At 56.5% G+C, this 111,774-nt stretch carries 108 protein-coding genes, 8 tRNA genes and 1 pseudogene (1 of these 117 only partly in view); 43 read left to right on the top strand and 74 right to left on the bottom strand.

The window, feature by feature from the left end; all coding sequences use genetic code 11:
- Nucleotides 1-85 precede the first annotated feature (85 nt).
- Both E3E42_RS07065 and E3E42_RS07070 read left to right on the top strand, forming a co-directional pair.
- Nucleotides 86-163, top strand: a tRNA-Asp gene (locus tag E3E42_RS07065).
- A gap of 539 nt (nt 164-702) precedes the next feature.
- Nucleotides 703-780: transfer RNA gene (locus E3E42_RS07070), tRNA-Lys, on the top strand.
- Between the two features lie 118 nt (nt 781-898).
- On the opposite strand, the gene upp is transcribed toward E3E42_RS07070, so the two are convergent.
- From upp to E3E42_RS07110, 8 genes are all read right to left on the bottom strand, one after another.
- Nucleotides 899-1,567 carry a uracil phosphoribosyltransferase gene (upp, locus tag E3E42_RS07075; protein WP_167903687.1) on the bottom strand — a complete coding sequence of 223 codons (669 nt, stop codon included), beginning with the start codon at nt 1,565-1,567 and terminating at the stop codon, nt 899-901.
- A 69-nt stretch (nt 1,568-1,636) separates the two neighbouring features.
- Nucleotides 1,637-3,070, bottom strand: coding sequence for an MATE family efflux transporter (locus tag E3E42_RS07080; protein ID WP_167904000.1), 1,434 nt, complete (start codon nt 3,068-3,070; stop codon nt 1,637-1,639).
- A gap of 38 nt (nt 3,071-3,108) precedes the next feature.
- Nucleotides 3,109-4,500, bottom strand: coding sequence for an MATE family efflux transporter (locus tag E3E42_RS07085; RefSeq protein WP_167903688.1), 1,392 nt, complete (start codon nt 4,498-4,500; stop codon nt 3,109-3,111).
- A 134-nt stretch (nt 4,501-4,634) separates the two neighbouring features.
- The gene (gene ppsA / locus E3E42_RS07090) at nt 4,635-6,986 is read right to left on the bottom strand and encodes a phosphoenolpyruvate synthase (protein WP_167903689.1); all 2,352 of its coding nucleotides are present in this window, start codon (nt 6,984-6,986) and stop codon (nt 4,635-4,637) included.
- A gap of 134 nt (nt 6,987-7,120) precedes the next feature.
- The gene (locus tag E3E42_RS07095; RefSeq protein WP_167903690.1) at nt 7,121-8,530 is read right to left on the bottom strand and encodes a glycosyltransferase family 39 protein; all 1,410 of its coding nucleotides are present in this window, start codon (nt 8,528-8,530) and stop codon (nt 7,121-7,123) included.
- The gene (locus tag E3E42_RS07100; RefSeq protein ID WP_167903691.1) at nt 8,512-9,633 is read right to left on the bottom strand and encodes a hypothetical protein; all 1,122 of its coding nucleotides are present in this window, start codon (nt 9,631-9,633) and stop codon (nt 8,512-8,514) included. Before E3E42_RS07100 ends, E3E42_RS07095 begins: the two co-directional genes overlap by 19 nt.
- A complete protein-coding gene (locus E3E42_RS07105; RefSeq protein ID WP_167903692.1) occupies nt 9,630-10,634 on the bottom strand; it encodes a hypothetical protein in 1,005 nt (334 codons plus the stop codon). The genes E3E42_RS07100 and E3E42_RS07105 overlap by 4 nt, the downstream gene beginning before the upstream one ends.
- Nucleotides 10,631-11,296, bottom strand: a complete 666-nt coding sequence (locus tag E3E42_RS07110; protein ID WP_167903693.1) for a hypothetical protein — start codon at nt 11,294-11,296, stop codon at nt 10,631-10,633. Before E3E42_RS07110 ends, E3E42_RS07105 begins: the two co-directional genes overlap by 4 nt.
- 283 nt (nt 11,297-11,579) lie before the next feature.
- Here E3E42_RS07110 and E3E42_RS07115 point away from each other — a divergent pair, with 283 nt between their 5' ends.
- The 4 genes from E3E42_RS07115 (at nt 11,580) to cdr (ending at nt 18,870) form a co-directional block, all read left to right on the top strand.
- Nucleotides 11,580-15,887, top strand: a complete 4,308-nt coding sequence (locus tag E3E42_RS07115; RefSeq protein ID WP_167903694.1) for a S8 family serine peptidase — start codon at nt 11,580-11,582, stop codon at nt 15,885-15,887.
- 85 nt (nt 15,888-15,972) lie between these two features.
- Complete coding sequence (locus E3E42_RS07120) at nt 15,973-16,272, top strand: DUF424 domain-containing protein (RefSeq protein ID WP_167904002.1); 300 nt, start codon at nt 15,973-15,975, stop codon at nt 16,270-16,272.
- 45 nt (nt 16,273-16,317) lie between these two features.
- Complete coding sequence (locus E3E42_RS07125) at nt 16,318-17,484, top strand: 60S ribosomal export protein NMD3 (RefSeq protein ID WP_167904004.1); 1,167 nt, start codon at nt 16,318-16,320, stop codon at nt 17,482-17,484.
- A 60-nt stretch (nt 17,485-17,544) separates the two neighbouring features.
- Entirely contained in the window at nt 17,545-18,870 is a 1,326-nt protein-coding gene (gene cdr, locus E3E42_RS07130) for a CoA-disulfide reductase (protein WP_167904006.1), read from the top strand.
- Nucleotides 18,871-18,876: 6 nt separating this feature from the next.
- Here the strand turns inward: cdr and E3E42_RS07135 are convergent, their stop codons facing one another.
- Nucleotides 18,877-20,121 (bottom strand): MFS transporter, encoded by a 1,245-nt coding sequence (locus E3E42_RS07135; RefSeq protein ID WP_167904008.1) that lies wholly within the window; start codon nt 20,119-20,121, stop codon nt 18,877-18,879.
- A 123-nt stretch (nt 20,122-20,244) separates the two neighbouring features.
- Nucleotides 20,245-20,985: a Rossmann-like domain-containing protein gene (locus E3E42_RS07140; RefSeq protein WP_167903695.1), complete on the bottom strand. Its 741-nt coding sequence runs from the start codon at nt 20,983-20,985 to the stop codon at nt 20,245-20,247.
- Between the two features lie 140 nt (nt 20,986-21,125).
- Here E3E42_RS07140 and E3E42_RS07145 point away from each other — a divergent pair, with 140 nt between their 5' ends.
- Genes E3E42_RS07145 through E3E42_RS07160 form a run of 4 tightly spaced genes read left to right on the top strand, consistent with a single transcriptional unit; the run spans nt 21,126 to nt 25,652 of the window.
- Nucleotides 21,126-22,076 carry a radical SAM protein gene (locus E3E42_RS07145; RefSeq protein WP_167903696.1) on the top strand — a complete coding sequence of 317 codons (951 nt, stop codon included), beginning with the start codon at nt 21,126-21,128 and terminating at the stop codon, nt 22,074-22,076.
- 32 nt (nt 22,077-22,108) lie between these two features.
- The gene (locus tag E3E42_RS07150; protein WP_167903697.1) at nt 22,109-23,554 is read left to right on the top strand and encodes a potassium channel family protein; all 1,446 of its coding nucleotides are present in this window, start codon (nt 22,109-22,111) and stop codon (nt 23,552-23,554) included.
- 4 nt (nt 23,555-23,558) lie between these two features.
- On the top strand, nt 23,559-24,695 hold the full coding sequence (locus E3E42_RS07155; protein WP_167903698.1) for an ATP-NAD kinase family protein: 1,137 nt from the start codon (nt 23,559-23,561) through the stop codon (nt 24,693-24,695).
- Between the two features lie 57 nt (nt 24,696-24,752).
- Complete coding sequence (locus E3E42_RS07160) at nt 24,753-25,652, top strand: hypothetical protein (RefSeq protein WP_167904010.1); 900 nt, start codon at nt 24,753-24,755, stop codon at nt 25,650-25,652.
- Here E3E42_RS07160 and E3E42_RS07165 read toward each other — a convergent pair.
- From E3E42_RS07165 to E3E42_RS07195, 7 genes are all read right to left on the bottom strand, one after another.
- Nucleotides 25,649-26,848: a cysteine desulfurase gene (locus tag E3E42_RS07165; protein WP_167903699.1), complete on the bottom strand. Its 1,200-nt coding sequence runs from the start codon at nt 26,846-26,848 to the stop codon at nt 25,649-25,651. The two genes, E3E42_RS07160 and E3E42_RS07165, sit on opposite strands and share 4 nt — an antisense overlap.
- Nucleotides 26,845-27,138, bottom strand: coding sequence for a hypothetical protein (locus tag E3E42_RS07170; protein ID WP_167904012.1), 294 nt, complete (start codon nt 27,136-27,138; stop codon nt 26,845-26,847). The genes E3E42_RS07165 and E3E42_RS07170 overlap by 4 nt, the downstream gene beginning before the upstream one ends.
- 89 nt (nt 27,139-27,227) lie before the next feature.
- Nucleotides 27,228-28,244: a hydrogenase expression/formation protein HypE gene (gene hypE / locus E3E42_RS07175; RefSeq protein WP_167903700.1), complete on the bottom strand. Its 1,017-nt coding sequence runs from the start codon at nt 28,242-28,244 to the stop codon at nt 27,228-27,230.
- A 121-nt stretch (nt 28,245-28,365) separates the two neighbouring features.
- A complete protein-coding gene (locus tag E3E42_RS07180; RefSeq protein WP_167903701.1) occupies nt 28,366-28,692 on the bottom strand; it encodes a nucleotidyltransferase domain-containing protein in 327 nt (108 codons plus the stop codon).
- Between the two features lie 47 nt (nt 28,693-28,739).
- The gene (hypF, locus tag E3E42_RS07185) at nt 28,740-31,058 is read right to left on the bottom strand and encodes a carbamoyltransferase HypF (RefSeq protein WP_167904013.1); all 2,319 of its coding nucleotides are present in this window, start codon (nt 31,056-31,058) and stop codon (nt 28,740-28,742) included.
- 92 nt (nt 31,059-31,150) lie between these two features.
- Nucleotides 31,151-32,263, bottom strand: coding sequence for a hydrogenase formation protein HypD (gene hypD / locus E3E42_RS07190; RefSeq protein ID WP_167903702.1), 1,113 nt, complete (start codon nt 32,261-32,263; stop codon nt 31,151-31,153).
- Nucleotides 32,264-32,265: 2 nt separating this feature from the next.
- Nucleotides 32,266-32,490, bottom strand: a complete 225-nt coding sequence (locus E3E42_RS07195; RefSeq protein WP_167903703.1) for a HypC/HybG/HupF family hydrogenase formation chaperone — start codon at nt 32,488-32,490, stop codon at nt 32,266-32,268.
- 101 nt (nt 32,491-32,591) lie between these two features.
- On the opposite strand from E3E42_RS07195, the gene mobA reads away from it, so the two are divergent.
- A complete protein-coding gene (gene mobA / locus E3E42_RS07200) occupies nt 32,592-33,188 on the top strand; it encodes a molybdenum cofactor guanylyltransferase MobA (RefSeq protein WP_167903704.1) in 597 nt (198 codons plus the stop codon).
- Nucleotides 33,189-33,365: 177 nt separating this feature from the next.
- Here mobA and E3E42_RS07205 read toward each other — a convergent pair whose 3' ends face one another.
- From E3E42_RS07205 to E3E42_RS07220, 4 genes are read right to left on the bottom strand one after another with little or no spacing between them, the layout of a single operon-like run.
- Nucleotides 33,366-33,842 (bottom strand): hydrogenase 3 maturation endopeptidase HyCI, encoded by a 477-nt coding sequence (locus E3E42_RS07205; RefSeq protein WP_167903705.1) that lies wholly within the window; start codon nt 33,840-33,842, stop codon nt 33,366-33,368.
- A 47-nt stretch (nt 33,843-33,889) separates the two neighbouring features.
- The gene (locus tag E3E42_RS07210) at nt 33,890-34,621 is read right to left on the bottom strand and encodes an Mrp/NBP35 family ATP-binding protein (RefSeq protein WP_167903706.1); all 732 of its coding nucleotides are present in this window, start codon (nt 34,619-34,621) and stop codon (nt 33,890-33,892) included.
- Nucleotides 34,618-35,037 carry a hydrogenase nickel incorporation protein HypA gene (hypA, locus tag E3E42_RS07215; protein ID WP_167903707.1) on the bottom strand — a complete coding sequence of 140 codons (420 nt, stop codon included), beginning with the start codon at nt 35,035-35,037 and terminating at the stop codon, nt 34,618-34,620. The genes E3E42_RS07210 and hypA overlap by 4 nt, the downstream gene beginning before the upstream one ends.
- Nucleotides 35,038-35,089: 52 nt before the next feature.
- The gene (locus E3E42_RS07220; protein WP_167903708.1) at nt 35,090-36,022 is read right to left on the bottom strand and encodes a hypothetical protein; all 933 of its coding nucleotides are present in this window, start codon (nt 36,020-36,022) and stop codon (nt 35,090-35,092) included.
- 83 nt (nt 36,023-36,105) lie between these two features.
- On the opposite strand from E3E42_RS07220, the gene E3E42_RS07225 reads away from it, so the two are divergent.
- On the top strand, nt 36,106-36,843 hold the full coding sequence (locus E3E42_RS07225; protein ID WP_167903709.1) for a sulfite exporter TauE/SafE family protein: 738 nt from the start codon (nt 36,106-36,108) through the stop codon (nt 36,841-36,843).
- Here the strand turns inward: E3E42_RS07225 and tdt are convergent.
- The 3 genes from tdt to E3E42_RS07240 form a co-directional block, all read right to left on the bottom strand.
- Nucleotides 36,812-37,834 carry a tellurite-resistance/dicarboxylate transporter gene (tdt, locus tag E3E42_RS07230; RefSeq protein ID WP_167903710.1) on the bottom strand — a complete coding sequence of 341 codons (1,023 nt, stop codon included), beginning with the start codon at nt 37,832-37,834 and terminating at the stop codon, nt 36,812-36,814. The two genes, E3E42_RS07225 and tdt, sit on opposite strands and share 32 nt — an antisense overlap.
- A gap of 44 nt (nt 37,835-37,878) precedes the next feature.
- Nucleotides 37,879-38,250 (bottom strand): NifB/NifX family molybdenum-iron cluster-binding protein, encoded by a 372-nt coding sequence (locus tag E3E42_RS07235; protein ID WP_167903711.1) that lies wholly within the window; start codon nt 38,248-38,250, stop codon nt 37,879-37,881.
- 82 nt (nt 38,251-38,332) lie between these two features.
- The gene (locus tag E3E42_RS07240; RefSeq protein WP_167903712.1) at nt 38,333-39,292 is read right to left on the bottom strand and encodes a tetratricopeptide repeat protein; all 960 of its coding nucleotides are present in this window, start codon (nt 39,290-39,292) and stop codon (nt 38,333-38,335) included.
- Nucleotides 39,293-39,380: 88 nt separating this feature from the next.
- Here E3E42_RS07240 and E3E42_RS07245 point away from each other — a divergent pair, with 88 nt between their 5' ends.
- From E3E42_RS07245 to glmM, 9 genes are all read left to right on the top strand, one after another.
- A complete protein-coding gene (locus tag E3E42_RS07245; RefSeq protein WP_167903713.1) occupies nt 39,381-40,325 on the top strand; it encodes a ribonuclease Z in 945 nt (314 codons plus the stop codon).
- On the top strand, nt 40,322-41,023 hold the full coding sequence (locus E3E42_RS07250) for a TraB domain-containing protein (RefSeq protein WP_167903714.1): 702 nt from the start codon (nt 40,322-40,324) through the stop codon (nt 41,021-41,023). The genes E3E42_RS07245 and E3E42_RS07250 overlap by 4 nt, the downstream gene beginning before the upstream one ends.
- A 96-nt stretch (nt 41,024-41,119) precedes the next feature.
- The gene (locus E3E42_RS07255; protein WP_167903715.1) at nt 41,120-41,299 is read left to right on the top strand and encodes a KH domain-containing protein; all 180 of its coding nucleotides are present in this window, start codon (nt 41,120-41,122) and stop codon (nt 41,297-41,299) included.
- 21 nt (nt 41,300-41,320) lie between these two features.
- Entirely contained in the window at nt 41,321-41,929 is a 609-nt protein-coding gene (locus E3E42_RS07260) for a site-2 protease family protein (RefSeq protein ID WP_240913666.1), read from the top strand.
- Nucleotides 41,930-41,995: 66 nt separating this feature from the next.
- Entirely contained in the window at nt 41,996-42,565 is a 570-nt protein-coding gene (locus tag E3E42_RS07265; protein ID WP_167904015.1) for a glucose-6-phosphate isomerase, read from the top strand.
- Nucleotides 42,566-42,636: 71 nt separating this feature from the next.
- On the top strand, nt 42,637-43,998 hold the full coding sequence (locus E3E42_RS07270) for an ADP-specific glucokinase (RefSeq protein WP_167903716.1): 1,362 nt from the start codon (nt 42,637-42,639) through the stop codon (nt 43,996-43,998).
- A 69-nt stretch (nt 43,999-44,067) separates the two neighbouring features.
- A complete protein-coding gene (locus tag E3E42_RS07275; RefSeq protein WP_167903717.1) occupies nt 44,068-45,471 on the top strand; it encodes a mannose-1-phosphate guanylyltransferase/mannose-6-phosphate isomerase in 1,404 nt (467 codons plus the stop codon).
- On the top strand, nt 45,471-45,899 hold the full coding sequence (locus E3E42_RS07280) for a hypothetical protein (protein ID WP_167903718.1): 429 nt from the start codon (nt 45,471-45,473) through the stop codon (nt 45,897-45,899). The genes E3E42_RS07275 and E3E42_RS07280 overlap by 1 nt, the downstream gene beginning before the upstream one ends.
- Nucleotides 45,900-45,909: 10 nt before the next feature.
- Nucleotides 45,910-47,280 (top strand): phosphoglucosamine mutase, encoded by a 1,371-nt coding sequence (glmM, locus tag E3E42_RS07285; protein ID WP_167903720.1) that lies wholly within the window; start codon nt 45,910-45,912, stop codon nt 47,278-47,280.
- Here glmM and E3E42_RS07290 read toward each other — a convergent pair.
- From E3E42_RS07290 to E3E42_RS07350, 13 genes are all read right to left on the bottom strand, one after another.
- Nucleotides 47,277-48,071: an energy-coupling factor ABC transporter ATP-binding protein gene (locus tag E3E42_RS07290; RefSeq protein ID WP_167903722.1), complete on the bottom strand. Its 795-nt coding sequence runs from the start codon at nt 48,069-48,071 to the stop codon at nt 47,277-47,279. The genes glmM and E3E42_RS07290 overlap by 4 nt on opposite strands.
- Nucleotides 48,068-48,727: a CbiQ family ECF transporter T component gene (locus E3E42_RS07295; protein WP_167903724.1), complete on the bottom strand. Its 660-nt coding sequence runs from the start codon at nt 48,725-48,727 to the stop codon at nt 48,068-48,070. The genes E3E42_RS07290 and E3E42_RS07295 overlap by 4 nt, the downstream gene beginning before the upstream one ends.
- Nucleotide 48,728: 1 nt before the next feature.
- The gene (locus E3E42_RS07300; protein ID WP_167903726.1) at nt 48,729-48,977 is read right to left on the bottom strand and encodes a PDGLE domain-containing protein; all 249 of its coding nucleotides are present in this window, start codon (nt 48,975-48,977) and stop codon (nt 48,729-48,731) included.
- Entirely contained in the window at nt 48,974-49,588 is a 615-nt protein-coding gene (locus tag E3E42_RS07305) for an energy-coupling factor ABC transporter permease (protein WP_167903728.1), read from the bottom strand. The genes E3E42_RS07300 and E3E42_RS07305 overlap by 4 nt, the downstream gene beginning before the upstream one ends.
- A gap of 146 nt (nt 49,589-49,734) precedes the next feature.
- Nucleotides 49,735-50,535 carry a proteasome assembly chaperone family protein gene (locus E3E42_RS07310; protein WP_167903730.1) on the bottom strand — a complete coding sequence of 267 codons (801 nt, stop codon included), beginning with the start codon at nt 50,533-50,535 and terminating at the stop codon, nt 49,735-49,737.
- Nucleotide 50,536: 1 nt separating this feature from the next.
- On the bottom strand, nt 50,537-50,716 hold the full coding sequence (locus tag E3E42_RS07315; protein ID WP_167903732.1) for an RNA-protein complex protein Nop10: 180 nt from the start codon (nt 50,714-50,716) through the stop codon (nt 50,537-50,539).
- Complete coding sequence (locus E3E42_RS07320; protein WP_167903734.1) at nt 50,716-51,543, bottom strand: translation initiation factor IF-2 subunit alpha; 828 nt, start codon at nt 51,541-51,543, stop codon at nt 50,716-50,718. The genes E3E42_RS07315 and E3E42_RS07320 overlap by 1 nt, the downstream gene beginning before the upstream one ends.
- 101 nt (nt 51,544-51,644) lie before the next feature.
- A complete protein-coding gene (locus tag E3E42_RS07325; protein WP_012571194.1) occupies nt 51,645-51,842 on the bottom strand; it encodes a 30S ribosomal protein S27e in 198 nt (65 codons plus the stop codon).
- Nucleotides 51,843-51,845: 3 nt separating this feature from the next.
- Nucleotides 51,846-52,130, bottom strand: coding sequence for a 50S ribosomal protein L44e (locus E3E42_RS07330; RefSeq protein ID WP_014012391.1), 285 nt, complete (start codon nt 52,128-52,130; stop codon nt 51,846-51,848).
- 186 nt (nt 52,131-52,316) lie between these two features.
- Nucleotides 52,317-52,496, bottom strand: coding sequence for an HTH domain-containing protein (locus E3E42_RS07335; RefSeq protein ID WP_167904016.1), 180 nt, complete (start codon nt 52,494-52,496; stop codon nt 52,317-52,319).
- 61 nt (nt 52,497-52,557) lie between these two features.
- Nucleotides 52,558-53,139 carry a lysine exporter LysO family protein gene (locus E3E42_RS07340; RefSeq protein ID WP_167903736.1) on the bottom strand — a complete coding sequence of 194 codons (582 nt, stop codon included), beginning with the start codon at nt 53,137-53,139 and terminating at the stop codon, nt 52,558-52,560.
- Nucleotides 53,136-53,381, bottom strand: a complete 246-nt coding sequence (locus tag E3E42_RS07345; protein WP_167903738.1) for a hypothetical protein — start codon at nt 53,379-53,381, stop codon at nt 53,136-53,138. Before E3E42_RS07345 ends, E3E42_RS07340 begins: the two co-directional genes overlap by 4 nt.
- 28 nt (nt 53,382-53,409) lie before the next feature.
- Nucleotides 53,410-54,711, bottom strand: a complete 1,302-nt coding sequence (locus tag E3E42_RS07350; protein ID WP_370519638.1) for an RNA-guided endonuclease InsQ/TnpB family protein — start codon at nt 54,709-54,711, stop codon at nt 53,410-53,412.
- Between the two features lie 231 nt (nt 54,712-54,942).
- Between E3E42_RS07350 and E3E42_RS07355 the strand changes: the two genes are divergently transcribed.
- The gene (locus E3E42_RS07355; protein ID WP_167904017.1) at nt 54,943-56,142 is read left to right on the top strand and encodes a pyridoxal phosphate-dependent aminotransferase; all 1,200 of its coding nucleotides are present in this window, start codon (nt 54,943-54,945) and stop codon (nt 56,140-56,142) included.
- 131 nt (nt 56,143-56,273) lie between these two features.
- Here E3E42_RS07355 and E3E42_RS07360 read toward each other — a convergent pair whose 3' ends face one another.
- Nucleotides 56,274-56,477 carry a MoaD/ThiS family protein gene (locus E3E42_RS07360; protein ID WP_167904018.1) on the bottom strand — a complete coding sequence of 68 codons (204 nt, stop codon included), beginning with the start codon at nt 56,475-56,477 and terminating at the stop codon, nt 56,274-56,276.
- A gap of 101 nt (nt 56,478-56,578) precedes the next feature.
- Between E3E42_RS07360 and E3E42_RS07365 the strand changes: the two genes are divergently transcribed.
- The 6 genes from E3E42_RS07365 to E3E42_RS07390 all read left to right on the top strand — a co-directional run bounded on the left by E3E42_RS07365 (nt 56,579) and on the right by E3E42_RS07390 (nt 59,836).
- Nucleotides 56,579-56,664: transfer RNA gene (locus E3E42_RS07365), tRNA-Ser, on the top strand.
- A gap of 21 nt (nt 56,665-56,685) precedes the next feature.
- Nucleotides 56,686-56,760, top strand: a tRNA-Cys gene (locus tag E3E42_RS07370).
- A gap of 96 nt (nt 56,761-56,856) precedes the next feature.
- Nucleotides 56,857-58,125, top strand: coding sequence for an Nre family DNA repair protein (locus E3E42_RS07375; RefSeq protein ID WP_167903742.1), 1,269 nt, complete (start codon nt 56,857-56,859; stop codon nt 58,123-58,125).
- Nucleotides 58,126-58,191: 66 nt separating this feature from the next.
- The gene (locus E3E42_RS07380) at nt 58,192-58,389 is read left to right on the top strand and encodes a hypothetical protein (RefSeq protein WP_167903744.1); all 198 of its coding nucleotides are present in this window, start codon (nt 58,192-58,194) and stop codon (nt 58,387-58,389) included.
- Nucleotides 58,386-58,721, top strand: coding sequence for a type II toxin-antitoxin system PemK/MazF family toxin (locus tag E3E42_RS07385; protein WP_167903746.1), 336 nt, complete (start codon nt 58,386-58,388; stop codon nt 58,719-58,721). Before E3E42_RS07380 ends, E3E42_RS07385 begins: the two co-directional genes overlap by 4 nt.
- Nucleotides 58,718-59,836, top strand: coding sequence for an alkaline phosphatase family protein (locus E3E42_RS07390; RefSeq protein ID WP_167903748.1), 1,119 nt, complete (start codon nt 58,718-58,720; stop codon nt 59,834-59,836). Before E3E42_RS07385 ends, E3E42_RS07390 begins: the two co-directional genes overlap by 4 nt.
- Before the next feature lie 36 nt (nt 59,837-59,872).
- Here the strand turns inward: E3E42_RS07390 and E3E42_RS07395 are convergent, their stop codons facing one another.
- The 12 genes from E3E42_RS07395 to E3E42_RS07450 all read right to left on the bottom strand — a co-directional run bounded on the left by E3E42_RS07395 (nt 59,873) and on the right by E3E42_RS07450 (nt 71,232).
- A complete protein-coding gene (locus E3E42_RS07395) occupies nt 59,873-60,274 on the bottom strand; it encodes a type II toxin-antitoxin system VapC family toxin (RefSeq protein ID WP_240913667.1) in 402 nt (133 codons plus the stop codon).
- Entirely contained in the window at nt 60,265-60,507 is a 243-nt protein-coding gene (locus tag E3E42_RS07400; protein WP_167903750.1) for an AbrB/MazE/SpoVT family DNA-binding domain-containing protein, read from the bottom strand. Before E3E42_RS07400 ends, E3E42_RS07395 begins: the two co-directional genes overlap by 10 nt.
- A 94-nt stretch (nt 60,508-60,601) precedes the next feature.
- Nucleotides 60,602-61,249: a 30S ribosomal protein S7 gene (locus E3E42_RS07405; protein WP_167903752.1), complete on the bottom strand. Its 648-nt coding sequence runs from the start codon at nt 61,247-61,249 to the stop codon at nt 60,602-60,604.
- Between the two features lie 5 nt (nt 61,250-61,254).
- Complete coding sequence (locus tag E3E42_RS07410) at nt 61,255-61,698, bottom strand: 30S ribosomal protein S12 (RefSeq protein WP_014012380.1); 444 nt, start codon at nt 61,696-61,698, stop codon at nt 61,255-61,257.
- 10 nt (nt 61,699-61,708) lie between these two features.
- Entirely contained in the window at nt 61,709-62,146 is a 438-nt protein-coding gene (locus tag E3E42_RS07415) for a NusA-like transcription termination signal-binding factor (RefSeq protein ID WP_167903754.1), read from the bottom strand.
- Entirely contained in the window at nt 62,146-62,454 is a 309-nt protein-coding gene (locus tag E3E42_RS07420) for a 50S ribosomal protein L30e (protein WP_014012378.1), read from the bottom strand. The genes E3E42_RS07415 and E3E42_RS07420 overlap by 1 nt, the downstream gene beginning before the upstream one ends.
- A 13-nt stretch (nt 62,455-62,467) precedes the next feature.
- Nucleotides 62,468-63,643, bottom strand: coding sequence for a DNA-directed RNA polymerase subunit A'' (rpoA2, locus tag E3E42_RS07425; protein WP_014012377.1), 1,176 nt, complete (start codon nt 63,641-63,643; stop codon nt 62,468-62,470).
- Between the two features lies 1 nt (nt 63,644).
- Entirely contained in the window at nt 63,645-66,362 is a 2,718-nt protein-coding gene (locus E3E42_RS07430; protein ID WP_167903756.1) for a DNA-directed RNA polymerase subunit A', read from the bottom strand.
- Nucleotides 66,363-66,366: 4 nt separating this feature from the next.
- On the bottom strand, nt 66,367-69,735 hold the full coding sequence (locus E3E42_RS07435) for a DNA-directed RNA polymerase subunit B (RefSeq protein WP_167903758.1): 3,369 nt from the start codon (nt 69,733-69,735) through the stop codon (nt 66,367-66,369).
- Nucleotides 69,736-69,752: 17 nt separating this feature from the next.
- Entirely contained in the window at nt 69,753-70,001 is a 249-nt protein-coding gene (locus E3E42_RS07440) for a DNA-directed RNA polymerase subunit H (RefSeq protein ID WP_167903760.1), read from the bottom strand.
- Nucleotides 70,002-71,072: 1,071 nt separating this feature from the next.
- Nucleotides 71,073-71,150 (bottom strand) — tRNA-Ile (locus E3E42_RS07445).
- A gap of 6 nt (nt 71,151-71,156) precedes the next feature.
- Nucleotides 71,157-71,232, bottom strand: a tRNA-Asn gene (locus E3E42_RS07450).
- Nucleotides 71,233-71,373: 141 nt separating this feature from the next.
- Here E3E42_RS07450 and E3E42_RS07455 point away from each other — a divergent pair.
- Nucleotides 71,374-71,450: transfer RNA gene (locus E3E42_RS07455), tRNA-Thr, on the top strand.
- A 376-nt stretch (nt 71,451-71,826) separates the two neighbouring features.
- On the opposite strand, the gene E3E42_RS07460 is transcribed toward E3E42_RS07455, so the two are convergent.
- The 4 genes from E3E42_RS07460 to E3E42_RS07475 form a co-directional block, all read right to left on the bottom strand.
- Nucleotides 71,827-72,120 carry a hypothetical protein gene (locus E3E42_RS07460; RefSeq protein ID WP_148882592.1) on the bottom strand — a complete coding sequence of 98 codons (294 nt, stop codon included), beginning with the start codon at nt 72,118-72,120 and terminating at the stop codon, nt 71,827-71,829.
- A gap of 98 nt (nt 72,121-72,218) precedes the next feature.
- A complete protein-coding gene (gene gcvPB / locus E3E42_RS07465; protein WP_167903762.1) occupies nt 72,219-73,727 on the bottom strand; it encodes an aminomethyl-transferring glycine dehydrogenase subunit GcvPB in 1,509 nt (502 codons plus the stop codon).
- Entirely contained in the window at nt 73,728-75,068 is a 1,341-nt protein-coding gene (gcvPA, locus tag E3E42_RS07470; protein ID WP_167903764.1) for an aminomethyl-transferring glycine dehydrogenase subunit GcvPA, read from the bottom strand.
- Nucleotides 75,069-75,187: 119 nt separating this feature from the next.
- Entirely contained in the window at nt 75,188-76,483 is a 1,296-nt protein-coding gene (locus tag E3E42_RS07475) for a zinc dependent phospholipase C family protein (protein ID WP_167903766.1), read from the bottom strand.
- A 202-nt stretch (nt 76,484-76,685) separates the two neighbouring features.
- Here E3E42_RS07475 and E3E42_RS07480 point away from each other — a divergent pair, with 202 nt between their 5' ends.
- Both E3E42_RS07480 and E3E42_RS07485 read left to right on the top strand, forming a co-directional pair.
- Nucleotides 76,686-77,357, top strand: a complete 672-nt coding sequence (locus E3E42_RS07480) for an HAD family hydrolase (RefSeq protein WP_167904020.1) — start codon at nt 76,686-76,688, stop codon at nt 77,355-77,357.
- A gap of 54 nt (nt 77,358-77,411) precedes the next feature.
- Nucleotides 77,412-77,981, top strand: coding sequence for a hypothetical protein (locus E3E42_RS07485; protein WP_167903768.1), 570 nt, complete (start codon nt 77,412-77,414; stop codon nt 77,979-77,981).
- Here E3E42_RS07485 and E3E42_RS07490 read toward each other — a convergent pair.
- A complete protein-coding gene (locus E3E42_RS07490) occupies nt 77,968-78,246 on the bottom strand; it encodes a hypothetical protein (RefSeq protein ID WP_167903770.1) in 279 nt (92 codons plus the stop codon). The genes E3E42_RS07485 and E3E42_RS07490 overlap by 14 nt on opposite strands.
- Before the next feature lie 160 nt (nt 78,247-78,406).
- Here E3E42_RS07490 and E3E42_RS07495 point away from each other — a divergent pair, with 160 nt between their 5' ends.
- Genes E3E42_RS07495 through E3E42_RS07505 form a run of 3 tightly spaced genes read left to right on the top strand, consistent with a single transcriptional unit; the run spans nt 78,407 to nt 80,125 of the window.
- Complete coding sequence (locus E3E42_RS07495) at nt 78,407-79,174, top strand: hypothetical protein (protein ID WP_167903772.1); 768 nt, start codon at nt 78,407-78,409, stop codon at nt 79,172-79,174.
- Nucleotides 79,175-79,217: 43 nt separating this feature from the next.
- Entirely contained in the window at nt 79,218-79,925 is a 708-nt protein-coding gene (locus tag E3E42_RS07500; RefSeq protein WP_058939831.1) for a PrsW family intramembrane metalloprotease, read from the top strand.
- Nucleotides 79,922-80,125 carry a hypothetical protein gene (locus E3E42_RS07505; protein WP_058939832.1) on the top strand — a complete coding sequence of 68 codons (204 nt, stop codon included), beginning with the start codon at nt 79,922-79,924 and terminating at the stop codon, nt 80,123-80,125. Before E3E42_RS07500 ends, E3E42_RS07505 begins: the two co-directional genes overlap by 4 nt.
- 340 nt (nt 80,126-80,465) lie before the next feature.
- Here E3E42_RS07505 and E3E42_RS07510 read toward each other — a convergent pair whose 3' ends face one another.
- The 6 genes and pseudogenes from E3E42_RS07510 to E3E42_RS07535 form a co-directional block, all read right to left on the bottom strand.
- A complete protein-coding gene (locus E3E42_RS07510) occupies nt 80,466-80,816 on the bottom strand; it encodes a DUF1667 domain-containing protein (RefSeq protein WP_167903774.1) in 351 nt (116 codons plus the stop codon).
- The gene (locus E3E42_RS07515; RefSeq protein ID WP_167903776.1) at nt 80,813-82,069 is read right to left on the bottom strand and encodes an FAD-dependent oxidoreductase; all 1,257 of its coding nucleotides are present in this window, start codon (nt 82,067-82,069) and stop codon (nt 80,813-80,815) included. The genes E3E42_RS07510 and E3E42_RS07515 overlap by 4 nt, the downstream gene beginning before the upstream one ends.
- Complete coding sequence (locus E3E42_RS07520; RefSeq protein WP_167903778.1) at nt 82,069-83,556, bottom strand: NAD(P)/FAD-dependent oxidoreductase; 1,488 nt, start codon at nt 83,554-83,556, stop codon at nt 82,069-82,071. The genes E3E42_RS07515 and E3E42_RS07520 overlap by 1 nt, the downstream gene beginning before the upstream one ends.
- Before the next feature lie 218 nt (nt 83,557-83,774).
- Nucleotides 83,775-85,254, bottom strand: a pseudogene (gene glpK / locus E3E42_RS07525) (glycerol kinase GlpK).
- Between the two features lie 66 nt (nt 85,255-85,320).
- Nucleotides 85,321-86,067, bottom strand: a complete 747-nt coding sequence (locus tag E3E42_RS07530) for a glycerophosphodiester phosphodiesterase family protein (protein WP_167903780.1) — start codon at nt 86,065-86,067, stop codon at nt 85,321-85,323.
- The gene (locus E3E42_RS07535) at nt 86,051-86,794 is read right to left on the bottom strand and encodes a glycerophosphodiester phosphodiesterase family protein (protein WP_167903782.1); all 744 of its coding nucleotides are present in this window, start codon (nt 86,792-86,794) and stop codon (nt 86,051-86,053) included. The genes E3E42_RS07530 and E3E42_RS07535 overlap by 17 nt, the downstream gene beginning before the upstream one ends.
- Nucleotides 86,795-86,904: 110 nt before the next feature.
- Here E3E42_RS07535 and E3E42_RS07540 point away from each other — a divergent pair, with 110 nt between their 5' ends.
- The 4 genes from E3E42_RS07540 to E3E42_RS07555 all read left to right on the top strand — a co-directional run bounded on the left by E3E42_RS07540 (nt 86,905) and on the right by E3E42_RS07555 (nt 91,176).
- Complete coding sequence (locus E3E42_RS07540) at nt 86,905-88,227, top strand: SLC45 family MFS transporter (RefSeq protein ID WP_167903784.1); 1,323 nt, start codon at nt 86,905-86,907, stop codon at nt 88,225-88,227.
- A 74-nt stretch (nt 88,228-88,301) separates the two neighbouring features.
- Nucleotides 88,302-89,558: an MFS transporter gene (locus tag E3E42_RS07545; RefSeq protein ID WP_167903786.1), complete on the top strand. Its 1,257-nt coding sequence runs from the start codon at nt 88,302-88,304 to the stop codon at nt 89,556-89,558.
- Entirely contained in the window at nt 89,555-90,421 is an 867-nt protein-coding gene (locus E3E42_RS07550; protein WP_167903788.1) for an alpha/beta hydrolase, read from the top strand. Before E3E42_RS07545 ends, E3E42_RS07550 begins: the two co-directional genes overlap by 4 nt.
- A 38-nt stretch (nt 90,422-90,459) precedes the next feature.
- Nucleotides 90,460-91,176, top strand: a complete 717-nt coding sequence (locus tag E3E42_RS07555) for a DUF2334 domain-containing protein (protein ID WP_240913668.1) — start codon at nt 90,460-90,462, stop codon at nt 91,174-91,176.
- A gap of 2 nt (nt 91,177-91,178) precedes the next feature.
- On the opposite strand, the gene E3E42_RS07560 is transcribed toward E3E42_RS07555, so the two are convergent.
- The 5 genes from E3E42_RS07560 to E3E42_RS07580 all read right to left on the bottom strand — a co-directional run bounded on the left by E3E42_RS07560 (nt 91,179) and on the right by E3E42_RS07580 (nt 96,064).
- Nucleotides 91,179-92,408 (bottom strand): ABC transporter permease, encoded by a 1,230-nt coding sequence (locus E3E42_RS07560; RefSeq protein ID WP_167903790.1) that lies wholly within the window; start codon nt 92,406-92,408, stop codon nt 91,179-91,181.
- Nucleotides 92,405-93,295, bottom strand: coding sequence for an ABC transporter ATP-binding protein (locus E3E42_RS07565; protein WP_167903792.1), 891 nt, complete (start codon nt 93,293-93,295; stop codon nt 92,405-92,407). Before E3E42_RS07565 ends, E3E42_RS07560 begins: the two co-directional genes overlap by 4 nt.
- 240 nt (nt 93,296-93,535) lie before the next feature.
- A complete protein-coding gene (gene tmk, locus E3E42_RS07570; protein ID WP_167904022.1) occupies nt 93,536-94,153 on the bottom strand; it encodes a dTMP kinase in 618 nt (205 codons plus the stop codon).
- A 107-nt stretch (nt 94,154-94,260) separates the two neighbouring features.
- Nucleotides 94,261-94,968, bottom strand: coding sequence for a phospho-sugar mutase (locus tag E3E42_RS07575; RefSeq protein ID WP_167904023.1), 708 nt, complete (start codon nt 94,966-94,968; stop codon nt 94,261-94,263).
- Nucleotides 94,969-94,978: 10 nt separating this feature from the next.
- Nucleotides 94,979-96,064, bottom strand: a complete 1,086-nt coding sequence (locus tag E3E42_RS07580; protein ID WP_167904024.1) for a sugar phosphate nucleotidyltransferase — start codon at nt 96,062-96,064, stop codon at nt 94,979-94,981.
- A 224-nt stretch (nt 96,065-96,288) separates the two neighbouring features.
- Between E3E42_RS07580 and E3E42_RS07585 the strand changes: the two genes are divergently transcribed.
- The 4 genes from E3E42_RS07585 to E3E42_RS07600 all read left to right on the top strand — a co-directional run bounded on the left by E3E42_RS07585 (nt 96,289) and on the right by E3E42_RS07600 (nt 103,569).
- The gene (locus tag E3E42_RS07585; RefSeq protein WP_206206063.1) at nt 96,289-98,169 is read left to right on the top strand and encodes a phosphoenolpyruvate carboxykinase (GTP); all 1,881 of its coding nucleotides are present in this window, start codon (nt 96,289-96,291) and stop codon (nt 98,167-98,169) included.
- 27 nt (nt 98,170-98,196) lie between these two features.
- Nucleotides 98,197-99,576, top strand: coding sequence for a hypothetical protein (locus tag E3E42_RS07590; protein WP_167903794.1), 1,380 nt, complete (start codon nt 98,197-98,199; stop codon nt 99,574-99,576).
- A 58-nt stretch (nt 99,577-99,634) separates the two neighbouring features.
- Nucleotides 99,635-102,136, top strand: coding sequence for a maltodextrin phosphorylase (malP, locus tag E3E42_RS07595; RefSeq protein ID WP_167903796.1), 2,502 nt, complete (start codon nt 99,635-99,637; stop codon nt 102,134-102,136).
- 140 nt (nt 102,137-102,276) lie between these two features.
- Nucleotides 102,277-103,569 carry a sodium-dependent transporter gene (locus tag E3E42_RS07600; protein ID WP_167903798.1) on the top strand — a complete coding sequence of 431 codons (1,293 nt, stop codon included), beginning with the start codon at nt 102,277-102,279 and terminating at the stop codon, nt 103,567-103,569.
- Nucleotides 103,570-103,622: 53 nt separating this feature from the next.
- Here the strand turns inward: E3E42_RS07600 and E3E42_RS07605 are convergent, their stop codons facing one another.
- From E3E42_RS07605 to dcd, 6 genes are all read right to left on the bottom strand, one after another.
- Entirely contained in the window at nt 103,623-105,344 is a 1,722-nt protein-coding gene (locus tag E3E42_RS07605; protein ID WP_167904027.1) for a glutamate--tRNA ligase, read from the bottom strand.
- A gap of 77 nt (nt 105,345-105,421) precedes the next feature.
- The gene (gene dnaG, locus E3E42_RS07610; protein ID WP_167903800.1) at nt 105,422-106,828 is read right to left on the bottom strand and encodes a DNA primase DnaG; all 1,407 of its coding nucleotides are present in this window, start codon (nt 106,826-106,828) and stop codon (nt 105,422-105,424) included.
- Nucleotides 106,825-107,226: a toprim domain-containing protein gene (locus tag E3E42_RS07615; protein ID WP_058939852.1), complete on the bottom strand. Its 402-nt coding sequence runs from the start codon at nt 107,224-107,226 to the stop codon at nt 106,825-106,827. Before E3E42_RS07615 ends, dnaG begins: the two co-directional genes overlap by 4 nt.
- A 79-nt stretch (nt 107,227-107,305) precedes the next feature.
- A complete protein-coding gene (locus E3E42_RS07620) occupies nt 107,306-108,580 on the bottom strand; it encodes a TIGR04013 family B12-binding domain/radical SAM domain-containing protein (RefSeq protein WP_167903802.1) in 1,275 nt (424 codons plus the stop codon).
- A 73-nt stretch (nt 108,581-108,653) separates the two neighbouring features.
- A complete protein-coding gene (gene hpkA, locus E3E42_RS07625; protein ID WP_014012340.1) occupies nt 108,654-108,857 on the bottom strand; it encodes an archaeal histone HpkA in 204 nt (67 codons plus the stop codon).
- A 337-nt stretch (nt 108,858-109,194) separates the two neighbouring features.
- The gene (gene dcd, locus E3E42_RS07630; RefSeq protein ID WP_167903803.1) at nt 109,195-109,662 is read right to left on the bottom strand and encodes a dCTP deaminase; all 468 of its coding nucleotides are present in this window, start codon (nt 109,660-109,662) and stop codon (nt 109,195-109,197) included.
- Between the two features lie 48 nt (nt 109,663-109,710).
- Between dcd and E3E42_RS07635 the strand changes: the two genes are divergently transcribed.
- Nucleotides 109,711-109,786 (top strand) — tRNA-Arg (locus tag E3E42_RS07635).
- A 770-nt stretch (nt 109,787-110,556) separates the two neighbouring features.
- Here the strand turns inward: E3E42_RS07635 and rpl12p are convergent.
- Both rpl12p and E3E42_RS07645 read right to left on the bottom strand, forming a co-directional pair.
- Entirely contained in the window at nt 110,557-110,874 is a 318-nt protein-coding gene (rpl12p, locus tag E3E42_RS07640; protein WP_014012337.1) for a 50S ribosomal protein P1, read from the bottom strand.
- A gap of 78 nt (nt 110,875-110,952) precedes the next feature.
- Nucleotides 110,953-111,774: the 3' portion of a 50S ribosomal protein L10 gene (locus tag E3E42_RS07645; protein WP_167904029.1), read on the bottom strand. Its footprint extends 198 nt past the window's final position; the window shows 822 of its 1,020 coding nt (coding positions 199-1,020); its start codon lies beyond the right edge, outside the window; its stop codon occupies nt 110,953-110,955.

Raw genomic sequence — 111,774 nt, forward strand, 5'->3', positions numbered from 1 at the left:
GAAGTTAAGCCCGCCAGCGATCCCGGGTGTACTGCCCTCCGAGAGGGGGCGGGAAACCGGGGACGCCGCCGGCCACTATCCATATGCCCGGGTGGTGTAGCCAGGCCCATCATACGGGACTGTCACTCCCGTGACTCGGGTTCAAATCCCGACCCGGGCGCCATTCTAACAAACTTTTGCCCTGCAAAAGTTTGATCAAAAGTTGGTGATTCCTTCCGGTTGGCCAATCGTGTGGATTTTTCTGTTTTAACGGAAAACCCTTATTGACTGGTGAATCCTACAGAGGAATCACAAACTTTGATGAAACTTTGCGCAGGCAAAGATTTTTGGTTAGAGCTTTTCCAAAAGCTTCCTTCGCATGTTGAGGCAAAGCCTCAACACCTCGGGAAGCTTCGCTTCCCAAGGAGCGCTGGCGGAAAGATGGTGTGCTTTTCTAAAAGTGTTCTTTTTAGGTGGGGGTTTCTCATTCACTTGCTCTTTGGTGATGGTTTCAGTCCAAAAAGGCGCCCGAAGGGCGCCAATAAAGTGAAACTGCCTGAAGGGGGTTTGTTTTGAAAGTTAAACCCGAGTTTAGGGATGCAATTTGCGAGTGCACGATTGATTCTTGCCCTCTTGATGAGGAAGGCATTCTTTTCGCCAGCCTTTCTTAAAGGCTGTAGGGCAAAGCTTATAAAACCTCTCTGCAGTTATCCCATCGGATGTGGGCCGGTAGCTCAGCCTGGTTAGAGCGCGGGGCTTTTAACCCCGTGGCCGCGGGTTCGAATCCCGTCCGGCCCGCCAGCACAAATTCATTAAATACATTTCTGCCATCACTTCATTTACGGGGTTCTTCTGTGTTCATTTGATTCATACCTAAAAGAGTGCTGTTATCCAAATTAAGAAAAGGATTAAGAGCGATTCAAATCTTGATCGGCGCACCAAAGGCCCTGTCTCCGGCATCGCCGAGGCCTGGGAGTATGTAGCCCTTCTCGTTCAGCTCCCTGTCTATCGCCGCCACGAATATCTCAACGTCCGGGTGGGCTTCCTTTATCCTGCTTATCCCCTCCGGTGCTGCCAGAACGCCAACTATGACATAGCGCTTGGCATTCCCGTACTTCTTGACCTCGTCGAGAACCCTGATGAGGGTTGAGCCGGTCGCTATCATGGGGTCGGCTAGGATAACCGTGTCGTCCGGCTTTACCTGGGGCACCTTAACGTACTTCATCTCTATCTCAAACTTGGGGGCCTTGCCGCGGGAGGCGGATACGATGCCGACCCTGGAGTGGTCGAGAACCTTGATGAGGCCCTCCATGAGGGGTATCGCCGCGCGGAGGACCGTGATTATGATGACGTTGCGCCTGTCCTTTATCAGCGTTCCCTCGGTTTCTTCGAGCGGGGTCTTTATGGGGATCTTCTCGATTTCCATGGTCTTCGTCAGTTCGTATGCCATGTAGCGGCCGAGCTTAACGAGGCCCTTTCTGAAGGCTATCGGACCTGTCCTTTCATCCCTGAGCTCCGTCAGTATCTCCATGATGAATGGGCTGTCCTCAAAGGAGTACACACCTTCCCAGCGTTCGTCCCTCTTCATGCTCTCACCGAAACCCCTTCGGCGGGGGGTTTATTAGCCTTCCGTCTGCCAATTCAACCCCATAATGTATCAGTTTTTTGACTGATCCTCGATGATGCGCATCATCCAGGTGCCGCGCAGGAACCAGGCAAGGGCCACTATCGCCGCTATGAAGTTGCTCATACCCATGCCGAAGAACACACCCTTGCTCGTGAAGTCGAAGAGCTCCGCGAGAGGTATCGTGATTCCCAGGACTGTGATGGCCCCTATGTAGCCGAAGGCGTAGCTGAGGGGAATCCTCAGTCCCCAGAGGCGGAATATCCCGAGGGCCATGCTCTTCTTGGTATGGCCTGCGGAGCTGAAGGTTCTGTTCACGACTATGAAGATGCCGTTGAAGAATGGCACGGAGATCAGGAAGTACTTCAGGACAATCTCGCTCTCCTTAATAACGGCGGGATCGTTGAGGAAAAACCGGAATATCTCGACGCGGAAGAGTCCGATGACGGCTATGGCAAGGCTGGCTATGGCGAAGTTTATGACCATCGTCCTCTCCGCTATCTTCTTTGCCCTCCCGTAGTTCTCCGCCCCGACGTTCTGGGCTATCATGGTTCCCATCGCCATGCTTATACCCCTCGATATGCCCGTCAGGAAGTTCACGAGGCGGGTGGTTATGGTGTAGGCCGCGTAGGTGACGTCGCCGAAGCCGAAGATGATTCTCGTGAGTATCACGAATCCAAAGCTGTTTGCGGACTGGCCTATACTCGATGGGAGGCCGACTCGGAAGAGCTTTCCGTAAAATTCAAAGTCTGGCTTGAGGCTCTCAACCCTCAGGCTTATCCCAACGCGGTCCGTGAAGAGGAGGTAGAGTCCAATGGCCGCTCCCACGACGTTGGCTATGACGGTCGCCAGCGCCGCCCCCGCCACGCCGAGCTCCGGAAAGCCCAGCCAGCCGAAGATGAATAGGGGATCCAGGATTATGTTTATCAGCACGGTGAGGAGCGTTATCTTGACGGGCGTCTTTGTGTCGCCCGCGGCCCTCATGAGGGCACCAAAGGCCATAAACGCGAATGAGAAGGGGAGGCCCAGGAAAACCACCGTGGCGTAGGTCAGGGAGTAGGGGTACACGTTCTCGCTCACGCGCATAAAGTGGAGGGCGTAAGGGAGAATCAGGAGGGCCGTCACGGCCGTCGCGACCGAGAAGAACGTCATGAGTGAATAGAGCGCCCCCGCTGAACGGTTAGCTTTCTCGTACTCCTCCGCCCCGATGTACTGCCCGACGAAGGCGAAGCCCGCCGTTGTGAAACCCATTCCAAGGGCCATCAGCGTTCCTATTATCGGCCATACGGTTCCGGGTGCTGAGAGTGCCTCCCTTCCGAGTTTTCCCAGCCAGAAGGTGTCCGTTATGTTGTACACGACCTGAACCAGGTTGTTCACTATGAGCGGTCCCGCGAGGATTAGGAGGGTTTTCTCTATCGGACCGTTCAGTATCTGGTCCCTCATTCTCTGGATTTTCTCACCCTTCATCTTCACTCAGACCGCAATCGAAACGGTGATATATAAAGCTACCCCTTTTCCTCTATGATGCGGCTCATCCAGCTCCCGGTCAGGAACCAGGCGAGGGCCACTATAGCCCCCAGAACGTTGCTCAGGCCCATTCCCAGCCACATTCCGGCGGTGTCCTTAACCAGAAGCCCGAGGCCGTAGCTGAGGGGAAGCCTCAGCCCCCAGAGGCGGAGCATGCTCAGCACCATGCTCTTCTTGGTGTGTCCCGAGCTCTGGAACACGTTGTTCACCGCCGAGAATATGCCGAAGAAGGGCAGCGATGCGGAGAAGTACTTGACGACCTTTGCGCTCTCCGCTATTATCGCGGGGTCGTTGATGAAGAAGCTGAATATCTGAACCCTGAAGAGGGCGAAGAGGAGCGTCCCAACGCTCAGGATGGCAAAGTTTATCGCCATTGTCTTCTCAGCTATGGTTTTGGCCCTCTCGTAGAGCTTCGCCCCAACGGTCTGGCCGACCATCGTACCCATGGCCATGCTTATTCCGTCCGAGAAGGCGAACATGAAGTTCGTCAGCCTGTTGGTTATGGAGTAGGTCGCGAAGGCCACGTCGGCGTCTCCGAACTGGCCGCCCAGGGTGAAGATTATCCTGGTGAGGATGACGAAGCCGAGGGCGGTGGTGGACGAGCCTATGCTCGAGGGTATGCCTACGCGGAAGATGCGCTTGTAGAACTCCCAGTCCGGCTTGAGGCCCTCGACCGTGAGGTGTATTCCCACCTTTCCCTTGAAGAGGAGGTATCCGCCAACGAGCGAGCCGAGGCTGTTGGAGAACATCGTGGCTACGGCAGCACCGACGACTCCAAGCTCCGGAAACGGCCCCCAGCCGAATATTAGGAAGGGATCCAGGACCAAATTAAGAAGCACGGTGGCTATGTTTATCTTGACCGGTGTTTTTGTGTCGCCTATAGCCCTCAGGAGGAAGTTGAAGGCGAAGAGCGTGAAGGCGAAGGGTATTCCAGCGAAGATGACGCGGGTGTAGTTGAGTGCGTAGGGATAGACGGTATCGCTCACGTTCATGAACTCGAGGAGATACGGGGCGGAGACGACGCCGAATATCCCAACTCCAATCGCGAAGAGCATCATGAGGGAGTAGAGTGCTCCCGCCGCGCGGTTGGCCTTATCGTACTCTCTGGCCCCGACGTACTGGCTGACGAAGGCGAAGCCCGCCGTGGCGAACCCCATCCCTATGGCCATGAAGAACCAGACGAGGGGCCACGCCGTTCCCGGAGCAGCTAACTCCTCCCTCCCGAGCTTTCCGAGCCAGTAGGTGTCAGTGAGGTTGTAGAGAACCTGAACGAGCTGGTTTACGATTAGAGGATAGGCTAATACGATGAGGGTTCTGGCTATGGGTCCGCTGATGATCTGCTCTCGCATTGCCTCTACTTCACGCCTCATTGAGATGGCTATCGAAACGTGTGTATAAAAGGCTTATGGTGGATAAAAGAGCCATCTCAGGGAAGAACGGCGATATCAAGTTCAGAAAATGTCTATCAAAAACGAATAGATAGAAAAGAGGAAGCCAAAAGGCTTCACTCGCGGAGGGCCTTCCTGGCGGCCTCAAGCCTGAGCCTGGCCTCTTCCCTGGCGACGGTCTTCCTGACGAGCTCGACGGCGTCCGGGTTGGCGCTGACGCTGTCGATGCCGAGCCTGACGAGGAGCTTGACCATCCTCGGGTCGCTGCCGGCCTGGCCGCAGATGCTGGTCTCGACGCCGTACTTCTTGCAGGTCTTGATGACGTTCTCGATGAGCTTGAGAACGGCCGGGTGCTTCTCGTCGTAGAGCTTGAAGACGCGCTCGTTGTCCCTGTCGATGGCGAGGGTGTACTGGGTGAGGTCGTTGGTACCGAAGCTGACGAAGTCAAGGCCCTCCTTGATGAGGTCCTCGATGATGAGGGCGCTGGCCGGGGTCTCGATCATGACGCCCCACTCGACGTCCTTGTGCGGAACGAGGCCGACCTCAAGGGCGATCTCCTTGGCCTTCCTGACCTGCTCGGGGTGGCTGACGAGCGGGAGCATGACGCCGATGTTGTCGTAGCCCTCGTCGACGAGCCTCTTGATGGCCTTGAACTCGGCCCTGAGGAGCTCCGGCTGGTCGAGGCCGCGCCTGATTCCTCTCCAGCCGAGCATCGGGTTCCTCTCGTCCGGCTCCTCCTCTCCGCCCGGAAGCTCGCGGAACTCGTTGGTCGGGGCGTCGAGGGTCCTGTACCAGACGCGCCTCGGGTAGAAGGCCTCGACGACGGTTCTGATGCCCTCGACGAGCTTCTCGACGAGCTCCTCCTCCTTGCCCTCCCTGATGAACTTGATCGGGTGAGCACCGATGCCGAGGATCATGTGCTCGGCCCTGAGGAGACCGACACCGTCGGCGCCGGTGGCTGCAGCGCGCTCAGCGACCTCCGGCATGGAGACGTTGACCTTGACCTCGGTGGCGGTGACGAGCGGGGCACCGGCAACGACGACCTGGCCTCCGGCCTTCTCTTCCTCCTCCTTCTTGACGAGGCTCTTGACTATGCCCTCGTAGACGACACCCCTGGTACCGTCGACGGTGACAAGCATGCCGTCCTTGAGGAGCTTGGTGGCCTCCTTGGTACCGACGACGGCCGGGATGCCGAGCTCACGGCTGACGATGGCGGCGTGGCAGGTCCTTCCGCCCTCGTCGGTAACGATGGCGCTGGCCCTCTTCATGGCCGGAACCATGTCCGGGTTGGTCATGGTGGTGACGAGGACGTCGCCCTCCTTGACCTTGTCGATCTCGCTCGCCTCGAATATGACGACAACCTTACCGGCACCAACACCGGGTGAAGCTCCAAGACCCTTGAGAAGGACGTTCATCTCCTCGGTCATCTCAGCCTCCTCCGTCTTAACCTCATCCTTAAGGGTGGTGATCGGCCTGGACTGGACGATGTAAAGCTTGCCGTCGTCCTTGTCGTAGGCCCACTCGATGTCCTGCGGCCAGCCGTAGTGCTCCTCGATCTTGGCACCGATCTTGGCGACCTCGATGATCTGCTCCTCTGTGAGAACCTGCTTCTCAACCCACTCGGGGCCGAGGTGGTCGGCGACCTTGACGTAAACGGTGCCCTTGCCGGTCTCCGGGTTGCGGACGACCATGACCTCCTTCTTGGCGATGTACTTCTCCTTTATCTTCCAGGTGCCCTTCTCGACGATGTACTCGTCCGGGGAAACGCTGCCGCTGACGACGGCCTCACCGAGGCCCCAGGCGGCGTTGATCATTATCTCGCTCCTGTCGTTGGTGACCGGGTTGGCGGTGAACATGACACCGCTGGTCTCGCTGTTGACCATCTTCTGGACGACGGCGCTGAGGTAGACCTTGCTGTGGTCGAAGCCCTGCTTGGCCCTGTAGAAGGTGGCCCTGGCTGTCCAGAGGCTGGCCCAGCACTTCTTAACCTTGTCTATAACGTCATCAACGCCGTAGACGTCGAGGTAGGTCTCCTGCTGGCCGGCGAAGGAAGCCTCCGGAAGGTCCTCGGCGGTAGCGGAGCTCCTAACGGCGACGTAAACGGCGTCCTTGTTGTACCTGGCGCTGAGCTTCTTGTAAGCGTCCTCAATCTCCTGAGCGATCTCGGGGAGCATCGGGAGCTCGATTATCTTCTGCCTGATCTTGGCGGTGTTCTCCTGGAGCTGCTTGCTGTCATCGACGTTGGTCTCGGCGATGACGCCCATAATCCAGTCCTGGAGAACGGTACCGTCCTCAAGCTTAACGTTCTCGACGAAGTACTTGTAGGCCTCGGCGGTAACACAGAATCCGGGCGGGACGGGTATTCCCGCGTTGGTCATTTCTCCGAGGTTGGCACCCTTTCCACCGACGAGGGGAACGTCGGTCTTCCTGAGGTCCTCAAACCATCTTATAAACTTGTATTCGCTCATGCGAATCCCTCCACAATCGTTTACTGCGGGTGATATATCGAAGGTTCATATTTAAAATTAACTATCCAGAGGTGTTCTCCAGCGTACAGGAATGAAAAGGAAAGCTAATGTGTCCATCAGCGCTTTAAGGTACCCTAATCCTTCTTTTTGATGTATATCTTGAACTTTCCGTCGTAGAACTCCAGGGCTAGGTCATAGTTTCCGCTCTCATCGATGTTGAGGTGGTCCGTTGGCTCCTTCAGTATAACGGTGTCGTAGTACCCCTGCGAGATTTTGTCGCGGACGCTCTTCCTGTCGAGCAGCATCTCCACGGCGGCGTGGGGGTAGTAGAAGCCCGCCACCGTGTACATGTCGGGTGAGACGAGGATTCTTTCCCCATCGTAGTTTATCACGGCGTAGCCTATGACCTCCGACTGGTATCTCCCGAATTTGTTCCACGTCTCCTTTAATCCCCCCGCCCGGGTGGCTATTGGCACCGTTAGTATCAGCGCCAGGATGAGAACGACAAGGGCCGTGCGGCCTGCCCCGATTCTCCCTCCCGTCCTCTCGGAGACTGCCGTGATGATGTCCCCGGCCAGCCACACTCCCTCCGCCGCCAGTATCCCAATCGCCGGTGAGAGGAATGTTATGAAGCGCGTCTCCTTGTGGGTGACCGTCAGTATTCCCATGAGTCCCACGAAGAGCCAGCTTATGAGCAGCCAGCCCTCATCATTCTTTTTGAGCCTGATGAAGCCCAGGGCTGCGAGTGCCGGGAGCAGAAGGCCAACGTCCTCACGGAGCAGGTGCAGGTAGTCCGAAACCGAAACGGGCCTGTCGAGCGTCACCACCCTCGATGCCACACTGAACGGTCTGAAGGGACCGCCGTAGTGCAGGTGCCCCATGTAAAGCCAGGGGGCGAGGGTGAAGCCGAGGAGGATGAAGCCAACCCAGTACTCCCTCTTTTTGACCCATTCCCAGTGGTCTGTGAGCCACAGATACGCTATGAATACTCCGAGTATGGAGAGCCCGGTGTAGCGGGTCAGGATGGCGAGGCCCGCGGATACGAAGGATAGGTATATCCTATATGGGGCGCCCCGCTTTCTGCCTGTGTAGAACAGATAGACCGCCAGGGTGTAGAAGAATGTAAATTCGCTGTGCACGAGCTCCCTGGTTGCCATGGTGAACGCCAGGGGGTTGAAGATGTAGAACAGACTCGCGGCGATGCCTTTGAAGGGGTCCCCGAACATTTCCACCGCGAGCAGGTAGGTCAGCGCTGCGGTTAATGCGAAGAACAGCATCGAAACTGTCCGGGCAACGGTGAGCTGTGAGTACGGCTCATGGATGGAGCGGTATGGAAGCGAGAGGGTGTAGGGATAGAGCGGCGGCCGGTACATCATGTAGATTCCCTGGTATGTGAAGTCCGTGATGTCCTCCGCGAGGTTCCTTGCTATGTCTATGTAGAGCGCGCCGTCGTATGTTATTGTGTTTGACTGGGGCATCGTCAGCATGCTGACGCACAGGGCCAGGAGGAATGGGACTATGAATATCAGTGACTTCTTTTCCATACGTCCACCTCCACAGATAGGTACGCCAGGAAAGCCATGGCTGAGAGGAAGAACGCGTCCACTCCTATGGGAACCATCAGGGTCATGAGGGTCACCGACAGGACCGCGGTTGGTCTTCTCCTCTCCGCGTCCGCGAGTGCCATCCCCAGGAAGGCCCCCTCAATCAGTCCAAGGAGCCCGAAATCGTAGGCGGGCTGGCCGAAAAGCGTGTACGTGTACCCGACGTCCCGCCCGAAGAGGGAGCCGACGTAGCCCTTGGGATCGGTTGAGAACAGTATTCCCCTCTTCCCCCAGGGCATCCCGAGGTGAAAGAGCCTTTCGTAAACCGTGTACGTTACACCGGGTCTGTAGAGAAGGGTCTCAAAGAATCCCAGGCTCCATCCGGGATACGTCTGAACGGTGGTGTGGTACCTTATCACAAACACCGCGAGGAGGGTTAGGAGCACTACCCCGATTATGATGTAGCGATTCCTCCCCCTGAGGTCTGCCTTTGGATTTCCCCGCTGCACCATCCGCAGGAAGTAGGCCAATGCCACTGCCAGTCCCACCGTCCGGAAGGTCGAGACCGCCGCTATCGCCTCCCCCAGGAGGAACATCCTGAAGTCCGGCTTCAGGGACAGCACCACGACCGTGAAGTAACCCGCTGCAAGGTAGAACAGCCTGAAAACGGAGTACCTTGCCTCCGGTCTGAGGAGGGGCACGGCCCCCGCGGCTATGGGTATCATGAAGAGCACGAGCACGACGGATGTCAGGATGATCCGGAGCTCTCTGCGGGCGTTCTCGGGGTTATTCTCAACGCTTCGTGCTTCGTAGTATATAATCACCTCCGTGGCCCCGATTATGGCCAGTGCCAGGATGAGGCCCCACCATCCGAGGAGGGACAGAACAACAACCATCACCGCCAGGTAAAGCTTGGTCTTGTAACCATCTCCCAGCTTTCCGCTCAGGCGATACGAAACCACGATGACCCCGATAAACGTCAGTGCGTATGCCAGGGGTGCCGCCCCAGGCCCGGGCAGGAGGTCTGAGTACACGGTTTTTGAAATCAGGGCCGTGATGAGGTAAAGAATGGCCGACGCCCAGAAGACGGTGCTGAGCCTCATGACCCGATCCCACCGGGTTCCCTCTTGGCGCTCCTCCACCCTGTGATGATTATGTATGCCCCGAGGCCGAAGAGCAGGTACACCGGGAGGTCGAGTATCCCGGTCTCGACGCCGACAATACCGTAGGCCAGGGTTGAATAGTAGAGGGTCATCGTAACCGGATGAACTGCCCTTCCAATCATCCCGTAGTAAACGCCGAGCAGAAACCCCTCGATAACGGCAAACACTCCAAAGTCCAGATACATGCCTCCTAGGAGGGTGGGGGTTATGGTGACGCCCGTGTGCACGTAGAGGAACTTGGCCACAAGTCCTCTGGGCGAATATCCCCCTGCCAGGTACGATTTTATTCCAGACCACTGGAGGTAGCCGTGGTAGAGGCCGTTCCACCCTGCCCTCCACACTATTATATCCAGGACTGAAGTCGAACTCTGAATCCGGATCCACAGGCTTCCCAGTGTTTCGCCCCTGAGGAATGTTATCCCGATTCCAAGAATGGCGAGTGCTGCAACTGCGGCGATGATGTGCTGGAACCTGACCCTACCTGTTTCCTTCATCTTCTCGTAGTACGCGGCGCCTAGGGCTATAACGCTGACGAGGACTGGGGTTCTGTAGGCGTAAAGCGCAACCGCAACTGGATACACTAGGGCGTATCTCCTTCCCCTCAGGAACAGGTATACGCTGGAGGGCACGCCGAGGAAATAAGTCAATGCAGTGAGTCTGGGGTTGAGGCTGGTCCTCACAGAGGGGTGGAGTAGTGGAACGCTCCGAAGCATCAGAATCTGCAGCCCTATTATTGCTATCGAGATCCAGAACGCCCATACTATGTACCTCTCATCGATATCCAGTCCCCGGTCGTCCCATCCTATCTCTGCTCCCTTGTACATCCCGAGAATTATTGAAACTGCAAACGCCACGCCCATTGCCATCGTTTTCGGCTCTGCCAGGCCGAGGGATATGAATCCGATGAACAGCAGGGGGATGAGGAGGGGCAGTCCTTTCATCCAGTCCTCACCTCAAGGAGCTTCAGGGGCAGGTTTCTTTCCTCCGAGTTCACGCTGAGTGTCCCGTAGAGGTACACCCTGTAGTCGCCAAGGGACTCCTTGAGAAACTCTATCGGCACCATGTTGGTACTTATAACCGCTCCGTTGCCGCTCACCTGGTTTATCGTGACGGAGCCGTATGAGAGGTAGTCGGCCCGGTACTTGAGCATCCCGAGCTGTATTGGGCTTATCTCTCCCTCTATGTAGATTATGCCACTGAACCTCTCGGAGTAGGCGTCAACGGTTATGTTATCGATTATGCCGTTCAGCTTCCCCAGCCTCGGGGGAAGCTCGTAGACGTAGACCTTTCCGCGGTAGTCCACCTTTATGAGTCTGGCCCTGAGGTCTTCCTTCGTGGCACTCGGGCCCCCCACGCTCAGCACTTTTCCGTTGGATATTATGTTTATCGTAGATCCCTGAACGCTCAGAAGTGTTCCGGTAACGGTCTCTCCCTCAACGGTCTCCACGATTATCGTTACGTTGAATCCTCTGGTCAGGAGTCCAAAGGCATGGTTGGCGGCTTCGTATATTTCGCCGCCCTGATAGTGCTGTGTGTAGTGGTTGAGGGCCAATCCGAGAATCGCCACAGTCACAACAGCGGCCAAAACCTTCTCTCTGTCCATACGTTCTCACCACGCTATCCGCTAGATTCATGTGCTGCTCTGCCCGGTTTTATATGTTTTGGTGAATTTCACATCCCTCATTGGTGCGGTATTCTCCAAATCACATGGTATAGTGTTATTTCATGGCGATTGGCGCGATACGATACGGTCTTCGATGTCCATAACTAGCCACCACGGGTATTACATGTGTGACTAAGCCTGTTAGATCACTCCAAAGAACGAAATCTTTATATCTATGCGACCTTTACAGTATGGATGACCATTACAACATGGAGGTGTCAGGATGAATCGGAAGGCCTTGAGTCTTTTGATTGTTGTAGTGATGCTACTCTCTGCAATTCCAGCGGCGTTATCAGTGCCGGCAGTGGCGGCGACACCGGTGCAGCAGGGCGAGAGTCCCCAGCAGGTCACGGCAGAGGCCCCCAGCAATTTCATACCCGGGGAGGTACTTCAGAAGGAAATTCAAAAGGTTCTGGAGGGTAGCGGGAAGACGGTGCGCCTTATAGTGGCGCCAGACAGGGACCATGAAATTGAGGTTTACAACACCCTCAAGAAACTCGGACGCATCGACCCCATTAGCAAACCTGAGTTCCAGTTCATAGTTGTTGAAATGCCGGCTTCGAACGTTGAAAAGCTCGCCGAGATACCCGGAATTCTGCACGTCTGGAAGGACGAGATGGTGAAGCTCCAGGAGCCCGTTGCTCCGGAGGTTGGAATGGGCGATGTCAGGCCCACAATTCAGGATCCCAAGCTCCCTGACATGTTCATGAGCGTCTTCAAGATCCACGCCTATGACACCTGGATCAACCACGGTGTTCTCGGTGACAACGTCACCGTGGCCGTTCTTGACACCGGAATTGACGTTGGCCACCCCTTCCTCCAGGTCACCCTTGACGGAAGGCCGAAGATAATCGACATATACGACGCAAGTGACGAGGGACTTGTTGAGATCTACTACTCCACCAACACCACCTCTGGAGGTTACATAGCCGTCGATAAGAATGTCACCCTGTTCTGGGGAGCCTACGCCCCTTACTACGGCCATGATGCATATTACACAAACTACACCATGGGGACATACTACGTTGGAAACATCACCGGTGACGACTACTACATAGGCCTTCTCCCGGAGAGGTACTTCGACTTTAACAATCTATCTGGAAACGCTCCTCCGGATTATTATGGAGTTTCCCCCTACATATTTGGAAACCTCAGCGACGTCTATCCGGTCCTCATAGTGAACCAGAGCGGAAACTTCGTCGCGTACATCGACTTCAACCTTGACAACAACTTCACCGATGACCAGCCTATGGGAGTGTTCGATCTCACCCACGACTACGTCACGGTCAATTCCACCAAGGTGAACATTGCCTTCCAGGGCTTCTATGGCGACTTCGCGTACTTTATGTGGGACGCCCACGGACACGGAACCCACGTCAGCGGTACCGTTGCCGGGGTTCCCCTGCCCAATGATCCGGTCTTCAATGGTACATTCACTGGACTCCCCGCGTATGGAGTTGCCCCCAATGCCCAGCTCATGGAGGTCAAGGTTCTTCCGGGTGAGTTCGGATTCGGTGCCACTAGCTGGATAATAAGCGGAATGATATACGCTGCCAGTAATGGTGCGGACGTCATAAGCATGTCCCTCGGCGGCGGAGGCGAGATAAACGACGGTATAGAGAGCCCGGAGAACTTCTACGTTAACTTACTCACCAACAAGTACGGTGTCACCTTCGCCATAGCCGCAGGAAACGAGGGCCCGACCACCAACACCGTCCACTCTCCGGGTGACAGCGACCTTGCCATAACCGTCGGCAACTACGTGGACAACGAGAGGGAATCCTTCTGGTACGGGGTTGATATGGGCATAATCTCCGGTCCGGCTATGAGTTCCAGTAGGGGTCCGAGGGATGACGGTATGCTCGACCCCGACGTCATGGCTCCAGGTACCGACATATTCTCCAGCCTCCCGATGTGGTACACCGCCCTCTACGGCAACCCGTACAGGTACTATGGGATATGGAGCGGTACCTCGATGGCCACCCCGCACGTCAGCGGTGCCGTTGCCCTGATGGTCAGTTACGCCAAGCAGCACAACATCACCTACAACCCGATCATGCTGAAGCGCGTTCTTGAGCTCAGCGCCAAGCCCGTTAACGGGACCCTCATCGACCAGGGCTTCGGCCTCATACAGGTGGACAAGGCCATCGAGGAGCTTGAGAATCTCAGCCAGGAGCCGACCACCTACATTTTCGCCGGAACCACCTACACCGGCTTTAAGAACCCGATCGGTGTCCCGACAATCCCGATATCACTAGCTTACGTTGACTCCAACGGCTACTTCCAGAACGTGTTCGGCTTCCCGTACCTCTATCGGGGAGTCTACATAAGGAACGAGTACCCGGGAAGCGTCCCGATATACTTCTACCCGATGGACTACGTTCAGGACTATGGCCTCAACTACACCGCCTCGGAGAAGGTGTACAAGATAAGCACCAACGTTGACTGGATAATACCCAATACCACAGAGGTTGTTGCGGGCAACGTTACCTTTGGACGGTTCTCCATCAACATTGACTACTCCAAGCTCCAGAAGAGCGGAACCTACGTTGGACTCGTCTACATCGACGACCCCGACACCAGCTACATAGACGGTTACGTGGCTGTCACCGTCGACATTCCGGTGAACCCGAACGGTGAAAGCCATGCCAAGCTCTCCGACACCGAGAAGCCTGGTGAAGCCAAGCACTACTTTGTCAAGATCCCGCGTGGCACTAGGGAGCTCCGCGTCACCCTCCGCGTTCCTGCCGACGCAAACGGTACACCAATGGGCAGGACGACCCTCCTCATCGCCAGGCCGCTTGGTGAGGTCGTTGCTTCATACGTTCCGGGCTACTACTACGTCGGGGCCAACCCCGCGGGAAACGTCTACGAGTACACATGGGTTGTTCCTGACCCTGTTGAGGGGACCTGGGAGATAACGGCCTACTCTAGCATATTCGCCAAGTACTGGAGCGGCTACGACACCTCTCAGTACGAGATTGAGGTCAGCTTGTCTTCTGTATCTGTCACCCCGGAGATAGTCTACAGGGATGTTAAGGGGCCAATAAACACTACGGTTCAGGCGACGTTCACCAACGGATATACAACCTTCAACGCAAGTGTCACTGGATATGGTATGGGCAGACTTGATCTTGCCCCAGGACAGATCAGAAATGTCAGCCAGGACGAATGGGATCTCGTGGGAGCATTGTACGTCGATCCAACCACATACTTCATCAGGTTTGGAATTACCCAGCCGGAAGACCCCACCGCTGACCTCGACCTGTACGTTTACTACTTCCCAACCCTAGAGGACCTCATCAACTTCACCAACTACGTCGAGTATACCGACCAGATAGGGCCGACCAGTGACGAGGTCTTCGAGCAGTTCATGCCAGAGCCCGGTTACTACCTCGTCAAGGTCTATGGCTGGGACACCGCCGGCTACGATCCGATACACTACACCTTCTACTACCAGATGCTCAATGATACGGGCGACGTTTCGGTAGACTCGACACCTTTCGAATTTGCGCAGGGTGCTTCGATGAATGTCAACGCCGAAGTGTCGCTCCATGACAATGGAACATACCTCGGTGTGATCGGACTAACTAACATCGAGACCAATAACGTCCTTACGTATGTGCCCCTCGTGATGCAGGTGGGACAGCCGAGTATGACGATGATAGTCAGTGACAACGCCACACTTGGTAAGATGTCAGTACTCCAGATTAAGCTCATTGACCCGGTAACTGGGAAAGCTATCCACTCCCCGACAAAGGTTGTCATTAACGGGAGGCCATACTATACTGACAACGGTTACGTAGTAATGTACTTTGTGCCGACGTCAACTGAGGAAACATTCGATGTCCAGGCTATCAATGAAATGTACATGGACATCGTAACGACCATCAAAGTTAAGGCCGCTGAGCCTTTCACAGAGACAGTTAAGTCCACTAAGGATATCTCCTCCAGCATTGTGGAAGGAAACGCCACGATTATTAAAGAGCCTGAGGTAAAGGGTACAACCGTTACCTTAACAGTCAACGGAACCACAAATACTACTTCAACGGTAATGGTAGTCCTGCCTAAGGGTGCTGAGGTTACACAGATAAACGTTGAACCAGAGGGACACCTTGTCGACTGGTGGACTGAGGACGGCGAGAAGGCGACTTACCTCTTCGTGAAGGTTAGATTTGCATCCCCCGTCACTGTATCAGTAAAGTACAGTATGCCTCCTAAGATCTCCATCCCGACCCTCAACTTCCTCGGCTACCGCTACTACCACATGTACCTCCAGCAGTTCAATGAGCTCTACCAGAAGGCCCTCGAGCTCGGTGTCGATAACGAGACCCTCCAGGAGGCCCTCAGCTACAATGAAACCGCCGCAGAGTACTACAAGACTGCAGAGGAAATTGCAGGCGGCAATCTGCTGATCAACCTCGGGGACATCAAGCTGCTCCTGCCGCTGAGACAGGCATATCTCCACGAGATGAAGGCAGTGAAGATACTCCAGAAGGCCGTTGAGGAGATTGAAAACTCCGAGGGCTGATGCCCTCAACCTTCTTCCTTTCTCGATTTTTATCAGCTGCCCAACTCTTTTAAACCTGTCCGCGTTTCTCACTCCGGTGGCGCTCATGATATACGTTAAAATATACCGGGTTCAGGGGGAGGTTCTCCTCGCGGCCTGCGATGAGGAGCTCCTCGGAAAGACCTTCAGGGAGGGCGACCTCAAGCTTGAAGTTAAGGAGCGGTTTTATAGGGGAGAACTGGTCGAGGAAGACGCCCTTGGGGCCCTGCTTCACGAAGCCACGATAGCCAATCTTACCGGCGAACGTTGTGTCTCCAAGGCAATAGAGCTTGGCTACGTTGATGAAGACAGGGTCCTCAGAATTCAGGGTGTTCCACACGCACAGATGGCCCGGCTCTTCCTCTGAGCTACCTTTTTAAACCTCTCCCCGCACCAACCACCGGTGAGAGAGATGAGCGAGAGGTTCTGCTACCGGTGCGGGATAAGCGAGAGCGAGGGGGGCCCGCTGATAGACGGACTCTGTCAGGTCTGCTTCAGAAAGGAGAACCCGGTTTTGCTGATTGAGAGGGAAATCAACACGGAACTCTGCCAGAACTGCGGGAGTTACAGGAAGAGGGGCGTCTGGGTTGATCCGGCGAGCTATGACCTTGAGGAGCTTATATTCGAGGTGGCCGAAAACGCCCTCCTGGAGGCCCTCGAGGATTCTTTCAGCGAGAAAATCGTGGAGTACGAGGTGGTCTCCCCGGAGGAGCTTGACGAAATTGACGAGCTTCCTGTTGGACGGGCCGCGGTGGCCTTTGAACCCGCTGACTTTCACCTTGAACACTTTCCGGCGATAGTGACCTACGGGGTCCGTGTAAAGGCCAGGATTCACGAGCTCCAGCGCGAGCTCCACGACGAGACCAGATACGTCACGGTCTATGTCCGCCAGACCGTCTGTCCGCGCTGTTCCAAGTTCCTCGGCGGCTACTTCGAGGCCATACTCCAGGTCCGTGCCGAGGGCAGGCCGCTGACTGAGGAGGAACGGAAGGCCATAGGAAAGCTCGTCGAGGAGAAGGTGGACGAGATAATGCGCAGGGACAGGATGGGCTTCATCCAGGACACCATAGAGAAGGAGGAGGGCATGGACTTCTACATGGGCTCGACTTCAAGTGCCAGGAAACTCGCTCAGGCGATAAAGGAGCGTTTTGGGGGGACGATAAGTGAGGCCTACGAGCTGGTCGGCGTTGACAGACAGACCAGCAGAGAGGTTCACCGCGCGAGCGTGAGCATCCGGATTCCAAAGTTCCAGAGGGGCGATCTGGTGACGGACAGACGCGGTAACGTTTACACCGTGGAGAACGTGGACGGGAAGGGTATGACACTCACCAACTTGGTCACCCGTGAGACGGAGCGCCGCGACTGGAAGACCGTGAAGCGAGAGGGCATAGAAGCGGTGGAGGGCGAAAGAAAGGAAGCCATGGTAACCAGTATAACTCCGACCGAGGTCCAGCTAATGGACATGGAGACGTATGAAACCTATGAACTGGAGAAGCCGCGCATGGAGCTCAGGGAGGGTGAAGTCTATCGCATGGTGGAGGTCGGGGGCAGGAAGTACTTCCTCGGCAGAAAGGAATGACCCGGTTCTGTCCCGCCAATCTTTTTAACCTTAGGTTTTGAACCTCTTCTGGTGATGCTCATGGGGAAGACGGTGGTTATCATAGGCGGTGGTGCGGCCGGAATGAGTGCTGCCTCTCGCGTTAAGAGGCTCAAACCCGAGTGGGACGTCAAGGTTTTCGAGGCAACGGAGTGGGTCAGCCACGCCCCCTGCGGCGTGCCCTACGTTGTCGAGGGCATCTCGCCGAAGGAGAAGCTCATGCACTACCCGCCGGAGGTCTTCATCAAGAAGAGGGGTATAGACCTCCACATGAGGGCGGAGGTTGTTGAGGTTGACCAGGGGGCGGTCAGGGTCAGGGAACCCGATGGGGAGCACACCTACGGGTGGGACTATCTCGTCTTCGCCAACGGCGCCTCCCCCCAGGTTCCGGCCATAGAGGGCTGTGAGCTTGAAGGCGTCTTTACAGCGGACCTTCCGCCCGATGCCGTTGCCATAACCGAGTACATGGAAAAGCACGATGTCAGGAACGTTGTTGTCATTGGAACAGGTTACATAGCCCTTGAGATGGCCGAGGCCTTCGTCGCCCAGGGTAAGAACGTCACCCTCATCGGCAGAAGCGAGCGTATCCTCAGGAAGACATTTGACAAGGAGATCACCGACATCGTTGAGGAGAAGCTCAAGGGCGCCCTCAACCTCCGCCTTCAGGAACTAACGATGCGCTTTGAGGGCGATGGAAAAGTCGAGAGGGTTATCACGGACGCCGGTGAGTACCCTGCGGATATGGTGATCGTGGCGACGGGCATAAAGCCCAACACCGAGCTCGCTAGGGAGCTGGGGGTCAGGATTGGAGAGACCGGGGCCATCTGGACCAACGAGAGGATGGAAACTAGCGTCGAGAACGTCTACGCCGCCGGTGACGTCGCTGAGACGAGGCACCTGATAACCGGCAGGCGCGTCTGGATACCGCTTGCCCCGCCCGGAAACAAGATGGGATACGTTGCCGGAAGCAATATCGCCGGAAGGGACGTGATCTTCCCGGGCGTTCTTGGAACGAGCATAACCAAGTTCCTCGACCTGGAAATAGGAAAAACCGGTCTAACCGAAGCGGAGGCTATCAGGGAGGGCTACGACGTCAGGACTGCCTTCATAAAAGCCGGCACAAAGCCGCATTATTACCCCGGTTCGAAGCCGATATGGCTCAAGGGGGTCGTTGACAACGAGACCAATAAACTCCTCGGCGTTCAGGTCGTCGGCGCCGAGATACTGCCCAGGGTCGACACGGCTGCAACGATGCTCACCGCGGGTTTCACCACGAAGGATGCCTTCTTCACGGATCTAGCCTACGCACCGCCCTTCGCCCCGGTCTGGGACCCGCTCATAGTTCTTGCCAGGGTTCTCAAGTTCTGACTCCTCTCACTTTTTCAGCAGGGCGATACTCCCCCCAATCAGGGCAAGCGCGAGACCAAACGCCGCACCAAATCCCGTCGATGATATGAGTGCCCCGCTTATGGCGCTGCCCGTGATGTATCCCGCCGAGCTGACGACGTTGTAAGTCCCCATTGCACTGCCCTTCTCCTTTTCTCCCGCCCTCTCGCTCACTATGGCGGTCGAGGAGATTCCGATGAAGGCCCAGGAGTAGCCCGCCAGGATGTAAGAGGCGAAAGCCAGCGGAAGCAGCGCTGGGGAGACCAGCATTCCGAGCACCATCGCAGCGAAGGCCCCGGCGCGGAGGAGCAGTCCCTTTTTCAGGATTCCTTCCTTTCCGCCTCTCATTGCGGCCCCAACGCGGGTGTAGTTCATCGCCGAGACCGCGGAGTTGGCTATGAGTGCCAGGTACACAACCTCCCTCGTGTAGCCCTCACTCGTGAGGAGCACCGGCATCTGGGGGAAGTAGAGGCCCGCCGCTATCCAGAAGAGCAGGAAGGCTACGTAGAACCTCCCCAGGCCCTCTGGAAGGCTGAAGTTGGTGTGGAGTATGAAGCTGGGGAAGTAGCGGGCCTTTTCGACGACGTAGTTGCCGAACGCTTTGATAGCCCGTCTGTTGATGTATATCGGAGCCTCCCGTATCATCCGCTCCCCCATGAAGACAGAGGGCAGGCCCAGGATGGCGAAGGCGAGGAACAGCTGGGGCATGGTCAGGAACCTCGACAGGCCGAAACCGAGAACCAGCCCAAGGACCCACCCCCAGCCGCTTATCTCGTTGAACTTGCCGATGGCGTGGTCCCAACTGTGCTTCCTGACGCTCCTCAGCACGAGGGCTATGGGGACCGATAGGGTGGAGGCGAGGAAAAATGCGTATACCGTGTTTACCGCGATGAGCTGAGCCGGGGTCTTCACAAAGGCCATCGCCGTGAGGAAGAGCGGAACGCTGGCAAAGCCGAGGAGTATGAACGGTTTCCTCCGCAGTGTCCCGTCGCTCACCCTGCCCCAGAACAGCGCGCCGAGCATCGAGGCCAGGCTTGCAAGGGCGAAGGTCAATCCAACGGTTGAGGCGTTCCCCCCGAGCTCCAGGAGGTAGAGGCTCACCAGGGCGGAGCTTCCGCCGGTGGCCACCTTGAACGGCACGAAGGAGTAGAACCACCTGGGCATCTTGGGGATGTAGCGGTAGCGGTTTGCTACCGATGCGTTCCTCACCGCGATGGCAACTCTCTGACTCATTTTTCCCACCTTGAGGCCTCCGGGAGGCCGGTTTGGTTTAAAAAGATTCGTGACGCGGAGGATACTGTAATGTTCAGAATGGTTCATTCGGTGGGCCCGGAATAAAGAAGGAAGAAGAAACCCTCATATTTCGAGGACGTATTTCAGGCTCTCGTCGGAGAAACCCTTGAAGCAGCCGAGCTTCAGCTGGAGTATCGCCCTTTCAATGTTCACGACCTTCATCGAGGCCAGGTGGGTCACCCCGGTGCCCTGGAGGAACTCCGGGAGAACCTGTCCTGTGGGGCCTGTCAGGAGGAAAATTCTGGCATTCTTTGCCCTGTCAAGCAGCATGTCGAGGGTTCCGTTGATCATGCAGGAGGCGCTCGCAAGCACCGCGTCCATCTCCGGCAGCAGCCAGTACTCCAGGGAATCGCTCAGCGTTCCCCTGTCCCAGAGCTTCGGGTTTCTCTCGAAGACGTAGAGCTCCAAGCTCCTCTCCCGCAGGGCCCTGACTATCGGCGGCATGTTTCCGATGACCGCTACCTTTTCGATGTCACCGTCGAGCAGTTCCACGGCGTCAATCCACTTTGCACTGCTGAGGTCGATGTAGTACTGCGAAACCGCGTTTATCGCCGCCAGACCGAGGGACCTCTCGATGACGTTGAGGCTGTCGGCCTTTTCAATGAACGCCTCCAGAGCAGGCTCCTCGATGGAGTTGTCGAATCTCTGTATCTCCTCTGGCAGGGTCATGGCAACCCCCAGTGCTTTCCCCCTCTCCCCTTCAACCAGCACGTAGGTGTAGGGGAGGCCAAAGGAGAAGTCCAAGACTCTGAGGTCCTCATCGATGAGCCTCAGGGCCTTTTCCTTGAACTCAGTCAGCAGCATACGAACACCCCGCTTCCAACATTTAGCGCCCCCTGTTTTGACTTCACATCTTCTGATTTTGAACCTTCCGCCCGGGTCTCCGTCAATCCCCGGTGGGCAAACCTTATACGCTTTTAGGTTAACCTAATTCCGGTGGTGACATGATAGCCTTCGGTCCGGTTCCATCGAGAAGGCTCGGCAAGAGCCTCGGCGTGAACAACATACCCGACAAAGTCTGCAGTTACGCCTGCGTCTACTGCCAGATAGGCAGAACCCTGAGGATGGAGGTGGAAAGGAGGGCGTTCTACGAGCCGGAACTGATCTTTGAGGAGGTTTCGAGGAAGGTCGAGAAGGCCGAAGCGGCCGGGGAAGAGCTGGACTACATCACCTTCGTTCCCGACGGGGAGCCGACGCTCGACTTAAACCTGTCCAGAGAGGTGGAAATGCTGAAGAGCCTTGGGATACCACTGGCGATACTCACGAACTCATCGCTGATATGGCGCGAGGACGTGGGGGAGGAGCTTTTTGAGTTCGACTTCGTCTCCATGAAGCTCGACGCGGTGAGCGAACCCCTCTGGCGGAGGGTGGACAGGCCCCACAAGAGCCTGATGCTTGAGAAAATCCTCGACGGCATGCTGGAATTCAGGAACGACTTCGATGGAACCATCGTCACCGAGACGATGCTAATAAACATCGACTACGGCAGCGAGCTCGAAAGAATAGCGGACTTTCTGGCGGAGCTCAAGCCGGACAGGGCGTACATAGGAATCCCAACGAGGCCTCCGGCCGAGCACTGGGTCGAACCGGCGGACGAGGAGACGATACACATCGCATACCAGCTGTTCAGCGAGCGCCTTGGGGAAGAGCGTGTCGAGTACCTCATAGGCTACGAGGGGAACGCCTTCGCCTCAACCGGGAACGTCGAGGAAGACCTGCTGAGCATAACCGCCGTGCACCCGATGAGGGAAGAAGCCGTGAGGGAGCTCCTGAGAAAAGCCGGGGCCGGCTGGGACGTGGTGGAGGGGCTCCTCAGGAATGGAAAGCTGATCGAACTCGAATATGGGGGAAGGCGCTTCTACATGCGCGCCCTTCCGAGCAGGAGAAAACCTTAATTATTCGGGAAACTAGTTTACCGGGGAGGGCCATGTGCGAGTACACCTACGAGAACGGGCAGAGGTGCAGGTTGAAGCCCATCGAGGGCTCCACCTACTGCCCCCTCCACATCCCCTACGACGAGGGCGAGAATCTTTTGGGGGATGAAATAAAAAGGGTGAAGGAGGAGACCTTTCTCAAAAGGCTCAGGATGGGCCAGACCTATTTTGAGGGTGTTTACCTCTACGACGTCAAAATAAGCGATTTCAAAGCCGGGAAACCGATAGTGTTTAAAAACTCCCACATCAGGACGATACTCTTCGACGGCGTTAACGTGCCGGGTGTAACCTTCTACAACTCCACGGTGGGCAGGCTGGTCGTCTTTGAGAGCGAGCTTGGAACGTTCACCGTTCACGGTTCCCACGTTTTCGGCCTGAACCTGCTGCGGGTCAGGTTCTCGAACTCGGTTTACATCAGGAATTCGAGCGTTCGCTACGTTATGATAAACTCGACCGAGTACATCGGCGGTGGAGAGGGGGATGAAAGGGAGTACGGGGAGCGCAGAACCGCGACCGGGAGGATAGAGCTGAGCGACCTGAGTGAAGTCCGCAGGATTGGAATAAATGTCCGCTACCCCCTCCTCAGGCGCATCCTCGAGGAACACGGCATAAAGCCATCCGAATCGCGCGAGAGGGCCGTTAAGGCCACCGCCCTCGTTCTCCGGGACATCGGCTTCGACCAGTCGGCGCGCTTCAAGAGGCAGGTCAGGCTGAGCGTGCGGCGGTTCCACGGCAACCTCGTGCTCGAGAACCTCAACGTCTTTGGCCACGCCGAAATCCTGGGAAGCTGGCTCAGGAATCCCGAGTTCGTGCACACGAGGGTCATGGGCAACCTGATATTCCGGAAAGTATCTTTCCACGGCGACTTCGCCTGGAACTCCACGGTTCTACCCGACATCCCGGTGGAACTCAACGTCGAGGGCTTCGTTGAAGTCGAGGACTGTAAGTTCAACAGCCACCGCGCGGCCGAGGTTCTCTACCGCCTCGCCAGGATAAGCTGGGAGCGGAACGGGGACTTTGAGAGGGCCGACCGCTACTACTACCTGGAGATGGTGGCCAAGAGGAACTCCCGGCTGGGTGGCAGGAGGAGGGGGATTAAAAGGCTCTTCATGAGGATGGAATCCGCCTTCGAGTGGCTCTTCGCGGATTTGACCTGCAAGTACGGCACCGACTGGAAGAGGCCGATACTCATATGGCTCGGCGCCGTCAACGTCTTCTTCCCCCTGCTGTTCTTCCTGACCCGGAGCGTTGAGGGCATCTCCGGAAGCATGGGCTTCCTCGACTACGAATACTTCAGCGTTGTTACCGCGACGACCCTTGGGTACGGCGACTACCACCCGATAGGTGTGGGGAGGGTTATAGCCTCGGTCGAAGCCCTGTTTGGCATGTTCATGTGGGCGGTCTTCCTGACGGTCTTTGCAAGGAAGTACATGAGGTGATACCATGCGCGTTGGACTGATAATCAATCCCATAGCTGGAATGGGCGGGAAGGTGGCATTGAAGGGCACCGACGGCGTTGTCGAGGAGGCCATCAGGCGCGGGGCACGGCCCATCGCGGCCGACGTTGCGAGGCTCTTTCTCCACGAGCTGAGCAACTACGCCGAGGCCAGGGACATTGAGTTCCTGATCGGTCCCGGCCCCCTCGGAGAGGACCTTCTGGCGGAGTTCGATTTTCCCTACGAGGTGATAAGGCACAGGGAGGTAGGCTACCGCGAAGTGCTCGGCGTCAGGATTCCGGATACGGATAGCGACGACACGAAGGAGCTCGTGAAGAGAATGTTAGGACGGGTTGAGCTGATAGTCTTCGCCGGCGGCGACGGAACCGCGAGGGACATCGTGGAGACAATAGACGAGAAGACGCCCCTCCTCGGCATTCCAACCGGCGTCAAGATGTACTCAGGGGTTTTTGCGTATTCACCTGAGGATGCCGCGAGGCTCCTGGTGGAGTTCCTCAGAGGGAACGCCAACCTGGGGGAGAGGGACGTGAGGGACATAGACGAGGATGCCTACAGGCACGATGAGGTTAAGGCGAGAACCTACGGAAGGGCCCTCGTTCCGGTGGTTGAGACCCTGATCCAGGGCAGTAAGGAGAGGATTCCTGTCGATGAGGAGGACGAACTTGATGCGATAGCGGAGGCAGTGGTGGAGGAAATCCTCGAGAACGATGGAATATACTTCCTCGGTTCCGGCTCAACAATAAAAAGAATAAAAGACAGGCTCGGCATCGATGGAACGCTCCTTGGGGTCGATGTTGTGGAGGTCAGAAACGGGAGGACCAGACTCCTCGTAAGGGATGCAGCCGAGAAGGATCTTCTACAGTTTGCTGGAGATAGCCCGAGGGTCATGGTCACCGTAATAGGCGGTCTTGGGTTCATATTCGGCAGGGGAAATCAGCAGTTCTCGGCCGAGGTTCTGCGGGGGATTCCCAAGGAGAACATAATAGTTGTGGCAACGCCTTCCAAGCTCAGGAACGGCTCGCTCAGGGTTTACACCGGCGACAGGGAGGTTGATGACAAGCTGCGCGGCTACATCCGCGTCCGCGTCAGCCCCTGGATGGAGCGGATGGTGAAGGTCGTTTAGGCAGGCGAACCAGAAGCCGTTTATAGAACCTCTTCCTATTTTCCATCGGTGAATCCCATGAAGTACAGCCGTATAGCGGTCAGGCTCTTTGAGCGGGAAGGGGAGGACGTTTTCTACGACCCCGTTTACCACGGCAGGACGCTGAAGGTCTTTGGAATGGACGAGTGGCCGGGGAAGGCCCTGAAGTACTTCGCGGACAGGTACCGCGAGATTGACTACGGGGTCGTTATCTTCGACACGGAGGGAGACTTCCCGGAGGAGGGGTTTGACACTATCATCGGGGTGAGGGACGGCCAGGGAACGGGTCTCGACCCGCTCGCCCTGGCATCGAAAGGACTGCTCGACGGATACACCGCGGCAACGATAGTCCAGACCGTTTACGGGCTCGACAGGAGCCTGACAGAGAGACTTTACGCGGATTTCCTCGCCGGAAAGGTGAAAAGCGTACCCGATGCCCTGAAGTCCGGCGGGAAATACGCCGGGGTTATAGGGGAGAGCTACACACATTTGGATGAGGCATTCTATTCCGGAAAACCACCTGAGTTCGGAAAGAACATTCTGGTTGACCTGGGGGAGACCTACAGCATAACGCTAGCGGGCATAGCCTTCCTCGTGGTGAGCGCGGTGGTCAGACACAGGAGGAACACGATGATAGGCGTCAACGACGCGGCGGTTCTGGCTTATACCACCGCGGGGGGCGCCGCGATACCGCTGATAACCCGCCCAATGAGGGCGAGGGTGACCGTTCTGGCAACCCAGTACGCGATAGACTCGATAATGAACCTTGCCGGCCCGAGCCTTGTTCTCTACCACGATCCGGACATTCAGAGCGTAATCTACGAGACGAACGGCGTTCCACTGGGTCCGATGAGGAAGCACGTCCACAAGGGGGATGGGGCGTTTATCTACCGCACCCCCGAAACGATAAACGTTGAGTGGGGCGAGATGCCCCTTTAACTCCTTAAACTTTTTACCAGCCCCTCCATGACGCCGAGGAAGGTCTCGACCTCCTCAAGGCTGTTGTAGACGTGGAACGAGGCCCTGACCGTGCCGTTTATCCCGAGCTTCTTCATGACTGGTAAGGCGCAGTGGTGGCCGCTCCTTACCATTATGTTGTTCTCATCAAGTATCGCCGCCACGTCGTGGGGGTGAAGGCCCGGAACGTTGAAGCTCACAACTCCGGCGTGCTTCTTTAGGTTCCTCGGCCCGTACCACGGCACTTCCAGCTCGTCGAGCCCCTCTGTTATCCTCTTGACGAGCTTGTGCTCCTGTCTCTCGATTTTGTCGAGGCCTATCCTCTCGATGTACCTTATTCCAGCGGCGAGACCTATCGCACCGCCTATGTTCGGAGTTCCGGCTTCAAAGCGCTCGGGCGGTTCGGTGAGCTTGTATCCCTCCAGTCCAACGTCCTCTATCGTTCCTCCACCTATCAGCGGCGGTTCGAAGATATCGAAGAACTCCTCGTTGATGTAGAGAACGCCTATTCCAGTCGGTCCCATCGGCCCTTTGTGGCCCGAAAGCCCGAGGAAGTCGGCGTTCATCTTTCTGACATCGACCTCCATGTGGCCGGCGCTCTGGGCCGCGTCGACAACAAATATCGCCCCCTCCTCCTTCGCCATCTTTCCGAGCTCCTCGACCTCGTGGATGACACCGAGGGCGTTGGAGACGTGTTGCACAGCCACCAGCTTAGCTCCCCTAATCTTCCTCTCCGCATCGGCCAAATCGAGGTTGCCCTCGTCGTCGCCGTCTATATACTCAAGCTTAAGGCCAAGCTTCTTAGCTAACCTCTGCCAGGGGAGCAGATCGGAGTGGTGCTCGTAGGGTGTCGTTACTATCTTCTCACCCGGCCTGAATATGTGCTCCAGACCGAGGGCAACGAGGTTAAGGCTCTCGCTCGTGTTCTTGGTGAAGACCACCTCCTCAAACCTGGCGTTTATAAACTCGGCGACGACCTTCCTGCTCTCCTCGTACTTATGGGTCGCCATCTGCGAGAGCCTGTGAACCCCGCGGTGGACGTTGGCGCGGTATCTGAGGTAATACTCGTCCATCGCCTCTATCACGGGCTTCGGCGTCAGCGAGGTTGCCGTGTTGTCGAAGTAGATAACTTCGTTCGTAAGGGGTATGTCCTTTCTCACATCTTCCGGAATCCTCATGAAACCACCTCCAGAACTCCAGCGCAGTCGTAGATTATTCGAGCGAGCTCCTCACCCTTCCTTGAGTCCTCAAGGAGCTTGATTATTATCTTGCCGCTCGGATAGACGCTCGTCTCGTAGCCCTCCATTTCGAGAATGAGCATCATCCCCGGCAGGAGCTTCTTCACGGTGTACCCCTTCTCCTTCAGGCACTGGGCGGTTCTCGTGAGGTCGAGCTTCACCTTTCTGTCCCACGAGTAGCCGCTTATGACGACCCCCTTCATCGTTACGCAGGGCTTTGCGATTATCATCTCCCCCACCGGTTGAAATTGGAAAAAGAGCCTTATACGGCTTTCCCAAACCGAAGGTTAAGGACAAAAGTGAGAATCGGGGAAAGGGCTCAGCAGACCCTCGGAACTGGGTCTCCGGCAGGTGGCTCAAGGAAGCGCTTTCCGCCTATGCCGGTCTCAACCAGAACCCTACCCCTGTAGTCCCCTATGACTTCGCCGATTATCGCCGCGTTCCTTCCCCGCTTCGTGCTCCTCATGGCTTTCAGGGCTTCCTCAGCGTATTCCCTTGCAACGGCCATGACGACCTTGCCCTCGTTCGCCACGTCGAAGGGGTTTATGCCCAGCATATCGCTTGCCGCCCTGACCTCCGGCCTGACCGGTACGTCGGATTCCCTTATGAGGATTCCCACGTTGGCCTTCTTGGCCATCTCGTTGAGGGCGTTGCTCAAGCCGCCCCTGGTGGGGTCCTTCATCGCATGGATGTTCTCCCAGCCGATGGTCTCTGCAACCGCCTCGACGACCTCCCATATCGGCGCAACGTCGCTTTCAAGCTCGGTCTCGAAAGCTATGCCCTCGCGGTGGCTCATCAGGGCTATGCCGTGGTCTCCAGCGGTCCCGCTGATAAGAACGGCATCGCCCACCTTCGCTCCGGCGTCGCTTATCGGCCTCTCTGCGATTCCTATCCCGGCTGTCACGACGAAGATGCCGATGTCCTCTTCGACGACCTTTGTGTCGCCGGTGACGATTGGAACGGGGACTTCCCGTGCAGTTTCATCCATCGAGCGAAGGATTCTCCTCAGATCTTCGCCGTCGAAGCCCTCTCCGATTATCATGGAGTTGGCCAGGGCCAGTGGCCTCGCCCCCATCACCGCGAGGTCGTTCACGGTTCCGCTAACCGCCAATCTGCCAATGTCCCCTCCGGGGAAAAACAGCGGCTTGACCGTGTGGCCGTCTATTGTAAACACGAGGTGCTTATCGCCAAAGGGTATCGTTGCCCCGTCGTCGAGTGCGTCCAGCCCTATTCCCCCGGCCGATTTCAGGCTCAGCGTCTTCAGAATAACGTCCCTCAAAAGCTCCTCCATTATTTCTCCGCCGGCTCCGTGTTCGAGCTTTATCTTTTCACCCATCTTCAACCCTCCAAAAGGCCTTTATCCCTCAGGTATGAGTGGGTGAAGTCGAAAAATTCCTCAGCACGCCTTATCTGGGAGAGAGCGTCCTCCTCGCTGAAAAGGATTTTGGAGTAAGTGCTCATACCTTTGTGCCCTCCCTCTGAACCGAGATTATGAGGGGATCTTCGGCCATGCCCGGCCCCTCCACGTAGGGTATCAGGGATATCACTATCCCCCTGTCGATGGCATACTCGTCCCTCGCCTTGGTGATCTCCTCAAGCTCCTCCTCGCTTGGCCACCTTTTCAGGAGCAGCAGAACGTCCACGTCGCTACCTTCGGTAGCATCGCCGCGGGCGTAGGAGCCGAAGAGGATGACATCCACCAGGTTGTCTCCGAGTATTGCCTCAAGCCTCGCCCTGACCTCCCGCAGGATTTCCATGAGCTCTTTCCTCTCAATCGGGGACATCCGTCACACCCGTTTACATAGTCGCTTCCCTTGGTTAAATCATTTCCTCACAGCATCAGGTCCTCCCTTGAGAGGTAGCCCTCCAGGTAGAGGCCACCGAGGAAGGCCTGACCGACGTTTAGTCCGTTGTCGCCGCGCGGAACCTCATGGGTTGTGTGGAAGTTCAGTCCTGCGGCCTCGACGATCTTTCTGGCGGTCTTGACTATAAGCTCGTTGAATGCGACGCCGCCGCTTATTCCAACGTTTTTAACTCCAAACTCCCTCGCCCTTTCTATGGCAGTTTCGGCGAAGGCCCTCCCGAGGGCAAGGTGGGCCGAGTAGGCTATGTCCGCCGGACTGGCGGTGTCCATGACATCAAGTGCCCGGGCGAAGAGCTCCTCCACCCTTATCAGCTCGCCGTCAACCGGAACCTCGAACTTCAGGTCGTTCTTCCCGCGCATCGCGAAGCTCTCCAGCTTCATCGCAGGTTCGCCCTCGTAGTGCCTCCTGTATGCAACGTTGAGGAGAACCGAGAGGGCATCGAGAACCCTGCCTGTTGATGATGCGTAGCTCGTGTTGACATCCTTCGCCAGCTGGGTCAGAACCACGTTGAACTCCACCCTCCCGTAGCGGAGGCTCTCGATGGCCTTCGGACAGCATCTCTCGATTATCCCCTCAAGCTCTTCGACACCGTAGACTTTGCTCAGGATGCCCATCAATGCCCTCAGAGGGTAGTAGCTGGCCAGATCTCCGCCCGGGAGCGGGTAATAGTCTATATGGGCCAGCCTTTCGACGTCCTCGTAGCTCAGGTATATCACCTCGCCGCCCCAGGTGTGGCCGTCGGTTCCGTAGCCGACCCCATCAACGGCTATGCCTATTATCTCGTCCAGCTTCCGCTCGGCCATGACGCTCGCTATGTGTGCGTAGTGGTGCTGCACCTGGAGGAACTCCACGTTTAGCTCGTTGGCCATCTCCATGGCGAGCTTTGTGGTGTTGTAGCCCGGATGCAGGTCTGCGACGATGAGGTCGAACTCATTGACGCGGAGAATCCTCTTGAAGTGCTCTATGGCTTCCTCCATGAACTCAAGAACCTCGACCTTGGAGGTGTTCCCGATGTACTGACTGGGATAAACCCTTCCGTTTTTGACGACGCCAAAGGCGTTGAGAAGCTCCGCCCCGACGGTCAGGCCGCGGTAGCTGAAGGGTATCTCTATAGGCAACGGCACGAAGCCGCGGGAGCGCCTTATCACCGCCCTCCTTCCGTTGACGAACCTGATGACGCTGTCGTCGGCCCTGTTGAGTATCCTCCTGTTGTGGAGGAGGAAGTAGTCCGCAACATCCTTCAGCTCCTCAAAGGCCCTCTCGTTGTCCTTGACCATCGGCATTCCGGGATAGTTGGCCGAGGTCATAACGTAGACCTTTGCCCTGCTCCAGTGGAAGAGTATGTAATGCGTTCCCGCGTAGGGGAGCATGACGCCAATCGTGTGGAGGCCCGGTGCGAGGTTCTCCGGCAGGGGGAAGGGCTCCTTCTTACGGAGGGTTATTATCGGCCTCCTGTAGGAGGTCAGCTCCTCCAGCTCCTCCGGTGAGAGGAATGCGAACTCCTCAACGGTCTCGACGTCCCTCGCCATTATCGCGAATGGCTTCTGCGGCCTGTGGGTTCTCCTCCTGAGTTCAGCCACGACCTCCTCGTTGCTCGCGTCGCAGGCGAGGTGTATTCCGCCGATACCCTTGATGGCCACTATGTACCCCTTGTCTATGAGCTCGGCCGCCTTTTTCAGCGGATCGCCGATGATTTCCTCTCCATCGTTCGTGTAGAGCCTGTAGCTCGGCCCGCAGACCGGACAGCAGACCGGTTCCGCATGGTAGCGCCTGTTGAGCGGGTCTTTGTACTCGCTCTCGCAGAAGTCGCACATCGGGAACTCTCTCATCGTGGTGTTGATTCTATCGTAGGGCAGATCCTCGATTATAGTGAACCTGGGCCCGCAGTTGGTGCAGACGATGAAGGGGTACATGTAGCGCTTGTCAGTCGGGTTGAATAGCTCCCGCAGGCAGTCGTCACAGATTGCTATGTCCGGAGGGATTATCGAGTCCCCGCCTTCCCCGCCCTGGGAGCTCTTCTCGATGTAGAACCTGTCGAAGCCCTGGGGAGGGAGTTCCTTCTTCTTTATCCTGTCTATCCGTGCAAGTGGAGGAAGCTTCTCCCGGAGGTCTCGCAGAAAAGCCGCTATATCCTTCTCCCTGCCCTCGACGACTATCTCAACTCCCGCATCGCCGAGGTTCTTAACGTAACCGCGTAGGTTGTGCTCGTGGGCTATCCTGTAGACGAAGGGCCTGAATCCAACGGCCTGAACGATGCCCTGAACGTGAAGCCGGTAAGCTTTCATTCCTCTCACCGGTTTCTTCTTGGTAATCCGGGCCTTTATAGGTTTCTAAAACCAAAAGTTAAAAACCGGGGAGGAGTTTTCAACCTTTGGTGTCAGAACAAAGCTCCGTATTTGTAGAAGATGCTGCAGGTTCCTTCGTAAGAGACCATGCACGGCCCTATCGGACTCCTGGGCGTGCATGTCTTCCCGAAGTGTGGACACTGCGGTGGCAGGGCAAGTCCGCGCAGTATTGCGCCGCAGATGCAGCCCTTTTCGAGGTCCGGGAGCTCGGGAACCTCCGGGTCGTAGTACGTCCTTATCTCCAGCTCCCTCCACTCCTTCCTGAGTTCGAGGCCGCTCTTGGGTATGGTTCCAAGGGCGCGCCACCTGGCGTCCCTGACCTCGAAGAACATCTCCATGAGCTTCTGAGCAACAACGTTGCCCTCGTACTTTACGACCCTGGTGTACTCGTTGAGTATCTTGGCCTCACCGTTCTTGACCATCCTAACGAGGAGCAGTATGCCCATCAGCATGTCCACGGGCTCGAAGCCGGCTATGACCTGCGGTATGCCGTAGTCCCTTGTTATGTACTCCCAGCCTTTGACGCCTATTATGGTCGAAACGTGGCCGGGATCGATAAGTCCGTGGAAGCGCGTTCCGGCCTTCACGAGGGCCTCAACGGCAGGGGGAGTCAGACGGTGAACGGAGTAAATCTTGAAGTTTTCAATTCCTTCCTCGACGACGGCGTTCAGCATTCCTGCCGCCGGGGCGGTTGTGGTTTCGAAGCCGGGGCTGAAGTGGACGACGGTTCTGTCGGGGTTCTCTCTGGCTATCCTGTAGGTGTCGTAGATTGAGTAGACCACCCTCACGTCGTAGCCCTCGCTCCTCAAGTCTGCAAAGCTCCCGAGCGGGGTGGGTATCTTGTACATGTCCCCGAAGGTGGTCAGGATTATTCTGTCCCCCTCGGCGTAGGCCTCTTTCATAATCTCGCGCATCTTGACGATGTCCTCGACCGGCGTTATGCAGACGGGACAGCCCGGCCCGCTGACTATCTTAATGTTATCCGGTAAAAGTGAGCGTATCCCGGAGCGGGTTACCGTATCTTCGTGCGTCCCGCAGACGTGCATGAAGCGGAGCTCATCGAGGCCCTTTGCCTCCTCCCGTATCTTCCTCACGACCTTCTGGGCCAGTTCCCTGTCCTTGAAGGCGTTCAGGACATCGGTCATCTTCACCCCTCCAGTGCTCTCTCGACCTCTGCCCACGCCTCGAGTATCTCCAGCGCTCTCTCCTCATCCAGCCTTTCTATTGCGAAGCCTGTGTGGACGATTACGTAATCCCCGATTCCGACCTCTGGGAGCAGGTCGAGGCGTACTTCCCTTCTCACGCCCCCAAAGTCAACAACGGCGGTTTTCCCGTGAATCTCAACTACCTTTCCTGGAACTGCCAGGCACATTTTCTCTCACCTGTGATTAGTTCTCGCGGGCCTTTTTAGGGATTTTTTAAACCTCTGGTTTTCAACCGTCAACCCTAAAAGTCCGAAATCCAACGGATATCATGCTCGGTGCGGTTCTTGCCGGTGGCAGGAGCAGGCGCTTCGGGGACGATAAGCTCCTCTTCAGGATAGACGGGAGGCCGCTCATCCTGCACGCCATCGAGAGACTTGAGTCTGCATCGCTGATACGGGAGGTCGTTATAGTTGCATCTGCCGACAACGCGGGGAAGCTGGGGCACCTCGGCTATGGTGTCGTGGTCGATGAGCTCTCTGTCGGACCCATCGGGGGAGTCTATACGGCGTTGGGCCTCGGCGATGCCTTCGTCGTTGCTGGCGACATGCCGCTAATCGTCCCGGAATTCGTTGATTACATAATTCGTGAATTCGGGAAAAATGGAAAAGCAGTCTGCGTTCCGCGCTGGGACAACGGTTACCTGGAGCCACTCCATGCGGCCTATTCTGAAGAATTTAGGGGTTTTCTTGGGGAGAAGATAAAGTCCCGGGATTACGCCCTCAACCGGGCAATAAGGGAGTCGAACCCCTGCTATGTCTCCATAGAGGCCCTTCCAGAGGAATGGCGGGGGAGCTTCTTCAACGTGAACACGCGGGAGGACTTGAGAAGGGTCAGAGACCTTCGGGGGCGTAGATTGGAACGTTGAGTGAGATGCACAGTAGGAGCTTTCTTGTGGTGCTATCCCTTTTGAAAAATGAAAACGGTCAACCTCTTCTCCACGAGTTTCGCAAGGCCCTTTGCAAACTCCACATCGGCTCCTTCAGGGATCCTAATGGCCACAGTCGGCATCTCTCCTCACGCTTCTCTACTCCGGTGTCATGGTTTAATACCCTTTTCCCAGAATCTCCATCAGCAGTTCCACGAGTTCCTCCGCCCGCTCCAGTATTAGTGCACTCGGCTCCTGGAAAAGGCCCAGAACCGCCGGCTGGCAGCCGATGAGGACGAACTCCGCGTTGAGGCGCGTCTTCAGGTAGCCCACAAGAACCCTGAGCGGCAGGCTGTGGGTCGAGACCGCCTCTCCGAGAGTCCCCTCCGGGTCGGCGATTATGACCTCTCCGTGCTCCCCGCCGAAGTCAACCGCATCCACGAAGACCACCAGATCCGGCTCGAATTTTGTTATCTTTCCAGTGTAGCTCTCCGGAACCTCACCGCAGTTGAGAATGAGAACGTTCGGATTATTCACCAGTTCCTTCAGCTTCTCGGCAACGATGACGCCGAAGGCATCGTCCCCCCTAACCTCGTTTCCTATTCCGCAGACGACGACCCGTTTGGCCCTCCTGAGGAGTTTGGGGAATTCCATAGTTTCACCTTTAACGGGCTTTGGGATGGAGAAAAGAAAAACCTTCGCTAAATCCTCTCCGCGACCTCCCGTATCCTCTCCGCGAAGGCCGTCCTCAGGAGCTCATCGGGCTTCCCTATCTTGTCTTCCAGGTCCCTGTACAGCGGTATACCGGTTAGGTAGGGCACGTCAAACCTCTTTGCCAGCTCCTCTATGTCCTTCTCCTCGTCCAGTTTGAGGTTCTCGACGATTCCGAGGATTTTGTATTCCCTTTCCCTCAGAACCTCGATGAGCTTTCTGACGACGTTGATGGCCAGCTTTGACGGTGTTGCCACCACGATGAATTCACCCTTCTTGAGGAAGCGCATGACGTCGAGGAACTGGTCTCCAAGGCCGGGCGGCATGTCTATGATGAGGTAGTCCAGCTCGTCCCAGCGGGTTATTGTGAGGAGTTCTATGAGGGCGTCGCTGACCTCCATACCCCTCATGGGCGTCGGCTTGTCCTCGGAGTAGTAGACGATGCTCATGAACTTTATCCCGTGAACCGCCGGCGGGATTACTCCGTACTCCTCCTCCGGGAACTCCTCTGGCTCGAAGCCGAGGATAACGTGGTCGCTCGCGCCGTGGAAGTCGAGGTCCAGCAGGCCGACCTTATAGCCCTTCTCTGCCAGGACGAGGGCCAGCGTAGTCGAAACCAGCGACTTTCCAACGCCGCCCTTTCCACTGACGACGGGAATGATGCGCTTCACCTTCTCAAGCCTGCCCTCTATGCCCTTGACGCGCGGGTCTATGCTTATCATGCCTCTCCCTCCTTCTCAATCTTTATGCCGCTTATGTAAACCCCCCTGCCCTGCACAACCTCGAAGTCCCTGCTGCCGCACTTCGGACAGGCGAGGAAGGCATGAACGACCTCCGGGATGAAGTGGATGTCCTCCTTTATGCGCTCGTCAAAGCTTCCCTTGACCTCTTTAAGCTTCCATTCGTGACCGCAGTCACGGCACTTGAAAACCGCCTCCTCCTCTACGAACTCTATCTCCGCCCCCTCTCCTATGGTGCCCTTGAAGAGCTCCCTCATCGCGAACTCAACTATCTCTGCGTTGACGTCCTGGAGTTCGCCGAGAACTACCTGAACGGCCATGAGCTTAGACGCGCCTTCTTTTTGTGCGTAGTCGAGGGCGGTTCTAACTATACCATCAGCGAGTGCCCACTCATGCATCTCGATCCCTCCGTTTAAATCTTGATCCCCCACGCTTAAAAATGGACGGGTTTCAAACCTTGGGTTCACTGCCAGTCATTTTCTTCATCCTCCACGCCAGAAGGGCGAAGGTGGCCACGCCGAGGAACGCTTCACCCATCACACCGTTGAGCTCAAGGATTATGTCGTAGGGCACGAACCAGAAGGCCAGAAAGCCAAGGGCGAGGGCGTAGCGGCCCCTTTCGTCCAGATGGGCGGGTATGGAGTAGAAGTGGAGGGTTAGAAGCAGTCCCAAGAGGGCGGGTACAATCGGGGACACGGAAGAGTGGGGAAAGGCCGTGAAGGTGAAGAACAGCGTGAAGGACACCAGGAAGCCGTAGACGAAGGGATGCCCCCTCGGAAGGCCGCGCTTGAAGATGGCTTCCCTCCTCACCCTCCTCGCAAGGAACAGCAGAAGCGCCGTAAGGACGATGGTGAGGGAATACTGGAGTGCCGGTGGACGGTAAGGGACGAGGAAGGTGAAGAAAACCACCCCGGACACCAGAAACGAGACGGACGCAATGATAAGCCCCCTCCTTCCCAGGAGTCTTTCCCCCGAGAACTCGGGGTAGAGGGCATCAACAACCATTATCGGCATGGCTATGCTCATCAGGGAGTGGAATATTGTCAGCCACACCGCCCAGACGGTGTTAACTCCCCATACACGCCCGTAAACGCTGAAGACATCCAGGTCCGGCCAGTCGGGGTTGAACCACGACTTTATCACGAGACCCTCCTCCACGATGCCGTAGATAAATCCGAGGAGCATGAGCCGGAGGTAGCCCCTTCCCCAGCGCACCCAGACCTCTCTGACGAGGAGAACCCCTGCACCGTAGTATGCCCACAGGAACGGGAACGAGAGGGGTTCTGTGAGAACCTCGAGCGGTGGAGTCGAGCCGCTCAGCACCTCGGCGAAGAAAGGTGAGATGAGCGAGAGGATTAAAGCGACCTTGGTTTTGGGGTTCATGTTTGGCCCTCTTCCCGGTTTTAACATCCATCAGATAGAAGGGCTTTTAAATTGAACTACCCACGGTTTTAGGGTGACCTAAAATGAACTATCCGGAGCTTGCGCTGATTGCCTTCGTTCTCAGCATCATCTTCTCGATAGGGGGAGTTGGCTCGGCGATAGCGATAGTCCCGGTGATGGGCTGGCTGGGAGTTCCACTCATGACTGCAAAGCCGGCTGGCTTGTTCATAAACACCCTCTCGATGCTCTCCGCAACGGTCAAGAACATCAAGGCCGGAAAGCTCGATCACCGCTTTGGCCTTCCCATCCTGGTCTCGGCGACCCTAATGGCCCCACTCGGGGCTTACTCCGGGAAGTTCATCCCCCACCGGGGGGTTCTCGTTATCTTCGTGGCCTTCCTCCTTTACTCCGGAACCATGATGTTATTCTTCAGACCGAGGGCGAGGGGAGGCGGAAACCGCATAGCCGAGGGTTCCATCATCGGCGGAATAGCGGGCTTTTTAGGTGGTCTTCTTGGAGTTGGTGGTGGGGGGATAATAAGTCCGGCCCTGATACTCCTGGGCTACGAGCCGAAGAAAGTGGCGGCGACGACGGCCCTGGTGGTTTTCTTCTCGTCGCTGAGCGGGTTCCTCACCTACTGGCGGATGGGGGCTCTGAACTGGGAACTGCTCCTCTGGGTGTCGATTCCGGCCATAGCGGGTGGCTGGCTCGGGACCCACCTGATGCACTTCAGGATGAGCTCGGAGCAGGTGAAAAAGGTGATAGGGGTCATAATGTACGTCATAGCCCTTAAGACGCTCCTCGTTGCGCTGGGCCTTTGAGGAGAAAGTTCTTCAGCGTTAGGGCGCCTGTAACAAGCCACATCGCCAGAAGAAGCCAGTAGAGGGCAAAGCCGAAGTTGACGATAGCGTTTATCCCAAAGGTCGTTCCCACGTTGAAGGTGGCACTGACGTAGGCACCGAGGGGGAATATGAAGGCCCACCAGGCGAGGCTGTACGGTAAATTGAGCTTTCTGATGTAGTGGAGCGTTAAGATTACTGCCATCACGAACCACCAGACGCCAAAGCCCCAGAAGAGCAGGCCGAAGGCCAGGAAAGGCTCCTTGACGGTTATGAAGTCACTCGCCTTAACCAGGGCGTAGAGCGTGCTCGTTCCCGCGCCGATAGGACCCAGGTTTATCCATATTGACGGGGCTATCCCGCAGGGCATCGGCTCGTGGCGGATGAAGCGGAGCATCACCAGCGCGAACAGGGCCAGGTATAGGAAGAAGCCGGAACCCCACGCGAAGAAGTTGATGAAGGCCATGATTTCCCTCGCCGTTCCGCTCGCCAGCGTCATCAGCTTGGCGCCGCTTATGGGAATGACTATCAGCCCCACCGGCGGAATGAACCACGCCGGTGTTATGGCCTTGGTGTCAATTCCCTCGCAGGTGAAGAATAGGTAGGGGATGAGGAAGGCGAAGAAGACCGTGAGTGGAACACCGGCCAGCCAGAATGCCCACGCGATGGTGGTGTTTTCGAATATCATCAGGTAGTCCGCTGAAAGGATCAGCATGGCTATCGCGATGGTGCCGTAGAAGTTCCCGAGAACCGGGTGGTGAAGGTCCCTGAGGGCGTCTTCCCTGTATTTCAACCATCTCAGAATCCAGGGGGCCAGCAGGGCGAAGAACAAAACCGTATTGAGGTAAATCAGGAACTCTGCGAAGCTTCCCAGGAGCGGCAGTTTCTCGGAGTAGGCATTGCTTACGAGGGCCAGGGCGCCGGTTCCCATAACGCTCGCGAACCAGCTCGGCGCGAAGTCTTTGATTCCCATGAGACCACCAAATTAAATGAAAAAAATTTCATTTAAAAACCTTTTCACTGGTGCTTCGTCGCCTCTATCCTCTCCCTCCAGTGGGGATCGACCTCAAGAACCTGGTGTATGAAGGCCTCAACGACGTCTTTAACCCTTCCATGGGCGCCGGTGACGACGGCTATCCCGAGGCTCTCGAAGTACGCCATGGCCTTCCTGCCCATCCCGTAGGCGAGAACCACATCACCGTCGTGCTCCTTGATGAAATTCGGAAGGTCGCCCGGCCCGTGCTCTTCGAAGGGAACCTCGACGACTTCGGCGCCCTTGATGGTGCCATCGTCAACCTCAACGAACGCGAAATATTTCGCCCGGCCGAAGTGTTCGCAGACCTCGCTTTCCAGCCCTCTCTCATCCTTCAGGGGAACCGCGATTCTCATGGGATCACCACTATTATGAAAAACCCTTCACATATAAAGATTGTGCATATGCACACTGATCTGGGAGAAGATAAAAGGGGAATCAGAGCTCCGCCTCGCCGAGGAACTCCAGAAGGTCGAGCAGGCGCTGGTCCTTGACCTTTTCCAGGGCTTTGCTCGCCTCTTCTCCCTCTATTTTGCCGTCCTTGTAGAGGGCTATGGCCTTCACGGCCTCGAAGAAGTCCGCCAGCTCCGGGAGCGCCCTGGCGAACATGTCCATGTGAAGGTAAACCGTCTCGAAATCGTCTTCGAGCATCAGCTGCCAGAGGATATCCATCAGTGAGCCGAAGGCCACGTCCTCATAGTCCGAGCCCCTGGCGTTGACGAGGGCGTAGAGACACTCCTGCAAAGCGGCCTCGTAGTTCTCGTCCTCCTCGAATATTTCCTCGAAGCTCAGGTGTATCTCCACGAGAAGGTCTTTTTTGTCCTCCGCCAGCGGGAGCAGTCCTGCAAGCATGGCCTTTGCCTCGTAGGTCTCACCCGCCTCGAATACCACGTAGGCCCTGTGTATGTCTATTCTGAGAATCTCCTCCTCTTTTCCGAGTTCTTTGTAGATGTCCTTTGCTTTTTCCATTAGCTCGATTGCCTTTTCGTACTCCTGAAGCTCCTCGTGGATGAGGGCCATGCTGTAATACACCTTTGCCACGTTCTCTTTGTTGCCCCTTGCGGTTTCCTCTTCCAGGAGGGAGCGGTGGAGGTCGAAGCTCTTCTCAAGCTCCCCGATGAGGTAGTACAGATCCGCCAGCTCGAACTTAATCTCAAAGGTGTCTTCCTCTTCGACCAGCTTCTCAAACTCGCTCAGCTTGTCAATCCCCAGAAGCTCGCTGAAGTAGTAAACGGTGAGCTTGTAAAGTTCAAAGTCTCTACACTCCAGGGCGAGCTTTTCGGCCTTCTCGAGAACCTCTTTAAGCTCCTCGTCGCCCAGCTCGTCAACCCTGTGGTACAGAAGGTCTGCGACCTTTTTGCAGTCCTTTTCCTCGATTGCCTTCAGAATCTCCTCCATCTCAGAACACCTCAGAATAATTAGCCGTCCGGAAGTATTTAACGTTTGGCATGCTTAGGTTTTTAATCTCAGCGTGGAAACTATGAACATGCTTGAAGTGATTTTCCTCGGCACGGGCGGCATAATGCCCACCAGGGAGAGAAACGTTCCGGCCATAGCGCTCCGCTACAGGGGCGAGGTTATACTCTTCGACGTCGGAGAGGGCACGATGAGGCAGATGAACACCGCTAAACTCAGCCCGATGAAGGTGGAGAAGATCTTCATCACCCACTTCCACGGCGACCACTACCTTGGCCTGGCCGCCTTGATACAGACGATGAACCTCTGGGACAGGGAAAAACCCCTCCACATTTACGGCCCCAAGTACACCTTTGAGTTCGTCCAGCACTTTCTCCAGAGCGGCTTCTTCAGGCCGGGTTTCGATATACACGTCCACGAGCTTGGCGAGACGAGGCTGAAGTTCGGGGACTACGAAATCTGGAGCTTCAAGGTCGAGCACGGGATTCCGGCTCTGGGCTACGTCTTTAAGGAGAAGGACAGGCGGGGGAGGTTTCTGCCCGAGAAGCTCGCCCAATACGGCCTGAGCGAGGGGCCGGTACTCGGGAAGCTCGAGCGGGAGGGTCAAATCGAGTGGAACGGCCGGATAATCCGCCTCGAGGACGTCACCGGGCCAAGGAGAAAGGGCCTCAAGGTCGTCTACACCGGCGACACCGAGCCCGCGGAAAGGGTCAGGCTCTTCGCGGAGAGGGCAGACCTGCTCATCCACGAGGCAACCTATCTGAATCCCGCCCACAGGGGCGATAGCTATCACTCGACGGTTGAGGAGGCCTGCGAGACGGCCAGGAGGGCCAAGGTTAAGCTCCTTGCCCTCTTCCACAGGGCCTTCCGATACACCTACGACGAATACCTGAGCGAGGCCTCGCGAATATGCCGCGAGTTCGGGGTTGACTTCGTGGTTCCGCGGGACTTCGACCTTTTGATGTTTAAATCGGGCAAATTCAGCGTGAGAAACCTTCTGGAGGAGAGAGGATGAGCTATCTTCGCTACGTCAAGCTCATAGGCACGATGCACGTTTCGCCGAAGAGCAGGGAAGAGGTGATCAGAACGATACTCGGTGAGAGGCCCCATGCCGTTGCGATAGAACTCGACAGGGCGCGCTTCCTGGCCATGAATGAGAACAGACGCATGACCCTCGAGGAAGCCCTCCGCTTCGGCAGGAAGGGGCTGATAAATTACGCACTCGCGAAGGTCGAGGAGAGGCTCGGGGAGGAGTTCGGGATGGCACCCGGGGAGGAAATGAAAGCCGCTATAAACGCCGCCCAGAGGTTGGGTGTTCCGCTCTACCTCATAGACGAGGACATAAACGTCATACTCTCCAAGATAGCCGCCGCCCCGGGGAGGGAGAAGCTTCTCATGGCCCTGGAAGCCCTGGGAATATTCCTGCCCGTTAGGCTCGGCGAGCCCTCCGACCCAATGGCGGAGTACAGGGTCATGATGGTGCAGTTCAAGCGCCGCTATCCCTACCTCTACCGCGTTCTGGTCGAGGAGAGGAACGAGGTCATGGCGAGGAACCTGATCTCGATAGTGGAGAACCTAAAGCTACGGGGGGTCAAGAGGCCGAGGGTCATAGCGGTCGTTGGCCTCGGCCACAAGCCGGGGATAGAGCACCTCCTCGACAGGGCCAGGGAGCAAAGGTTTCTCTCGCCATACTGGGCCGCAGGGGCGATGTGATAACCCTCAGAGGAGAGTCCCCCGGGGACTTCGATTGGTTCGTTTCTTTCGTTACTTTTATATTTAGAACCGCCCCAGCATTCTTGGGGATTCGCCATGAAGGACAGACTCGAAAAGATGCTCAACGTCAAGATTCTTGAAATCGAGGAGCTTGAGGACAGGATAGTCGTTTACGTTCCGGAGGATCAGGTGAGGATAGCGGTGGGGAGCGGCGGTGCCGCCGTTAAAGCCGCCGAGCTTGTAATCGGCAAGAAGATTGAAGTAAAGGGCAAGTGAGCCTCCCCGTGGGGCGTTTCGATGGGCTATGAACCGTGGAAGGACGTTCACAGGGGCAGCATGGGAAGGAGGGAGATCGAGGATTTGCTGATTTCTTTTCTAGTCCTCGCTCTGCTGTTTTCCAACTTTGACCCCTACGCGATTCCCTACTCCCTCATCGCCGTTCTAACAGCCTTCATCTTCCACGAGCTCGCCCACAGGCAGGTGGCGCGGCACTACGGCTACAGGGCGTATTACAAACGCTGGGACACTGGCATACTCATGGCGCTCCTCGTGGGCATAGCGACGCGCCTTCTCACCGGAACGACCTGGATATTCGCCGCCCTCGGTGCCGTTCAGGTTCACGCTCCCTACGCGGTGGATTCCAGGGAGGCCTTTGGAAAGATATCCCTCGCGGGCCCGCTTACCAACATAGCCGTCGGCGCTGCCGCACTGGTGGCCCTGAGAGCAGCGGTTCCGTTCACTCCCCTCTGGTGGGTCATCAAGACGACGGCAACGGTCAATCTGTGGCTGGCGTTCTTCAACCTGCTCCCGTTCCCGCCGCTGGATGGCTCCAAGGTCGTCCGCTGGAACGCCGGCTACTGGGCGGTCTCCATCGGCGTCGCCTACCTCCTCTTCAGACTGCTGTAACACTTTCGGTGATACAGAAGGGAAAGGTTAAATAGCCCCACCTTCACTTCTATCACGGTGGTTCCAATGGAGTACAAGAATCCGCTGGGTGTTGATATTGACCTCGAAACCGGCGTCATTCCCGGGGCCAAAAAGCTCGTCAGAAGGCTCAGCGACCTGAAGGGATACTTCGTCGATGAAAAAGCTTACGCAGAGCTTCTCAAGGAGAACCCGGTTGTCTACGAGGTTTACGCGATTGAGCAGGAGGAGAAGGACGGCGACCTCAACTTCGCAACCACCGTCCTCTACCCGGGTAAGGTCGGAAGGGAGTTCTTCTTCACCAAGGGCCACTATCACTCCAAGGCAGACAGGGCGGAGATATACTACGGCATCAAGGGAAGAGGCGGAATGCTCCTCCAGACGCCCGAAGGAAAGGCCGAATGGATAGAGATGGGGCCCGGAACGGTTGTCTACGTTCCCCCCTACTGGGCGCACAGGACCGTTAACACGGGCGACGAGCCGTTCATCTTCCTGGCGATATATCCCGCCGACGCAGGCCACGACTACGGCAGCATAGCCGAGAAGGGCTTCTCCAAACTCGTGGTCGAGGAGAACGGTGAGGTCAGGGTCGTTGACAGCCCGAAGTGGAAGGAGTGAACCTTTGATTTTTCTTCTTCTCACCGCAACCCTTATTAACTTTCAGCAGTTACATCACTCCCGGTGATACAATGTCCTGGGACGCTCTCTACTCATCGGCCTTCAATAAAGTCCGTGAAAACATTGGGAGAATCGGTGGGGTTCTCCTCGCGTACAACACGAACATCGACGCCATAAAGTACCTTGACTCCACGGACCTGGGGCGGCGGATAGAGCTGGCCGGAAAGGACGAGGTTCTGGGGTACTCCGAGGAGCTTCCGGAGAAGATAACCTCCATTGAGCATCTCTTCGGTGGAATTCTCTGGAGCATCAGGCGCGGAAAGGCGGCGGAACTCTTCGTCGAGAGCTGCACAGTCAGGTTCTACATGAGGCGGTGGGGCTGGGACGAGCTCAGGATGGGGGGCCAGGTCGGAATAATGGCCAACCTCCTCGGCGGCGTTTACAACGTTCCGGTCATAGCCCACGTTCCCCAGGTTTCGAGGCTTCAGGCGGACCTCTTCAAGGACGGACCGGTCTACGTCCCCAAGGTCGAGAACGGGAAGCTTAACCTCGTCCATCCAAAGGAGTTCCTGGCCGACGAGGAGAACTGCATCCACTACATTTACGAGTTCCCGCGCGGGTTCGAGGTTCTCGGCTTCGAGGCACCCCGCGAGAACCGCTTCATTGGCGCCGCCGATGACTACAACCCGAACGTCTACATAAGGCCCGAGTTCACCGAACACTTTGAGGAGATAGCGAAAAAAGCCGAGCTGGGAATCATCAGCGGTCTCCAGACTCTAACGAGGGAGAACTACAGCGAGCCTTTTGAGGAGATGGTGCGCCACCTCGAAATTCTGAACGCGAGGGACGTTCCGGTTCACCTTGAGTTCGCCTTCACCGCGGATGAGACCGTCAGAAGGGCCCTGATTGACGTCCTGGGCCGTTTCCACAGCGTCGGCCTCAACGAGGTCGAGCTCGCCTCGATAATGGAGGTCATGGGTGAGAAGGGCCTCGCTGAGAAGCTCCTCGCCGACGACCCAGTGGACCCAATCGCGGTCACCGAGGCCATGCTCAAGCTCGCCGAGAGAACTGGTGTTAAGAGGATACACTTCCATACCTACGGCTACTACCTCGCCCTGACCAGCTATAAGGGCGAGTTCGTCCGCGACGCGCTGCTCTTCGCGGCACTGGCTGCCGCCGCCAAGGCGAAGCTCGGCGACGTCCGCTCGATAGACGACGTGGTCAAGGCCATGGACGTCCCGGTGAACGAGAATGCTGGAGCGGTGGAGGAGAAGCTTGCCGGGGAGTACTGCATGAAGAACGGCATCGCTGAGATCGATGGCTACCAGCTCTCCTTCGTTCCGACGAAGATAGTAACGAGGCCCAAGAGCACCGTCGGAATCGGTGACACAATATCCAGCTCGGCCTTCGTGGGCGAGTTCGCCCTCCGTTAAATTTCATTTCTACGCCAAAGTTAAAAACAGATGGGCCCAAGTATTGTCCAGAAATCAGGGGTGGTTACCATGAAGACGCTTATTCTTGCGGGGGGCAAGGGAACGCGCCTCTGGCCGCTGAGCAGGGAGCTGATGCCGAAGCAGTTCGTTCGGTTCCTGGACGATCGTTCCCTTTTCCAGAGGACCGTGGAGAGGGTGCTCAATCTGGGGTTCTCGAAGTCGGATGAAATATTTGTCGTGACCAACAAGGCGTACAGGTTCAGGGTTCTCGACGACATCAGGGAGCTTGGCCTGGAGCTTCCGGAGGAGAATATCCTGCTCGAACCGGAGGGAAAGAACACCCTGCCGGCCATCTACTGGGGCATAAAGCAGGTTGAGGAAACGTTTGGGGACTCAATCGTCGCCGTTCTCCCGAGCGACCACCTGATAGAAGCCAACGAAGCCTATGAAAGGGCTTTCAGGAACGCGGAGAGGCTCGCCCGGGGGCATCTGGTTACCTTCGGGGTAAAGCCGACCCGGCCCCACACTGGCTACGGTTACATAAAGCCGGGCGGGGCCCTGCGGGAGGGTGACGAGCTCCTCGGCTACCGCGTCGATGAGTTCAAGGAGAAGCCGGACTTCGAAACTGCCAAGCGCTACGTTGAGAACGGCTACTACTGGAACAGCGGCATGTTCATGTTTGATACCGAAGTCTTCATTGAGGAGATCCATCGACACGCCCCCGACGTGTACGAGGCCTTTGAGAACGCCGAAAGTGTGGATGAAGCCTACCGCGCCGCCCCTGACATCAGCATAGACTACGGAATCATGGAGAAGACGGACAAGGCCGCGGTGGTGCCCCTTAACGTCTACTGGAACGACCTGGGCAGCTTCGACGCCATCTATGAGGTTATGGGGAAGGACGAGAGCGGAAACGCCGTAAAGATTGGCAGCAGGAAGTCGGAGTACATTCCCCTGAACTCCCGGAACAACCTCGTGATGACGGAACGCCTGACTGCGACGGTCGGTGTTGAGGACCTTATAATAATAGACACGGACGACGCCCTTCTCATCGCGCACCGTGGGGAGAGCCAGCGCGTCAAGGAGGTTTACAAACTGCTCAAGGAGCGCGGAGACGAGAGGGTCTTTGTCCACAGGACCGCCTATCGTCCCTGGGGAAGCTACACTGTTTTGGAGGAGAACGAGAGATACAAGATAAAGCGCCTCACCGTTCTGCCCGGCAAGAAGCTCTCCCTTCAGATGCACTACCACAGGAGCGAGCACTGGGTTGTCGTTAGGGGAACCGCTAAGGTCACCGTTGGGGACAGGGAAATCCTCCTCCGGCCGGGGGAGAGCACATTCATTCCGGCAGGAGTTAAGCACCGCCTTGAGAATCCGGGGAAGGTCGTTCTTGAGGTCATAGAGACCCAGATTGGGGAGTACCTCGGTGAGGATGATATAGTTCGCTTTGCGGACGATTTCGGGAGGGATTGATGATGACTGAAGAATCCGAAAAGAAGGAAAAGAAGGAGAAGGTCCGGAACTGCGGGGATGAATGGGAGCGGTTCAGCAGCTCCATATCTTCCCTTTCGCTCAGCCTTCTGCCCACGCTGCTCTTCGTGCTCATAATGTCCTACATAATCGTCGTGGGGCTTCAGAACGCCGATATAACCTTTACAGTTCAGGGCCAGGAGGTCACCATAACCTACCCGCAGATAGACATACCCGTGGACTACTCCGCCATAAAGAACGCAGTGGTTTACCTATTCGCCGCGATACTGATAGGCATACCCGTGCCCCTGCTCTCCGGCAAGTGGAAGCCGCTGAAGATACTCGTCTCGCTGATTCAGGCTGGGGCGTTCGTCTACGGCCTCTACATCTTCGTGATGATGATAATCAACTTTGCCAGTGCTCTAATGTGAGGTGATTGCAATGGGAAGGCTCTTTGGGACCTTCGGCGTCAGGGGGATAGCCAACGAAATGATAACGCCAGAGTTCGCCCTCAAGATGGGCATGGCCTTCGGAACGATGCTCAGGCGCGAGGGCAGAAGGAGGCCCCTCGTAGTGGTCGGAATGGACACCCGCGTTAGCGGGGAGATGCTGAAGGACGCATTGATAAGCGGCCTCCTCAGCGTCGGCTGCGACGTCATAGACGTTGGAATAGCGCCAACCCCTGCAATACAGTTCGCGACGGCGCACTTCAAAGCCGATGGCGGCGCCGTGATAACGGCGAGCCACAATCCACCCGAATACAACGGCATAAAGCTGCTTGAACCCAACGGCATGGGGTTGAAGAAGGAGAGGGAAGCGGTAGTTGAGGATGTTTTCTTTAAAGACGACTTCGACAGGGCCAGGTGGGACGGGATAGGCGATGTCAGGAAGGAAGACGTCATCAGACCCTACATCGAGGCGATAAAGAGCAGGGTTGACGTTGAGGCCATCAAAAAGCGGAAGCCCTTCGTTGTCGTTGACACATCCAACGGCGCGGGTAGTTTGACGCTTCCCTATCTGCTCAGGGAGCTCGGTTGTAAAGTGGTGAGCGTGAACGCCCATCCCGACGGCCACTTCCCCGCGAGAAACCCCGAGCCCAATGAGGAGAACCTGAGGGGCTTTATGCGGATAGTCAAGGCCCTCGGAGCGGACTTCGGAGTCGCTCAAGATGGCGACGCCGACAGGGCAGTGTTCATAGACGAGAACGGCAGGTTCATACAGGGCGACAGGACCTTTGCCCTGGTTGCCGATGCCGTTCTGAGGGAGAACGGCGGTGGACTTCTCGTCACCACCATAGCCACCTCCAACCTGCTCGACGATATAGCGGAGAGGAACAACGCGGAAGTCATGAGAACCAAGGTCGGCGACCTCATCGTCGCCCGTGCTCTTCTCGAGCACAACGGGACGATAGGGGGAGAGGAAAACGGCGGCGTTATCTTCCCGGACTTCGTCCTCGGCAGGGACGGGGCGATGACCACAGCCAAGATAGTCGAGATTTTCGCAAAGTCGGGCAAGAAGTTCAGCGAGCTGATTGATGAGCTTCCGAAATACTACCAGTTCAAAACGAAGAAGCACGTTGAGGGCGACAGGAAGGCGATAGTGGCCAGGGTGGCGGAGCTCGCTGAAAAGAAGGGTTACAGGGTGGACACCACCGACGGAACCAAAATTCTCTTTGAAGACGGCTGGGTACTCGTGAGGGCCAGCGGAACGGAGCCGATAATCAGGGTCTTCAGTGAGGCGAAGAGTGAGGGAAAGGCCGAGGAGTACCTTAAACTTGGGCTGGAGCTTCTGGAGAGGGTAATTGGGGCTTAGCCCCGTTTCCACTCTTCCAGCAGTTTTCTCCCCTCTTCCGCGCTCCTTGGAACCCGCAGGCCCAGGCTCAGGAAGAGCTCGGCCAGGGGAGGGACATCCAGATTGTGCTCCCTAAGGAGCTCTGGATTTCCAAGTACCTCTTCGGGAGTCCCGACTGTGATAATCCTTCCGCGATCCATAAGGGCTATCCTGTCGCAGAGCGAGAGGTAATCTGCCTCGTGGGAAGCAAGGATGACGGTTTTCCCCTCCCCCTTCAGTTCGAGCATGAGCTCCCGCATCAGCCTCTTGCCCCTGAAGTCGAGGTTGGCGAAGGGTTCGTCGAATACTATTATCTGTGGCTTCATGGCAAGGACGGTGGCTATCGCTATCCTCTTCTTCTCCCCGAAGCTGAGCTCCTTCGTTTCCCGGTTCGCATATTCTGCCATGCCTACTTTGTCAAGCGCCCACATAACGCGCTCTTCGAGCTCCTTTCCCCTGAGGCCAAGGTTGTAGGGGCCGAATGCAACGTCCTCAAAGACGGTCGGCGAGAACAGCTGGTCGTTGGGGTCCTGAAAGACTATGCCAACTTTTCTCCTGACCTCTTTCGGGTTCTTCACCGGGTTGACGCCGTCTATGAGCACCTTTCCCCTTTTGGGCTTCAGTATGCCGTTGAAGTGCAGCATCAGGGTGCTCTTTCCGGCTCCGTTCGGGCCGAGGAAGCCGAAAAGCTCGCCGTCTTCGATAGTAATGTTTATACCAGTGAGTATTTCCCTGCCGCCGTAGGAAAAGTGGACGTTCCTCAGCTCAATCATATCAGCAGACCCCCCAGTGCCAGTACCGAAAGCAGGACCGTGTGAATACTGGGTTTTGGCTCTTCCACCCTTGGAAACTCCCCGAAGCCCCTCGATAGCATGGCCCTGTAAATCCTTCCATTTCGCAGGTATGTCCGCAGGAATATCTCGCCGATGAGGGAGCCGAGCTTTCTGTAGTATTCCCTCTTTCCGATTCCAAAGGCCCTTGAGTCGAGGGCGCGCTTCATTCTCGTTGTCTCGTCCACGAAGAGGTCGAGGTAGCGGTAGGTGAACGCCAGTGTGAGGACGAGTATCCGCGGGAATCTTAAGGCTTCCATCTCGGCGAGTATCCTTGAGAACCCGACGGAGCTGGTGATAACAACAGCGGTTCCTGCCGAAAGGAAGGCCTTACCGAGGAGCAGGAAAAAGGAATAAACGCCCTCGTGGGTTATCGGGCCGAAGGGAGTGTCTACGAGCGTTTCGCCCGGATTGAAAAGTGCAAGAATGAAGAGCAGCCCTTCGAAGCCGAGGAGGAAGCCGAGGTTCTTGAAAACGCTCTTCTTCGGCCTCATTGTGAGCACAACAACCAGAAACAGAAGCGCAAAGTAGACTAACTCGGTGAGGCTCTTTCTCGTGACCACTCCCATAGCATAAAGGAAAATGAAGGGCAGGTACACCTCAGGCACCCTTCGCGAGCTTTGCTAAACCGTAGCCAACCCCGAAGGTTAGGATGATTCCGAGCAGTCCCATGACCACGCTCTGGCCCCAGGTTTCGCCGTAATCGAGGGGAGCGTGGTAAACCGGGTTCTCCTCAAGGCCGACTTTCTCCATAGTGGCTTCGAGTCCATCCGGATTGCTTGAAGCCAGCGGCAGCACTATCGCCAGCACGACGGCTATAACTACCAGCCCTTTGAAAACCGTTCTCATGCAGGCACCCCCTCCACCGATGGAAGCTTTGCCCTCACGGCGTAGACTATCAGGACGGTGAGTACCGCTTCACCGATTCCGATTATCGAGTGGTAGCCGGCCATCAGGGTAAGGACTTTGAAGAACGGAAGGCTGTGGCTCAGGCCTATCTCGACCGATGCGAGGGCAGCTCCAAGAACGACGGAGAGCCAGGCAGCAAAGCCCATGGCAAAGGTTTCGTTGAGGGACTTGAGCTTGGTATAAATGCCGTAGCCTACGATGGCCCCTATCAGTCCCATGTTGAGGATGTTTGCGCCGATTGCCGTTATTCCTCCGTCCCCGAAGAGGAGCGTCTGTATGAGCAGAACCGCGGTCATGACTATTACCGCCGCGTAGGGTCCGAGCATTATCGCAACCAGCGTCGCCCCGAGCAGATGACCGCTGACGCCCCCTATTATCGGGAAGTTGACCATCTGCGCCGCGAAGATTCCGGCCGCGAAGAGGCCCAGGAGGGGTATCTTCTCCTCCGGGAAGTTCCTGAGCTTTTTGGCCGCGTAGGCTATCCCGGCTATCGTTATTGCGTAGGTAATCACTATTACCGGTGTACTCAACAGTCCATCCGGGATATGCAACCTAAACACCTCCGGTGGTTTTTGTTGTGCTATCAATGGAATAAATAGTAACACGAAATAAAAGCGTTTTTTAAACCGGGTATTACCAACCAAAGGTTGAGAACAGTGATTGTGCCGCCTCGTTACAGAAAAGAAATGGGATGGGCTCAGAGGTAGCCCCTGTCTTCCTCCTCCGGGGCCGGTGGCATCTGCTGCTCCAGCATGGCCCTCTGCATCTCCTGGACCTTCCTGAGTATCTCCTCAGTCTCCTTGGCGCGCTCTTCGAGGGCGGTCATGTCGAGCTCGATGCCCAGTATCTTCGTCACCGCCAGGAGGACCGATTTCGCCGCCTTTGCATCGACGATGTACCCGAGACTCTCGCCGAGAAGGCTTACCCCGTACATCGAGCGGAGCTTGCCCATGCCGAGGAGCAGTCCGGCGGCACCGACTATCGCTCCCCCTTCGTCCTCGCGCCAGATAACCTCGACCTGACAGCCCTCGAGCTTTCTCTGATAGTGCTCAACCAGCTCCTCGTGGGTTACAGCCGCCAGAACCCTCGGCTCTCCCTGGAGCTCGGGCACCTGGTAGCCGCCCATCGTGATTATCTCGCGAACGCCAAATTCGTTAACGAAGTCCAGCATCTTTCCGACGACCTCGAAGTGGCCGGGGCTGTCCGTTGGCGGAACCTGCTGGTCGCCGGTGATGATTATGATGTCCCTTCCGTTCTCGTCCGGGTTCTTCCAGTAGTAGAACTCGTTCTTCATCAGCTCGACGACTGAGTTCTTCTTGATGAGAACCTGGTGCATGAAGTGCGGCGAGTAGAGCTCGGCAAACTTGACCGCGTTGAGTTCCTGAATGAGGTGCTCGGCGGCGAGCTTTCCGACCAGCCCTATACCGGGCAGGCCCTCTATGAAAACGGGATCTCTGAGCTGGGGCCTCTCATAGACGTGAATAACTGACTCCTTCATATCAATCCCTCCCGACAATGCCCAGCTGCTCGCGCTTCAGCCTCCTTCTGTACTCCCCGTAGGGGTCCTCCGGTGAGAAGCGCGGCGGATGGGCTACCTTTGTTTTAGCTCCGCAGACCGGACAGATTTCCTTGAGGGTGTAGCGCCCACACTCGGGACACTTCCTGATCCGGAAGTGCATCATGAACCCCTCTTCTTGACCTTCTTAATGCGCTTCTCCTTCCTGATGAGCGTCGCTTCGCCGCCCGCTTCCTTTATGACGCGGAGTATCTCCTCGGCTATGTTCTCAAGGACCTCCTCCGCCTTGTAGTAGTCAGGGGCGGTGATGTCGATCCTGTACCTCGGAGCGCCCTGGTAGGAGAACTTGACCTCTATCTCCTTCTCCTCGTTGGCCCTGTCCCTCGCCCTGATGAGGGCCTCCTTGATTATCTCTATACCGTTCGGCTTCGGAACGGTTATCTCAAACTCGGCGTCGATGGTGACGGTGGGTATCTCAACGTAGGCCTCAATTACCGGCTTCAGAGCCTCAATCCACTCGTCGCTGATGAGGCCCTGTAGAACCTCCATTCCGTTCTGGGCTGCGTCCTCGAAGGCGGCATAAACTTCCCCGTACTCCTCTTCGAGCGGAACCCAGACCTCGCGCCAGGCCGTCTCGAAGTCCTTTCCTATCTTCTCAGCCGCCATCTTGAGGAGGTTCTCGGCCTTCTGGGCGCGCTTGTACTCCTGGAGCTTGGCCTTCCTCTGCTGCTGGTTGACACGCTTGAGGCTCAGGTCGATGTGCCCCTTGCTCGGATCCACGCGTATGACCTTGGCCACTATCTTCTGGCCCTCTTTAACGTGATCCCTGATGTTCTTAACCCATGTGGAGGCGACCTCGCTTATGTGCATGAATCCCTCCTTTCCGGGGTACTCGTCGAGCTTGAGAAATGCACCGTAAGGGTGAATGCTCTTGACGGTGGCGACCACAAACTCTCCCTCTTCCGGGTATTCTCTGGCTTTCCTCGGCATTTCAATCACCTCAAAATTTTCTCTGCCGGGATAAGTTACGAAAAGAGGTATTTAAAGTTTAGCAGAAGTTTCCAGGCACGGAGGCAAAGGAAAGAAAAAGCTCACTCGAGAACCTCGAGTATCTTGGCCTTGATGACGCCCTTTCCGCCGGTCGGCTCGACGAGGGTCGCGCCGCAGACGAGGCACCTGACGGTGGTGGCCGGGTTGCTGAAGACTATCTGCTCGTTGCCGCAGTCTATGCACTTGACGCGGAGGAACCTGCTCCTCGGCATCGGGATAAGGTTCTTCGGGAGCGCCATGGGTCACACCTCCACCAGCTCGAACTTCTTAACGCGGAAGCCCTGTCCCCTGGTGTGGGCCTTGCCGCACACGGTGCACCTGAAGCGGAGGTCGAGCTTCTTGACCGGCTTCTCCCTTCCTGCTGGGTTCGGCCTCGGGAAACCGCGGTAACCCTTCATGATCCTGCGGAATCTCCTCTGGCCCTGGCTGAGCTCGCTCCTCGGTCTCTTCTTGACCTTCTCGACCTTGTGGATAGTGTGCTTCTTACAGTAGGGGCAGTAAGTCCTTATCTGCTTCGGATACTTCATTCTCTCACCTCCACGCAGAGGCCCGGTGGGTTCCTACTCGCCCCAGCCTCGGACACCCCCGAGCCGTGAGGCATGATAGTGCCTGCAAACCCCGGTAGCCGCGAGGCTTTAAAAAAGTTTTTGCTTGCGCGAACCACGGGCACCAGGTATAAAGTTGAACGGGGAAAAGAGCGGGCGGAAATGCCCTCACTCGGCGGGTGCATAGTAGCAGCGCTTTGGAGATACTATCTTGCCCTCCTTTTTGAGGACCTTTATGGCCTTGTCCACTTCCTTCTTGTCGATGCCGGCGAGCTCGGCTATCTCCTTGCTCTTGAGGGGCTTTCCGGCCTCCTTCAGAACCTTGAAAACAACCTCAACCTCTGCCATCTTTATCACCCTTTGGGTTTGTCAATAGAACCTAAAACGTTTGAACTTAAAAGCCTATCGGTCACGACTGCAGTATGAAGGGAACCACGAACGGCACCATAGCGGTGAGCACGAAGCCGTGGACGAAGGCTATAAGCGCGACCTCGCTGCCCCCGAACTTCGTCATTAGGGGAAGTGTCGTATCCATCGTGGTTGCACCGCCCATGGAGACGGCCAGCTCCTTTGGTATTTTCTTTATCGCCACAGGATACAGGAGAACCGTGAATATTTCCCTCGTGAGGTTTGCCAAAAAGCCGAGCGTTCCGTAGACTGCCGAATACTGTGCGATCAGTGGTCCTGTGAGGCTGTACCAGCCGCAGCCGGCGGCAACTGCAAGCCCCCACCTGAGTTCTATCCCCAGGAGCAGGGAAGCGACGAGGCCGCCCAGGAGTGAGCCCAGGAGGGTGCCGAGGGGCAGCTTTATGGCGAGCCTTCCGAGCTTCCTGATCTCCGCGAGCCGGAAGCTCTGACCAAGGTCTATTCCGATTATCAGTATCAGCAGGTAGAGCATGATTTCATAGAGATTGCCGAACTCCGGGGCGTAGAAGTGCCCTGTGAGTATCCCTGCAATCAGCGCGACCAGAACGTAGGCCAGAAACCTCATCCCTTTCCCCCCACGAGGAGAGCGATCCCAACGCTGCCCGCTATGGTGAGGGCCGCGAATACTGTGGACGAACTAAGGAGCCACAGGGCATCTATCTTCACCTTCCCCGCCTCGACACCCATGAAGAATATTAGGAGCAGCAGTGCGGCGCTCATGGGGGCATCAACGTTCACCTTACGCTCTTTCCTGCGGAGAACGTAGCCTATGAGAACGCCCGCGATTAGTGGGATAAAGATGTTCATGTAAACCCCTCCTCTGAAGGTTAGTGAACTACCCTCTCACAGGTGGGGCTTCGTGAGGAGTGAGGCCACCCCAAGGTAACCTCACCCTCACAGGCCGGTTCACACGGCCACTACCGGCTATCACCCTGACGGGAGAATCGCCGGCTACCTTCCTCAAAATGTTCAACGCACCGTTCACGTCAGCGTTAATCAGTGTTCCAGTTGAGGACTGGAAAAGTCCCCTCTTCACCCGCCTCCCAAGGTATTCCTTCTTTTTCCCAATAGGCTCCAGAGCGAGGGCATCAACCCTGCTCGTGTACGCCTCATCAACCTCACTGTAGTTAATCCCGTAACGCTCGCACTTCGCCTTCAATTTTTGCTTGAAAAGGCCGAACGGAACATACTGGAAATTCTGGTTGTTCCTCTTGCCAAGGTTGGCGTTCTGCTTTATCCCTTTCAGCTCACCAATTACAATGTTGCCAATCCCGTTCTCAAGGCAGTAGTTCACGATGTAGCTCACCGCCTTGTTCATGAAGTCGTTAATCACGTTATTTCTTTTCCTCAAAAGCCAAGCCATCTTCTTTCCAAACTTCACGCCCTGCTTATCGTATTGACTCTGGAGGCGGGCCTTCTCCCTGTTCCACCACCGGTTAAAGCTCTTTAACCCCCGGCCTTCGATGATGAAGGCCGTCCCGGTGGTGGAGACGCAGGTGGCGAAGTTGTTAAGGCCCAAATCAATGGCGAGGTATTTTGAGTAGTCCAGTTCTTTCTCCTCCGGCTCAACCTCGTAAACGTATTCAATCTCGAACCAGAGGGCGTTGTATCTTGGCACGATGCGGACTTCCTTTATCCTGTGGCCTTTAACGTTCTTCGGGAGGGTGAATTCGAGGTGTTTGACCCCGTATTTTTCTGCGAAGTTCCTGCCGAGGGAGAGAATTATTCTGTCTCCCTTAACCCTGAAGGACTGGTATGGGAAGATGAGGAGGAAGTGGCCGTTCTTTGGGAGGTATCTCGGCGGCCTGACAGGACGGTTGTAGTTCCCCTTCTTCCTCTCGTTGAGGACGTGGAAGAAGGAGCGGAAGTTCCTCTCCACGATTTTCATCGTTTGCTGTGCGGCTTGGCTTGGCAGGAGTTTGTAAGGCTCGCTGTCCTTCACGAGGTGGTAGGCTTTGGCGTATGGCAGAAAAGTGCCGTTCAGCTCGTAATGTTGTTTAACCGTGTAAAGTGTGAGGTTGTAGAGGCTCTTGGATAGGTGGGTCATCGTTCGGAGAATTTTGTAGGTCTTCTTGTCCACCTTGAGGTGGTTCTTCTGAGTGAGATACGTGGGAAACCACCTATTAGTTTCTAATATGCGTTGTCATTTAAAGTCTTCGGGCTTTCATCTCTCCCTCTCGGAAGGAGTCTCCCCGCCCAATTGGATAAACGTATCGAGGGGCTCGGAGGGTGTTCACGTCATCATCTGTGAGCCGTCAGTTTGCTTGCTAATCGTCATCGCCCGTAACCCGTTACAGTCACGCATTTTTAAACCTATGCGGGCAAAGGTTTTTTACGGCAACCATTCATCATTCAAATGGTGGTTCACATGATTCGCGCATCCGAAAGGGCCATGGGCATCGAATACGCCATAAGGGATGTTGTTCTCCCGGCGAGGGAGCTTGAAAAGAATGGAATAAAGGTCATCCGCCTCAACATAGGCGATCCGGGCAAATACGACTTCCAGCCGCCCAAACACATGAGGGACGCGTACTGCAAGGCCATCCAGGATGGGCACAACTACTACGGACCGAGCGAGGGAATTCCCGAGCTGAGGGAAGCGATAGTGGAGCGCGAGAGGAAGAAGAACGGTGTTGAGGTAACCCCGGACGACGTCCGCGTTACCGCAGCTGTTACAGAGGCGCTGCAGTTCATATTCGGGGCCCTCCTCAACCCCGGGGACAACATCCTCGTTCCGAGTCCAAGCTATCCGCCTTACACTGGCCTCGTCAAGTTCTACGGCGGCATTGCCAACGAGTACCTTACCGTAGAGGAGAACGGCTGGCAGCCGGATATCGATGATATGAGGAAGAAGATAGACGAGAGGACAAAGGCCATAGCGGTCATCAACCCGAACAACCCAACGGGAGCGCTCTACGAGAAGAAGACGATTAGGGAGATACTCGACCTTGCCGGTGAATACGACCTGCCTGTGATAAGCGATGAGATATACGACCTGATGACCTACGAAGGAAAGCACGTCTCCCCTGGCTCCCTCACGAAGGACGTTCCTGTAATAGTCATGAACGGCATGTCAAAGGTCTACTTCGCCACCGGCTGGCGCCTCGGCTACTTCTACTACGTTGACCCCGAGAACAGGCTCGCCGAGGTCAGGGAGGCGATAGACAAGATGGCCAGGATAAGGCTGTGCCCCAACACTCCAGCCCAGTTCGCCGCCATAGCGGGCCTAACGGGCCCGATGGATTACCTTGAGGAGTACATGGCCAAGCTCAAGGAGAGGAGGGACTACATCTACAAGCGCCTCAGTGAAATTCCAGGTATAAGCACCACCAAGCCTCAGGGAGCCTTCTACATCTTCCCGAGGATAGAGGAGCGCTCCAAGTGGAAGAACGACAAGGACTTCGTGCTTGATGCCCTCCACGAGGCGCACGTGCTCTTTGTCCACGGCTCCGGCTTTGGCTACGCCGGCGAGTGGCACTTCAGGATAGTCTTCCTGCCGCCGGTTGAGATACTCGAAGAGGCAATGAACAACTTCGAGGCCTTCATGAGAAAGAGGCTTGCGGAGTGAATCCTTAACCTCTTCTTTTTCTGTACTGGCTTTTCCTTTTTAAGCCCCGCCCTTCACGGTGGGAAGGAGGCCAGCTCCCGCTCTTAAGGGCGCATTGGGGGAAGAAAATCACCGGTGGTTAAAAATAGGAGTCATCCACCCGAAACAACGGGGATGACCTCAACGTAGTCCCCGTCCTTCACGTTCTCATCTTCAAGGGCAACGCGGCCGTTCAGCTTGGCTATTGCGCTCTCCGTGTTAAACCCTACCCTGCGGAGAACGTCGGCCACTTTCGTTCCCTTCTCCCACTCGACCTCCGTCTCGATTCCCCTTCCCAGAACCCTGACCCTGATCATCTCCACCACCTCTATGAACTCGGGGGGTGTCTTTTATAAATCCGCCGGAAGCCAAAAAACTTAAAAACCCTCCCCGGCTCATATAACCTGGGCACGGGAGTGCCGCGGTAGCCTAGCCTGGTAGGGCGCCGGCCTGCTAAGCCGGTGGCCGTTGGCCACAGGGGTTCAAATCCCCTCCGCGGCGCCAAAATCTTTCTCTGGGTCGAATGCCGGGATAGCCTAGAGGCGAGGCGGTGGACTGCAGATCCGCTTTACGGGGGTTCAAATCCCCCTCCCGGCTCCACAGCAAACTTTTGTAGGGACAAGAGTCTGATGAAACTTTCCGCAGGTGAGGTTTTTGGGAACAAACCATAAATACCTCCCCGCTTACCTACCTTCGATGAGCGCCCCGGTCTTCAACTCAAAACTCTGTGCCGTCTGCAAGGGCAGAAAGCTCCTCTGCGGCAGGCCGACCTGCCCCATCCTTGAAAGGTTTAGGGTAGCCCGGACGGTTGAACGGAGGCTCAACAAACGTCACCTTTTCGGTTCTTCTCCCCCGAGCATCTTCGTCGGGGAGTACGGTTACCCCAGAGTCCGCATAGGTCCCCTCGTGCCGCCGATTGAGGGCAACACCAGTCACCTTGACAGCCCCATGAAGTGGGAGGACAAAACCATACGCGACATCCTCTACTACCGCTCTCTCCTCGTCATGGGGGAGACAAAGGCAGACGTCCACGTGAGGAGGAGCGGGAGAATACTGGGCGAGGTTCAGGAGCTGGCAATGTCGGTGAAGCCAGTGGACAGCGAGGTTCTCCTCAAGAGGAAGCCCGTTCTCAAAGTCCTCCCGAGCGAGTTTGCACCTCCGATAGGGCCGAAGGCTGAGCTACTCGACTTTGAACTCACGGAGAACCCGCGGATTCCGAGGAGGACGGACTACGTTGTGAGCGACGAGCTGAAGGCCGAGCAGGCGATAATGAGGCTCTACAACTGGGGCTTTGACGAGTACTACATCATAAGGCTCCTCTCGGCCGGACTCCTCGGGGTGGACAAAAAGCTCGTTCCAACGCGGTGGAGCATCACGGCAGTTCAGGACACGATAGGGAAGAACCTGCGGCGCGAGATACTTCACTATCCCGAGATAAACGACTACGAGGTGTACTTCTACAGATTCCTCGGCAACCGCTACGCCGTTCTGCTCATGCCCGAGGGCTACGCCTTTGAACTGCTTGAGGTCTGGCTCAAGGGGTCGCTCTTCGGTGCCTCTGAACCCAGCGTCATTCACGATTACGAGGACTTCCGTGGGAGGAAGGAGTACGTCAAGGAAACTGCCGGAGCGTATCACGCCGCCCGCTTGAGCGTTCTGGAGGCGCTGAGGGAAAGGAGGAGGCAGGCGAGGGTGGTGGTCTTCCGCGAGGTAACGCCCGAGTACTACGCTCCGGTCGGCGTGTGGCAGATTCGCCTCGGAGTGAAGAAGGCGATGGGAAATCCCATCGGTCGCTTTGAGACACTAAACGAGGCGCTCGATGCCATAAGAAGGCGCCTTGAGCACCCGTTTGAGAAGTACCTTGCAAGGAGCTACGTCCTTGGGAGCCTCGCGAGGCAGAAAACCCTGGATGAGTGGCTCGGAAAGAATTTATACCGCCTCGACCAAGGAAATCAAGGTGGATGATGACCACTCCATCCCACTGAGGCGTGATGACTGCACGTCAGGCTGACACCGGTTGGAGGTGATAATGTGGAGGAGGTTGATGTTATTAGGGAGCTCATGAGGATTGAGGAAAAGCTTGAGAACATAGAGAAACTCTTGGCGGAGCTGCTTGAGAGGGAGGAGGACTACGCCATCATGAAGATTGCGGAGGAATCGCTGAAGGAGTTCCTTGAGAACGAACCTGATCTCTATTCGCAGGAGGACCTTAAGGTGAAGTACGGATGAAGGGCAAAGTCGTCCTCGTACCCTTTCCATTCACGAGTCTTAAGGGCACGAAACTTCGCCCTGCGCTGGTTCTGTTTGAGGGTACAAATGACGTTACACTGGTCTTTATCTCCTCCAGGATTGAGCGTTACAACCCCAAAACGGATGTCCTCATTGAACAATCTCATCCAGAGTTCCAGCTAACTGGCCTTAAGGTTTCGTCGTTTATCAGACTAACAAAAATCGCCACAGTCCAGAAGGACATCCTGCCCGGAGAGCTTGGTGAAATCGGCCCACTAATCAAAAAAGAGATAAACCGGAAGGTATGCTCCCTCTTGGTGTTTGAGCCATGAGAAAGAAGCTGGCTCTCATAAGCATCGATGGTTGCGGGATCTACAACCTGAAGCACATGCCATTCCTGAGCGAGCTTGCTGAAAGCGGTGAGTTCGCGGTGGTTGACTCCATCTTTCCAACGCTCACGGACTTAGTTCACACCAGCGTGATGACTGGGGTGTGGCCAAAAGACCACGGGGTCGTCGAGAACGGCTACTACGACCGCCTCTCTGACCGGAAGGTCAACTTCTACGACTACGAGGTGGCGTTTAATCCCCACAGGGTCATTAAGGCCCCGACCATCGTTGACCTGCTGCGGCAGAAAGGTGTCAGAACCGCAGCCGTCAGCGGCTATACGATGCCACCGTTCAGCGGGACGGACGTCAGAATTTTCCCGCCCTTCTTTGCCGGCGACAGGATGTACCGCCAGCACGGTCGCGATTGGAGGAAGGACGTCTGGGTCATGAACTCGGCCATCTACCTGTACGAGGAATGCAGACCGGATTTGCTCCTCGTACACTTCGCTTCGATAGACGGTATGGGCCACGACCACGGGCCGCTGAGCGAGGGGGCTCTAAAGGCTGTAGAAACTGTTGATACGGCCGTTAGAACCCTATGGGAGCGCCTGAAGGAAGAGTACGCCTTCATAATCTTCGCCGACCACGGACAGGAGGATGTTCACACCTGGGTGAACCTGAGAACGTACCTCAGGAAGCACGGCATCGAGACGCTACGCGTCTCCTCTGGCGGTGGGGTTCACGTTTATCTCAGAGACCCGAACCAGGCCGAGGAAGCCTTTGAAGTTCTGAGGAAGACCCCGGGGGTCAAAGAGGTTTTCTTCCGGGACGAGCTACCCCACCTCGACACGCCCCTGAGCGGCGAGCTGATAGTCTCGGCCAAGCCCGGCTACTGGTTCTGCTCCCACAGAATGTGCAGGGGAGTAAAAGGGGTAAGCCACTGGGTCAAAGGAATGCACGGCTCGATGAACGAGCCAGTTTTGAGGGTTCCGTTGATCCTCTGGGGGTTTGAGAGGGCTGAGCTTGAAAACGCCTCCCTGATGGACATAGCGCCGACGGTTCTGAGGTTCTTTGGCGTGGAGAAACCGGGAAATATGGTGGGGAGGAGTTTGATATAAGGTGAGTACACCAGTTGGCTTTCCCCTCTCTTTACTTTACAGCCACTCAATCCTAACCCTGCCCTCAAGGCTCCTGAACTCCTCGTCTCCCGTTAGAAGAACTGCGTCGAGGTCTATTGCAGTGGCAGCCGCAAACGCATCCGCATAACTCAGCTTGTGGAATGCCTTTATCCTTCCGGCTATTAGGGAAAGACGCTCGTCAACGTTAACGAAGAGGATGGGAAGTCTTTTGAGATTAGCAACGATGAAATCGGCGACATCAACGCCCTTTCTGCGCGCTATGGTGTAGTAAATCTCGCCGAGATTTACAACGTTCATGTAAACCTCAGCGTCTCCCTGTTCAGCCTTTTCGAGCAGTTCCCTGACCCGTTCTGCTCCATCTTCGTGGAGGAGATATGCAAGAAGGGTGTAGCTATCAAGTACAACCTTCATTTCCATTTCTTGGCCTCCAGCTCCTCTTCCTCTGCTCTTATTTCTTTCATGATGTCTTTCAGAGGTTTATCGAACTTCAGTATTCCCATGAGGTCAATGTCTTTTTTCACCGGGACTATCACTATTTCGTCCCCAAAGTCAAGAACCTCAAGCTCGTCTCCATCTTTGATGCCGAACTTCTCGCGAATGGCCTTGGGTAAGACTATCTGGCCCTTTGAGGAAACTTTTACAGTGGTCATCTTACACTCACCAAAATAGTCTTACTCATCAAGCATAAAAACCTTCCGATAAACGACACGAGAAAACCAGAAAGTAAGAGAAAGCCTCCAGCCCTCAGCGTGAGGACTGGGCAATCCTTTCGATCTCTTCCTTCTTGCTGTAGGCGAAGCTCTTCGGGTCCCTGTTGGCGGCGGCGATTATTTCCTCGGCGAGTGCCTGGGCGTAGCTGGTCTTGTTGCGGTAGCACTTGGCGCTCGCACCGAGGGCGAGGTTCTTGAGGGCTATGTCGAGCCTCCTGAGCGGTGAAACGTCAACGGCCATGTGGTAGCGGATTCCACCGAAGGCGATGGTGGTGGTGTCCTCCCTCGGGGAGGAGTTCTCAAGGGCCCTGACGAGAACCTGTATCGGGTTCTGCTTGGTTCTGCGCTCGATGATCATGAAGGCCTCCTTGACGACCTCGTAGGCCTTCATCTTCTTGCTCATGAGGGAGCGGCTCTCACGCCTCATGAAGTGGCCGCCGACCTTGTGGCCGCTGGCGCCGCTGCGCATGACCTTGTTGATGAGCCTCTCGACGATGTGAACGTTGGCCTTGCCGAAGGACTTCTTGGCGTGCCTTCCGTGGCTGTGCGGAAGGATCCTCGGCTCCAGGTTGATGTAGGGCCTGAGGGACGGGTCGTTCACGACGACGTCCTCAACGCTCCACCTGCCCATGACCTTGAGCTCCTTAGGCTGATAGAACCTCTCGGTGATTGCCTTGGCCATTCACTTCACCTCCTCGGCTTCTCCTTCCTTCCCTTGACGAGCTCCTTGAGGGAGACCCTGTTGACCTTGACGACCTTGTACCTGATTCCCGGGATATCACCGACGGAACCACCCTTTGGACCACCGATTCCCTCGATGATGACCTCGTCGTGCTCGTCGATGTGGTTGATGGCACCGTCACCGGGGGTGAAGGCGGTAACGACCTTACCGTTCTTGATGAGCTGAACCCTGACGGCCTTACGCATGGCCGAGTTCGGCTGCTTTGCCTCGACGGCTATCTTCTCGAGGACGATGCCCTTGGCCTGCGGGGCACCTCCAAGCGGGTCGCTCTTCTCCTTGAGCCTGAGGACTCTCCTCTTGTACCTGATGTCGCTCCAGCGGAACTTCTTCCTCTTGAGCTTGAGCTTCCTTCCGGCAAACTCTCCATACGGGGCCTTCTTTCCAGCCATGATCATCACCTCAGATTATGACCACATCGTGAATGCCGTGGTGTCTCTCCATCAACTCTTTCACGAGGTTGATGTTCTGGCCGCCCTTTCCGATAGCCCTGGCCTTGTCGCGGGGCCCGATGTCGAGGAGGGCGACCTTCTTACCATCACGCTTCTCAGTGATGTGGACCTTTTTAACCTTAACCCCGAGGCTCTTATAAATGTTCCTCAGGAACTCTTCGGGGTTCTCCGAGTGCTCGATGAGCTCTATCTCCTTTCCGAGCATGTTCTGGACGCGCTTGACGTTGGCTCCCTTCTTTCCGAGGGCCAGTCCCATCTCGCCCTTCTTGATGACGTATATGAGCCTGTTCCTGTTGGCGTCGATGAGGCAGTCCATTACCGTCGCTCCGGTCATGCTCTCGAAGAGGGCTATGAACTTGATCTGGTCGGTGTTGAGCTTGAGCGGCATTACTCCTTACCCCCAGCCAAGGCCAGTATCCTGCTCTCACCGGGGTCGATTATCGCGAGGGCCGAAACGGTGTGCGGCCTTCCGAGGAGGGTTCCGAGCTCGACGCTGGTTCCCTCGAACTCGTAAATCGGTATGCCGCTGAGCTTGGCGTAGTAGAGTATGTCCTCCTTTATGTCCGGCCTCGCGTTCCTGGCCACGATAATCATCTTGGCGCCGCCCATCTTGGCGTACTGGATGGCCTTCTTCGCTCCCATGATTATCTTTCCGGTGTCCTCTGCCTTTCTAAGCTCGAATGCGAAATCAACCATACATCACACCTCCCTACTCCCTTTTCGGTCTCAGGGGGAGATTCATTGCCAGTTTGACCATTCCGGTTCCGACTGGAACCGGCTGCCCTATCAGCACGTTCTCCACGACACCGTTGAGGGGATCCTCGTCACCCCTCTCAGCGGCCTCGAAGAGGTGCTGGGTGGTTATCTCGAAGGCGGCCCTGGCAAGCACGCTGGCCTTCTCCCCAACTATACCGTGCCTGCCTATGGGCAGTATGACGCCATCGAGCGTCATCATGTCGGCGACGAGCATGATGTGCCTGACGTCAACCTCAAGACCCTGCTCGCGCATCGTGTTCACTATTTCCTCTATGATGGCGTTCCTTGCCGCCTCAATGCCGAGCACGTCGGCGATCTCCCAGATGTTGTTCGTCCTGGTTCTCGTGGGGTCAACGCCCGGAACCTTCAGCACCTGCTTGAAGTTCGAGCCCTCGGTGTAGATGACGTACTCGTCGCCTTCCTTTCTTATGATGGTCTTCCCGACGCCCGACAGGCCTTTAAGGCGGTGCTTTTTAACCTTTTCGGCAAGTCTTCTGAGGTCGGAGAGCTTTCCGACCTTCTTGGGCCTCATAATGAGCGTGTATCCATCAACCTCGAACTCGGCGCTCTTGAAAGAGCCCTCGAGCTTCCTCTGGACCTTCTCCATGTCCAGACCGGCCTTCTCAAGCCTCTCCAGGTCTATGTCAACGACGAACTCGTAGTTGAGTATGTCGATGCTCATCTCGCGGGCGAGGTTTTCCAGGGTGGTGCCTTCGATCCTCCTCGCGACCTCGAGGGCCTTCTCCCTGTCGTAGCGGTGCTTCTCGTCGAGGTAAACGGTCATGATCGGGGTGGACGGGTTCTTCCTCGCGTCGACAATCTCGATGATTCTCGGCAGACCGAGGGTGACGTTGATCTCCGCGACACCCGCGTAGTGGAAAGTGTTGAGGGTCATCTGCGTTGAGGGCTCACCTATGGACTGTGCGGCAACGGTCCCTATGGCCTCTCCCGGCTCGACGAGGGCGTTCTGGTACTCGCGGACGGTCTCCTCGATGATGGCCTCTATCTCCGCCTTCTTGAGCTTGTACTTCTTATTGTACTCGACCAGCTTGTTGTAGAGCTCCTCCCTGAGGTTCTCCGGGAGGTCCGCCTTGTCCACCAGGCTCTTGATGGTCTTCGCTGCGACCATTTCACTCACCTCCCCTCATCTTGACGAGGGTTCTAAGGATGACCCTGTCAACATCAACGGTCCTGCCCTGCCAGCTCTTCATCGGGTCGATGCCGTCCTCACCGTACTTGAACTGGACGATGATTCCGGTCGGGTCTCTGACCGTTCCGTCGTAGTCCACCTTGAGGTCCTGGAGGGCGTTGATGAGCCTGCGCTGCATGTAACCGCTCTGGGCGGTTCTAACGGCCGTGTCAACCAGTCCCTCACGTCCACCCATTGCGTGGAAGAAGTACTCCTGCGGGGTAAGGCCGCTCTTGTAGGAGTTGGTGACGAATCCCTTCGCCCTCGCGCCGAGGTCTTCCGGCTTGAAGTGCGTGAGAACCCTTCCGCGGTAGCCGCGGTAGAGACGCTTTCCACGGATGGACTGCTGACCGAGCATAGCGGCCATCTGGGTGATGTTGAGCATCTTACCCCTTGCTCCGGTCTTGGCCATGATGACCGCGTGGTTGCCCATACCGAGGTAGCGCTCGGCGACCTTACCGGCGTTGTCACGAGCCTCGGCGAGGACAGCCATGATGTTGCTCTCGAGGGTCTCCTCAAGGGTCTTACCCGGCAGCGGCTCAAGCTCACCGTTCTTGTAGGCCTCTATGAGCCTGTTGACCCTCTCCTCCGCCTCGCGGATTATCTCGTGAATCCTGTCGAGGGCCTCGCTCGGAAGGTCCTCATCGTCTATGGCGGTGGTGAAGCCCTTGTGGGTGATGGTCCAGATGGCCAGCTTGGTGACCTGGTCGAGGAACTGCCTCGCCCTGTCAACGCCGTACTCCCTCACTATGAGGTCGAGAAGCCTTCCGTCCTCCCTTCCGTAGGCCTTCTTGTCTATGGCACCGCTGAGGAGCTTTCCGTTCTGTATGTAGACAAAGCCGTCGTAGGCGAGCTCTCTAACTTCCTCCGGGTCGGGGACGAGCTTCTCCTCGATGAGCTTTTCGAGTGCCTCACAGCGCTCCGGCTCGTCGCAGAGCTTGTTGCGGTACCAGATTGTGAGATCCTCCGGCAGGACGAGCGAGAAGATGGTCTTTCCGCTCCAGAGTTCAACGCCGTTCTCCACCTTGTCCGGTGCCGGGAGCTCACGGATGTCGATTCCCGCGAACATGAGCATCTGCTCGACCTCTGAGCGGGTGAAGTAGGCACCCTCACGGGTGAGCAGGTAGCCGCCGGAGATGTGGTCCTGGATTCCAGCGATGAGCGGGCCTCCGTACCTCGGCGAGATGATGTGGTTCTGGACCTCCATGAGTATCCTTGCCTCAGCCTGCGCCTCCTCGGTCTGCGGTACGTGGAGGTTCATCTCGTCACCGTCGAAGTCAGCGTTGTACGGCGGGCAGACCGAGAGGTTGAGGCGGAAGGTTCTGTACGGCATCACCCTGACGCGGTGGGCCATGATGGACATCCTGTGCAGCGACGGCTGCCTGTTGAATAGCACTATGTCGCCGTCCATGAGGTGCCTCTCGACCGTCCAGCCGAGGTCGAGCCTCTCGGCGATGATCTCGAGGTTGTTCTCCATGAGGCGTATCCTTCTTCCCTCCGGGTCTATGACGTAGTTGGCGCCGGGGTACTTCTCGGGCCCGTTGAGGACCATCTTCCTGAGCTTCTCGAAGTTGAACTCTGTGACCTTCTCCGGGACTGTGAGCTCCATGGCGACGGCCATCGGCACGCCGACCTCGTTGATGCTTATCATCGGGTCGGGGCTGATGACCGTACGGGCCGAGAAGTTGACACGCTTACCGCTGAGGTTTCCACGGAAGCGGCCCTCCTTGCCCTTCAAACGCTGGGAGAGGGTCTTGAGGGGCCTTCCGCTCTTGTGCTTGGCCGGCGGAATGCCTGAGGTCTCGTTGTTGATGTAGGTGGTAACGTGGTACTGGAGGAGGTCCCAGAGGTCCTCGATGATGAGCTGCGGCGCACCGGCCTCTATGTTGGACTTGAGGCGGTTGTTGATACGGATTATGTCAACGAGCTTGTGTGTGAGGTCGTCCTCGGCACGGATGCCGCTCTCGAGGGTGATGGACGGTCTCATGGTAACCGGTGGAACGGGCAGGACCGTCAGTATCATCCACTCGGGCCTGGCCTTATCGGGGTGAAGTCCGAGGAGAGGTAAGTCCTTGTCCGGTATCTTCTCGAGCCTGTCCCTGACCTCGCTCGGCATCATCCTGTGCCTGTACTCGTTACCCTCCTCGTCCTTCCTGAGCTCCCAGTAGATGGTCGGTCTCTCGAACTTGATCGGGAACTGCGGCGCTCCACAGTGCGGGCAGACCATTCTCTCCTTGGCCTTCTTGTGGATCTCCTTGATGAGCCTGTCCTTGGCCTTCTTCCTGTCTCCCATGACCTCGAACTTGTGGGTGTACTCCTCTATCTCCTCGTCGGTGAGCTTTATCCTTCCGCACTCGCGGCAGGTGCTCTCGAGGACCCTGTGGATGGTCTTGGCGAATCCGACGTGGACTATCGGCCTGGCAAGCTCAACGTGGCCGAAGTGGCCCGGACAGTCGCCGGCCCTTGCCCCACAGGTCTCACAGCGAAGTCCCGGGTCAACAACACCCAGTCTTTTGTCCATGAGGCCGCCTTCTATTGGGTAGCCGTCGTCGTCATAGGTGTCGGGGACGGTAATCTCGGCCGCGCTCATCTTTCTGATTTCCTGGGGTGAGAGGATACCGAATTCAATACTTCCGATGATCTTCTTCATCGACTGCATGCTATCACACCCTATCCGTTATCTTGAGGGACGGCCTTATTCCCATAGCCTTCAGCTCGTCGAGCAGCAGCTTGAAGGCGTAGCTCATCTCCACCCTGCTGATTCTCTCTTCCTCTCCACAGACCGGGCAGTAGACCTTTCCTCTGCGCTTGTCCTCGAGTGCCAGGTGTCCGCAGCTCTCACAGACCCATACCTCGGTCTTGTCGCTCTCCTCAAGGAGCCTCTCTATGAGCAGCATCGCGGCGCCGTGTCCGATGAGGACGTCACGCTCCATCTCACCGAACCTGAGACCACCTTCCCTGGCCCTTCCCTCGGTCGGCTGCTTGGTGAGAACCTGCACCGGACCCCTGCTCCTCGCGTGCATCTTGTCGGCGACCATGTGGTGGAGCCTCTGGTAGTATATGACACCGACGAATATGTCCGCCTCAAGGCGCCTTCCGGTTATGCCGTCGTACATGACCTCCCTGCCGCTGTGTTTGAATCCAAGCTCCTCCAGCTCCTTCCTGAGCTTCTCCTCGGGCTCGCCAATGAACGCGGTTCCATCGACCCTCCTTCCGGTGAGGGCGGCGACCTTTCCGCCGATGGCCTCGATGAGCTGTCCGACGGTCATACGGCTCGGGATACCGTGCGGGTTGACTATGAGGTCAGGAACGATTCCGCTCTCGGTCCAGGGCATGTCCTCCTGCGGAACGATGAGACCCACGACACCCTTCTGTCCGTGCCTCGATGCGAACTTGTCTCCGAACTCCGGGATGCGGAGGTCCCTGGTGGTCACCTTGACGAGTTTGGTTCCGTCGCCGGTCTCGGTGATGATAACCTTGTCAACTATACCCCTCTCGCTCGGCCTAACGGTGACGCTCGTCTCCCTTCTCTCCTGGAGGATTATGCCTCCGAGGCCGCTCTGCTCCTCGAGGAACCTCGGCGGTGAAGTTCTGCCGACGAGAACGTCCTTACCCGTGACCTTTGACTCCGGGAAGATTATACCGTCCTCGTCCAGGTGCCTGTAGTACTTCTCGCCGAGATAGCCCTGTATGGTCGGGTCGGGAACCTCAAAGCGGTCGGTCTGACCGCCGAGGTAGCGCTTCTCCTCGGCCTCGTATGTTCTGAAGAAAGTGCTCCTTCCAAGGCCGCGTTCGATGGAGGCCTTGTTCATAATGATTGCGTCCTCCATGTTGTAGCCGCCGTAGCTGAGGACCGCGACCACGAAGTTCTGACCGGCCGGCCTCTCCTCGAAACCGACGGCCTTCATGATGCGTGAGTTGACGAGCGGAACCTGCGGGTAGTGCATGAGATGTCCGCGCGTGTCCACCCTTATCCTGAAGTTGGCGGCACCAAAGCCGAGGCTCTGCTTGGCCATACCCGCTCCGTAGGTGTTACGCGGGGCGGCGTTGTGCTCCGGGTACGGAACGAGCGAAGCCGGGATACCGAGTATCGCGGCCGGCATGAGCTCGAGGTGGGTGTGCTCCTCCGTGACCTCCCAGGGCCATGTGGCGACGAGGGCGTTCTCCTCCTCTTCCGCGTCGAGGTACTCTATGACGCCCATCTTTACCAGATCGTTCCAGGTCAGCGTTCCGTTCTTTATTCCCTCGACGTGCTCCTTGGTGAGCTTCGGCTGCCCGTTCTCGACGATGATGAGCGGCCTCCTGACGCGGCCGTCATCGCTGTTGACGTATACCTCCCGAACCTCCTCGTCCTGGTATATCGCCACGTTGATGACATCGCTTATCTTTCCGCTTCTCCTGTCGCCCCTTATCCTGCGGGCGAGGGACTCCCCATCCTCTATGGTCCCGATGAGGACTCCGTTGAGGTAGAGGCGCCAGAGTTCTGGGCTCGGGCGGCGTTCTTCGATGGAGACAACGCCAAGCTTCTTTAGATACTCTCTAACTTCCTCCTCCGGGATGCCGGTGGTTATCTGGGACATCAGGGAGAGGTTCTTAACTAGACCACAGTTCGGACCTTCCGGCGTCTCTGTCGGACAGATCCTTCCCCAGTGGGTTCCGTGAAGATCACGCGCCTCGAAGTGGGGCTGATCCCTGCTGAGCGGGGAAGTGACACGCCTGAGGTGAGAAAGGGTTGACATGTAGTTGGTCCTGTCGAGAAGCTGGCTCACACCGGTCCTTCCGCCGGGCCAGGCACCGGTCGCGAGAGCGTGCTCGATCCTCTCGCTGAGGACATCGGGTCTTATCGAGTTCCTCACAAACCTCTGGATGTTCTCGAAGGTGTAGCGCTCGCCCTTCCTCTGGTAGGTCTTGGTCATCTGGTACTGCATGTCCTTGACGAGCTGGCCGAAGGCGACGCGGAAGAGGTCCCTGAGGAGGTCTCCCGCCAACTTGAGCCTCTTGTTGGCGTAGTGGTCCTTGTCGTCCTCACCGCGGAGGCCGAGCGAAAGCTCGAGAACCTTGAGGGCCATCATGCCGAGGTAGTAGGCCTTGGCTTTTCTCCTCTCGGGCTCGACGCCCATGTGTGGGAGGAGGTTGTTGTCTATGATGTGCTCCGCCCTCCTGAGCCTGTACTCCTTCGGCTGGCCGGGCAGGGAGAGCTTTCCGATGTAGTCGAGCGCGTCCTCCTGGTTCATCACGTCGCTGGCGTCCTCGAGGTTGTCGAAGAGAACCTGCTGTATCCTCGGGTCGTCGCTCACCGCCTCGACGATCTCCTTATCGCTCAGAAGGCCGAGGGCGCGCATGACGTAGACGAACTTAACCGGCCTGGGGACGTTCGGTATGTTCACGTAGAGAATTCCGTCCTTTCTCCTCTCTACCGTTATCAGCGCCCTGTAGCCGTGCCTGTATGAGAAGACCTTTGCGATTATCCTGTTCTGCCTCTCGTCGCGCTCAACGAGGGTCTTGTTCGGGGCGAGGTCCTCAATGGAGACTATAACCCTCTCCGAGCCGTTTATGATGAAATATCCTCCCGGATCCTTTGGATCCTCACCGAGCTTGATGAGCTCCTCGTCGCTGAGGCCGTAAAGCCTGCAGGCCTTGGACTTGAGCATTATCGGGAGCTCTCCAATGCGGACCTCGACGGCCTCCTGCTCGATGCCCTTGATGACCGGGATGAGCTCGAGGTAGAGCGGTGCGGAGTACGTGAGGTTCCTTATCCTGGCGTCCATCGGGTAGAGCGGCTTCCTCTGTCCCTGGGCCTCCTGGAACTCGGGTTCGCCCAGGCGTATTTTACCGAACTTAACCTCGAAGTCCGGAATATCCGGCTTCAGTCCGCCGAACTCGTATATGACCTGCTGCATTCCACTGTCAATGAAAGCGTTGTAAGAATCAAGGTGCTGTCTTACAAGTCCCCTCTCCTTCCAGTAGGCGTCCATAACGAGCCAGAGGTCGTCAGGAGTAACATCCACAACGGTTGGTCCTCTCGATGCCATAATCTCACCTCGCAGAATCAGTCCTCCACCACAAGGCGGTAGTAGTGGTAGTAGCCCGCCGTTGGGCTTTTCCTTTTGATCTCAAGGATATCGCCCGGCTTTGCCCCAAGGGCCACGACAGCAGGGTCCGAAGCCTTGATCTGCGGAAGCTGGGAGATCCTGATCCTGTACTTCCTGAGGAGCTCCTCCTTCTCCTCTTCGCTCAGTATTCTGTGTTCGGGAACCAGCTCATGCGTGAATATATCAAACTCTTTTTTCGTCGCCACCGAGAATTGCCCCCTTTAACATTTTTTAAGAACGATTATCACTACCTCACACCTGCGGGTTTCGGTATATAAGCTTTTCGAGTGGTATCTGGCCAGTAGGGGTTTATATCGGTTGCGTAAAGTTTAAGAACCGTTTTCCATGCCGAAAATCTACTCTGATGCACTTCTATGTCCATCATTATGGGGAAAGGCTTATAAATGTTTGTCGTCGGTTCGATGTTTGAACTTTCTAAAAAACTGCCTGATGCCCGAGATCTGCTGTAATTTTGACTTTATTTATACCAGAATGATGGCATAATGTGGCTGATTAACGGGTTCATCTGTCATATCTGGCCAAAATACGGGTAAAATGTGGTCAGTTTTTTGTGCGAAACAGTGGTCACTGGTGCTTTTAAATGTCCAATATAGCTTTAAAAGGCCTTGTATTGTGGATCAGAATGTTTTTCACCGCTCACAGTACGAACCCGCTTGAAAAACCGGTGTTTTGTTTGTGAGGGAAACTTTTGAGAAAGGAGCTACGAACTTTGATTAAACTCTGCGGGACTGTCGTTCCCTGCGTCAGGCAAAGCCCGACGCCACGCAGCCGAACAAACTTTGCAGAGCAAAGTTTGACCAAAGAACACCCTTCTCAAAGAAAGGCAAAAATTAGTCGTGCACTAAAGAACTGGATAATTTTAAGCGGGATTTAACATAAAAGGAAGCTTTTCAGAGCAGTTTCAACTTACCATTGGCGCCTTTCGGGCGCCTTCTCAAAGAGAAACACTCACCAAGCAAGCTTTGCTTGGCAAAGCTTGACCAAAAATGTTTTGCTGGTTAAAAGCCTGAAAAAACTTCGTGCACTTTAAAACGGACGATTCTGTTGGGATTTACTCTTCTAATTGCCCTCTTGCGAGTGTTTCACTCTTCAAACGGCGTCCGGACGCCACTAACAAGGTTAAAACTGCTTGATAGAAGATTATCCGAGAGCCAAACCCTGTTGAGACATGGAGTTAAAATATCGCACGACCTCAAGGGCACGGCACCAAACACAGTCAGAACTTTTTGATGAAACTTGCTTGCGCAAAGTTTCAATGGTGGGCCCGGGGGGCTTTGAACCCCCGACCACGCGGTTATGAGCCGCGCGCTCTGACCAGGCTGAGCTACGGGCCCACGGGATGGCGCCGCCGCCCGGACTCGAACCGGGGACCGCCGGATTAACAGTCCGGCGCTCTACCGACTAAGCTACGGCGGCACGACCCAATGTAGGGAATATGGAGGGGATTTATAAATCTTACGGTGCTCCCCAATGAAGGATGTCGGTCATTTTTGTGGAACATGGCGCGAGAACCGGCTGCGAAAACTTTATATTTTCCCCGGGGAGTCTTTAAACCGTGCCCCGGTAGCCTAGCCTGGCGGGGCGGCGGACTTGTAATCCGCCGGTCGCGGGTTCAAATCCCGCCCGGGGCTCCATTCTAACAAACTTCGTCTTCGCGAAGTTTGATCAAGGTTCGTAGCCCCTTCTGGAAGTGTTAATTTTCAAGTGGTTTCTCATTATCGGAGCGTTTAACACGGAGAACAACTCTAAAATACTCCCGTACAAGGGGTTTGCTTTTTTGACGCCCTTCGGGCGTCTTTTGGAGTTAAACCCCTTCAACAGGAACACCAAAATGGTTCTCACCTGAAACGTTGGCCTTGAGTTGAGAAACCACCTTTCCAAAGTGCAACTTGGAGAAGAGCTACGAACTTTTCGTGAAACTTTTGGAAACGCTTTTTGACCAAAATTCGTCGGATAAGTTGCTCGCTTAAAACCTCTGTGTATTGTGTTGGGGGTGAGGAGGCATGAACCTCAGCTCGTCGTGAAGATGGTCCGGCTCTGGTAGTCAGCTTCTATGAGAACCTCTATTACGTCCTCTTCACCGTAGCGTATCTCCCTCACCGTTATCTCCTTCTTGACACGGCCTTGTACAACGGCCTGGTGAACCTCTTTGGGGAGCTCCTCGGTTACCGGGATTATTCCGCCCTTCACGTATATTCCCGCTAGCTTGCCCCTCTGGAGGAGGAACCCCCTCACTGGGACAACGTACTCATCAAATCCAACCTCATATCCGGTGTTCTCAACACGTCCGACCCCAACTGTCATATGAATCACCCATGTGTAAGTTTTCTATTACATATTTGTGCCCTTCCTTTAAAAATCTTTCTGGACAACATCGGGGATAAGGAAATAGAAAAGGCACCTCAGTAATCAATCTCGCCTTTCTCCCTCAGCTGGAGGTACATTCTCCAGCTTAAGATGGGCTTTTTGGCCGCCAGAACGTCGTCCACCCTTCCAACGGCTGCGTTGTGGGGGGCCCCTTTGACGGCCTCTGGATTGGTGTAGGCTTCCTCGCTGATGCGTTTGAGAGCCTCGATGTATGCGTCCAGTTCCTCTTTGCTGGTCGTTTCGGTGGGCTCTATCATCAGGGCCTCGTGGACTATCAACGGGAAGTATATCGTCGGTGCGTGCATTCCGAAGTCAAGGAGCCTCTTGGCGACGTCGAGGGCCTTAACGCCCGCCTCCTTCTTCATGGGCTCGGCGCTGAACACCACCTCGTGCTTCCTGAGCTCCTTGTGGGGCAGCTCGTAGCCCCTCGTTCCCTTCAGTTTCCGGGTGAGGTAGTTGGCGTTGAGAACCGCTATCTCGCTGACCTCCCTGAGGCCTTCCCTGCCCATTATCTTGAGGTAGGTCAGGGCCCTGACCATCACCGCGAAGTTGCCGTAGAGCTCCTTCACCTTGCCTATGCTCTTCGGCACGTCGTAGTCGAGGTAGTAGCGATCGTTCTCTTCATCGTAGCCCACGAGCGGAACCGGCAGGTAGTCCTTGAGGAAGTCCTTGACGCCGACCGGCCCGCTTCCCGGTCCACCGCCGCCGTGCGGGGTTGAGAACGTCTTGTGGAGGTTGAGGTGGACTATGTCGAAGCCCATGTCGCCGGGTCTGATCTTTCCTAGCACCGCGTTGAGGTTTGCACCGTCGTAGTAGAGCAGGCCACCGGCTTTGTGGACTATCTTCGCTATCTCGAGTATCTCGTCCTCGAAGATGCCGAGGGTGTTGGGGTTCGTGAGCATCAATCCGGCCGTTCTCTCGCTCACCGCGCTCTCAAGGGCCTCCAGATCCATCGTTCCCTCCTCGGTCGAGGGAATTTCGATGACCTTGAAACCGGCCATGGCGGCACTGGCTGGATTGGTTCCGTGGGCCGAGTCAGCAACGAGCATCTCGTCCCTCTGTGGCTCGCCGTTGTCGAGGTGGTAGGCTCTTATTATCGAAACGCCCGTGAACTCGCCGTTCGCCCCAGCCGCCGGCTGAAGGGTGAAGCGGTCCATTCCGGTTATCTCCTTGAGCCACTGCTCCAGCTCCCACATTACCCTTAGAGCGCCCTGGACGGTTCTCTCGTCCTGGTAGGGGTGAACGTATGCAACCCCCGGGTGTGAAGCTATCTCCTCGTTTATCTTTGGGTTGTACTTCATGGTGCACGAGCCGAGCGGGTAGATGCCGGAATCAACGCCGTAGTTCATCTCGCTCAGGCGGGTGTAGTGCTTTACAACCTCCGGCTCGCTCAGCTCCGGAAGGTCCAGCGGGCTTTTTCTTTTGAGCTTCTCGGGAATCTCAACCTCCACATCCTCGATGGGGGCCGGCATCGTGTAGCCAACCCTTCCCGGCCGTGATAGCTCGAAGATGAGCGGTTCGTCCCATTTAGCCTGGCGGAACATTCAGGCCACCTCCTTGAGGGCATCTATAAGGGCATCGACCCATTCCTTTCTTGTCGTCTCGGTCGCGGCGAAGAGGACTCCCTCACCCAGCTCGGGGAAGTGGGGTTTGATGTAGTAACCACCGTGAATGTTCCTCTCAAGCAGCTTCTCATGTATCCCGTCGTAGGGCTTCTCGAACTTGACCAGGATATCTTTGAAGTTGATTCCCTCGAACGGAATCTCAGCGACCTCTGAAAGCCTCTTCTTAAGGTAGGCGGTGTTCTTGAGGATGACCTCTCCGAGCTCCATCAGGCCCCTTGGACCGAGGCTCGCGAGGTGTATTGCCGCGGCAACCGCCACCAGGGCCTCGTTTGAGCATATGTTTGAGGTCGCCTTGGCGCGCCTTATGTGCTGCTCCCTGGTCTGGAGCGTCATCACAAAGGCCCTCCTTCCGTCCGCGTCTCTGCTCATTCCGATGATCCTTCCGGGCATCTGGCGGATGAGCTTTTTGTCATTCCTGACCGCGAAGATTCCCGCCCTTGGACCTCCGAAGTTCATCGGGTTTCCAAAGTAAGCGGCCTCACCGACGACGATATCCGCCCCGAGCTCTCCCGGCGCCTCCACTACGCCGAGGATCGTTGGGTCGGCGCCGACTACGAAGAGCGCCCCTGCCTCGTGAGCTATTTCGCCGATTTCCCTGAGGTTCTCCTCAATCAGTCCGAAGAAGTTGGGTACCTCAACGTAAACACCTGCCGCACCGTCGGCGGCTTCCTTGAGCTTCTCCATATCAACCTGTCCCCTCCCGTCCCAGGGCACCTCGGCTATCTCCATACCCGGGCCCGCGGTATAGGTTCTGAGAACGGCCTTCTTCTCGGGGCTTAGGGCTTTGGGGATGACGAACTTCTTCCTTCTGGTAACGCGGGCGCTCATCAGCGCCGCCTCTGCCATCGCCGTGCCCCAGTCGTACATCGATGAATTGACTATGGGGAGACCCACGAGCTCGGCTATCATGCTCTGGTACTCGAAGAGGGCCTGGAGCATCCCCTGGCTTACCTCCGGCTGATAGGGGGTGTAAGCGGTTAGGAACTCGCTCCTTTCGATGAGGTACTTCACGTGCGCGGGAACGTAGTGGAAGTACGTCCCGGCTCCGAGAAAGCTGGGCATCTCAAGGGCGGTCCTGTTCTGACCCAGGACTTCGTTAAGCTCCCTGAAGACCTCATACTCGCTCTTTCCCTCGGGCAGGTTGAACTTCTGGACCATGCCCTTCGGGACGTCGGAGAAGAGGTCCTCGATCGACGTGAATCCGATCTCTTTCAGCATTTCATCCCTGTGCGCCAGGTTTGGAAGGTAGTGCCTCCCCATGCCTATCACCTTCTGAGCTTTAAGATGCTCGTTGAAAGTTGGGCAGGGGGAATATATGTTTTGTGCCCAAGAGCTGGGGAGAACAGGATGGACGTGCATGAACAATAAAATGGAAAAGATCAGCTGGTAACGCCGACGTCCTCAAAGAACTTCTCCATGAGTCCGGCTATGGCCCTTATGTCGTACTGCATGGTCTCGTAGACCGCCCACTGGACGAGGCTGTACTCCCTGCCGTCGAGGGTCTTGAAGCCACTCGGGGCGTTCACGTCAAAGTTGGCGTGGAGCTCGATGTTCCTTATGGCCCAGCCGTCCACGTCGTCGTCGAGCCAGTCGTCCTTGCTCACGTAGGTGTAGATGTAGACGGTGTCACCCGGAACGGTGACGCTGGTATCGACGAGCGGGTTCGGGTCCTGGGCGTAGCGGGCTATGAGGTTCCAGTTCTTGTCGTAGATCTCGACGTAGCCGAGGGTCTTGAAGTAGGCGTTCTGCATGTCGATGTCCTTGAAGACGATGGTTATCGAGCTGGCGCCCTTGAACTCGAGCTTGAGGACGCTCCAGTCGCCCTTCTTGAGGGTCCTGGTCCAGAAGTAGCTTCCGAGGTGGCCGCGCTCGCTCCAGAGGTTGATGTCCTTGCCGGTCGAGTAGAGCATGTATCTCCAGGAGTTGTGGGCGATGAGGTCGGCGTAGGCCCAGGCGACGCCGTTGGCGAGGCTCATGTGGCCGTTCTCGTTGTCGGCTATGTAGATGTCGTAGCCGGAGATGAACCGCTGCTTCTCCTGCGGAATCTGCCACCACTTTATCGGCGTGAGGTCGAGGGGAACGCGGTCGTTGAGTATGTCGTCGGCGACGGTGGGGGAGATGTCATTCTCAACGAAGTCGTGGGCGTTCTCTATGTACTTGAACTGCTCGAGGTCCTCGAAGAGGGCGGGGGTGGTGTGTGCCACCAGCATGCTCATGTCCTCGAGTATGTGAACCGCCCTGCCGAGGTAGAGCATGGCCTCCTCCCTGTTGCCCTGCTTCCAGAGCTGAACCGCCTGCTCGTAGAGCTTCTGGGCCATGTCGGCTCCGGAGCTGTCACGGTCGCCGAAGAGGTCAACGGTGATTAGCTCCGAGTGATCCATAGGGTCGTGGAAGTGGTACTGGCTCTGGAGGGTGTAGGTCTTCCCGTTGAACTCTATGCTCCCGCCGCGCCAGTCCTCGTCGTAGGCTCCGTAGAGGAGCTGGTCCTGGTACTGCATGAGGATCGAACCGAGGGTTGGGTTGTTCCTGTAAACCGCCTGTATGGCCTTGTAGGTCAGCTTCTGGTGGACGTTCATGGGGTTGTCGAGGGTCGGTCCGTCGGTCGGCCAGGCGCTCACGAGGCCCAGCCCACCGAGGACGAGGAGAACCAGAAAGACGGCCCCTACCTTCCTCATTTTATCACCCTTTTGTTTTTAGATTCTATTGGAAGTGGACATGCAGCACTATGGGAGAATTAAAATTTAAAACTTTTTTGAGTTACGTGGGTTATACCCTGGGAATTTTCTGTATCTTATCGTGCTGTTGCAACCGTATAATATTTCCGTTGTTTGGGGCAACGCTTAAATTTGGCTTCCCCTTCGGGGTATGGGGGTAGCCATGATAATAGCCTTCGACTTCGATGGAACGCTGGCTGACACCTACACCTGCATCGAAGAGGCGTTCAGGCGGGCCCTGGAGAGGCGCTACCGATGGCTCCCGGGGAAGGCACTGTGGGCCAAGCTGCTGACTAAAATCGAACTCCAGTTTGAGAGGCCTGCCTTCGGGAAGCACAAGAAAAAATCCAAACCCCCGTTCTTCCTGCGCACGAAGTTCTTCGAGACCTGGTTTGAGGAGAGGGCCGAGCTCACGAAGCCCATTGACGACTCCATCGAACTGCTGAAGAAGCTCAGGGAGGATGGCCACGTGGTCCTCTCCTTCTCGGCGGAGGATTTCATCGATGGCATGAAGGTCAGACGGCTGAAGCGGATGGGCATTTACGACCTCTTTGACGACGTCGTAGTCTTTGGCCACGACATGACAATAGATGAGGCCTTTAAGCTGGTTCGCGAGAAGTACGGGGATGACGTTTTCATCTGGGTGGACGACAAGCCCTGGCGCTTCATCGGTCACGGCGATGAGAACACCGAGTACGTCTGGTACTACTTCCCGTTCACAGCGAGGTTCGTGGAGAAGAACCCCGAAAAACTGGCCCTGATACCCCACCTCCACGTCATAAGGGACCTGTGGAGCATATTCGACGTCATTGAGAACGTTAAAACAAAACGCTGATATGCCCGGAAACTTTTTTAGTTTGAATGTGGAATATTAAGGGTGATGAGGGTTATGCGGAATAAGGTGGTAATCGGACTGCTGGTGATTTTTGCGGTCATGGTCATCCTAGGTGTTGGGCCGTGGTGGGATAACATTATCGGAGACGTCAGCCCACCGCCCCCGAATGTTAGTGCGATTTATCTGGGGGTCAAAAATCCCGATGTCCAGAAGGGCTGGCAGTTCGTCGTGGAAGACTCTATTCTGACGGACTGCATGGTGGCGTACGTATATTCCTTTGACCACCTTGGAAAGCTCACGGTATATGAGCTGGACGGGGGAACGTTGAATTCACTCGGGCTGGATTTTGAAGTCCAGAACTGCACCAACGTCCGGAGGTACGGAGTTCTTGCCGTTAATTTCACGGAACGCCCGGACGTCCTCTCGATCGAAATATGGGTCAGCAAAAGTTCTACTGAGGGAAACGACGTTTACTTCCAGCAACTCGGCAACTGGCGCTTTGTCAACGGCTCTTACATAGGATTCACCGCACCCCCGATGAACGATGATTATGCCCTGATGGACATAGAAAAAGTGCGGGAGCTAATGAATGCCACTGGGATTCGCTACATCAATCGCCGCTGAGGTATTCGAGGGTATCCTCCACAAAACCGTCCCAATCGTCGTCGTTAACCTCTTCGAGTCTAATGGTGAAAGCATCCCCGATGTTCCACCTGATGGCTATCGCTCCCCTTTCGGTTTCCACTACAACAAGCCCGAATGGGGCATCCCCCATCCAGTGATGTTTTGAGAACCCTATTCTAAAACCGCGCTTTCTCAGTTCATCCATGATCAGTTCGTAGGTTTTGGCCGGTCCGTACGGACTCCTTGCAAACCCAATATAGGGCATTTCTACTCACCAATGTTCCATTGGTGGACGGATTTAAAACCTTTTCGGTTCCCTCAACAAAATTTGGGCTGCGAAGAAGAAACCTCACTGACACCGGAACCCCCAGGGAGGCGATGCTAACCTTTTAATACCCCGTGGGGGAGTTATCTCGGGTGATGGAATGAGGAAGCTTTACACTGGTCTGTTCATTGTTCTGGTGGTCTTTGCCGCGGGCTGCATCTCCGGGGGCGGGACGACCCCTGCTCCAACCACGACCACGACGACCGCCGCGAACCTTCCTTTTACCCCCGATGATATGGAAAACGCCATAAAATCCCTTAAGAGCTACGAGTACACCATGCACGTGGACAGCTACAACGGAACAAAACTCGTGGCCCAGCTCTCGAACGAGGGTGCGATTGACTTTGAGAGGAAGCTCAAATCCGTCTCCACCTTCTCGAATAGCTCCGTAGGCGGCGGCTCGTATTATAGGAGCTATTACTACACCACCTCCAGCGGCTACGCAAGCTATTTCGACCGGAACGGCACCGTGACCTGGGAGGCATCGTGCTACGGACCGGGTGAAGGGCCGGATTTCAACTCCACGATCCTCGGCGGGCTCTGGGAGGTCCTTAACATCGATAACGTCAGGGTCATCGAGGATGGAGATTACTATGTTATCTACGCCAATGAGACCGGCGGCACCGCGATTGGGCCCAACGTTACGAACGCATACCGGACCAGAATCGAAGTCAGGCTCACCCGGGACCTGATTCCGGTTGAGATAAAGAAAACCGTCTATTACGAGAAGGATGGCGCCAAGTGGGTTGACGTGATCACGATAGACGTCAGGAACCCCAACGCCGCCGTGGTTGAGCCGCCCGAGGAGCTCGTCGAGTACCTCAAGGCACAGGGTATCGACCTGACGGACTTCCTGAGTGGATGCTAAACCTTTAAATCCCCTTCCCCCATTTTCTTTTGGTGGATCTGCGGTGGATGCGTTCAGCGGTCTGGTGTTCTTTGCGTACGGACCGGCACTGGCGATACTCTGGTACTTCTATCACGCCGACAGGTACGAGCCCGAGCCGAGGAGGTACGTCCTGGGCACGTTCATCCTGGGAGGAACGCTCTCGGTTGGGATAGCGTTCATTCTGGAGAGCTTTCTGACCCTCGGTGGAGCCATTCAGCCTCTCCTGCCCGCGTCTGCATTCTACGTCGCCCTCGTGGCTGGAATAGTGGAAGAACCCGCCAAGGCGCTGGCTATACGCTGGCCATTCAAGGCGGGGCAGATGGATGGGATAATGGACGGCCTCGTCTACGGCGTGGCTGCGGGCCTTGGTTTCGCCGCGACGGAGAACTTCCTCTACGGCCTCGGCTGGGGTCTTGGAGTAACCGTGATGCGCGCGTTCCTCACCCCCCTCGCCCATGCCACGTGGAGTGCCGTGATAGGAGTGGCCTACGGCATGAAGGCGGAGGGCAAAATGACCTCCACGGCCTCGTACTTCCTGCTGGCAATGTTTCTGCACTTCATCTGGGACTACTACGCGTTCATGAGTGCTGGCGTCCCCGCGTACAACATCCTGCTGATATTCTTCATAATCCTGAACCTTGCCCTGCTCCGCTACTTCCTCCTCCTGGGACAGGCGGAGGACAGGAGCAGGCTGTGGTACTACTGGTTCAAGAGGAGGGACGGACTGTGAATGAGCTAGAGGAGGCTCTATTTGAAGCCAGACCTTACGTGGAGTATTATGATCGGCTGGAGAATCTGGTAAAGCGCCTCTGGGAGGAGGCCACCGATAGAGAGAACTTCCTCCAGTTTCTGAACGAGGAGATTGAGCGGGCCGAGGAACCCTTCAGGACGGACCTCAGGATATTCCTGCAGAAGTTTGAGGCGCTGTGAGATTCCATCTCTGGATGGTAACCTTTATAGCCCTCCGTTTTCAAACTTTTTTCGGGGGGTGTGACGAGAAAAACGGCGGTTGTGGCCGCGGTGGCTGTTCTCGTAGTGCTGGCAGTCTGGGTCGTGGTGAAGGCCATCTGTGGGGGACGTCCTCGCTTGCCGACAATCTCACTGAGAAGGAAATCTTCGCCTGCGTGAGCTATGAAAATCAAAGCGCCTTCTGGGGGGTGACCCTCCACGGGACCGTTGCCCTCTCGAACATCAACGAGCCCGTTAGAATCGAGGCCCCCAAGGGAATTGAGCGCGCGGGGGACTTCGAGGAAATATTCTGGTGAGGGGGCTAAGCCCCCCTCGTAGCCACTATTTTTATTCCGTTCCACTCGGCAACGACTTCCCCAATCTCCACAGGTGCCTCGAGCTTCAACTCCGCCAGGAATTTCATCAGCTCCGGAATCAGCTCCTTCGGTACCGGCTCCGCGGTTTTAACGCTCACCGTTGGCAGTGCGCCATCCCTGACCCTAACCACGCTCATGACGACCCTCTTGGGGTTGGTGGCCTCTTCCACTGCCCATTCCTGCCCCCTGGGGCAGGTGTGCCCGGTGACGCCTATGACCTTTCCGTCTTCAATCCTTACCTCAATGGAGCACCCAAGGGGGCAGACGATGCACGTGAAGCGGTACGTCTTCGTCATTCTCTCACCACCTCGACGGTAAGCTTCTCTGCATCCCTGATCTCCTCCGCCTTCAGCTTCACCCTGAGCATCTCGGCCGGCGTTGCCAGGGAGAGCTTTACGCGCTTCCCGACCTCGGGGATCCTGAGTTCGACGTCCTCCATCGGCCTCGCGACCCTGAGGTAGAGGTAAACGTCGCGCTCCCCGCTGAGGCGGTGTGGGGCGAGGAGGCGGACGTTTTCTCCCTTCTCAACCTTAACCCACTTCCTGCTCCCTATTCCGCCATTCTCGACGAACTCCTTCGCCCCTTCGGCCGCCAGCTCTCCCTGCTCTGCAACGTAATCGACGAGGTCGTTGATGAGGAGTGCGTTTCCAGCCACGAAAACCCCTGGAACGCTCGTCTCGAGCCTGTCGTTCACAACCGGCCCACCGGTGGAGGGGTCGATCTCAACGCCTATGGCCGTCAGCTTCTTGACGCTCGGCACTAATCCAGCGGAAACAATCAGTGTGTCTGCCTCAATCCAGAACTCGCTCCCCGGGATTTCCCTGAGGTTCTCGTCCACCTTTACGACCTTTACCCTCTCGACCCTTCCCCTGCCGCGAACTTCTACAACCTTGTGGCTCAGGTAGAGCGGAATATCGAAGTCCCTCAGGATCATGACGTTTCTGGCCAATCCACCGGGGTAGGGCATCAGCTCGATGACGGCCTTCACCTTTGCCCCCTCAAGGGCGAAGCGGCGCGCCATTATCAGGCCGACGTCGCCGGAACCGACTATCACAACCTCCCTGCCCGGCATTACCCCGTAGATGTCCATCAGCGTCTGGGCCTCTCCGGCGGTGTAGATTCCGGCAACTCTATCGCCGACTATTCCTATCTCGAAGGCGTGCCTCTCCCTCGCCCCGGCGGCGTAGATAACGGCCCTGGCCCAGACCTGGTAGGCACCGCTCGGTGATGTGAAGATGACCACCTTCTCAAGGTCGGAGTAGTTTTTGATTTCGAGCACCCTCGCGGCCGTTTTATACTCCACCCCGAGCTCCACCATCTTTCTGGCCAGCCTCGCCGCGAACTCCGGGCCGGTCAGCTCCTCCCTGAAGTAGTGCAATCCGAAGCCGGGGTGTATGCACTGGGGGAGTATCCCTCCCAGGTAGTCGTTCTCATCCAGGAGGAGAACGTTCAGCCCCAGCTCCTTGGCCCTTACCGCGGCCGCCATGCCGGCGGGTCCGCCGCCGATGACCACAACATCGTAGTTCAGCATCGGAATCCCCGGGAACATCAGGCATCACCCCTGAGGAGGGCCTTGACGTCGCCCACTCCAATCTCGCTTCCCTTACCTTTCAGGGTAACCTTCCACGGCTCAACGCCGTACTCCCTCGCGAGGAGCATGACTATCTTCGGCCTGCAGAAGCTCCCCTGGCATGTCCCGGTGGTTGCCTTCGTCCTGAACTTCACGGAATCCACGCTCGGCGTTTTAACGCCTATGAACTTCATCCTCTCGATGGCTTCAAGCACGTCCCCCTCGCTCACGTTGTTGCACCTGCAGACGACCTTTCCGTAGGAGGGGTTTCTCTTTACGGCCTCGTTGACCTGCTCCGGGCTCATCATGAAGAGGTGGCTTATCTCCCTCCTGTAGGGGTTCCACTTGGACTTCTCGACCAGTTTTATCCCGAGGTCGCGCCCGATTATCTCGGCAACCTCGTAGGCTATCGCTGGAGCGCTCGTCAGTCCCGGCGAACGGATTCCGGCGACGTTGATGAAGCCCCAGACCTCTTTCTCCGCTTTGATTATGAAGTCTCCCCCGCTGGGCTCTGGCCTTAATCCGGCAAAGGTTCTGATGACCTTGCTCTTCGGCGGGAGCTGGGGCCAGAGCTTCTTTGCCCCTTCCCAGACTTCTTCAAGCCCCTCCCTGGTGGTGGCGAGATCCTCTTTCTCCTCGGGGGGCAGATCCTGGGCGTTTGGCCCTATCATCAGATGGCCGGATATCTCGGTTGTTACTACGATTCCCTTGCTTATCGGGGTTGGGGTCGGGAAGAGGATCCTCCTCGGTCCGGGGATTCCCTCGTCGAAGAGCCAGTATTCTCCCTTCCTCGGGCGTATCTCGAAGTAATCTATGCCCGCCATTCTCGCTACCCTGTCGGCGTAGAGGCCTGCGGCGTTGATCACCATATCCGCCTCGATGAAGCCGTTGTTAGTCTCAACCCCCTTAACCTCGCCGTTCTCGACCTTTATGCCGGTGACCTCTGTCTCGAGGTGAGTTTTTACGCCGTTCGCCACCGCGTTCTCGGTTATCGCTATGACCGCTGGAATCGGCCCAATCTGCCCTACTATTGGGACCCATAGCGCCCCGATGGCTTCCCGCGTGAGACCGGGCTCGAGGTGGAAGAGCTCTTCCTTATCTACAATCCTCATCTCGGGGACGCCGTTCCTCCTTCCACGCTCCAGAAGTCTCTCAAGCTCGTCAAAGTCCTCCTCCCTGGTTGCGACTATCAGGGCCCCGTTCCAGACGTGGGGGATCTCAAGCTCCTTGACCCACTGGTGCCAGAGCCTGTTTCCCTTTATACACAGCTTCGCCCTCGTCGGATACTTCTCCGGGTCATCGTCGTAACCCCCGTGGATCAAAGCCGTGTTCGCCTTGCTGACGCCCCAGCCAACGTCCGGGGCCTTCTCTATCAGGTGAACCTCGAGGTTCTCGTACCGGCTCAGGACGCGCGCTATACTGGCCCCACTAATCCCCGCGCCTATTATGGCAACTTTCGTTTTCATGCTCTTCACCCCGATTTAACTTGAGAAAGGATTTTCACCGTTTTAAAGCTTTCCTTAACCTTAAGTTTGGCTGAAAAGGGAAGAGAGAACAGCTCTGGGCATGAGGGGGAAGGACATGGGTGGACACTCATCAAATGAACAGATATGGCGTCTGCCCTGCCAGTAACTTCAGTTTTGCATGTACGTCAAAAAAGAAGGAGACCGGAGCCGTGCGTTCGTCAGACTCCAACAACCTTCGCCCAGCCAATCGCCCTCTTCACTGCCTCCTTCCAGCCGCGGTAGAGCCGTTCCCTCGTTTCTTCGTCCATCGTCGGCTCGAAGATCCTCTCCGCCTTCCACAGGCTCCTTATCTCCTCGAGGCTCCCCCAGTAATCGACGGCGAGGCCGGCCAGATATGCCGCTCCCAGGGCTGTGGTCTCCTTCACGACGGGCCTGACGACGCGCCTGTTGAGTATGTCTGCCTGGAACTCAATCAGGAAGTCGTTCTCAGTCGCCCCTCCATCGACGCGGAGCTCCTTTATTCCTACGAGCCTCTCCATCTCCTCGACCACATCGCGCGTCAGGTAGGCTATAGCCTCTAAAGTCGCCCTCGCGAGGTGCTCCCTGCCGGTTCCGCGCGTTATGCCGATTATCAGCCCCCTCGCGAACTGGTCCCAGTAAGGCGCCCCGAGGCCGACGAAGGCCGGGACGAAGTAGACCCCCTCATTGCTTTCAAGCTTTCTCGCGAGTTCTTCGGTCTCGGGCGCGCTCTTTATTATCCTGATTCCGTCGCGGAGCCACTGAACTGCCGCACCGGTTATGAAGACGCTCCCCTCGAGGGCATAGGTGACCTTCCCATTGAGTCCCCAGGCGATGGTGGTGAGCAGGTTGTCCGAATAGCGGACGGTCTTTCCCGTGTTGGCCAGGATGAAGCTCCCCGTTCCGTAGGTGGCTTTCACCATCCCCGCCTCGAAGCCCGCCTGGCCGAACAGTGCCGCCTGCTGGTCGCCCGCGTCGCCGCTGACGGGTATCTCTGCAGAGGAGTTCCCTTTCCGTGTAGCCGTAGACCTCGCTCGATTCCTTAACCTCCGGCAGAACCTCCTCGGGGATATTGAAGATTTCGAGAAGCTCATCGTCCCATTCGAGCCTCCTGATGTTGAAGAGCATCGTCCTTGAGGCGTTGGAGTAATCGGTTACGTGCTCGCCGGTGAGGCGGTAGATCAGGAAGGTATCGACCGTTCCGAAGAGAGCCTCTCCCCTCTCGGCCTTCTCCCTCAAACCGGGAACGTTGTCGAGGAGCCACTTCAGCTTGCTGGCCGAGAAGTAGGCATCCGGCACGAGGCCCGTTTTCTCCTTGATTACATCACCGTATTCCCTCTTTATCTCCTCCACCATCTCGGCCGTTCTCCGGCACTGCCAGACTATCGCGTTGTGGAGTGGCTTACCGCTCCTGTCCCAGACTATCGTGGTTTCACGCTGGTTGGTAACGCCTATCGCCGCTATCTGGCTTGGCTCGATCTTTGCCCTCTCCAGGGCGGTCTTGATGGCCCTGAACTGGGCGTCCCAGATTTCTTCCGGGTTGTGCTCGACCCAGCCGGGCTTGGGGTAGTGCTGGGGGAACTCGTACTGCCCTATGCCCAGAACGTTGCTCTCCCTGTCGAAGACTATGGCCCTTGCAGAGGTGGTCCCCTCGTCGAGGGAAAGAACGTATCTTTCCATGATTATCACCAAAATAAAAAGTTCCTTGAGGGTATTAACGGTTTCGCCGGAAAAGTGGGAAACGGATTACCTCAATCCCAGTTCCCGGAGGTAGCTGATCATCCTCTCGACGTCGTTTGCTATGACGACCTCGAAGAGGCCCCTAAGCCTCGCGAGGTTGTCGTCGGCGTAGAAAAGTCCGTCGTTCTCTGTCCAGAGAACCACTTTAAGGCCGAGGGAACGCGCCCAGTGAAGGGCCTGCACCGTCTTCTCGAAACCGAGGAGGGCTATCGCCTCCATGGGCACGTTTATTGACCATAGGTTTAGCTCCTCCCTCAGCTTCGGAATCAGAGGGATCACTTCCTCCCTGTCTATGAGAAGCCCCATCGTGGTTTCCCCGTCGTGCTTCCGGTATTCCCTGAGGGCATCAATCTCGAAGGACGATATCATGACCCTCTCAGGGTCGTTCTCCGCCACTGCGGAGGCAACTTCTTCCGCGGCCTCAGGATCCTTCAGCTCTATGTTCACGAGTGCGTCCTTTGGGAGGGCATCGAAGACCTCCTCCAGCGTTGGAATCCTCTCGCCCATCCCTATGTCCGCCTTCCTGAGCTCCTCAAGCGTCATGTCCTTCTGTCTGCCCTTCATGTCGCTCGTCCTATCTATGGTCTCGTCGTGCATGACTATAACTTTCCCGTCCCCCGTCAGCCAGACGTCAAGCTCGATTCCATCGGCGCCCGATTCGACCGCCTTTCGGAAGGCCAGGAGACTGTTCTCGGGGAACCTGCTCATGTAGCCCCTGTGGCCGAGCACTATAACCTTATCCATTTCCCACATTGGAATCGCCCCAGGAAAATACTCCCTTCCCGTAAAAACCTTTCCTCAACCTGGCAGGGTCGTCCGAGATGACGGCATCCACGAGGGGGAGAAGCCTGGGCACCCAGTGGAGTTCGTCCATCCCGTGGTTCCAGAGGTAGATTCTAAGTCCGCGTTTTCTGAAGGTTTGGAGAAGGCTCCTGAACGCCCCGTACCCAACGTACGAAACGGCATCTATTGGCACGTGGAGGGAGTAGATGCCCTTCAACCGTGGAACCCATATGGGGGAGGAGTAGCCCACTATGGAAAAACCCACCCCGCAGTCGGGGCATGCCTTCAGAATGGTCTCCACTATCTCCGGCCTCTCGGAGGAAAAGACGGTTCTCTCGAGGGCCCCGTACCGTTCCGCCTCCCTTAGCAGGGGTTCAACGGCCCCGGCTTCTTTAACGTCGGCGTTGAATACCGCACCGTGAAGTCGTGTGAAGACGTCCTCCACCCGTGGTATCATCCGCCCCATTGGGTGCAGCCTTCTCATCTCGACGAAGGTTAGATTTTTGAGGGGGTAGAAAGCTCCGTTGGAGTAAAAGCCCCCGTCGTGGTGGGTTACGAGCTTTCCATCGCGGGTCAGCCTCACATCGAACTCCACTCCATCCGCGTATTTAAGCGCCCTCTCGAAGGATGGCAACGTGTTCTCGAGCCTTCCCCTGGCCCCTCTGTGTCCAAGGATGAGAGGTCTCTCACTGTCCATAGTTGTCACCCCTCCAACCGCTCAAAAATGAGCTCACAAGTCTTAAAAGTTTCATCCGTGTATTCTTTTCCTGTTAATTAAAACCCTGCCAATAGATGGGGGTGTACGGATTGGAGTTTAAGTACAGTAGGATATTCATACTCGGCTTTGGATTTTTCGGAATAAGCATTATCTGGGCCCTCTACAACGCCTACATACCGATATTCCTGCAGGACACGTTCCATCTCAGCAAAACGGTGACCGGCTTCATCATGACCATCGACAACCTCTTCGCGGTTCTCCTGCTCCCGTTCCTGGGCGCGCTCAGCGACATGACGAGAACGCGGATCGGGCGGCGTAAGCCGTACATACTGCTGGGCGCACCGTCGGCGGCTCTGATGTTCGCGCTCATCCCGGTAGCGAGGACCCACGAAAGTCTGGCCCTCTTCATGGGAACGATTATCCTGATGAACTTCTTTATGGCGCTGTTCCGCTCCCCGGTCGTTGCGTTCATGCCGGATATAACGCCGAGCGAAAAGAGGAGCCAGGCCAACGGAATAATCAACTTCATGGGAGGTCTCGGCGCCCTGCTGGCGTACTTCGGAGGCAAAGCCCTCTATGACATGAACTACGCCTACCCCTTCTACTTCGGTGCCGCGATAATGCTCCTCGCCAACGTACTCGTTGTTCTCGTCGTCCCCGAGCCCGAGGAGTACCGCGTCCCTGGGAAGAAGATAAGCGTGAGGAAGCTTCTCTCCGAGACATCCCACAGGAGCTTCGGTGAGCTGAAGGACAACCTCAAGGACGTGTTCACGAGTCACGAGAGGAGCCTCCTGGCCGTCCTCCTCGCGATATTCCTCTGGTTCATAGCCTTCAACTCGTTGGAGACCTTCTTCACCAGCTACGCCAAGTACTACCTTGGAATAGAGGAGAGCACGGGGGCATTCATGCTCGGCGTCTTCAGCCTGAGCTTCATGCTCTTCGCAATCCCCGCCGGGTTCATCGGAGGCCGCTTCGGAAGGAGGAGGACGATAACCCTGGGTCTTATAATAGTCATTGGAATAATGCTTGCCGCGTACCTCGTCGGCGAGGGCTCGAAACCGGAGTCCAGCTCCCTGAGCGACCCCGTCGTCATGACGTTCATGGGCCTCTTCTTCGTAGGCGGTATGGGATGGGCCATGATCAACGTCAATTCCCTGCCGATGGTCGTGGACATGACGACCGAGGAGAAGCTTGGAGGGTACACGGGTCTCTACTACTTCTTCAGCCAGGCGGCAAACCTCGTTGCCCCGCCCTTTGCGGGGGCGTTCCTCGACGTTATCGGCTACAGGACCCTCCTGCCCTTCGCGACGCTCTTCTTCATACTCGCGGCCCTGGCGATGCAGTTCGTCCGGAGGGGCGACATCGTTCGGAGGAAGGGCGACGCCCTCGACTACGTCCCAGATATGGATTGAGTTCAATTTCCCCATCTATTTAATTGTTGAAATCCAGATCGTCATAGATTGCTTGAGAATAAGGGGGTGATACCATGGAACGAAAGGGCTTCAATTGGGGTGTTGTTCTCGGTCTGGCTCTCCTGGGATTCAGCAGGAGCATGGGATGGGCCCTCAACAAGGGGTTCTCTTTCCCCCTGCTCTCCGACTACACCGGTTCCGCCTTTGTGAAGGGAAGCATTCTGGCACTTGAGGGGTTTATAGGCTTAATAATCCCGCCGCTCCTCGGATATTACAGCGATACCCTCAAGTCAAGGCACGGGAGGAGGAGACCCTTCATATTCATAGGGGGCATCCTCGCGGCGCTGGCGACGCTCATGATATGGGCCGCCTACAGGATGGGCGCTCCCCTCTGGGCCTTTGCCCTCACGCTGGGCTTCCTGTACTTCTCACTCCACCTCTACACCGCCCAGTTCAGGGCTTTAATGCCGGACACGGTTGAGAGCGGCCAGCGAGGAAAGGCGAGCGGAGTTATAACGCTCCTCGAGTGGGCCGGCAACCTCTTCCTCTTTGGCCTTGGGGGTTTCCTGGTTGCGAAGTATGGGAAGGACTACATCGGTCCGTTCGGGCTCACTGCACTCTTCCTCTTCATCGCGGCGGCTTTTGTCTACCACAAGGTCAGGGAGCCGGAGACCCCTGAGATAAAGGAAAACGAGAGTCTCTCGGGATACGTGAGGAGCATATTTGCCACGAAGGACTTCCTGAAGTTCTACACGGCCCAGATCCTCTGGTGGATGAGCTTCGAGTTCATAGCCATATTCCTGTACGGTATCATAGCGTTCATACTCAAGGGCAATGCGACACCTGAGACCATCGATGCAGTGACCTCGATGGGCCTCTACCTGATGGCGCTCTTCAACGTTGCAGTGCTCATTGGTTCCCTCCCCGGCGGCTACGTCTACGATAGGGTGGGAAGGAGGCTCAGTATAATCATAGGAGGCCTCATCTTCGCCCTGCCGCTCCTGTGGGGGTGGTTCATCCACACGGAGGCCCAGATTTACATGGCACTGTTCATGGCCGGAATCGGGTGGGGGGCGCTCATAGCGGCATCCTACCCCGTGGTCGGAGACCTCCTCACCAGGTTCGAGAAGGAGGCCTTCACGGGGCGCTACTACGGTGTCTACGAGGCCACCAAGTCAATCCCGGTACTGCTCGCGGGCACCATAGGTGGGGCCATCGTTGACCTGGCGGGTGGTAACTACCGCATTCTCTTCCCGATAGGGGCCATCCTGGTGTTCCTCGCGATGCCCCTTATATGGAGCATGAAGGAGCTCGAGGTGAGGAGGGAATGATGGCCTGGCTTGTTCTCTTCCTCTTCTTGCTCTTTCTGGCCTTTTCGGCCTTCGTGGGTTACAAAATGGTGAAACCGCCGCGCCTCATTGGGGACTGGACGCCCAAGGAGCTGGGCTTCGACTACGAGGATGTCACCATCGAAACGGAGGACGGGATTAAGCTGAGCGGCTGGTGGATTCCGAACGGGAGCGACAAAACGGTCGTTCCGCTACACGGCTACACGGCGAGCCGGTGGAACGACCTCTACATAAAGCCCACGATCGAGTTCCTTCTCGGGGAGGGCTACAACGTCCTTGCCTTTGACTTCAGAGCCCATGGAAAGAGCGAAGGGAAGTACACGACGGTCGGCGATAGGGAGATAGCCGACGTGAGGGCCGCCGTAAGGTGGCTGAGGGAGAAGCACCCTGAGAGTAGCAATAGAATCGGATTAATAGGCTTCTCGATGGGTGCCATGCTGACCATACGCTCGCTCGCCGAGATTCAGGAGGTCTGCTGCGGCGTCGCCGATTCACCGCCGATGGACCTCGATAAGACAGGCGCGAGGGGGCTGAAATATTTCGCCAAACTGCCCGAGTGGCTTCACATCTTTGTCCGGCCCTTCACGAAGCTCTTCAGCGGTGGGAGAGAGGTTCACCCCATAGAGTACGCCGATGACGTCAGAAAGCCGCTCCTCCTCATAGCCGGTGAAAAAGACCCCCTGGTCACGGTTGAGGAAATCAGGGAGTTCTACGAGAGGAACAGGGCTGTGAACGCCGGTGTTGAACTCTGGGTTACCGACGCCCCCCACGTGAGGACGCTCAAGTTCCATCCCGATGAATGGAAAGCCCGGGTCGGTGAGTTTCTGAGAAATGTCATGGGTTAGGCTTTTAGCCCCGGGTTTCCATTTTTTCCCGTGGGAGCATGAAAGCGGAAATCTCGACCATGGTCATCATCGTCCTCGTCTTCGCGGCGTCGTCCTCCATATCCGCGCCCGCCTACATCCACCGGTTCGGGGACTTTGCCATTCTCATACACGACGTCAGCCCGGGATACTTCGAGCAGCTGAGGGAGGTAACCGCCCTTATAGATGAATACTCCCTCCAGAACGCGACTTACCTCTTCGTGATTCCGAACCACGGCGGGGGAATGCCTCTTGAGGATTACCCCGCTTTCGTGGCTTTCCTCGGGAGGCTGGAGGCGGAGGGCTACCACATCGAGCTTCATGGCTACACCCACATCGGGGACGAGTTTAACTGCGGCGCGAACTTGGCCGCGGAGAAGCTTGAACTCGGCCTTGAGGCACTCGCCCCGCTCAACGCATCGCCCGCGTACTTCATAGCCCCACGATACTCCCTCTCGGAAGATGCACTGGCGGTTCTCCTGTCCCGCAACATAACCATCATCGGGGAGGATTTCGTGTACTTCCCCAACGGAACCATTGAGCCGATATACAATAGGGAGTACACGTGGTACCTTCCCAGCCCCCTCCTGGACTACCAGCTGGCGAGCGCCAGGGCCTCGTACGCCCACACCAGGGGAACTTTCCTCCTGTCCATCCACCCTGGTGCGGTCAACAGCGGTGATGGAATGGAATTTCTGAAAAGGTTCCTGAATGTTGTGGTTTCAATGAAAAAATAGAATTACTGGAGCCTCCTGACTGCCCAGTTGTAGAGGAGTATCGCCACCAGCAGCATGCCAAAGCTGCTCACGGCCACCCACGCAACGTCCGGCAGAACCTCACTCGCCGGCCTGTGGTAGAGCTCCAGGAGGCGGAGACTTTTAAGGGCCGTCCCGAGGGGGAAGTAGTCCGCTATGGGCCTTGCCCACTCCGGGAGTACGCTCGCCGGGATGACGATGCCTGCCAGGAAAAGCAGGGGCATTGAGATGAGGTTGACTATGGCGTTCGTGGCCTTTATGCTCCTCGTGCCCATAGCTATGGCCAGCCCCAGGCTCATCGAGAAGACTGCGGCGAGGAATATTATCACCCATCCGAGGGGACCCGGAAAGATCGTTTCCCCGAAGACCAGTCTCGCGTAGGCTATGCCTATGAGTATGCTCACCGTTATGATGATGAACGTGGAGAGCATCTTTCCGACCAGGAAGTCCCAGGCGGTGGCCGGCGAGGCAGCTATGCGCCTTAGTGTGCCGTGCTCTATCTCCTCAAGCGTTCCAGAGCCTATCATGAGCATTGTTGCAAAGAGGAACTGTATCCCTATGAAGCTCGTGACGTAGAATTGAACGGCCGAGGGGGCTTCTCCCCTAACTTCCTTCTCCTCCAGTTCGAGGGGATTCGTAAGCCCGAGCATGTATCCCCTGACGTCGTCCATCGTGAGGTTCCCCGCCCCTTCATCTGGGATGTACCTCTCCATGTAGCCCAGGGTGATGTTCAGCCTCCTCTCGACCATCCTCTTCTCGAACTCCGAGAAGAAGCCCTTTATAACCCCGCTGACTATCTGGTAGTTCTGTGGGTCGCTCCTGTCGAAGTAGGTGTAAATCCTGCCCTGAAGACCACACGAAACGTTCTTTCCAAAACCATCCGGAAAGACCAGGAGAACGTCGACCCTTCCGGTCCTGACGGCGTCTATCCCTGCGCTCTCGTTGGGGTAGGTTTTGACTCTGAAGACGTGAATCCCTTCCATCGTCACGTTCTCCATTACGTTCACGACGTCGGTCGCGCTGAACTGGGCGCTCTCGTTGGAGTAGACGACGCCGACGTCTATACTTATCGGCGGGTTGTGGCCACCCCATATCCCTCCGAGCAGGGTGATCCACATCAGCGGAAAGACGAATATCCAGAAGAGCGCCATCTTCTCCCGTCGGGTCTCCCTCAGATCCTTGCCGAGTATAGCCCTGATGGCCCTGCTCTTCATTCCAGCCCCCTCCCGGTGAGCTTTAAGAAAACGTCCTCAAGTGTCGGCTCCTCAACCCTTATCGTCCGTATCTCGCTCCCCGCCCCCACGAGGAGTTCCACAATCCTCGGCAGGGCGGTTTTTGAATCTTCTACGGAAATCCTGAGTGCCCCTTCACGCTCTATCGTCCTCGAGAACTCCTCTTTCACGAGCTCCGTGCCCCTCAGGATGCCCTCGACGTGTATCACACTTTCCTCCCCCGCGAGGGACTTCAGTTCGTCGGGGGTTCCGACGGCTATCACAGTCCCCTCGTTCATTATCGCCACCCTGTCGGCGAGGGCCTCCGCTTCCTCCATGTAGTGGGTCGCCAGGAGTATCGTTTTTCCCCCTTCGCGGAGCATTCCTATGACCTCCCAGAGTTCCCTCCGCGAGGGCACATCCAGCCCCGCCGACGGCTCATCGAGGATCAGAAGTTCCGGCTCGTAGAGTAGTGCTATCGCCAGATTGAGGCGCCTCTTGAAGCCGCCGCTCAGCTCCCTGGCCTTTTTCTTTGCCGGGAGGGAGAACTCCAAGATAAGCTCCCTCACGCGCTCCCTGGGTGCATCGTAGAGGTCGGCGTAGAAGTGCAGGTTCTCCTCCACGGTCAGGAGGCCGTAGGCCACACTCTCCTGGGGAGCGTAGCCTATCAGTCTGGCGGTCTTCTTTGAGAGGGGCTCGCCGAAGACCAGTATCTCGCCGGAATCGTAGCCCAGCCCTTCTGCCAGAATCCGTATCAACGTGGTCTTTCCGGCCCCGTTCGGACCGAGGAGCGCGAAGACCTCCCCTTTTTCAGCTTCGAGGTCTATCCCCTTCAGGGCGAGGAAATCACCGTAGCTTTTCCTCAGCCCCCTGATCTCAAGAGCTTTCATAGGTTCACCCATTCTCTAGTTGGGTGTCATTGAATATAAAACCCCGGGAAGTTCTGAAATTCAGAATGGCCTCGGCTAACCCTCTTCTCCTCACCGCTCAGCGTGGCTAACGCTCGTCATCGGCCGGGAGAATTTCGGGGGAACCTTTTAAAAAGCAACCGCCGAGAAGGGAAGGGGGATGAAGAGCGTTTACCGGTCTGATTCGCTACCGGATGAAGAGACTGGCACTGGCAGACCCCATCACTTCTTGAAGAGCTCGTGCTCCACGAGCGCGACTATGTCGTTGTGGATGTCCTCAACGCTCGCAAGGGCGTTGACTATCCTCATCTCCGGGAAGCGCTCCGCGAGCTTGAGGTAGTTCTCGCGAACCTTCTTCTGGAGCTCCGCTATCTTGTCGAACTCGGTCTTTATGCTCCGCCCGTTTATGCGCTTCATGCTCTCCTTCACCGGCAGATCGAGGAGTATCACGAGGTCGGGCCTCACGGCGAATCTGTTGAGGTCAATGAGCCACTCAAGGTCGAGCCCTCTCGCCCACTGGTATGCGAGGGAGGAGTAGAAGTAGCGGTCGGATATGACGATTTTACCGGCTTCTATTGAGGGTTTTATCAGCTTGCTGACGTGCTCTGCCCTGTCTGCGGCGAACAGGAGTGCTTCCGCTTCGTGGCTTATCCTCGCGCCGTCTATGATGCCCTCCTTTCCGCCGGTGAGCACGAGCTTCCTGATGAGCTTTCCGAAAGCCGTGTCTGTAGGCTCCTTTGTGAGAACGACCTCGTGACCCTTCTCCTCAAACCACTCCGCCAGAAGTTTTGTCTGAGTTGATTTTCCCGCACCATCGATGCCTTCGATAACAATGAACATTCCCACACAGGTCACCCCCAAAATGGACGGAGAATTATAACGGCGCGGGCCTTTTTAACGCTTTTCCGTGAAAATTTTTGAAAAGGATTTAAAAAGAGCCCAAAAATTCAAAGGTTCTTTTTCATGTGGTCGAGCAGCTTCCATATGCTGCCGAACTCCAGCTCCTCCCCGTCCCTGTAGAACTCGACAACCCCCTCGGGCCTGAAGCGCAGTCCAAAGTCGTAGTCACCCTTCCCGAGCTTGTGGAGGAAGACCTCTTTGGGCTTCGGGGGAAGGTAGCTGGTCATCATATCGTTGATCAGCTCAATCTCGAAGCCGAAGTGGTCGCTCATGCGCGGGAAGAAGAGCACCGCGGGGGTGTTCATGGCATCGACGAGGGCCTTTCCATCGATGCGGAAGTTGTAGTGCTTGAAGACCTCGTGGAGGAAGTCGTCGAGGGCGTTGGGATAATAGACCGTCGCCCCGATGTCGTTGGGGTGGGCCTCTATGAAGCTCCTGCTCTCCAGTATGGCCCCTATTTCGTCGCCATCGAGGCCGCTGACGTAAACGCGGACGCCGCCGTAGTAGTACACGTAGGCCAGGGGCAGGCCCTTCCTCATGGCGAAGTCCTTGAGGGCTATGAGGGGAATGAGTCTGACGTCCATGATGGTTGAGCCTGTACTGACGATTCCGACCACCATGGCGCGCTTCCCGTACCTTGAGATGGCCCTTCCGTCCCTTCCGACTATTATCGTGCCGTGGGATATCGTTCCTATTGCCCTTCCGAGAAGGGCGAGCTCCTCAGGGTTGAACCTGGGGGAATAGTACACCTCCACTTTCATCACCTCAATCAGGCAGTATTATACTCTCCTTTCCAATCCGGGACTCCACCCAGATCTTGACGTTGGAGCCAATCTTGCTGAAGTCTTCGATGAGCGTGTTGTCGCCGATTACGCTTCCGGGCTGTATCACAACGCCCTTCCCAATGTGGACGTTTTCGCCTATTATGGCCTCCCGAATCTCGGCACCATCCTCTATGACGGCACCTGAAAATATCACCGAACGCTCTATTTTAACGTTTCTGCCAACTTCAACGTCGTCTCCGAGCACCGCGAACCCCCTTATCCCGGGCCTCCTCAGCACGCACCGCCTTCCCGTGACGAGTGCCCCTCCGTGTTCGAGGTTCCCCTTGAGGCCCTCCGTCCGCAGCTCGGGCAGCAGGAGCCGCCCATGGAAGACGTCTTCCGTTGCCTGGAGGTAGCTGGAGGGTCTGCCCACGTCGTTCCAGTATTCATTGAACGGGAAACCGTACAGGGCGAGATCGTTCTCCAGCATTCGGGGGAAGAGATCCTTTGAGAAGTCGAAGTTCATTTCCGTAGGGACGAGATCGAACGCCTCCGGCTCGAAGACGTAGATGCCGGCGTTGACGAGGTTGCTGAACGTCTCCTCCGGCTTCGGCTTCTCCTTGAAGCGAAGTATCCTGCCATCGTCGTTGATCACCGCTATGCCGTACTGGGTGGGATCCTCAACCCTTGATAGGGCTATCGTGGCGAGGGCTTTTTTTCTGCGGTGGTACTCGTAGAGCGCCTTAAGGTCAAGGTTCGTCAGCACGTCGCTGGAGACGACGAAAAACGTTTCGTCCATGTTCTTTACCACCTTCTTCGTCGCCCCTGCTGTTCCGAGCTTGATGTTGTCGCCGTTGGAATACCGCATCCTGACGCCCCAACTGCTTCCGTCCCCGAAGTAGTCAATTATGCGCTCTTTGAGGTACCCGACCAGGACGTATATCTCATCCACGCCCGCCTTCACCAGGTTTTGAACGGCGTACTCCATAAGCGGCCGGTTGAAGAATGGAATCATCGGCTTTGGCCGGTACACCGTTAGTGGAAGCAACCTCGTGCCCCTACCTCCGGCCAGAATCACGGCTTTCATTACAAGCACCGATAGTCTATATCACCGCGAGTTAATATACTTTGCGCCGATGCAGTGAGATGAACACCGGTCGATAAATATGGGCATCTGGTACCTGTCGTTGTGACAAGCTGTCCTCCCTTTTCTGGATAATAACCAAAATACGGCCTGGAATTGCCCCATGTGCTGGTCATAACGACGAAGAATTTTTAAGCCCGAATCCAACTCCCAACGGAGGCGATATTATGAACGCCATTGAGAAGCTTGAAAAGCTCCTCGATAGAGAGCAGTTTGAGAAAATCAAGGCCCTGAACAACCCGGAACTCCACGAGTTTCTGGCGGAGTGGATTGAGTGGCTCGAGCCTGATAAGGTCTTCGTCTGCACGGACAGTCCTGAGGACGAGGCCTACGTCAAATGGAAGGCCCTCTACTACGGCGAGGAAAAGATGCTTGAGACCCCGAATCACACGGTTCACTACGATAATTACTACGACCAGGCCCGCGACAAGGCCAACACGAAGCTCCTCGTTCCGGGTGGGAAGGCGATTCCCTTCCTCAACACCAAGGACAGGGACGAGGGTTTGAGGGAGATACGCGAGCTCATGAAGGGCGTTATGAAGGGCAAGGAGCTCTTCGTCTGCTTCTTCGTCCTTGGGCCCAGGAACTCGGTCTTCACGATTCCTGCCGTTCAGCTCACCGATTCAGCCTACGTCGCCCACTCGGAGTTCATCCTCTACAGGAAGGGCTACGAGGAGTTCAAGCGCTTGGGTAGAAACGCTCGCTTCTTCCGCTTTGTTCACAGTGAGGGTGAGCTCGACGATAGGAAGACCAGCAAAAACCTCGACAGGAGGAGGATTTACATCGATCTTCTCGACGAGACCGTTTATTCAGTCAACACCCAGTACGGAGGAAACACCATCGGCTTGAAGAAGCTCGCCTTCAGGCTCACCATCCAGCGTGCGGTCAGGGAGGGCTGGCTCAGCGAGCACATGTTCCTGATGCGCGTCAACGGCCCCGACGGAAGGAAGACCTACTTCACCGGCGCCTACCCGAGCATGTGCGGAAAGACCTCCACCGCCATGATCAGCTGGGAGAACATCGTGGGTGATGACCTCAGCTTTATAGTGCCCGTCAACGGCGTTGCTAGGGGAGCCAACGTTGAAAAGGGAGTCTTCGGCATCATCCAGGGCGTCAATCCCGAGGACGACCCGATAATCTGGGAGATACTGCATTCACCGGTCGAGATAATATTCTCCAACGTGCTCGTCAAGGACGGCAAGCCCTACTGGAACGAGATGGGGGTTCCGATTCCCGACGAGGGTGAGAACCACAGCGGAAAGTGGTGGCGCGGAAAGAAGGACGCAGAAGGAAACGAGATACCTCCGAGCCACAAGAACGCCCGCTTCACGGTCTCACTGGAGCACTTCCCGAACGTTGACCTGGAGGCCCTGGAGAACCCATGCGGCGTTGAGGTCGGTGGAATGATATTCGGCGGCCGCGACAAGGACACCTGGCCGCCGGTCAGGGAGGCCTTCAACTGGAGGCACGGCATCGTTACGATGGGCGCCGCCCTCGAGAGCGAGACCACCGCGGCGACCCTCGGCAAGGAAGGCGTCAGGGCCTTCAACCCGATGGCCATACTTGACTTCATGAGCGTCCCGCTCGGGGAATACCTCAGGAACTACCTTGACTTTGAGAAGAAGCTCAGAAAGGCCCCCAAGATATTCGCGGTGAACTACTTCCTCCGCGATGAAAACGGGAACTGGCTTAACCACAAGCTCGACAAGGGCGTCTGGCTCAAGTGGATGGAGCTGAGGGTTCACGGGGACGTCGGGGCGATAGAGACCCCCATAGGCTACATACCGAAGTACGCGGACCTCGCCAGGCTCTTTAAGGAGGTCCTGGACAGGGAGTACACCAGGGAGGAGTACGAGAAACAGTTCACCATCCGCGTTCCGGAGTTGCTCGCCAAGATAGAGCGCATCGAGACCATCTACCGCGAGAAGGTTGGGGAAGTCCCGGAGGAGCTCTTCCAGGTTCTCGAGGAGGAAAGGAAGAGGCTCCTTGAGGCCAGGGAGCGGTACGGGGACTACATCAGCCCCTTCGCCCTTGAAGAAAAACTTTAAATTTTAACTTTTTTTCACTTTCTCTGAATGAAGGTTGGGGAACTTCACGGATATCCAATTTCGATTGAGGTTCTCCTTAGAGATAGGAGGCTCGTTATGAGGCCCTCAGTCTACACCCACGAAAGGGGCTGGGTGAGGTTCGAGGGTGTTCAGGGAACGGCGCTCCTTGAGTGGCTTCTCCTCCTGCCGGTCGGGCATTACTGGGGTGGCTATGTTCCACCGGTTCCACTGAGATGGAAGTTCCGGACGGCCGATGACTACGTTTGCATAGCGGATGGGTGCATGGACTGGAAGCGTCTCCTAAAAGAATCGCTGGTTATGACGTATCGGTTCCTAAGGGACCACGCCGGAAAGATAAACCGCCTCCTGCTGGAGAGGGAGCAAAAGCCCATCAACTACTCAAGCCTCGGCAAAGCGTACAGAAAGGCTGTGGAACTCCACCGCGAGAGGTACGGGGAGCCTTGGTTCCTCCTGCGCCCGAAGTTCAGGGGCAGGGTGCTTGAGTTCTGGATTGACCTTTCAACGTACGACTCCTGCGACATCGAATACGCATGGGGAGAGCTGAAGGTTATGGACGTTCCCCTCGGGAGCTGGTGCATCGAAAATGAGGAAGGTGCGTGTGTGGGCTTCTATGGCTTCGTGCAGGAGCTCCTCCACGTTGCACACTCCATAGTCACGGGACACAACAAACTCCACGTGTACAACCTCGAGGATGCCCTGGATGAAAATCTGCCCGTTAGAAAGGATTCACTAATCATACGGACATCCCTCTTCTTCCAGTTCCTCGACTTCTACTTCGAGGTGCCCCGTGGGGGGAAGGTAGTTAGGATACACCGCGTGAACGAAATGGGTGACTGGTTCCCAAAGATTAAGATAGTTGAGGTGCCCCTAGGAGATTTCCTCCACGACGTCATCGCGCTTGGGAGGTGGTACTTCGAGAATTTCGGGGTCTTCTGGAAAATTGAGGAAACGATATCCAAGGTTTCCAAAAGGGACTACTACGCGAGCATAATGAACGTGTATCTCTCAGCACTCGGCGCGATGAAAAAGAAGAAGGGAAAGGAACGGGTTCCAACTCCCCTGTCAAAGAGATACCGTGCGTGGACGCTTTGGTGCAAGGACGACGAGCTCCCCGTGGAAGTCAGCGGGCGCCTGTTCAAGCTCCGGGAACTGACATCCGAACCTTTCGGGCTGGTGGACGAAATAGAACGAGAGCTCACAAAGATATACGGCAGGTACCGGAACCCGTTTTCGGAAATGGGCGACACCTTTGAAATCCGGCTCAAAGCTTCCCCCAAAGACCTCCCCGGTTCGGAGCTCGTTCTGACATTGAAGAGACACTGGAAGGGGAAGTATCAGCTCGTAAAAATCCGCGTCCTGCGGACTTCGTCAAACGTCGAGCGGTAAGGCTTTTTAAGGACATCGATAACTAAGTATCACCCAGGATGATATACGGGTGGTTGCCATGGCAGAGCTCGATACGTGCACATGTGATACAATCAGGGAGAAGCTTCCCCATCCGCTTAAGGGCCTGGCCGACCTGGCCTACAACTACTGGTGGAGCTGGAACAGGCGTGCCACCAAGCTCTGGGAACGAATAGACCCGGAACTCTGGCGCGAGCACAAGAACCCCGTTAAGCTCCTGCTGGACACACCTGAAGACCGCTTCAAGGAGCTCCTCCGCGACGATGATTTCATGAACCTCTACGAGCTGGTGATGGACCAGTTTGAGGCTTACATGAATCCCGAGAGCACCTGGTTCTCGACCAACTATCCCAAGTGGGACAAACCTATAGTGTACCTCTGCATGGAGTACGGTATAAGCAGGAGCCTGCCCATCTATTCCGGTGGTCTGGGAATTCTCGCTGGCGACCACGTGAAGACCGCGAGCGACCTCGGGCTTCCGTTCATAGCGGTTGGCCTTCTCTACAAGCACGGCTACTTTAGGCAGGAGATAGACAGGGACGGCCAGCAGAGGGAGATATTTCCCGAGTACCGGCCGGAAGAGATGCCGATCACGCCAGTTCTCGGTAGCGATGGAAAACCGCTCCTGGTCGAGGTTCCGATTGGAGATGGCATCGTCCACGCGAGGGCCTTTGAGGTGAGGGTCGGCAGGGTCAGGATATACCTCCTCGACACGGATGTGCCCGAGAACAGCGCCGACGACAGAAAGATATGTGACTACCTCTACAACGCCGAGATAGACAAGCGCATAAAGCAGGAAATACTTCTTGGAATCGGTGGGATGAGGCTCCTGAAAGCCCTTGGGATAGAACCCGGTGTCGTTCACCTCAACGAGGGGCACCCGGCCTTTGCGAACCTCCAGAGGATGGCCTGGTACATGGAGGAGGGCCTTACCTTCACAGAGGCGCTCAGCATAGTTAGGGGCACGACGGTTTTCACCACGCACACCCCGGTTCCGGCCGGCCACGACAGGTTTCCGATAGAGGAAGTCAGGAAGAGGCTGGCGAGGTTCCTTGGGGGCAGGGAAGAGCTTCTGGAGCTTGGCAGAGAAGGCGACCAGCTTAACATGACCCTCCTGGCCATAAGGACGTCGAGCTACGTCAACGGCGTGAGCCAGCTTCACGCGGAGGTCAGCAAGCGCATGTGGAAGGACCTCTGGCCGGACGTCCCGATAGACGAGATACCGATAGAGGGCATCACGAACGGAATCCACACCATGACGTGGGTTCACAACGAGATGAGGAAGCTCTTCGACCGCTACATTGGAAGGGTCTGGCGTGAACACACGAACCTGGAGGGAATCTGGTACGCCGTTGAGAGGATCCCTGACGAGGAGCTCTGGGAGGCGCACCTCGAAGCCAAGAGACAGTTCCTCGCCCTTCTGAGGAGGAAGATCATGCGGCGGAACCAGCGCCTCGGTACGGACGACCCTCTCCCGAGCATCGACGAGAACGCTCTCATAATTGGCTTCGCCAGGCGCTTTGCAACCTACAAGCGGGCGACGCTCCTGTTCATGGACCTTGAGCGGCTGAAGAGGATCCTCAACAACCCCGAGCGGCCGGTGTACCTGGTCTTCGGTGGAAAGGCCCACCCGATGGATGAAGCGGGGAAGGAATTCCTTAAGCGCGTTTACGAGGTCAGCCAGATGCCCGAGTTCCGGGGCAAGATATTCGTGATGGAGAACTACGATATGGGCAGCGCCAGGCTCATGGTTGCGGGAGTCGATGTCTGGCTCAACAACCCGCGCAGACCGCTGGAGGCGAGCGGAACGAGCGGCATGAAAGCTGGATTGAACGGCGTCCTCAACGCGAGCATCTACGACGGCTGGTGGGTCGAGGGCTACAACGGAAAGAACGGCTGGGTGATCGGCGAGGAGAGCACGGAGCCGGAGACGGATGCCGACGACGTCAAGGATGCCGTGGCCCTCTACGAACTCCTTGAGAGGGAGATAATCCCGACCTACTACGACAACCGCGAGCGCTGGGTTTACATGATGAAGGAGAGCATCAAGGGCATCGCCCCGCGCTTCAGCACCCACCGCATGGTCAAGGAGTACATGGACAGGTTCTACTCGAGGGCCATGAGCAACCACATCTGGCTCACCCGCGACGGGTACCGCGGTGCGAAGGACATTGCCGCGTGGAAGGACCGCGTCACCGCCTCGTGGGACGAAGTGCGGCTCTGTGATCCGAAGGTTCGCGAAGACGGAACCGGTCTGGAGGTGGAGGTCGTCCTGGACGGACTGAAGCCCGAAGACGTCCGCGTGGAGCTCTACTACGGGGTTAAGGCCGAGGGCTACAACGTCGAGAGGGCCCACATAATAGAGCTCAGGCATCCGAAGAAGCTCGAAGGCGGCAGGTGGCTCTACACCTACGAGGGCAACGCTCTCAGACATCTGGGCGACCCCTGCTGGCACTACGCGCTCCGCGTTTATCCGCACCACGAGAAGCTGCCCCACAGGTTCCTCCTCGGTCTGGTGAAGTGGAGGAGCATTGATACCTAACCTTTCCTTTTTGTTTCATCTCTGTGCGGTACCGTGTCCTGGAATGCCAGTTGAAACTTTTAGACTTTCTTGATGGTGGGACATATTTTTAACCGGAAGCGTTCATTGTAAAAGCCGGACAACCGACAGGGGGTGAAATCATGGATGAGGTGAAGAAGTGGACTCTGTACCTTACGTTCCTGGTTGCGGGATTTGCCACGGGCATCGGTAGCATAGGCCTGTTCCCCCAGTTCTGGCTCCAGTACGGCATCACAGGAATGGCTGTGTACATTGTCTTCCTTGCCGTGTTTACGTACATCGCCATACTTGAGGCAGAGACTGTCATGAAGTCCGGCTACTACTTCGTCGAGCTTTACAACAAGGTTTCCAGGCGGCCGGCGATGGTGCTGTCCATATTTGTCGTTATAGCGGTGTTCCTTTCGTACTACGCGGCCAACACCATGCTGACGGTGCTCTCGCCCGTCCTCGGCACGGGGACCGTTGCCAGGCTGATAGCGAAGGTGCTGATGTTCACCGTGGTCTTTCTGATACTCACCAGGGCCAAGGAGAAGACGTTCTCCATCATGGCCTTTGGTTCGATAATCTTCGTCGTCGCGGTGGCCGTGACCGCCGTTGCCTTCAAGGTTCAGATACCTGAGAACGCGGCGTTTCTGGGGCTGGCCAAGCACATGATGGTTGCCAGGCATGGACTAAGCCTCGCCATGATAAAGGCTGCCGCCGAAAGGGCCCTTTACGGTGTCGGCCTGGGAATGGCTTTCTACCTCATGCTCGGCAGCTTCATAAACGAGCGCTTTAACGCCAGGGTCATCATCGGGACAGGAATATTCATCCAGCTCCTCATAGGCGTCCTCTCCACGGTAACCGTGGTTTACGCCATTGCCCCCACAACGCCGGAAAGACTCCTTCAGTACGTCTACGGCGGTGAAGAGGGCGCCATTCAGATGATGGCCGACCTTCCCACGATACTCGCGGATTACCCCATGCTCCTGGCGTTAATAGGCCTTTCTACGTTCTTCGCCGGTGTGACCAGCCTGCTCCCAACCGCGGAGGTTGGCCTTCAGATCATCGAATCGATGCTGGGTACCGGAAGAAACAGGGCCGCGACGTACCTAATAGGGACCTCCCTCCTGATAGGTATCTTTGACTCTCCCCCGTTGATAGCCGACATGGTCCTCAAGGCGGTTGTTCTTGCCACGTTCTTCACGGCAATGTACGAGCTCTACCCGGTGGTTTCGTCCGGAAAGAAGCTCTCAATGGCCGCTATGGCGGTGGTTGCAGTAGGCTCTCTCGCGTTCGTGGTTGGGGGTCTCTACGCCTTCTTCGGCGTGTTCAGGGCCGGCGGGCTCTACTTAGTCTCGGGTGTCCTGGCGGCCATCGTGCTGCTCTTCAGCCTCTTTGGCGACAGGCTGGTCGCCCAGAAAACGGCCGTATGATGCCCTCTTTTTATTTTCATCTTGAAAATGGATAAGAAAAGGTAGCAGCGGCGTTACCTGTGGGCAAATATCGCCACGACCTTCTCGGGCGTTACCTCGTCTATTCTAACAAAGCCAAAGCGTTCGAACTGAACCACATCGTCCACACTGACCTTGGCATCGCTCTCCAGGAGGCCCTTCCTCACCACGAGTTCGTCCCCCTCAGGAACAAGGACCTCACAGGGCTTCCCCTCTGTGATCCAGTGCACCATCCTCCAGCGGTTCTCCCTGGCGACTTCGTAGTCGACGCTGTGGAACCTCGCTTTTAGGCCCCCCTCTGAGACTTCAACTATCTCGACGTTGAAGAGGTCCTTCAGGCGGACGAAACTGCCCGGTTTAAAGAGCTCCATGTCGTCCTTTGAGACGTATACCGGCTTTCCTGGAACGAACTTGAGCCTCCTGACACCGCGCTCCGGGTGGTCCGGGTGGAGCGGTACCTCCGCCGTGAACTCCTCATCGTAGCCCTCTATCTGCATCGGAATGGGATCGGCGACGAAGAAGTACCTGTTGGCCACGGGCTCGATTATCCTCCGGTTTATCGCCGCCAGGTTGTCCCAGCTCACAGTCGTGTCGCTTCTCTTGAGGCCGACGTCGATGATGAGCTCCCTTATTGCCTCCGGCCTTATGCCGCGCCTCCTGAGGGCCCTTATGGTACCAAGCCTGGGGTCGTCCCAACCGAGGTATTTACCCTCCTCTATTCCCTTCCTGGTTTTGGACTTGCTGAGGATGACCCCCTCAATGCTGAGCCTCCCGTGGTGAACCGTCTGCGGGTATTCCCAGCCGAAGTAGTCGTAGAGGTAGCGCTGTCTCGTCTCGTTCTCCGCGTGCTCCTGTCCGCGGAAGATGTGGGTGACGCCGAGCTCGTGGTCGTCTATGGCCGAGGCGAAGTTGTAGAGCGGCCAGACGCGGTACTTGTCGCCAACGCGCGGGTGGTCCGCGTTGTCGATTATCCTCAGCGCCGGCCAGTCGCGGACGGCAGGGTTGGGGTGCTTGAGGTCAGTCTTTATCCTGACGACGGCCTCTCCCTCTCTGTACTCTCCGTTCAGCATCTTCCTCCAGCGCTCGAGCTGGACCTCCGGCGGCTCCTCCCTGTGCGGGCAGGCGATGCCCTTGTCCCTAAGCTCGCGGAACTTCTCCGGTGGGCAGGTGCAGACGTAGGCCTTTCCGCCCTTTATGAGCTCCTCCGCGTACCTGTAGTATATCTCCAGCCTGTCGCTGGCGATGTGAACTTCATCGACCTTGAAGCCAAGCCACTCAAGGTCCTCCTTGATCCACTCGTAGAACCTGGGTTCAGGCCTCTTGACCTTCGGGTCGGTGTCGTCGAAGCGGAGTATAAACCTGCCGCCGTAGAGCCTCGCGTACTCGTGGCTCAAAATAGCGGCCCTCGCGTTTCCGAGGTGGAACGCGCCGTCCGGATTGGGAGCGAAGCGGGTAACGACCTTCCCCTTTTCGGCCTTCGGCAGGGGCGGGAGGCCTTTTTTCTCCTCCTTTTTCTCCTTCTTTGCCTCAAAGAACTCGGGATAAATCTCCCTGAGCCTGGCCCCCTGCTCCTCGATGCTCATGCCGTTGACCTTTTCCACGATTTCGTTCACCAGGGGAATCACTTCCCTGGCCTTCGGTCTCAGCTCAGGGTTCTCGCCGAGAACCTTTCCTATAACCGCCTTTGGGTTTGCCTTCCCCTTGTGGGTGTAAGCGTTGATGAGCGCGTACTTCAGTATGAGCTCCTCCACGTTCATTCTCCTCACCGGGGGGAGAAAGGCGGGAGTGGTTATAAAGTTAGTCCTCGGAAATTGGGAGAAAAGGGGTGCGGAGCTCACTCCGCGAAGGTGACTATCTTGAGGTTTATCGGGCGCCTGACGACGTTGTACTTCCTCGCGCCGACGAGGTACTTGACGCCGCTCTCGCTCACCGTGTCGATGAGCCTCTGGGTAATGACGCCGTTAAAGACGACGGCGTAGACGTCCTTGCGCTCCCTGAGCCGCCCGGTCATCTCCCTGACGGGTATCTCCGCGAGGACGTTTTTGTCCTTGTCGAGGAGGAGCGCCATCGACTCCTTGGAGGCCTTGACCTTCTCTATGAGCTCGCCGAACTCGTCGAGCTCGCTTGGCTTCGGCTGCTGGATGGGTTTTATTATCCTCTCCTCCCTCTTGGGCTCGGGCCTCTCGGGCTTTTCCGGCTTCCGCTCCACCGGGCCCCTCTGCACCTGGCTGGGAGAGTGGGCAGCGGGTTTCCGCTCCTCCTTCCTCTCTTCCCTTGCCTTTGCCTTCTCCTTTTCCTTGATGACGTCGTAGAAGTTCCTGCCCTTGTAGAATATCTCGGTTATGACCTGCTCCGCCGGGACCTTGCTCCTGAGGGACTTGACTATCTCCTTCTTGGTGAGCTCTTCAACTTCCTTGCCCTCCGGCGCGCGGGCCACATAGTCCACATCGGCAACCTGGAGGAGCTCCTTGAGGATGAGCTCGCCGCCGCGGTCGCCGTCGGTGAAGGCGGTAACAATGCGCTCCTTGCTGAGCTTGGTTATCGTCTCGGGAACCGAAGTGCCCTCCACCGCTATGGCGTTCTTTATGCCGTGCTTGAGCAGGTTGAGGACGTCGGCCCTTCCCTCAACGACGATAATTGAGTCTGAGAACGGAACGTGCGGTCCAGCCGGGAGCTTCTCGGGTCCGTACTCGATGAGCTCCTTGGCGCGAACGGCCTTCTTGACCTCCTCGGTCAGCTCCTGGGTCTCGGGAATCTCCTGTTCCATGAGTCCCTCGAGTATCTCCTTGGCCCTCTCTATGATGTACTTCCTCTTGGTGGCACGAACGTCCTCGATGCGGAGGACCTTTATGTTGGCCTCCGCCGGGCCAACGCGGTCAATGGTCTCCAAGGCGGCCGCCAGAATCGCGGTCTCAACCCTGTCGAGGCTCGAGGGAACGGTTATCGTTCCGTAGGTCTTTCCGGCCTTGGTGTGAACTTCAACCCTTATCCTTCCAATCCTTCCGGTCTTCTGGAGTTCCCTGAGGTCAAGATCGTCACCGAGAAGACCCTCAGTCTGTCCAAAAATAGCACCAACAACGTCCGGCCTTTCAACAATTCCGCTTGCTTCAAACTCCGCGTATATTACATACTTGGTCGTTCCGAATTCGTCCTTGGCTGACATACCATCACCCTCTTTCCGTTTTTCAAACTTCTGCTTTTCAGCCAAAATGTGGTGAAGCACTGTCTTCTTCCTCTTCATCGAATCCCCTCCGGATGGGGGTCAGAAACGGAGACGACCTTGAGGTAAAGGCCGTAGAGATCCTCGATACCTTTAATGTCCTTCTTTGCGATTCTTCTGAGCTCCCTGCGCGTCTCTGCATCGACCCTGCAGGGATAGCCCTCCAGGTACCGGAGGAGCTTCCTTGCGAGTTCTTCGCCCTTTCTGTCGAAGTCCGTAAGTATCATGACCTCCTTATACGATGAGGCGATGAGCGCAACTTCCGTTAAAGGCAGGCGGGAGAGCCTTATTATCTCCGCCCTGACCCCCAGATTCCTCAGAGCCACCTCGTCTCGCAGGCCCTCAACTATGAGGGCTCCCTCAAACTCTCGCAGTTTATCTATAAGCTCCAGGAATCTTTTATAGTTTTCGGCGTACATTTCGCCGTCGGTTGGATAACGAAAGAATGGGGTTATAAGCTTATTGGGTGGCTCTTTGACACGTTCATGTCCATAGTAATCAGCAGACGTTCCTGACGGGCACCGTGTGGCTCATCGGCTCCTCGTAGAACTCGTCCATGAGCTTCTGGAGCCGTCTGGAGAGTTCAATCTGGTTGCCCCACGAACCCTCTATCTTCCCCTTAGCTGCCATCCTCCCCAGGAACTTTCTCATCTCCTCGCTCAGAGGGCTCGGCTTGCAGCGCGCCCAGGGCGTTCCGGGGAGTGGCATGAAGTAGTGGGCCCTTACCTTCCCGCCCCTTGCCATCACCCACTCCATCAGCTCGATGCTTTTACGCTGGCTCTCCTCGCTCTCGTTCGGCAGGCCCACGATGAAATCAACGACCGGTTCAAAGCCGTACTCAAGCATGTACTCAACCGCCCTCTGGACGTGCTCCACCCGGTGGATTCTGTGCATGGCTTTGAGCATCGCATCGTCACCGCTCTGGGCACCTATGGCCAACCTCCTGTTGTCTGCATAGTCGATGAGGAGCTCCAGCGTCTCCGGGATGACGAACTCCGGACGAACCTCGCTTGGAAACGTTCCGTAGTAGAGCCTCCTGCCCTCTTTCCGGAGGGGTTGAAGTGCCTTGAGAAGGGCCTCAAGCTTGTTAAGCTTTAGTATTGCCCCCGGTGAGCCGTAAGCAAAGGCGTTGGGGGTTATGTAACGCATGTCCCTCATCCTGCGGGAGTACTTCACGATCTGGTCTATCGGCCGGTGTCTCATTCTGAGCCCCTTGATGTACGGCGTCTGACAGTAGTAGCAGCCGAAGGGGCAGCCGCGTGTTATCTCTATCGGGGATATGAGACGGACGCTCTCGGGATACGGCGGGAAGCGCCAGAAGTCCTCAACCCTTGCGAAGCCTGTGAAGACGAACTCGCCGTTGATGTAGAACGCCAGCCCCCTGATGTCGAGGAGCTCCTTTGTGATCCGGTACCCGGTCTTTTTCAGCACGGTGAGGAGCCGGTAGAGAACCTCCTCCCCTTCGCCTATAACCGTGATGTCAAAACCGAGCTGGCTCAGGGTGTGCTTCGGCATGGCTATCGCGTGGTAGCCTCCGGCAACGAGGAGGGCCCCTTTCTCCTTCAGAAGGCGTACCTCCTCGGGCAGGGGGCCCCATATCTCCTCGGTGAAGAAGGAGTAGAGAACAACCTTCGGTCTGGCTTTCAGTATCTCTCTGAAATCCTTGGTTATTATCAGCTCACTGAGGTCAAATCCCTGGCTCTCCAGGGCTCCGAGGAGATGGACGAAGGCGTTGTGATTGCGCTTTGTCATTCTTACCGCTATCTCTGGCATGTTTGAAGCCTGGAGAAGAGGCTTAAAACGCTAACGGTTGGGAAAGGGGAAGTAAAAGAAGCCAGAAAGGCCTTCAGGCCTTGATGGCAAGCTTGATGTCCTCGGCCTTGACGGTCTTCCTGCCGGCGTGCCTGGCAAAGTCGGCGGACTTCCTGGCAAGCTCGATGGCGTACTCCTCGAGGTACTCGGCGAGAACCTTGGCAGCGTCCTCACTGACCCTCTCAGCGCCGGCCTTCCTTATAAGCCTGTCAATCGGGGCAATCGGAAGCTCGGCCATTCGCAACACCTCCTTAACGGGTTCTTCGGTATTCTTTAGGGAATTGGAGATATATAAACCTTTCGGTAAAAGGAGGCATTTCCGCCGGTTTAACGCCAGATGCACCCTTGAATAAATTTAACTTGGCCAGTTGGGTGTTCATGGACACCTGCTTTCCTTCCGGTTCTGCCGTCATGACACTACGGCCCATTGGAGGGTCCACCCAGGTGGAGCCTTTTAACGGCCGTGGGCACGATTGAAAAAAAGCACTGGTCGATACTGCTAACGGCACCGGAAAATTATTCAAACGTGAGCGGCGGGAGGGAGAAGAAGGGGGAAAACCCTCATCCGAGGGAAATCACTTCTTTCTCTTTGAGAGCGCCAGATGCTGGCTCCCCTGATAGTTTCCGCGGTAGGGGCTTTTGGCCGGTCCCTCCAGCCTTATGAAGGCTATCTGTACGAAGCGCTCTCCGTAGGAGAGCTCGACCGGTTCATCGGAGGCGTTGTAGATTCCAAGGGTAAGGTTGCCGTCCCAGCCGGGGTCAACCCACGCAAACGAGCCAAGGAGACCCTCCCTGGCGAGGCTGCTCCTGAGCTTCATGTCACCCATGACGTCGTCCGGGAGCCCAATCCTCTCGAGGGTAAGGATGAGGGCGTATGTCTTTGGGGGAATTACCACTTTCCCGGCCTCTTCAACGTCTATCAGTTCTCCGTTCATGTACGCCTCCCGTCCAACCCTCAGGTCGTAGCCCGCCGGCTGGAGGGACTTCTCGTTGAAGGGCTCGATTAGAATTTCCTTCCTGATTTTCCAGTCAGGGAGCATCATCAGTGACCACCGCAAGCTTTATTTTTGGGCAACTTAAAACACTTGCGAGGGCCCGTGGCCTAGGGGATATGGCGCCGGCCTTCGGAGCCGGTAGTCGCGGGTTCGAATCCCGCCGGGCCCGCCACAGAAACTTTGCCTTCGCAAAGTTTCACCAAAGCTTGTTATTGCTTTTCAAAGTATCTTCTTTTAGAGTGCACATTATTAAAAGGCTGATTCTAGTTGGATTTCCTTGTTTTTAATAAGTTTTCACCGAGTCCCTCAAATACGACGCCCTACGGGCGTCAAAAAGAAAAATGGACTCAAAGTTTAGCGACAAATTTCAAGTGAAATCACTCTCTAAATGCTAAATTTGAATGTGCACCATTTAAACGGCCGATTCAAATAGCAATCACAAACTTTGGTCAAGCTTTGCAAGAACAAAGGTTGCTGTACTCCCAAACCCCCGATGAGGGGTTTCACCCCGCACCCCTAAAACTCCGGGGGGCTAACGCCCCCACACCCCCAGAAACTTGCTTCGCATGTCGAGACTTTCTTCTCAACACGTCGGAAGCTTGTTTTTGGTCAAGCTTTGCTAAATCCTGCTCTGTGTTCTTAGATCCCAGAAGCGAATTTTCTGCAAAAGTTTGATCAAAAGGTCGTGATTCCTTTTCAACGTTAGTTTCTTGAGAACGATTTTAGGTTTAAACCCGCCGTTTGAATTCACACTGCGCTCCAAAGGAGCGCTAAAAATCTGAACCCTTCTCAAACGAACTACAAGAAACAGAATCCCGTTGACCGGTAAGGGTAATAGTGCTTGTTTCGGGAGTTGTTCTTCCCAGGCGGACATGTGTTGAGAAGGACTCCAAAGAAAAGTGGTTGGGTGTCCGCCCAAAGGCGGACAAAGGGAAAGAGAGTTCAGCCGAAGAGGGCACCGAGACCGGCGAGGGCCTCCTCCTCGCTGGCCTCCTCTTCCTCTTCCTCCTCTTCCTCAGCGGCGGCCTCAGCCGGGGCCTCGGCAGCCGGAGCAGCGGCAACGGCAACCGGGGCGGCAACCGGCATGGCGGCCTTCTCGATGACCTCGTCGATGTTGACGCCCTCGAGGGCGGCAACGAGGGCCTTTATCCTGGCCTCGTCCGGGCTGACACCAGCGGCCTCAAGGATGGCCTTGAGGTTCTCCTCGGTTATCTCCTTACCAGCGGCGTGGAGCAGCAGAGCGGCATACACGTACTCCATTTTTCGCACCTCCAATCATCTTCATTTTTTCATTCATTTCACACGGATTTGTTCAGGGATACGAGGGAAATGGAAAGTTCAGCCGAAGAGCGCGCCCAGTCCGGCGAGCGCGTCCTCCTCTGAGGCTTCCTCTTCTTCCTCCTCTTCTTCCTCAGCCTCCTCAACCTTCTCCTCCTGAGGCTGAGCGGCAACGGCTATTTGTGCCTGTTGGTTTAAAAGCTCTTTGGTCTTCTCGTCGAGCAGGTCCTCAGGCAGCTCCTGTGCTATGAGCAGGACTGCACGCAGAGCCCTGCCAAAGATGTCCTCGACGGTCTCTGGGGTGACGTAGCCAGCCTCCACAGCGACGTTCTTCGCGCCGAGGAAGGCCTTCTGGATGATTGCCTCGATGGTCTGGCCCGTCGGGTAGGCGGTGTTGACGGACAGGTTGAACGCGTGCATGTAGGCCTGCTGGAGCAGGTTGATGTACTCCTCCTCGTCGATCGCCAGGACGTCCGGGGTGTAGACGATTCCGTCCTCGTAGGCCGCGAGCAGGTTGAGACCGACCTCGAGCGGCTCTATGCCGAGCGCGTTGAGGATTCTCGCGAGCTGGTCGGTTATGACCTCACCGGCCTTGAGGACGGTGTAGTCCTTCTGGATGCTGACCTTACCCTTCTCGATCCTCGCCGGAATGCCGATGCTCTGCATCTCACCGACGAGCGGACCCGGCGAGATCGACGTCGGACCGGCAGGTATGACGACGTCCCTGGGAACCACCGCTCCCGGCTTGGCCGGGGCAGGGGTCTTGCTCTCCTCGAGGAGCTTGTAGAGCTTGAACGGGTTCATCTCGGTGGCGAGGATTCCGGCTCCGCCCTGGATGTGGTCGATGAGCTTCTCGAGGTCCGGGTTGTTGAGCTCCTGGGC

The organism is Thermococcus sp. JdF3, from assembly GCF_012027495.1.
GTDB lineage: Archaea > Methanobacteriota_B > Thermococci > Thermococcales > Thermococcaceae > Thermococcus.

Excerpts from the sequence above, each read along its gene's own strand:
- upp (WP_167903687.1), bottom strand. The coding sequence starts at position 1,567 with ATGAAGAGGGACGAACGCTGGGAAGGTGTGTACTCCTTTGAGGACAGC.
- E3E42_RS07080 (WP_167904000.1), bottom strand. The coding sequence starts at position 3,070 with ATGAAGGGTGAGAAAATCCAGAGAATGAGGGACCAGATACTGAACGGT.
- E3E42_RS07085 (WP_167903688.1), bottom strand. The coding sequence starts at position 4,500 with ATGAGGCGTGAAGTAGAGGCAATGCGAGAGCAGATCATCAGCGGACCC.
- ppsA (WP_167903689.1), bottom strand. The coding sequence starts at position 6,986 with ATGAGCGAATACAAGTTTATAAGATGGTTTGAGGACCTCAGGAAGACC.
- E3E42_RS07095 (WP_167903690.1), bottom strand. The coding sequence starts at position 8,530 with ATGGAAAAGAAGTCACTGATATTCATAGTCCCATTCCTCCTGGCCCTG.
- E3E42_RS07100 (WP_167903691.1), bottom strand. The coding sequence starts at position 9,633 with ATGAGGCTCAGCACCGTCTTCTGGGCGTCGGCCATTCTTTACCTCATC.
- E3E42_RS07105 (WP_167903692.1), bottom strand. The coding sequence starts at position 10,634 with ATGAAAGGACTGCCCCTCCTCATCCCCCTGCTGTTCATCGGATTCATA.
- E3E42_RS07110 (WP_167903693.1), bottom strand. The coding sequence starts at position 11,296 with ATGGACAGAGAGAAGGTTTTGGCCGCTGTTGTGACTGTGGCGATTCTC.
- E3E42_RS07115 (WP_167903694.1), top strand. The coding sequence starts at position 11,580 with ATGAATCGGAAGGCCTTGAGTCTTTTGATTGTTGTAGTGATGCTACTC.
- E3E42_RS07120 (WP_167904002.1), top strand. The coding sequence starts at position 15,973 with ATGATATACGTTAAAATATACCGGGTTCAGGGGGAGGTTCTCCTCGCG.
- E3E42_RS07125 (WP_167904004.1), top strand. The coding sequence starts at position 16,318 with ATGAGCGAGAGGTTCTGCTACCGGTGCGGGATAAGCGAGAGCGAGGGG.
- cdr (WP_167904006.1), top strand. The coding sequence starts at position 17,545 with ATGGGGAAGACGGTGGTTATCATAGGCGGTGGTGCGGCCGGAATGAGT.
- E3E42_RS07135 (WP_167904008.1), bottom strand. The coding sequence starts at position 20,121 with ATGAGTCAGAGAGTTGCCATCGCGGTGAGGAACGCATCGGTAGCAAAC.
- E3E42_RS07140 (WP_167903695.1), bottom strand. The coding sequence starts at position 20,985 with ATGCTGCTGACTGAGTTCAAGGAAAAGGCCCTGAGGCTCATCGATGAG.
- E3E42_RS07145 (WP_167903696.1), top strand. The coding sequence starts at position 21,126 with ATGATAGCCTTCGGTCCGGTTCCATCGAGAAGGCTCGGCAAGAGCCTC.
- E3E42_RS07150 (WP_167903697.1), top strand. The coding sequence starts at position 22,109 with ATGTGCGAGTACACCTACGAGAACGGGCAGAGGTGCAGGTTGAAGCCC.
- E3E42_RS07155 (WP_167903698.1), top strand. The coding sequence starts at position 23,559 with ATGCGCGTTGGACTGATAATCAATCCCATAGCTGGAATGGGCGGGAAG.
- E3E42_RS07160 (WP_167904010.1), top strand. The coding sequence starts at position 24,753 with ATGAAGTACAGCCGTATAGCGGTCAGGCTCTTTGAGCGGGAAGGGGAG.
- E3E42_RS07165 (WP_167903699.1), bottom strand. The coding sequence starts at position 26,848 with ATGAGGATTCCGGAAGATGTGAGAAAGGACATACCCCTTACGAACGAA.
- E3E42_RS07170 (WP_167904012.1), bottom strand. The coding sequence starts at position 27,138 with ATGATAATCGCAAAGCCCTGCGTAACGATGAAGGGGGTCGTCATAAGC.
- hypE (WP_167903700.1), bottom strand. The coding sequence starts at position 28,244 with ATGGGTGAAAAGATAAAGCTCGAACACGGAGCCGGCGGAGAAATAATG.
- E3E42_RS07180 (WP_167903701.1), bottom strand. The coding sequence starts at position 28,692 with ATGTCCCCGATTGAGAGGAAAGAGCTCATGGAAATCCTGCGGGAGGTC.
- hypF (WP_167904013.1), bottom strand. The coding sequence starts at position 31,058 with ATGAAAGCTTACCGGCTTCACGTTCAGGGCATCGTTCAGGCCGTTGGA.
- hypD (WP_167903702.1), bottom strand. The coding sequence starts at position 32,263 with ATGACCGATGTCCTGAACGCCTTCAAGGACAGGGAACTGGCCCAGAAG.
- E3E42_RS07195 (WP_167903703.1), bottom strand. The coding sequence starts at position 32,490 with ATGTGCCTGGCAGTTCCAGGAAAGGTAGTTGAGATTCACGGGAAAACC.
- mobA (WP_167903704.1), top strand. The coding sequence starts at position 32,592 with ATGCTCGGTGCGGTTCTTGCCGGTGGCAGGAGCAGGCGCTTCGGGGAC.
- E3E42_RS07205 (WP_167903705.1), bottom strand. The coding sequence starts at position 33,842 with ATGGAATTCCCCAAACTCCTCAGGAGGGCCAAACGGGTCGTCGTCTGC.
- E3E42_RS07210 (WP_167903706.1), bottom strand. The coding sequence starts at position 34,621 with ATGATAAGCATAGACCCGCGCGTCAAGGGCATAGAGGGCAGGCTTGAG.
- hypA (WP_167903707.1), bottom strand. The coding sequence starts at position 35,037 with ATGCATGAGTGGGCACTCGCTGATGGTATAGTTAGAACCGCCCTCGAC.
- E3E42_RS07220 (WP_167903708.1), bottom strand. The coding sequence starts at position 36,022 with ATGAACCCCAAAACCAAGGTCGCTTTAATCCTCTCGCTCATCTCACCT.
- E3E42_RS07225 (WP_167903709.1), top strand. The coding sequence starts at position 36,106 with ATGAACTATCCGGAGCTTGCGCTGATTGCCTTCGTTCTCAGCATCATC.
- tdt (WP_167903710.1), bottom strand. The coding sequence starts at position 37,834 with ATGGGAATCAAAGACTTCGCGCCGAGCTGGTTCGCGAGCGTTATGGGA.
- E3E42_RS07235 (WP_167903711.1), bottom strand. The coding sequence starts at position 38,250 with ATGAGAATCGCGGTTCCCCTGAAGGATGAGAGAGGGCTGGAAAGCGAG.
- E3E42_RS07240 (WP_167903712.1), bottom strand. The coding sequence starts at position 39,292 with ATGGAGGAGATTCTGAAGGCAATCGAGGAAAAGGACTGCAAAAAGGTC.
- E3E42_RS07245 (WP_167903713.1), top strand. The coding sequence starts at position 39,381 with ATGCTTGAAGTGATTTTCCTCGGCACGGGCGGCATAATGCCCACCAGG.
- E3E42_RS07250 (WP_167903714.1), top strand. The coding sequence starts at position 40,322 with ATGAGCTATCTTCGCTACGTCAAGCTCATAGGCACGATGCACGTTTCG.
- E3E42_RS07255 (WP_167903715.1), top strand. The coding sequence starts at position 41,120 with ATGAAGGACAGACTCGAAAAGATGCTCAACGTCAAGATTCTTGAAATC.
- E3E42_RS07260 (WP_240913666.1), top strand. The coding sequence starts at position 41,321 with ATGGGCTATGAACCGTGGAAGGACGTTCACAGGGGCAGCATGGGAAGG.
- E3E42_RS07265 (WP_167904015.1), top strand. The coding sequence starts at position 41,996 with ATGGAGTACAAGAATCCGCTGGGTGTTGATATTGACCTCGAAACCGGC.
- E3E42_RS07270 (WP_167903716.1), top strand. The coding sequence starts at position 42,637 with ATGTCCTGGGACGCTCTCTACTCATCGGCCTTCAATAAAGTCCGTGAA.
- E3E42_RS07275 (WP_167903717.1), top strand. The coding sequence starts at position 44,068 with ATGAAGACGCTTATTCTTGCGGGGGGCAAGGGAACGCGCCTCTGGCCG.
- E3E42_RS07280 (WP_167903718.1), top strand. The coding sequence starts at position 45,471 with ATGATGACTGAAGAATCCGAAAAGAAGGAAAAGAAGGAGAAGGTCCGG.
- glmM (WP_167903720.1), top strand. The coding sequence starts at position 45,910 with ATGGGAAGGCTCTTTGGGACCTTCGGCGTCAGGGGGATAGCCAACGAA.
- E3E42_RS07290 (WP_167903722.1), bottom strand. The coding sequence starts at position 48,071 with ATGATTGAGCTGAGGAACGTCCACTTTTCCTACGGCGGCAGGGAAATA.
- E3E42_RS07300 (WP_167903726.1), bottom strand. The coding sequence starts at position 48,977 with ATGAGAACGGTTTTCAAAGGGCTGGTAGTTATAGCCGTCGTGCTGGCG.
- E3E42_RS07310 (WP_167903730.1), bottom strand. The coding sequence starts at position 50,535 with ATGAAGGAGTCAGTTATTCACGTCTATGAGAGGCCCCAGCTCAGAGAT.
- E3E42_RS07315 (WP_167903732.1), bottom strand. The coding sequence starts at position 50,716 with ATGCACTTCCGGATCAGGAAGTGTCCCGAGTGTGGGCGCTACACCCTC.
- E3E42_RS07320 (WP_167903734.1), bottom strand. The coding sequence starts at position 51,543 with ATGCCGAGGAAAGCCAGAGAATACCCGGAAGAGGGAGAGTTTGTGGTC.
- E3E42_RS07325 (WP_012571194.1), bottom strand. The coding sequence starts at position 51,842 with ATGGCGCTCCCGAAGAACCTTATCCCGATGCCGAGGAGCAGGTTCCTC.
- E3E42_RS07330 (WP_014012391.1), bottom strand. The coding sequence starts at position 52,130 with ATGAAGTATCCGAAGCAGATAAGGACTTACTGCCCCTACTGTAAGAAG.
- E3E42_RS07335 (WP_167904016.1), bottom strand. The coding sequence starts at position 52,496 with ATGGCAGAGGTTGAGGTTGTTTTCAAGGTTCTGAAGGAGGCCGGAAAG.
- E3E42_RS07340 (WP_167903736.1), bottom strand. The coding sequence starts at position 53,139 with ATGAGGTTTCTGGCCTACGTTCTGGTCGCGCTGATTGCAGGGATACTC.
- E3E42_RS07345 (WP_167903738.1), bottom strand. The coding sequence starts at position 53,381 with ATGAACATCTTTATCCCACTAATCGCGGGCGTTCTCATAGGCTACGTT.
- E3E42_RS07355 (WP_167904017.1), top strand. The coding sequence starts at position 54,943 with ATGATTCGCGCATCCGAAAGGGCCATGGGCATCGAATACGCCATAAGG.
- E3E42_RS07360 (WP_167904018.1), bottom strand. The coding sequence starts at position 56,477 with ATGATCAGGGTCAGGGTTCTGGGAAGGGGAATCGAGACGGAGGTCGAG.
- E3E42_RS07375 (WP_167903742.1), top strand. The coding sequence starts at position 56,857 with ATGAGCGCCCCGGTCTTCAACTCAAAACTCTGTGCCGTCTGCAAGGGC.
- E3E42_RS07385 (WP_167903746.1), top strand. The coding sequence starts at position 58,386 with ATGAAGGGCAAAGTCGTCCTCGTACCCTTTCCATTCACGAGTCTTAAG.
- E3E42_RS07390 (WP_167903748.1), top strand. The coding sequence starts at position 58,718 with ATGAGAAAGAAGCTGGCTCTCATAAGCATCGATGGTTGCGGGATCTAC.
- E3E42_RS07395 (WP_240913667.1), bottom strand. The coding sequence starts at position 60,274 with ATGGAAATGAAGGTTGTACTTGATAGCTACACCCTTCTTGCATATCTC.
- E3E42_RS07400 (WP_167903750.1), bottom strand. The coding sequence starts at position 60,507 with ATGACCACTGTAAAAGTTTCCTCAAAGGGCCAGATAGTCTTACCCAAG.
- E3E42_RS07405 (WP_167903752.1), bottom strand. The coding sequence starts at position 61,249 with ATGGCCAAGGCAATCACCGAGAGGTTCTATCAGCCTAAGGAGCTCAAG.
- E3E42_RS07410 (WP_014012380.1), bottom strand. The coding sequence starts at position 61,698 with ATGGCTGGAAAGAAGGCCCCGTATGGAGAGTTTGCCGGAAGGAAGCTC.
- E3E42_RS07415 (WP_167903754.1), bottom strand. The coding sequence starts at position 62,146 with ATGCCGCTCAAGCTCAACACCGACCAGATCAAGTTCATAGCCCTCTTC.
- E3E42_RS07420 (WP_014012378.1), bottom strand. The coding sequence starts at position 62,454 with ATGGTTGATTTCGCATTCGAGCTTAGAAAGGCAGAGGACACCGGAAAG.
- rpoA2 (WP_014012377.1), bottom strand. The coding sequence starts at position 63,643 with ATGGTCGCAGCGAAGACCATCAAGAGCCTGGTGGACAAGGCGGACCTC.
- E3E42_RS07430 (WP_167903756.1), bottom strand. The coding sequence starts at position 66,362 with ATGCAGTCGATGAAGAAGATCATCGGAAGTATTGAATTCGGTATCCTC.
- E3E42_RS07435 (WP_167903758.1), bottom strand. The coding sequence starts at position 69,735 with ATGGCATCGAGAGGACCAACCGTTGTGGATGTTACTCCTGACGACCTC.
- E3E42_RS07460 (WP_148882592.1), bottom strand. The coding sequence starts at position 72,120 with ATGACAGTTGGGGTCGGACGTGTTGAGAACACCGGATATGAGGTTGGA.
- gcvPB (WP_167903762.1), bottom strand. The coding sequence starts at position 73,727 with ATGTTCCGCCAGGCTAAATGGGACGAACCGCTCATCTTCGAGCTATCA.
- gcvPA (WP_167903764.1), bottom strand. The coding sequence starts at position 75,068 with ATGGGGAGGCACTACCTTCCAAACCTGGCGCACAGGGATGAAATGCTG.
- E3E42_RS07475 (WP_167903766.1), bottom strand. The coding sequence starts at position 76,483 with ATGAGGAAGGTAGGGGCCGTCTTTCTGGTTCTCCTCGTCCTCGGTGGG.
- E3E42_RS07480 (WP_167904020.1), top strand. The coding sequence starts at position 76,686 with ATGATAATAGCCTTCGACTTCGATGGAACGCTGGCTGACACCTACACC.
- E3E42_RS07485 (WP_167903768.1), top strand. The coding sequence starts at position 77,412 with ATGCGGAATAAGGTGGTAATCGGACTGCTGGTGATTTTTGCGGTCATG.
- E3E42_RS07490 (WP_167903770.1), bottom strand. The coding sequence starts at position 78,246 with ATGCCCTATATTGGGTTTGCAAGGAGTCCGTACGGACCGGCCAAAACC.
- E3E42_RS07495 (WP_167903772.1), top strand. The coding sequence starts at position 78,407 with ATGAGGAAGCTTTACACTGGTCTGTTCATTGTTCTGGTGGTCTTTGCC.
- E3E42_RS07510 (WP_167903774.1), bottom strand. The coding sequence starts at position 80,816 with ATGACGAAGACGTACCGCTTCACGTGCATCGTCTGCCCCCTTGGGTGC.
- E3E42_RS07515 (WP_167903776.1), bottom strand. The coding sequence starts at position 82,069 with ATGTTCCCGGGGATTCCGATGCTGAACTACGATGTTGTGGTCATCGGC.
- E3E42_RS07520 (WP_167903778.1), bottom strand. The coding sequence starts at position 83,556 with ATGAAAACGAAAGTTGCCATAATAGGCGCGGGGATTAGTGGGGCCAGT.
- E3E42_RS07530 (WP_167903780.1), bottom strand. The coding sequence starts at position 86,067 with ATGTGGGAAATGGATAAGGTTATAGTGCTCGGCCACAGGGGCTACATG.
- E3E42_RS07535 (WP_167903782.1), bottom strand. The coding sequence starts at position 86,794 with ATGGACAGTGAGAGACCTCTCATCCTTGGACACAGAGGGGCCAGGGGA.
- E3E42_RS07545 (WP_167903786.1), top strand. The coding sequence starts at position 88,302 with ATGGAACGAAAGGGCTTCAATTGGGGTGTTGTTCTCGGTCTGGCTCTC.
- E3E42_RS07550 (WP_167903788.1), top strand. The coding sequence starts at position 89,555 with ATGATGGCCTGGCTTGTTCTCTTCCTCTTCTTGCTCTTTCTGGCCTTT.
- E3E42_RS07555 (WP_240913668.1), top strand. The coding sequence starts at position 90,460 with ATGAAAGCGGAAATCTCGACCATGGTCATCATCGTCCTCGTCTTCGCG.
- E3E42_RS07560 (WP_167903790.1), bottom strand. The coding sequence starts at position 92,408 with ATGAAGAGCAGGGCCATCAGGGCTATACTCGGCAAGGATCTGAGGGAG.
- E3E42_RS07565 (WP_167903792.1), bottom strand. The coding sequence starts at position 93,295 with ATGAAAGCTCTTGAGATCAGGGGGCTGAGGAAAAGCTACGGTGATTTC.
- tmk (WP_167904022.1), bottom strand. The coding sequence starts at position 94,153 with ATGTTCATTGTTATCGAAGGCATCGATGGTGCGGGAAAATCAACTCAG.
- E3E42_RS07580 (WP_167904024.1), bottom strand. The coding sequence starts at position 96,064 with ATGAAAGCCGTGATTCTGGCCGGAGGTAGGGGCACGAGGTTGCTTCCA.
- E3E42_RS07585 (WP_206206063.1), top strand. The coding sequence starts at position 96,289 with ATGAACGCCATTGAGAAGCTTGAAAAGCTCCTCGATAGAGAGCAGTTT.
- E3E42_RS07590 (WP_167903794.1), top strand. The coding sequence starts at position 98,197 with ATGAAGGTTGGGGAACTTCACGGATATCCAATTTCGATTGAGGTTCTC.
- malP (WP_167903796.1), top strand. The coding sequence starts at position 99,635 with ATGGCAGAGCTCGATACGTGCACATGTGATACAATCAGGGAGAAGCTT.
- E3E42_RS07600 (WP_167903798.1), top strand. The coding sequence starts at position 102,277 with ATGGATGAGGTGAAGAAGTGGACTCTGTACCTTACGTTCCTGGTTGCG.
- E3E42_RS07605 (WP_167904027.1), bottom strand. The coding sequence starts at position 105,344 with ATGAACGTGGAGGAGCTCATACTGAAGTACGCGCTCATCAACGCTTAC.
- dnaG (WP_167903800.1), bottom strand. The coding sequence starts at position 106,828 with ATGAAGAGGAAGAAGACAGTGCTTCACCACATTTTGGCTGAAAAGCAG.
- E3E42_RS07615 (WP_058939852.1), bottom strand. The coding sequence starts at position 107,226 with ATGTACGCCGAAAACTATAAAAGATTCCTGGAGCTTATAGATAAACTG.
- E3E42_RS07620 (WP_167903802.1), bottom strand. The coding sequence starts at position 108,580 with ATGCCAGAGATAGCGGTAAGAATGACAAAGCGCAATCACAACGCCTTC.
- hpkA (WP_014012340.1), bottom strand. The coding sequence starts at position 108,857 with ATGGCCGAGCTTCCGATTGCCCCGATTGACAGGCTTATAAGGAAGGCC.
- dcd (WP_167903803.1), bottom strand. The coding sequence starts at position 109,662 with ATGATGCTCCCTGACTGGAAAATCAGGAAGGAAATTCTAATCGAGCCC.
- rpl12p (WP_014012337.1), bottom strand. The coding sequence starts at position 110,874 with ATGGAGTACGTGTATGCCGCTCTGCTGCTCCACGCCGCTGGTAAGGAG.